The 115,343-nt window shown below is 46.7% G+C and carries 114 protein-coding genes and 1 tRNA gene (2 of these 115 running past the window's edge); 38 read left to right on the top strand and 77 right to left on the bottom strand.

The genetic code is table 11. The features are described 5' to 3' along the window. The 4 genes from ald to BLV22_RS12985 all read right to left on the bottom strand — a co-directional run. Positions 1-109, bottom strand: partial view of an alanine dehydrogenase gene (gene ald, locus BLV22_RS13000; protein WP_091616147.1) — the start only. It extends 1,013 nt beyond the left edge of the window; the window shows 109 of its 1,122 coding nt (coding positions 1-109); it begins with the start codon at positions 107-109; the stop codon falls past the left edge of the window. Positions 110-212: 103 nt separating this feature from the next. After that, a complete protein-coding gene (locus BLV22_RS12995) occupies positions 213-1,454 on the bottom strand; it encodes a PucR family transcriptional regulator (RefSeq protein WP_091616145.1) in 1,242 nt (413 codons plus the stop codon). Between the two features lie 130 nt (positions 1,455-1,584). Next, on the bottom strand, positions 1,585-2,994 hold the full coding sequence (rlmD, locus tag BLV22_RS12990; RefSeq protein ID WP_245724098.1) for a 23S rRNA (uracil(1939)-C(5))-methyltransferase RlmD: 1,410 nt from the start codon (positions 2,992-2,994) through the stop codon (positions 1,585-1,587). After that, positions 2,981-3,880 (bottom strand): DNA-3-methyladenine glycosylase family protein, encoded by a 900-nt coding sequence (locus BLV22_RS12985; protein WP_245724097.1) that lies wholly within the window; start codon positions 3,878-3,880, stop codon positions 2,981-2,983. The genes rlmD (BLV22_RS12990) and BLV22_RS12985 overlap by 14 nt, the downstream gene beginning before the upstream one ends. Before the next feature lie 264 nt (positions 3,881-4,144). Here BLV22_RS12985 and BLV22_RS12980 point away from each other — a divergent pair, with 264 nt between their 5' ends. Continuing rightward, entirely contained in the window at positions 4,145-5,677 is a 1,533-nt protein-coding gene (locus BLV22_RS12980; RefSeq protein WP_091616142.1) for an AbgT family transporter, read from the top strand. Between the two features lie 42 nt (positions 5,678-5,719). Here BLV22_RS12980 and BLV22_RS12975 read toward each other — a convergent pair whose 3' ends face one another. From BLV22_RS12975 to BLV22_RS12950, 6 genes are all read right to left on the bottom strand, one after another. Next, positions 5,720-6,325 (bottom strand): histidine phosphatase family protein, encoded by a 606-nt coding sequence (locus BLV22_RS12975; protein WP_176967777.1) that lies wholly within the window; start codon positions 6,323-6,325, stop codon positions 5,720-5,722. After that, positions 6,325-6,516 carry an SE1561 family protein gene (locus BLV22_RS12970; protein ID WP_091616137.1) on the bottom strand — a complete coding sequence of 64 codons (192 nt, stop codon included), beginning with the start codon at positions 6,514-6,516 and terminating at the stop codon, positions 6,325-6,327. The genes BLV22_RS12975 and BLV22_RS12970 overlap by 1 nt, the downstream gene beginning before the upstream one ends. Beyond that, positions 6,513-7,886 carry an MATE family efflux transporter gene (locus BLV22_RS12965; RefSeq protein WP_091616135.1) on the bottom strand — a complete coding sequence of 458 codons (1,374 nt, stop codon included), beginning with the start codon at positions 7,884-7,886 and terminating at the stop codon, positions 6,513-6,515. Before BLV22_RS12965 ends, BLV22_RS12970 begins: the two co-directional genes overlap by 4 nt. Before the next feature lie 39 nt (positions 7,887-7,925). Further along, a complete protein-coding gene (locus BLV22_RS12960; RefSeq protein WP_091616133.1) occupies positions 7,926-8,312 on the bottom strand; it encodes an OsmC family protein in 387 nt (128 codons plus the stop codon). A gap of 182 nt (positions 8,313-8,494) precedes the next feature. Then, positions 8,495-9,295, bottom strand: a complete 801-nt coding sequence (locus tag BLV22_RS12955; RefSeq protein ID WP_091616130.1) for a VLRF1 family aeRF1-type release factor — start codon at positions 9,293-9,295, stop codon at positions 8,495-8,497. 150 nt (positions 9,296-9,445) lie between these two features. Further along, complete coding sequence (locus BLV22_RS12950) at positions 9,446-9,874, bottom strand: hypothetical protein (protein WP_091616127.1); 429 nt, start codon at positions 9,872-9,874, stop codon at positions 9,446-9,448. Positions 9,875-10,090: 216 nt separating this feature from the next. On the opposite strand from BLV22_RS12950, the gene BLV22_RS14840 reads away from it, so the two are divergent. Further along, a complete protein-coding gene (locus BLV22_RS14840) occupies positions 10,091-10,252 on the top strand; it encodes an FbpB family small basic protein (RefSeq protein ID WP_176967776.1) in 162 nt (53 codons plus the stop codon). A gap of 154 nt (positions 10,253-10,406) precedes the next feature. Here BLV22_RS14840 and BLV22_RS12945 read toward each other — a convergent pair whose 3' ends face one another. From BLV22_RS12945 to BLV22_RS12875, 15 genes are all read right to left on the bottom strand, one after another. Continuing rightward, the gene (locus BLV22_RS12945; RefSeq protein ID WP_091616125.1) at positions 10,407-10,856 is read right to left on the bottom strand and encodes a ferritin-like domain-containing protein; all 450 of its coding nucleotides are present in this window, start codon (positions 10,854-10,856) and stop codon (positions 10,407-10,409) included. Between the two features lie 104 nt (positions 10,857-10,960). Beyond that, the gene (msrB, locus tag BLV22_RS15270) at positions 10,961-11,404 is read right to left on the bottom strand and encodes a peptide-methionine (R)-S-oxide reductase MsrB (RefSeq protein WP_027847418.1); all 444 of its coding nucleotides are present in this window, start codon (positions 11,402-11,404) and stop codon (positions 10,961-10,963) included. Further along, positions 11,391-11,942, bottom strand: coding sequence for a peptide-methionine (S)-S-oxide reductase MsrA (gene msrA, locus BLV22_RS15265; RefSeq protein WP_027847417.1), 552 nt, complete (start codon positions 11,940-11,942; stop codon positions 11,391-11,393). Before msrA ends, msrB begins: the two co-directional genes overlap by 14 nt. Before the next feature lie 138 nt (positions 11,943-12,080). After that, positions 12,081-12,596: a type 1 glutamine amidotransferase domain-containing protein gene (locus tag BLV22_RS12930; RefSeq protein WP_176967780.1), complete on the bottom strand. Its 516-nt coding sequence runs from the start codon at positions 12,594-12,596 to the stop codon at positions 12,081-12,083. A 63-nt stretch (positions 12,597-12,659) separates the two neighbouring features. Then, positions 12,660-13,676, bottom strand: a complete 1,017-nt coding sequence (locus BLV22_RS12925; RefSeq protein WP_091616119.1) for an LLM class flavin-dependent oxidoreductase — start codon at positions 13,674-13,676, stop codon at positions 12,660-12,662. Between the two features lie 16 nt (positions 13,677-13,692). Then, positions 13,693-14,283 (bottom strand): ribonuclease H1 domain-containing protein, encoded by a 591-nt coding sequence (locus BLV22_RS12920; RefSeq protein WP_091616116.1) that lies wholly within the window; start codon positions 14,281-14,283, stop codon positions 13,693-13,695. Between the two features lie 58 nt (positions 14,284-14,341). Next, positions 14,342-15,652: a lysine N(6)-hydroxylase/L-ornithine N(5)-oxygenase family protein gene (locus tag BLV22_RS12915; RefSeq protein WP_245724096.1), complete on the bottom strand. Its 1,311-nt coding sequence runs from the start codon at positions 15,650-15,652 to the stop codon at positions 14,342-14,344. A 174-nt stretch (positions 15,653-15,826) separates the two neighbouring features. Continuing rightward, on the bottom strand, positions 15,827-16,576 hold the full coding sequence (locus tag BLV22_RS12910; protein WP_091616112.1) for a TspO/MBR family protein: 750 nt from the start codon (positions 16,574-16,576) through the stop codon (positions 15,827-15,829). A gap of 117 nt (positions 16,577-16,693) precedes the next feature. Beyond that, the gene (locus BLV22_RS12905) at positions 16,694-17,512 is read right to left on the bottom strand and encodes an aldo/keto reductase (protein WP_091616109.1); all 819 of its coding nucleotides are present in this window, start codon (positions 17,510-17,512) and stop codon (positions 16,694-16,696) included. 75 nt (positions 17,513-17,587) lie between these two features. Continuing rightward, positions 17,588-18,043: an NAD(P)-dependent oxidoreductase gene (locus BLV22_RS12900; RefSeq protein ID WP_091616107.1), complete on the bottom strand. Its 456-nt coding sequence runs from the start codon at positions 18,041-18,043 to the stop codon at positions 17,588-17,590. Continuing rightward, on the bottom strand, positions 18,036-18,788 hold the full coding sequence (locus BLV22_RS12895; RefSeq protein ID WP_091616104.1) for a sirohydrochlorin chelatase: 753 nt from the start codon (positions 18,786-18,788) through the stop codon (positions 18,036-18,038). The genes BLV22_RS12900 and BLV22_RS12895 overlap by 8 nt, the downstream gene beginning before the upstream one ends. A 12-nt stretch (positions 18,789-18,800) precedes the next feature. Then, the gene (gene cobA / locus BLV22_RS12890) at positions 18,801-20,258 is read right to left on the bottom strand and encodes a uroporphyrinogen-III C-methyltransferase (protein ID WP_091616102.1); all 1,458 of its coding nucleotides are present in this window, start codon (positions 20,256-20,258) and stop codon (positions 18,801-18,803) included. A gap of 76 nt (positions 20,259-20,334) precedes the next feature. Beyond that, positions 20,335-20,946: an adenylyl-sulfate kinase gene (gene cysC, locus BLV22_RS12885; protein WP_091616099.1), complete on the bottom strand. Its 612-nt coding sequence runs from the start codon at positions 20,944-20,946 to the stop codon at positions 20,335-20,337. Positions 20,947-20,963: 17 nt separating this feature from the next. Continuing rightward, on the bottom strand, positions 20,964-22,112 hold the full coding sequence (gene sat, locus BLV22_RS12880) for a sulfate adenylyltransferase (protein WP_091616096.1): 1,149 nt from the start codon (positions 22,110-22,112) through the stop codon (positions 20,964-20,966). A gap of 29 nt (positions 22,113-22,141) precedes the next feature. Next, on the bottom strand, positions 22,142-22,849 hold the full coding sequence (locus BLV22_RS12875; protein ID WP_091616094.1) for a phosphoadenylyl-sulfate reductase: 708 nt from the start codon (positions 22,847-22,849) through the stop codon (positions 22,142-22,144). A 305-nt stretch (positions 22,850-23,154) separates the two neighbouring features. On the opposite strand from BLV22_RS12875, the gene lplA reads away from it, so the two are divergent. Together lplA and mreBH are read left to right on the top strand one after the other, a co-directional pair. Continuing rightward, positions 23,155-24,150, top strand: coding sequence for a lipoate--protein ligase (lplA, locus tag BLV22_RS12870; RefSeq protein ID WP_091616091.1), 996 nt, complete (start codon positions 23,155-23,157; stop codon positions 24,148-24,150). Between the two features lie 132 nt (positions 24,151-24,282). Further along, positions 24,283-25,287 (top strand): rod-share determining protein MreBH, encoded by a 1,005-nt coding sequence (gene mreBH / locus BLV22_RS12865; RefSeq protein ID WP_091616088.1) that lies wholly within the window; start codon positions 24,283-24,285, stop codon positions 25,285-25,287. Between the two features lie 75 nt (positions 25,288-25,362). Here mreBH and BLV22_RS12860 read toward each other — a convergent pair whose 3' ends face one another. Then, positions 25,363-26,289: an alpha/beta hydrolase family protein gene (locus BLV22_RS12860; protein ID WP_176967775.1), complete on the bottom strand. Its 927-nt coding sequence runs from the start codon at positions 26,287-26,289 to the stop codon at positions 25,363-25,365. 164 nt (positions 26,290-26,453) lie between these two features. On the opposite strand from BLV22_RS12860, the gene treP reads away from it, so the two are divergent. From treP to BLV22_RS12840, 4 genes are all read left to right on the top strand, one after another. Continuing rightward, positions 26,454-27,905 (top strand): PTS system trehalose-specific EIIBC component, encoded by a 1,452-nt coding sequence (gene treP, locus BLV22_RS12855; protein WP_091616083.1) that lies wholly within the window; start codon positions 26,454-26,456, stop codon positions 27,903-27,905. A gap of 79 nt (positions 27,906-27,984) precedes the next feature. Beyond that, positions 27,985-29,649, top strand: a complete 1,665-nt coding sequence (gene treC, locus BLV22_RS12850; RefSeq protein ID WP_091616080.1) for an alpha,alpha-phosphotrehalase — start codon at positions 27,985-27,987, stop codon at positions 29,647-29,649. Positions 29,650-29,669: 20 nt separating this feature from the next. After that, complete coding sequence (treR, locus tag BLV22_RS12845; RefSeq protein ID WP_091616077.1) at positions 29,670-30,389, top strand: trehalose operon repressor; 720 nt, start codon at positions 29,670-29,672, stop codon at positions 30,387-30,389. Positions 30,390-30,436: 47 nt separating this feature from the next. Then, complete coding sequence (locus BLV22_RS12840; protein WP_091616074.1) at positions 30,437-31,378, top strand: PD-(D/E)XK nuclease family protein; 942 nt, start codon at positions 30,437-30,439, stop codon at positions 31,376-31,378. Positions 31,379-31,445: 67 nt separating this feature from the next. On the opposite strand, the gene BLV22_RS12835 is transcribed toward BLV22_RS12840, so the two are convergent. After that, entirely contained in the window at positions 31,446-32,213 is a 768-nt protein-coding gene (locus tag BLV22_RS12835; RefSeq protein ID WP_091616072.1) for a 3-hydroxyacyl-CoA dehydrogenase, read from the bottom strand. Between the two features lie 209 nt (positions 32,214-32,422). On the opposite strand from BLV22_RS12835, the gene ytvI reads away from it, so the two are divergent. The 3 genes from ytvI (at position 32,423) to BLV22_RS12820 (ending at position 35,629) form a co-directional block, all read left to right on the top strand. After that, positions 32,423-33,535 (top strand): sporulation integral membrane protein YtvI, encoded by a 1,113-nt coding sequence (gene ytvI, locus BLV22_RS12830; RefSeq protein WP_091616242.1) that lies wholly within the window; start codon positions 32,423-32,425, stop codon positions 33,533-33,535. A gap of 140 nt (positions 33,536-33,675) precedes the next feature. Next, entirely contained in the window at positions 33,676-35,163 is a 1,488-nt protein-coding gene (locus BLV22_RS12825) for an aldehyde dehydrogenase family protein (protein WP_176967774.1), read from the top strand. A gap of 37 nt (positions 35,164-35,200) precedes the next feature. Continuing rightward, positions 35,201-35,629 (top strand): hypothetical protein, encoded by a 429-nt coding sequence (locus BLV22_RS12820; protein ID WP_091616066.1) that lies wholly within the window; start codon positions 35,201-35,203, stop codon positions 35,627-35,629. 10 nt (positions 35,630-35,639) lie between these two features. Here the strand turns inward: BLV22_RS12820 and BLV22_RS12815 are convergent, their stop codons facing one another. After that, positions 35,640-36,059 carry a nucleoside deaminase gene (locus BLV22_RS12815; RefSeq protein WP_091616064.1) on the bottom strand — a complete coding sequence of 140 codons (420 nt, stop codon included), beginning with the start codon at positions 36,057-36,059 and terminating at the stop codon, positions 35,640-35,642. An 11-nt stretch (positions 36,060-36,070) separates the two neighbouring features. Continuing rightward, complete coding sequence (locus BLV22_RS12810) at positions 36,071-36,742, bottom strand: MBL fold metallo-hydrolase (protein ID WP_091616061.1); 672 nt, start codon at positions 36,740-36,742, stop codon at positions 36,071-36,073. Between the two features lie 148 nt (positions 36,743-36,890). Between BLV22_RS12810 and BLV22_RS12805 the strand changes: the two genes are divergently transcribed. The 3 genes from BLV22_RS12805 (at position 36,891) to BLV22_RS12795 (ending at position 40,417) form a co-directional block, all read left to right on the top strand. Then, positions 36,891-37,259 (top strand): DUF1499 domain-containing protein, encoded by a 369-nt coding sequence (locus BLV22_RS12805; RefSeq protein ID WP_143030986.1) that lies wholly within the window; start codon positions 36,891-36,893, stop codon positions 37,257-37,259. A gap of 102 nt (positions 37,260-37,361) precedes the next feature. Continuing rightward, positions 37,362-38,384, top strand: a complete 1,023-nt coding sequence (locus BLV22_RS12800) for an ABC transporter substrate-binding protein (protein WP_091616056.1) — start codon at positions 37,362-37,364, stop codon at positions 38,382-38,384. A 2-nt stretch (positions 38,385-38,386) separates the two neighbouring features. Continuing rightward, positions 38,387-40,417, top strand: a complete 2,031-nt coding sequence (locus BLV22_RS12795) for an iron ABC transporter permease (RefSeq protein ID WP_091616053.1) — start codon at positions 38,387-38,389, stop codon at positions 40,415-40,417. A gap of 58 nt (positions 40,418-40,475) precedes the next feature. On the opposite strand, the gene BLV22_RS12790 is transcribed toward BLV22_RS12795, so the two are convergent. After that, positions 40,476-41,300 (bottom strand): ABC transporter ATP-binding protein, encoded by an 825-nt coding sequence (locus BLV22_RS12790; RefSeq protein ID WP_091616239.1) that lies wholly within the window; start codon positions 41,298-41,300, stop codon positions 40,476-40,478. Positions 41,301-41,445: 145 nt separating this feature from the next. Here BLV22_RS12790 and BLV22_RS12785 point away from each other — a divergent pair, with 145 nt between their 5' ends. Then, positions 41,446-41,628: an SE1832 family protein gene (locus BLV22_RS12785; RefSeq protein WP_091616050.1), complete on the top strand. Its 183-nt coding sequence runs from the start codon at positions 41,446-41,448 to the stop codon at positions 41,626-41,628. Between the two features lie 37 nt (positions 41,629-41,665). On the opposite strand, the gene BLV22_RS12780 is transcribed toward BLV22_RS12785, so the two are convergent. The 4 genes from BLV22_RS12780 to BLV22_RS12765 all read right to left on the bottom strand — a co-directional run bounded on the left by BLV22_RS12780 (position 41,666) and on the right by BLV22_RS12765 (position 45,348). Further along, positions 41,666-42,670 carry a C40 family peptidase gene (locus tag BLV22_RS12780; RefSeq protein ID WP_091616048.1) on the bottom strand — a complete coding sequence of 335 codons (1,005 nt, stop codon included), beginning with the start codon at positions 42,668-42,670 and terminating at the stop codon, positions 41,666-41,668. Continuing rightward, positions 42,667-43,752 carry a dipeptide epimerase gene (locus BLV22_RS12775; protein ID WP_091616045.1) on the bottom strand — a complete coding sequence of 362 codons (1,086 nt, stop codon included), beginning with the start codon at positions 43,750-43,752 and terminating at the stop codon, positions 42,667-42,669. The genes BLV22_RS12780 and BLV22_RS12775 overlap by 4 nt, the downstream gene beginning before the upstream one ends. Positions 43,753-43,768: 16 nt before the next feature. Then, the gene (locus BLV22_RS12770) at positions 43,769-44,929 is read right to left on the bottom strand and encodes a DUF819 family protein (RefSeq protein ID WP_091616043.1); all 1,161 of its coding nucleotides are present in this window, start codon (positions 44,927-44,929) and stop codon (positions 43,769-43,771) included. Positions 44,930-45,027: 98 nt separating this feature from the next. After that, the gene (locus BLV22_RS12765; protein ID WP_091616040.1) at positions 45,028-45,348 is read right to left on the bottom strand and encodes a DUF3870 domain-containing protein; all 321 of its coding nucleotides are present in this window, start codon (positions 45,346-45,348) and stop codon (positions 45,028-45,030) included. 218 nt (positions 45,349-45,566) lie between these two features. Between BLV22_RS12765 and BLV22_RS12760 the strand changes: the two genes are divergently transcribed. Further along, positions 45,567-46,685, top strand: a complete 1,119-nt coding sequence (locus BLV22_RS12760) for an oxidoreductase (RefSeq protein ID WP_091616039.1) — start codon at positions 45,567-45,569, stop codon at positions 46,683-46,685. Positions 46,686-46,713: 28 nt separating this feature from the next. Here the strand turns inward: BLV22_RS12760 and BLV22_RS12755 are convergent, their stop codons facing one another. The 3 genes from BLV22_RS12755 to BLV22_RS12745 form a co-directional block, all read right to left on the bottom strand. Then, positions 46,714-47,613 (bottom strand): diacylglycerol/lipid kinase family protein, encoded by a 900-nt coding sequence (locus tag BLV22_RS12755; protein WP_091616036.1) that lies wholly within the window; start codon positions 47,611-47,613, stop codon positions 46,714-46,716. Between the two features lie 101 nt (positions 47,614-47,714). Beyond that, entirely contained in the window at positions 47,715-48,167 is a 453-nt protein-coding gene (locus tag BLV22_RS12750) for a hypothetical protein (protein WP_091616034.1), read from the bottom strand. Positions 48,168-48,185: 18 nt separating this feature from the next. Continuing rightward, positions 48,186-48,506, bottom strand: coding sequence for a DUF2325 domain-containing protein (locus BLV22_RS12745; protein ID WP_091616031.1), 321 nt, complete (start codon positions 48,504-48,506; stop codon positions 48,186-48,188). A gap of 165 nt (positions 48,507-48,671) precedes the next feature. On the opposite strand from BLV22_RS12745, the gene BLV22_RS12740 reads away from it, so the two are divergent. Further along, entirely contained in the window at positions 48,672-49,187 is a 516-nt protein-coding gene (locus BLV22_RS12740) for a cupin domain-containing protein (RefSeq protein WP_091616029.1), read from the top strand. 22 nt (positions 49,188-49,209) lie between these two features. Continuing rightward, complete coding sequence (locus BLV22_RS12735; protein WP_091616026.1) at positions 49,210-50,211, top strand: NADP-dependent oxidoreductase; 1,002 nt, start codon at positions 49,210-49,212, stop codon at positions 50,209-50,211. Positions 50,212-50,308: 97 nt separating this feature from the next. Here the strand turns inward: BLV22_RS12735 and BLV22_RS12730 are convergent, their stop codons facing one another. The 5 genes from BLV22_RS12730 to cshA all read right to left on the bottom strand — a co-directional run bounded on the left by BLV22_RS12730 (position 50,309) and on the right by cshA (position 56,934). Beyond that, the gene (locus tag BLV22_RS12730) at positions 50,309-52,189 is read right to left on the bottom strand and encodes a cation:proton antiporter (protein WP_091616024.1); all 1,881 of its coding nucleotides are present in this window, start codon (positions 52,187-52,189) and stop codon (positions 50,309-50,311) included. A gap of 193 nt (positions 52,190-52,382) precedes the next feature. Next, positions 52,383-52,937, bottom strand: coding sequence for a 3-dehydroquinate synthase II domain-containing protein (locus BLV22_RS12725; RefSeq protein WP_245724095.1), 555 nt, complete (start codon positions 52,935-52,937; stop codon positions 52,383-52,385). Continuing rightward, positions 52,937-53,290: a winged helix-turn-helix transcriptional regulator gene (locus tag BLV22_RS12720; RefSeq protein WP_091616021.1), complete on the bottom strand. Its 354-nt coding sequence runs from the start codon at positions 53,288-53,290 to the stop codon at positions 52,937-52,939. The genes BLV22_RS12725 and BLV22_RS12720 overlap by 1 nt, the downstream gene beginning before the upstream one ends. A 165-nt stretch (positions 53,291-53,455) precedes the next feature. After that, entirely contained in the window at positions 53,456-55,345 is a 1,890-nt protein-coding gene (locus BLV22_RS12715) for an ABC-F family ATP-binding cassette domain-containing protein (protein ID WP_091616018.1), read from the bottom strand. Positions 55,346-55,488: 143 nt separating this feature from the next. Continuing rightward, a complete protein-coding gene (gene cshA / locus BLV22_RS12710) occupies positions 55,489-56,934 on the bottom strand; it encodes a degradosome RNA helicase CshA (RefSeq protein ID WP_091616016.1) in 1,446 nt (481 codons plus the stop codon). A gap of 246 nt (positions 56,935-57,180) precedes the next feature. On the opposite strand from cshA, the gene BLV22_RS12705 reads away from it, so the two are divergent. Next, a complete protein-coding gene (locus tag BLV22_RS12705) occupies positions 57,181-57,405 on the top strand; it encodes a hypothetical protein (protein WP_091616013.1) in 225 nt (74 codons plus the stop codon). Positions 57,406-57,484: 79 nt separating this feature from the next. Here the strand turns inward: BLV22_RS12705 and BLV22_RS12700 are convergent, their stop codons facing one another. After that, complete coding sequence (locus BLV22_RS12700) at positions 57,485-57,904, bottom strand: organic hydroperoxide resistance protein (protein WP_091616010.1); 420 nt, start codon at positions 57,902-57,904, stop codon at positions 57,485-57,487. A 252-nt stretch (positions 57,905-58,156) separates the two neighbouring features. Here BLV22_RS12700 and ytvA point away from each other — a divergent pair, with 252 nt between their 5' ends. The 3 genes from ytvA (at position 58,157) to BLV22_RS12685 (ending at position 59,778) form a co-directional block, all read left to right on the top strand. After that, positions 58,157-58,948, top strand: coding sequence for a YtvA family blue-light photoreceptor (gene ytvA / locus BLV22_RS12695; protein WP_091616007.1), 792 nt, complete (start codon positions 58,157-58,159; stop codon positions 58,946-58,948). A 185-nt stretch (positions 58,949-59,133) separates the two neighbouring features. Continuing rightward, positions 59,134-59,334 (top strand): cold-shock protein, encoded by a 201-nt coding sequence (locus tag BLV22_RS12690; protein ID WP_027847408.1) that lies wholly within the window; start codon positions 59,134-59,136, stop codon positions 59,332-59,334. A gap of 243 nt (positions 59,335-59,577) precedes the next feature. Further along, complete coding sequence (locus BLV22_RS12685) at positions 59,578-59,778, top strand: cold-shock protein (RefSeq protein ID WP_027847408.1); 201 nt, start codon at positions 59,578-59,580, stop codon at positions 59,776-59,778. A gap of 132 nt (positions 59,779-59,910) precedes the next feature. Here BLV22_RS12685 and BLV22_RS15250 read toward each other — a convergent pair whose 3' ends face one another. Then, positions 59,911-60,045 carry a hypothetical protein gene (locus tag BLV22_RS15250; protein WP_281241113.1) on the bottom strand — a complete coding sequence of 45 codons (135 nt, stop codon included), beginning with the start codon at positions 60,043-60,045 and terminating at the stop codon, positions 59,911-59,913. Positions 60,046-60,175: 130 nt separating this feature from the next. Next, complete coding sequence (locus BLV22_RS12680) at positions 60,176-60,814, bottom strand: hypothetical protein (protein WP_091616005.1); 639 nt, start codon at positions 60,812-60,814, stop codon at positions 60,176-60,178. 120 nt (positions 60,815-60,934) lie between these two features. Here BLV22_RS12680 and BLV22_RS12675 point away from each other — a divergent pair. The 3 genes from BLV22_RS12675 to BLV22_RS12665 all read left to right on the top strand — a co-directional run bounded on the left by BLV22_RS12675 (position 60,935) and on the right by BLV22_RS12665 (position 62,785). Next, a tRNA-Leu gene (locus BLV22_RS12675) sits at positions 60,935-61,021 on the top strand. Between the two features lie 171 nt (positions 61,022-61,192). Next, positions 61,193-61,912, top strand: a complete 720-nt coding sequence (locus tag BLV22_RS12670) for an NAD-dependent deacylase (protein WP_091616002.1) — start codon at positions 61,193-61,195, stop codon at positions 61,910-61,912. A 312-nt stretch (positions 61,913-62,224) separates the two neighbouring features. Continuing rightward, entirely contained in the window at positions 62,225-62,785 is a 561-nt protein-coding gene (locus BLV22_RS12665) for a nitroreductase family protein (protein WP_091615999.1), read from the top strand. 53 nt (positions 62,786-62,838) lie between these two features. On the opposite strand, the gene BLV22_RS12660 is transcribed toward BLV22_RS12665, so the two are convergent. Then, positions 62,839-64,089, bottom strand: a complete 1,251-nt coding sequence (locus BLV22_RS12660; RefSeq protein WP_091615997.1) for a YeeE/YedE family protein — start codon at positions 64,087-64,089, stop codon at positions 62,839-62,841. A gap of 166 nt (positions 64,090-64,255) precedes the next feature. On the opposite strand from BLV22_RS12660, the gene BLV22_RS12655 reads away from it, so the two are divergent. The 4 genes from BLV22_RS12655 (at position 64,256) to BLV22_RS12640 (ending at position 69,804) form a co-directional block, all read left to right on the top strand. Beyond that, complete coding sequence (locus BLV22_RS12655) at positions 64,256-65,131, top strand: TetR/AcrR family transcriptional regulator (protein WP_091615994.1); 876 nt, start codon at positions 64,256-64,258, stop codon at positions 65,129-65,131. Positions 65,132-65,378: 247 nt separating this feature from the next. Then, positions 65,379-66,851: an MDR family MFS transporter gene (locus BLV22_RS12650; RefSeq protein WP_091615991.1), complete on the top strand. Its 1,473-nt coding sequence runs from the start codon at positions 65,379-65,381 to the stop codon at positions 66,849-66,851. 191 nt (positions 66,852-67,042) lie between these two features. Then, positions 67,043-69,319: a 5-methyltetrahydropteroyltriglutamate--homocysteine S-methyltransferase gene (gene metE, locus BLV22_RS12645; RefSeq protein WP_091615989.1), complete on the top strand. Its 2,277-nt coding sequence runs from the start codon at positions 67,043-67,045 to the stop codon at positions 69,317-69,319. A 65-nt stretch (positions 69,320-69,384) separates the two neighbouring features. Further along, complete coding sequence (locus tag BLV22_RS12640) at positions 69,385-69,804, top strand: GNAT family N-acetyltransferase (protein ID WP_091615986.1); 420 nt, start codon at positions 69,385-69,387, stop codon at positions 69,802-69,804. Between the two features lie 39 nt (positions 69,805-69,843). Here the strand turns inward: BLV22_RS12640 and BLV22_RS12635 are convergent, their stop codons facing one another. The 3 genes from BLV22_RS12635 to BLV22_RS12625 all read right to left on the bottom strand — a co-directional run bounded on the left by BLV22_RS12635 (position 69,844) and on the right by BLV22_RS12625 (position 73,796). Further along, the gene (locus tag BLV22_RS12635) at positions 69,844-72,507 is read right to left on the bottom strand and encodes an MMPL family transporter (protein WP_091615983.1); all 2,664 of its coding nucleotides are present in this window, start codon (positions 72,505-72,507) and stop codon (positions 69,844-69,846) included. After that, entirely contained in the window at positions 72,504-72,956 is a 453-nt protein-coding gene (locus BLV22_RS12630; protein ID WP_091615980.1) for a MarR family winged helix-turn-helix transcriptional regulator, read from the bottom strand. Before BLV22_RS12630 ends, BLV22_RS12635 begins: the two co-directional genes overlap by 4 nt. A gap of 114 nt (positions 72,957-73,070) precedes the next feature. Then, the gene (locus BLV22_RS12625; protein ID WP_091615978.1) at positions 73,071-73,796 is read right to left on the bottom strand and encodes a FadR/GntR family transcriptional regulator; all 726 of its coding nucleotides are present in this window, start codon (positions 73,794-73,796) and stop codon (positions 73,071-73,073) included. Positions 73,797-74,078: 282 nt separating this feature from the next. Here BLV22_RS12625 and BLV22_RS12620 point away from each other — a divergent pair, with 282 nt between their 5' ends. Then, positions 74,079-75,515, top strand: a complete 1,437-nt coding sequence (locus tag BLV22_RS12620) for a carbon starvation CstA family protein (protein WP_091615975.1) — start codon at positions 74,079-74,081, stop codon at positions 75,513-75,515. Positions 75,516-75,639: 124 nt separating this feature from the next. Continuing rightward, positions 75,640-76,713: an FUSC family protein gene (locus tag BLV22_RS12615; protein ID WP_091615972.1), complete on the top strand. Its 1,074-nt coding sequence runs from the start codon at positions 75,640-75,642 to the stop codon at positions 76,711-76,713. Between the two features lie 33 nt (positions 76,714-76,746). Here BLV22_RS12615 and BLV22_RS12610 read toward each other — a convergent pair whose 3' ends face one another. The 17 genes from BLV22_RS12610 to BLV22_RS12530 all read right to left on the bottom strand — a co-directional run bounded on the left by BLV22_RS12610 (position 76,747) and on the right by BLV22_RS12530 (position 96,817). Further along, on the bottom strand, positions 76,747-78,387 hold the full coding sequence (locus BLV22_RS12610) for a thiamine pyrophosphate-binding protein (RefSeq protein ID WP_091615969.1): 1,641 nt from the start codon (positions 78,385-78,387) through the stop codon (positions 76,747-76,749). A gap of 27 nt (positions 78,388-78,414) precedes the next feature. Next, positions 78,415-81,219 carry a bifunctional diguanylate cyclase/phosphodiesterase gene (locus tag BLV22_RS12605; protein ID WP_091615967.1) on the bottom strand — a complete coding sequence of 935 codons (2,805 nt, stop codon included), beginning with the start codon at positions 81,217-81,219 and terminating at the stop codon, positions 78,415-78,417. A gap of 172 nt (positions 81,220-81,391) precedes the next feature. Further along, positions 81,392-82,327, bottom strand: a complete 936-nt coding sequence (locus tag BLV22_RS12600; protein ID WP_091615965.1) for an NADP-dependent oxidoreductase — start codon at positions 82,325-82,327, stop codon at positions 81,392-81,394. Positions 82,328-82,444: 117 nt separating this feature from the next. Next, complete coding sequence (locus tag BLV22_RS12595) at positions 82,445-82,792, bottom strand: LPXTG cell wall anchor domain-containing protein (protein WP_176967772.1); 348 nt, start codon at positions 82,790-82,792, stop codon at positions 82,445-82,447. Positions 82,793-83,148: 356 nt separating this feature from the next. After that, positions 83,149-84,084 (bottom strand): alpha/beta hydrolase, encoded by a 936-nt coding sequence (locus BLV22_RS12590; RefSeq protein ID WP_091615959.1) that lies wholly within the window; start codon positions 84,082-84,084, stop codon positions 83,149-83,151. A gap of 14 nt (positions 84,085-84,098) precedes the next feature. After that, a complete protein-coding gene (locus tag BLV22_RS12585; protein WP_091615956.1) occupies positions 84,099-84,530 on the bottom strand; it encodes a UPF0158 family protein in 432 nt (143 codons plus the stop codon). A gap of 1 nt (position 84,531) precedes the next feature. After that, the gene (locus BLV22_RS12580) at positions 84,532-85,119 is read right to left on the bottom strand and encodes a GNAT family N-acetyltransferase (RefSeq protein WP_245724094.1); all 588 of its coding nucleotides are present in this window, start codon (positions 85,117-85,119) and stop codon (positions 84,532-84,534) included. Between the two features lie 93 nt (positions 85,120-85,212). Next, the gene (tagH, locus tag BLV22_RS12575) at positions 85,213-86,019 is read right to left on the bottom strand and encodes a teichoic acids export ABC transporter ATP-binding subunit TagH (protein ID WP_091615955.1); all 807 of its coding nucleotides are present in this window, start codon (positions 86,017-86,019) and stop codon (positions 85,213-85,215) included. A gap of 59 nt (positions 86,020-86,078) precedes the next feature. Then, positions 86,079-86,888 (bottom strand): ABC transporter permease, encoded by an 810-nt coding sequence (locus tag BLV22_RS12570; RefSeq protein WP_091615952.1) that lies wholly within the window; start codon positions 86,886-86,888, stop codon positions 86,079-86,081. A gap of 33 nt (positions 86,889-86,921) precedes the next feature. Then, complete coding sequence (locus tag BLV22_RS12565; protein ID WP_091615949.1) at positions 86,922-88,184, bottom strand: CDP-glycerol glycerophosphotransferase family protein; 1,263 nt, start codon at positions 88,182-88,184, stop codon at positions 86,922-86,924. A gap of 227 nt (positions 88,185-88,411) precedes the next feature. After that, a complete protein-coding gene (gene tagD / locus BLV22_RS12560) occupies positions 88,412-88,807 on the bottom strand; it encodes a glycerol-3-phosphate cytidylyltransferase (RefSeq protein WP_022793663.1) in 396 nt (131 codons plus the stop codon). 293 nt (positions 88,808-89,100) lie between these two features. Then, the gene (locus tag BLV22_RS12555; RefSeq protein WP_176967771.1) at positions 89,101-92,055 is read right to left on the bottom strand and encodes a CDP-glycerol glycerophosphotransferase family protein; all 2,955 of its coding nucleotides are present in this window, start codon (positions 92,053-92,055) and stop codon (positions 89,101-89,103) included. Between the two features lie 102 nt (positions 92,056-92,157). Continuing rightward, positions 92,158-93,702, bottom strand: coding sequence for a carboxylesterase/lipase family protein (locus BLV22_RS12550; RefSeq protein ID WP_176967770.1), 1,545 nt, complete (start codon positions 93,700-93,702; stop codon positions 92,158-92,160). A 236-nt stretch (positions 93,703-93,938) separates the two neighbouring features. After that, the gene (locus BLV22_RS12545; protein WP_091615941.1) at positions 93,939-94,760 is read right to left on the bottom strand and encodes an MIP/aquaporin family protein; all 822 of its coding nucleotides are present in this window, start codon (positions 94,758-94,760) and stop codon (positions 93,939-93,941) included. A 298-nt stretch (positions 94,761-95,058) separates the two neighbouring features. Next, positions 95,059-95,625 carry a TraR/DksA C4-type zinc finger protein gene (locus tag BLV22_RS12540; RefSeq protein WP_091615938.1) on the bottom strand — a complete coding sequence of 189 codons (567 nt, stop codon included), beginning with the start codon at positions 95,623-95,625 and terminating at the stop codon, positions 95,059-95,061. 201 nt (positions 95,626-95,826) lie between these two features. Next, positions 95,827-96,372, bottom strand: a complete 546-nt coding sequence (locus BLV22_RS12535; protein ID WP_091615936.1) for a GNAT family N-acetyltransferase — start codon at positions 96,370-96,372, stop codon at positions 95,827-95,829. Positions 96,373-96,385: 13 nt separating this feature from the next. After that, positions 96,386-96,817, bottom strand: coding sequence for a VOC family protein (locus BLV22_RS12530; RefSeq protein ID WP_091615933.1), 432 nt, complete (start codon positions 96,815-96,817; stop codon positions 96,386-96,388). 195 nt (positions 96,818-97,012) lie between these two features. On the opposite strand from BLV22_RS12530, the gene BLV22_RS12525 reads away from it, so the two are divergent. Beyond that, positions 97,013-97,798: an SDR family oxidoreductase gene (locus tag BLV22_RS12525; protein ID WP_091615930.1), complete on the top strand. Its 786-nt coding sequence runs from the start codon at positions 97,013-97,015 to the stop codon at positions 97,796-97,798. Positions 97,799-97,822: 24 nt separating this feature from the next. Here BLV22_RS12525 and BLV22_RS12520 read toward each other — a convergent pair whose 3' ends face one another. From BLV22_RS12520 to BLV22_RS15105, 3 genes are all read right to left on the bottom strand, one after another. Further along, a complete protein-coding gene (locus BLV22_RS12520; protein ID WP_091615927.1) occupies positions 97,823-98,875 on the bottom strand; it encodes a C45 family autoproteolytic acyltransferase/hydrolase in 1,053 nt (350 codons plus the stop codon). An 88-nt stretch (positions 98,876-98,963) separates the two neighbouring features. Continuing rightward, positions 98,964-99,515, bottom strand: a complete 552-nt coding sequence (locus BLV22_RS12515) for a GNAT family N-acetyltransferase (RefSeq protein WP_091615924.1) — start codon at positions 99,513-99,515, stop codon at positions 98,964-98,966. A 13-nt stretch (positions 99,516-99,528) separates the two neighbouring features. After that, complete coding sequence (locus BLV22_RS15105) at positions 99,529-99,687, bottom strand: hypothetical protein (protein ID WP_176967763.1); 159 nt, start codon at positions 99,685-99,687, stop codon at positions 99,529-99,531. Between the two features lie 77 nt (positions 99,688-99,764). On the opposite strand from BLV22_RS15105, the gene BLV22_RS12510 reads away from it, so the two are divergent. Beyond that, a complete protein-coding gene (locus BLV22_RS12510; RefSeq protein ID WP_091615922.1) occupies positions 99,765-100,568 on the top strand; it encodes an alpha/beta hydrolase family protein in 804 nt (267 codons plus the stop codon). Between the two features lie 63 nt (positions 100,569-100,631). Here the strand turns inward: BLV22_RS12510 and BLV22_RS12505 are convergent, their stop codons facing one another. The 6 genes from BLV22_RS12505 to BLV22_RS12480 all read right to left on the bottom strand — a co-directional run bounded on the left by BLV22_RS12505 (position 100,632) and on the right by BLV22_RS12480 (position 108,644). Continuing rightward, entirely contained in the window at positions 100,632-101,486 is an 855-nt protein-coding gene (locus BLV22_RS12505; protein ID WP_245724093.1) for an STAS domain-containing protein, read from the bottom strand. A 179-nt stretch (positions 101,487-101,665) separates the two neighbouring features. Then, positions 101,666-103,465, bottom strand: coding sequence for an IucA/IucC family protein (locus BLV22_RS12500; protein WP_143030985.1), 1,800 nt, complete (start codon positions 103,463-103,465; stop codon positions 101,666-101,668). 39 nt (positions 103,466-103,504) lie between these two features. Beyond that, on the bottom strand, positions 103,505-104,827 hold the full coding sequence (locus tag BLV22_RS12495) for a lysine N(6)-hydroxylase/L-ornithine N(5)-oxygenase family protein (protein WP_091616228.1): 1,323 nt from the start codon (positions 104,825-104,827) through the stop codon (positions 103,505-103,507). After that, the gene (locus tag BLV22_RS12490) at positions 104,811-105,401 is read right to left on the bottom strand and encodes a GNAT family N-acetyltransferase (protein WP_091615916.1); all 591 of its coding nucleotides are present in this window, start codon (positions 105,399-105,401) and stop codon (positions 104,811-104,813) included. The genes BLV22_RS12495 and BLV22_RS12490 overlap by 17 nt, the downstream gene beginning before the upstream one ends. Beyond that, on the bottom strand, positions 105,382-107,139 hold the full coding sequence (locus BLV22_RS12485) for an IucA/IucC family protein (RefSeq protein WP_425433812.1): 1,758 nt from the start codon (positions 107,137-107,139) through the stop codon (positions 105,382-105,384). The genes BLV22_RS12490 and BLV22_RS12485 overlap by 20 nt, the downstream gene beginning before the upstream one ends. Then, on the bottom strand, positions 107,136-108,644 hold the full coding sequence (locus tag BLV22_RS12480; RefSeq protein WP_091615914.1) for a pyridoxal phosphate-dependent decarboxylase family protein: 1,509 nt from the start codon (positions 108,642-108,644) through the stop codon (positions 107,136-107,138). Before BLV22_RS12480 ends, BLV22_RS12485 begins: the two co-directional genes overlap by 4 nt. Before the next feature lie 318 nt (positions 108,645-108,962). Here BLV22_RS12480 and BLV22_RS12475 point away from each other — a divergent pair, with 318 nt between their 5' ends. Further along, positions 108,963-109,775, top strand: coding sequence for a PRC-barrel domain-containing protein (locus BLV22_RS12475; RefSeq protein WP_176967769.1), 813 nt, complete (start codon positions 108,963-108,965; stop codon positions 109,773-109,775). Positions 109,776-109,895: 120 nt separating this feature from the next. Beyond that, a complete protein-coding gene (locus tag BLV22_RS12470; RefSeq protein ID WP_091615908.1) occupies positions 109,896-111,071 on the top strand; it encodes a DUF4317 domain-containing protein in 1,176 nt (391 codons plus the stop codon). A gap of 85 nt (positions 111,072-111,156) precedes the next feature. Here BLV22_RS12470 and rlmD (BLV22_RS12465) read toward each other — a convergent pair whose 3' ends face one another. Further along, on the bottom strand, positions 111,157-112,545 hold the full coding sequence (gene rlmD, locus BLV22_RS12465; RefSeq protein WP_091615906.1) for a 23S rRNA (uracil(1939)-C(5))-methyltransferase RlmD: 1,389 nt from the start codon (positions 112,543-112,545) through the stop codon (positions 111,157-111,159). Positions 112,546-112,673: 128 nt separating this feature from the next. Here rlmD (BLV22_RS12465) and BLV22_RS12460 point away from each other — a divergent pair, with 128 nt between their 5' ends. Continuing rightward, the gene (locus BLV22_RS12460) at positions 112,674-113,171 is read left to right on the top strand and encodes a GNAT family N-acetyltransferase (protein WP_176967768.1); all 498 of its coding nucleotides are present in this window, start codon (positions 112,674-112,676) and stop codon (positions 113,169-113,171) included. A gap of 14 nt (positions 113,172-113,185) precedes the next feature. Then, positions 113,186-113,911, top strand: a complete 726-nt coding sequence (locus tag BLV22_RS12455) for a potassium channel family protein (RefSeq protein WP_091615900.1) — start codon at positions 113,186-113,188, stop codon at positions 113,909-113,911. Here BLV22_RS12455 and BLV22_RS12450 read toward each other — a convergent pair. Next, complete coding sequence (locus tag BLV22_RS12450; RefSeq protein ID WP_342706677.1) at positions 113,899-114,423, bottom strand: GNAT family N-acetyltransferase; 525 nt, start codon at positions 114,421-114,423, stop codon at positions 113,899-113,901. The genes BLV22_RS12455 and BLV22_RS12450 overlap by 13 nt on opposite strands. 172 nt (positions 114,424-114,595) lie before the next feature. Here BLV22_RS12450 and BLV22_RS12445 point away from each other — a divergent pair, with 172 nt between their 5' ends. Next, positions 114,596-115,343 carry the 5' portion of an aldo/keto reductase family protein gene (locus BLV22_RS12445; RefSeq protein ID WP_091615898.1) on the top strand. 233 nt of this gene lie beyond the right edge of the window, so only the first 748 of its 981 coding nucleotides appear in the window; its start codon is at positions 114,596-114,598; the stop codon falls past the right edge of the window.

Below are 115,343 nucleotides of genomic sequence, written 5' to 3'. Positions count from 1 at the left end.
TTTCAACATGTATTTGATGGCCCGCTTGTGTTAAATGCACAACCCCGGCCGGCGTAATCGCTACTCGATTTTCATTGTTTTTAATCTCTTTGGGAATCCCTATAATCACGATACATCGCCTCCTCTAATACCTTTTCTATTAGTATAGCGTGTTTCCGGGTTATAAGCATTGGCGGATTAAAATAATATTTCCGTTATCCATTTGTGATTTTTCACAATAGGTTTGTGTGTTTTTCTTTCAACAATTCCAATTCCAGCAGGAGCGTCCATTTTTCATGGGCACTGGAAAGACTTATACCTGCAATTGCCTGCATCCTTTTTAAACGGTAGGTCAGCGTATTCGGATGCACATGAAGTAGCTTAGCGGACGCATTGACGTTGCAGTCTTCGCTGAGATAGATGTAAAGCGTGCTCAAAAGCTCCGTCTCATTTTCTGCATCGTAATCGGATAAGCTTTTTAGGGACGGGTGTATGAATGTTTCTTCCTCCCACCTCTGTATGAGCACAGGAAAAAAGCGGTAATAGCCTGCTTCATGCAGAAAGTAGTAATGGGAGGGGAGCTGGCGGACCTGTTTTTTTAAATCAAGCATGGTCAATGCCTGCCTGTATCCGCCCGCCACTTCCATATACTGATGACAGATTTCAGACGCAGCAATAGCCGTTAGCGTGTCATCGTACCGTTCGTGCCATAGCTCATGCATCTGGCGTAAAAATGCTGAGATTGTTGCTTCTATATTTCTGCTTTCAAGCCCATACAGCATGAGAATAGCCCGGTGCTGATCATATGTTTTGAGCATCACCTTCACCCGCTGCGAAATCGTCAGCAGATAAGTGAGCCGTTCCCAGGTATTGTGTTCAAGCTGTTCCGAAAACTCCATGATTACAACGGAATACTGCTGCGGCCGTCCCGGAAAAAAACGAAGCATCTGGCGCTCTACTGCCTGTTCATCCGTCTCGTCCCCGGTTAACAGACGCCAAAAATATTCCTGATGGTCCTGTTGTACCGGATTTCTTGGATGAAACTGCCGCCGGAAACGCTCACCACACACAATGGCTGCCGAGTGAAGATCCTGCTTTGCCTCTTCTGAAAGAGGTGTTTCTCCCTCCACCACCCAGATGTAGCCTATTACCGTCTGCTGTTCCTTGACGGCCACGGCCATTCTGGTTCCGAGTCCTATTTCATCAATAGCGGAAATGGAGACGGGCTCGTTCTGCTGATGAAGGCTTGGGATCACTCCTTCATTCCATAAACGGTGAATCACCTCTTCCGGGACCCTCCTCCCCATAATAGTCGCTGTACGTGCTCCGTCAGTAACCTGGGGATGTCCGCTGTATGCGAGCAAACGGTGCGTCGAATCCTCAATGGTCACAGGCCCTCCGAGTGCTTCACTGATAAAATCGGCAAATTCGTTTAATGAATCGGCAGTATGCTGCCAAAGCTGCTTTTCAAACATAGGTGTGTGCTCTCCTTTCCTGGTTTATAAAAAAAGGTAGAGCAGCAGATTGGCCAGAATGGTAAGAATGATGGAGACAATCAGGCTGATACCGAGCCAGTACAAACACATTGCTGTTCACCACGCATATTTATTTTTTTCCTTTTTTCTCCGGTTTATATACAAATGGAACTACAGCTTCTACCTGAGACGTCTGCGGGAACATATCCACCGGCTGGGCGTATTCTGGATGGTAGCCTGCTTTTTTCAGATAAGCGGCATCCTTCGCCAGGGTGGACGGATTACAGGATACGTACACGAACCGTTTAGGCTTCACCTTTCCAATCGTGTTCAGCAGCGCCTCCCCACAGCCTGTGCGCGGCGGATCCGCCACTACTACATCAGGGCTCCAGTTTTCCCGCTGCCACTGCAGCATCATTTCTTCGGCTTTTCCATGGTAAAACCTGGCGTGGGAAGCTCCAGCCTGCTTGGCATTTTTGTTGGCATCCTGAATGCTTGCTTTAATCATATCCATGCCGCGTACTTCCTTAGCGTCCGAGGACATCCAAAGACCAATTGTCCCGCTGCCACAGTAGGCATCAACCACTTTTTCACGACCTGTAAGCTTTGCCGCTTTTTTCGCTTCATCATAAAGCGTGGAGGCCTGCTCCGAGTTCAGCTGGAAAAATGCTTCCGGGGATAAATGAAATGAAAAGTCCTGCATGTTGTACTTGATTGTATCTTTACCCCACAGCCGCTTGGTTGTTCCGCCAAAAACCGTTGGGCTGCTTTCATTCTGCACATGATGATGGATTGATTTTATTTCGGCGAACGAAGAACGGAGGAAATCCACCAGCTCTTCCTGCTCCGGCAGATCCACCGAAGACGTTACAAGCGTTACCTGAACCTCGCTTTTTTGTTCATTTGCCCGTACCACGATGGTTTTAACCCCTTTTTGTTTGCTCGTGTGTACAGGTACCTCTTCATCCTTCATAAATAAAGTAATTGCTTTTGTAATCTTATTTAGAATCGACTTTTCCACCATGCAGCCGACATTGGTGAGATCCACCAGCTGATTTGAATCACTCGAATACAGTCCCGCTTCCACTCGTCCTTTCTTTCCTTCTCCCGTCTGCCACTGGCTTTTGTTTCTATACCGCCAGGGATTTTCCATGCCAATCGTTTCACGAATTTCCGGCACGACGGGAGCGTAGCGTTCAAATGACTGCAGCACCAGGTCCTGCTTCATCCACAGCTGTTCGTCGTATTCGGCATGCTGCAGCTGGCACCCGCCACAGATTTTATACACCGGACAGGGAGCTTTCTGCCGGCTCGGCGAAGCTTCGCGGATATACTTAATGCTTGCGATCGCACGGTTTCGTTTTACTTCCTCGACCTGACCGACAATCACTTCCCCTGGGAGCGCCCCCTCTACGAATACAGCCTGGCGTTTAAAATATCCAATTCCTTCACCGTTAATACCTATTCGTTTAATAGTCAGCGGAAATTCCTGACCCTCCTGCAGCGGCTGACGCTGTTCAAACTTTTCATTTTTCGGCACGTGTATCTTCTCCTTTATCTGGTATTTCCACATGAAGCCATAAATAAATACTTGCATAGCTGTTGTAGGGACTCCACCGGCCGCACCATTCTGTTATGTCCGCTTTAGATGGTTTCGCTTCAAGCCCCAGCAGCTTCTTTAATCCATTTTGAACGCCGATATCAGCAGCCGGCATCAGGTTTTCTCTTCCGAGTCCAAACAATAAAAAGCATTCTGCTGTCCAGGGGCCTATTCCCCGGTGCTGCGTAAGTTCCCGTATGACCTCCTCATCAGTTTTTTTCTGAAGAGCATCAATATCAAGCGTGCCCTGAGCAATGCTTGTTGAAATATCTACTACGTATTCCGCTTTCCGCCGGCTGAACTGCAGGCTCCGAAGCTCGTCGGGATGAATGGCTGCCACAGTTGCGGGACCAGGGTAAAACCATACACCGTCTTTATACGTGCCGTACGTCTGAACAAACCTTGTTGAAAGGGTATAGGCAAAGGCCATATTCAACTGCTGATGAATAATTGTTTTTATAAGACAGCCGTACAAGTCAAAGTCACAGGTGAGCGGCGCACCGTGAAACCGTTGAAACAGCGGCTCTAATTCTGTTTCCTGAAAATGCCCGGCTCCCTGCTCGAGCGGCTGATGAAAACGAAAAACACGTTCTATTTTGTCCAGAGCTTCCGGTTCTCTGTTCTCCGGGGCGTCTATATATACATAAGCCTCCGGCTGATGTTCAACAAACACAAGGGTTACTGTATCAAGCTGCTTCTCACCCGGGAGAGGCAGCTTCACCTGTCTTTTATCGATATCTACATTATACAGCGGATCGAGTGCCATCCGTTTCAGCATCAGCTGAACATCATATACGGACGGGATCTGCTTTGTTATCTGCTGCACAGTAATTACGTCCTTTCATGAAGCTTTGTTATTTTATCACGTTTACCCCTGTTCACGCGACCTGCTCCTCGATGTAATCAGAACTCTTCAATATTTTCTTTTTTAGGATAAAAGCATTAATTTTCAATAAACTGTTAATTGTTTTTTGCTTTCTATTTTCCTATTCTCGATGAAATGGCTTTCTTCCTTTGTTTTCATTCATTACAATATTCTTTGTATGCCTATGATACTTTTGTCATTTTTAAACTAATTAGGAGGTAAATTATGAGCTCTTCTGCACAAAAACCGACCATGCTGCAGCGGGCACTGAACTGGATTGAACGAGTTGGGAATAAGCTTCCCCATCCGGTTACTCTGTTCGCCATTCTTGCTGCGCTTGTACTGGTGTTATCTGCCGTCTTTTCGGCCGCCGGCCTGCAGGTGGAATCTCCAGGAGAAGAAGGAGAAACGGTTCAGGTAACCAATCTGCTTTCAGCGAGTGGAATTGAATACATATTCACCAGTATGGTGGACAATTTTATTAACTTTGCCCCGCTCGGGGTCGTACTTGCTACCATGATCGGTATCGGCATTGCGGAGCGCACCGGACTGATCAGCGTGCTGCTTCGCGGTTTTATACTGTCTATTCCGAAGGCTTTAATCACGTTCGGTCTTGTTTTTGCCGGCATTATGTCGAGTGTCGCCTCAGACGCCGGTTACGTGGTCCTCCCGCCGCTTGGCGCTATCCTGTTTGCTGCACTCGGCAGGCACCCGCTAGCAGGACTTGCTGCTGCCTTCGCCGGGGTTTCGGCGGGCTTCAGCGCCAACCTTCTGCTTTCCGGTACCGATGTCCTCCTCGGTGAGTTGACGATCCAGGCGGCTTCCACCATCGATCCGGCCTACGCCGAACAGATGAACCTGGCGATGAATTACTACTTCATTTTTGTGTCCACATTTTTCTTAGCTGTGATCGGCACACTTGTGAGTCAGTTCGTCGTCGAACCGCGGCTGGGAGAATACAAGGGCGACTACCGGGAGACCCTTACTTCATTAACGGGCACGGAAAAGAAAGGTATCTTCTGGTCGATGGGTTCAGCGCTTCTGACCACCATTCTGCTTGCACTGCTCATCGTTCCGTCTAACGCTCCGCTCCGCGGTGAAGGAGGGGCCGTCGTTCAGTCGCCGTTTATGGACTCCCTCGTTGTCGTAATTATTATAGCCTTCTTCATTCCCGGGCTTGTATACGGTATTGTGACAAAAAACATTAGAAACGATACGGACGTCGCTAATCAGCTTTCTGATACGATGGCAAGCATGGGCATGTTCATTCTGCTCGCTTTCACAGCCGGACAGTTTGTGGCCTATTTTGAAGAAACCAATCTGGGCACATTTATGGCTGTGTACGGCGCGGACTTTTTACAGTCTATTAATCTTACCGGCATTCCTTTAATTTTGGTATTCGTACTAATTGTCGGGTTTATCAACCTGTTTATCGGAAGCGCCTCTGCCAAATGGGCCATACTCGCGCCTGTATTCGTTCCGATTATGATGCAGCTTGGCTATTCACCGGAACTGACTCAGATGGCGTACCGCGTGGCAGATTCATCCACCAATATTATTACGCCGCTGATGACTTATTTTGCAATTATTATCGCATTTGCCCAACAGTATGACAAAAACATGCGCATCGGGTCCCTGATAGCAGTTATGCTTCCGTATTCTGTCGCATTTCTCCTGTTCTGGTCCCTGCTGCTTGTCGTATGGATGCTCACCGGCATTCCGCTCGGTCCAAACGGCCCGATTGAATACAATGGCTAAAAAACGTTTAAAAGCAGGAGCTTTGGCTCCTGCTTTTTCATATTATTCCAAATGTGTAATTCGGTTGATGTATTGAATAGAAGCACGGTCTTTTCGAAAGTGAATCCGGGATACTCCTGTGTTGTCGATACGCATGGAACGCTGGAGCGATACCCAGTTGTCTTTAGCCAGTAAATACATAAAGAAGATTGTAATAAAACCTCCGTGCGAAACGACAGCAATCTGATCTTTATCTTTCCATTCCTCGGTCAGCTTATAGTACAGCCAGGCGCACCGCTCTGTCAGATCGTTTTTTGTTTCTGCCCCTTCCACTTCAGCGGTTAAAAGATCCCGGCCAATAAGATCCGGGAATTCATTTTGAATAACCTCTCTCGCTTTCCCTTCAAGCACGCCTAAATGTACTTCACGAAGCCTCTCGTCGGTGGATATGCCCACCTGCTGAAAGCCTGCCAGTGCCTCTGCGGTGGCAGAAGCCCTCAGTAGATCACTTGCAATGACGGTATCAAACTGAATCCCGCGAAAGTAACTGCCAAGCGCTTCTGCCTGTGTCTGTCCATGCGCAGTTAATGGATAATCCATCGAGCCCTGAAGGACCTGGGCATAGTTTCCTGCCGATTCCCCGTGCCGGATAAAATAAACATCAGGCATTAGTAATCCTTCCAATCCGGCTGAAACTGGCGGCATTTAATCCGCAGCTGCTCCAACATTTCTTCGAGTCTCTTCATTTCCGATTCGGAGCCTTCTTCAGGATCAATATTATCCACCATTGTCGAAAGCAGGTGCAGACGCTGTTTTATATACTGAAGCTGTTGGTTTTTGTCGTGTACTGGCGTGCTCATGACGCTCCTCCTTTTTTCTTTTCTTCTTTAAATATATCAATACGGTTCCAGCCGCCGAACACATAATAGCTGACCGCAATTGCAGCGCTGATCACAAAACTCGCCCCTATGCCAAGCGCAATTCCGTTTTCCCCAATTCTTTCGGAAAAGAACCAGGCAAGCGGAAAACGAAGCACCCAGAAAGAAATAATATTCAGGGCAAGCACCTGGATCATCGCTCCGGAACTGCGTACGATACCATTCAGCACGAAATTTATCCCTAAAAACGGATAAAAGAAAGCAACAATCTGCAGATACGTTTTACCGTATTGAATGGTGGCTTCGTCATTTACAAACAGTCCCATCAAAAATTCAGCCAGTAAAAAGACAGCGGTACTCATCGTGATCGATACGATTAAAATCAAAATTAGCGCATTTTTCGCAATTGAGCTGATACGATCCCAGCGGTTCGCTCCAATATTCTGTCCGGCCATACTTGTAATGGCAGAGCCGAGCGTTGTTGCTGGAAGCATAATCAGGCTGTCCAGCCGCTGGGCCGCCCCGTACCCGGATAGAACCACAGAGCCAAACGACGTCACCACCGTCATAATCGCCAGCTGTCCGCCGGAAATAGCCATCATCGACAACCCGGCTGGCAGGCCGAGCTTCATAATGCGCTGAAATTCTGCTTTTTCGGGGATGCTTGGTACCGCAAACGGAAGCCCCTTCACAACAATCATATATACGACCCCGAACACAAACGCGCTCCCCTGGGAGATGACCGTCGCTATAGCCGCTCCCTGGATACCCATACCAAAGCCTGAAATAAAGAGCGGATCCAGAAAAATATTCAGTCCGACGGCCATCATTATAAAGCGAAGCGGAGTTTTACTGTCGCCGACAGCACGCAGAACAGTACCTATAAAATTATAGCCAAATAAAAAGACAATACCAATAAAGTTAATGCGTAAGTATATGACTGCACTTTCCAGGATGTCCTGCGGCGTCCCCATCCACGTTAAAACGGTTGGCGCTGCAAAAAAACCTATCGTTCCGAGAATAATGGCAAGCGTTCCTAATACGGACACAAAGGCGTTCAGAGAACGCTTCAGGCCCTCGTCATCATCCGCCCCTACCCTCTGGGAGAGCACCGTTAATGTCGCGCTGTTGATTCCTATAATAAAAGACAGCACAGAAAATAAAATCGTAGCAGCCAGAGAAACCGCACCCAGGGCGCTCGCGCCGATTAAATTACCGACCCATAGGCTGTCCACAATTTGATAGGAGCTTTGAAGCAGGTTTCCAATAAAAATCGGAAAGGCGAATATCACCATTTTCTTCATGATACTGCCTTCCGTGAAGTCTAGCTGGTTACGTCCGGCATTTGCCATACTTTTCTCTCCAATTCTGTTCCAAGGCCTCTTGCACTGTTAGTCGGAAAGAAGTTCGAATGTTTCTGTAACCGCAATGCTGTCTTTTACTGACTGGACCATCGAACAGTTTTTCTTCGTCCACTCCATGTTTTTTTGCATCTGGGCTTCTGTTACGTTTTCTGCTTTTACGATAAAGTGCAGATGAACAGCAGTTATTTTATTTGCCTGCTTGTCATCCCGTTCCACCTCTGCTTCTATTTGAATATCATGCACTGTCTGGTGCCTTTTATTCATTATTTTCCGCAGCACTCCTCCGCTGCAAACAGCAATCGAAGAAGTCATCAGTTGAAAAGGGCGGAAGCCGTAATCCTCCTCCCCGGACACAGACAGCTCTCCGTAGTCTGTTTTTGTTTGAAATCCTCCGTCAGTCATCGAAAACTTCATCCTATTCACCTCTTCCATAGTATCCTTCGTGTTGTATCTTATCTAAATATAAGCCTATCTCCAAACAAAAGGTATTATATCAAAAACTGAGGGATGTTGTGCAGATACCTAAAAGCCCGAAGCTGTTTTATTCATGAAAAAAGCAGCTGCTATTATGATAGCAGCTGCTGCAGTCGTACTGTTTAGCGTACGTTTTCAGGGTAGATTTCGTTTAAGATTTCATGTGTTGGTGTAGAGATCAAGTTTTTATTAATGACTTCTTTTACTCTTTCACCCATATTATCTTCGAGATCCTTGGCATATTCTTTATCGCCGATAATATATGCCGTATCCAGGCCGCGGTTTTTCATCTGTTTGTTGATGACAGGCGCCAGGCTCTTGTACCAGCGATGGCGGTTTTCTTCAAAGCGCTTTTGGACTTTGTCCACCTGGGTGGACCCTGCAGCCGTACGGTCAGCCGATGCCGTGCCTTTGTACTCCTGCCAGTCTTCACTGTCTACATCCCAGTGGAACTGCATCTCTTCGCGGATTTTCCCCATCGAGGTATCGATCAGGTAAACGTCCTGCTTGTTCGTAAGAAGAATTGCTGTAGGCGGGAATGTTTTTTCCAGTTTTTCGAGCTGCCCGGTCTGTGGTGTCGGCTCCCACATTACTTCTGTCTCCACCGGCACCTGGAAGATGTCCGATTCCCAGGTGGATCCGTCACCGGAAGCAAAAATGATAATACTTTTCTGCAATTCATCGCGGTGATCTTCAATGTATTTTTCAATATCATCGGTAATTTTTTTGATCGCGTTTTTTTCATCTTTCGTTTCACTTTTATCTGCGTACTGCTTTAAGCCGTTGACAGCCTTTTTGTATTTAATCTTCCATTCTTCACTAGGCTGTCCGCCTTCACCAATATCTGTGTTCAAATAAAAGGATACAAAACCATATTCATCCTCTTTATTTTTCAGCTGTTTCAAATTGTTCGTAATTCCCATTGTCTGTTGCCCCTTTCCATGACTGTGTTAACTATTCAATTACCATTCTACAAAGTGTATTTCCTTCGAAAAGGAACGGTAAACGTCAAATGCAATAATATTTTCAAACCAATAAAAAAAGCAGGTTCAAATGAAAGAACCTGCCTTTTTTTATGAAGAGGATTGAGTATTTTCAGCACTCTGCAGCTGGCCTGAGCCGCTGTTTGAAGAACTGCTTTCAATAGCCGTGCTTTCTTCTTTTAATTCTTTTAATTCGCCGGTAGTTTCAAGCGTCGTCGTTTTTGCTTTCATCAGCGTTTCTTTCAGGCTGTTCACCCGGTTCACGATTTCCTGGATATCTGTGCTTGCCGACTGGAGCAGCTCAGAATAATAATTTGATGTTTCCCGTAGTGTAGAAATAACTGATTCCCTGTTCTCTGAAAGAAACTGCGACGTATTGTTCAGTGTAGAAGCTGTTTGTTTCGTCCCCTCTACAATAGGAGTACGGGTTTTACGTGTACTGAGCAAAACAATAACGGAGACGACGCCTCCAAGAATTAAACCAATTTTGAGTGCTGTGTTTCCATTCTCCTCTGCCATCACTATCCATCCTTTCGACTTTGCATATATTATTACCTATACCACATTTTACATGAATTTATTCTTTTTTACTTTATCTTATCAAAAAAAATCTACCTATCGTAAAGCTATTGTGCTTTCGATCACATTTTCATAATTTTATGGTTTGTCAAACGAGTAATATAGGGTAAACTAATGGTCAGCAGGAGTATAATAGAAAGAAAGGAAGATGTCCGCATGAGAAGACCACAGAGACTTTCGTTTGAAGACTTAATGGAAGCAAATAAAAATGAACTCAAAGGCAACAAGCAGGCACTTGATTCAATAGACCGCAGACTTGATGAAAAAAAATCCAAAGAAGTATATGTCCGCCCGGGCACTAAAAAACGAGCCAACTAATAGCGCTGCAAGGATGGCAGCCATCCGGAGATTTCCATGCCATCCTTATATAATCTCCCTTTAAATTTTTTGAATTTTTCGTTAAATAAACGCGCAAGTATATCTCTAGATAATAAAAAAAAACCGCCTTTCGGCGGCTTTTTTTCTCTCTATTTTACAGATCGGAATCTTCGAGAATGCGCTCAATTTCTTCTTTATGACCGGTCTCATCAGAAATAAGGTCTTCAAGTTTGTTTTGAAGCTCGATCATGTTAAGCTCTTCTGCCTGCTGGGCACGTTTAGTGTAGCGGTCAATTGTGTCCGCTTCAGCGTCACGGGCGGCTTCAAGCATTTCACGTACTTGGAACGTCTGCTTCACATCAGCAGGTTTTGTAGTTGGTGTGCCGCCGAGCGTACGGATTTTAGAAGCCAGGTATTGAGCGTGGCCCTGCTCGTCACCAATTTCATCTTCAAACAATGGTTTGAGCATTGGTGTGTGAATGCCGGAAACCACAGCTGCATAGTTTGTATACATGATAGCTGCTGCATATTCGTGTGCTAAGTCGACATTAAGTCCATCGATTAATTCCTGTACTTTAGGATCGTTTTCTCTTACGCGTTCCATGAATAAATTCCTCCTGTCGTCTGTTTAGTGCAATTGATGTTTTCTCATAGTTGCAACCTTCCAAGGTATATTTTACCCTTTTTCAGGCTGAAAAAACCTCTTTTTTATTTGAAAAGGTACAGATATTCGCTGTAACCCTGCTCTTCAAGCTCATTGACCGGGATAAATTTAAGAGCGGCCGAATTGATACAGTACCGTAAACCTGTCGGTTCAGGACCATCCGGAAATACGTGTCCCAAGTGGGAATCTGCTTCGTCGCTTCGGACTTCTGTTCTTCTCATCCCTAAAGAATCATCAAAGTTTTCTTTAACTTCGCTTTCCTTTAAAGGCATGGTAAAGCTTGGCCACCCACAGTTTGAATCAAATTTATCCTTTGAACTGAACAATGGCTCTCCGGAGACCACGTCTACATACAGACCTTCCTCTTTATGGTTCCAGTATTCATTTTCAAATGGACGCTCCGTGGCATCATTTTGAGTTACTTCATACTGCATCGGGGTTAAACGCTGTTTCAGTTCTTCTGTACTGTATTTTTTATTGGTGCTCATTCTGCTCACTCCAGTAATTGTTTATAAATCCTTCACGGCCGGAGCCCTTCCGGTACATCATATAGTGAAAACGATTTTTGTGATGATAATCCTGATGATATTCCTCGGCCGGATAAAACACTCCGGCTTCCCTAATTCTAGTTACCACAGGCTTTTCAAAAGGACCATTCTCATCAAGCTCCTGTTTGGAGGCTTCTGCAAGCCGGTGCTGTTCTTCATCGTGGTAGAAAATATTCGTCGTGTAGGATTCCCCGCGGTCATTAAACTGACCGCCCGGATCTGTAGGGTCAATCTGGCGCCAAAATATTTCAAGCAGCCGTTCATAAGATACCACCGATGGGTCATATTTCATTTGAATAGCTTCTACGTGACCGGTAGTTTCTGAACACACTTCCCGGTATGTCGGGTTTTCTGTATGCCCGCCGGTATATCCCGACATAATGTCGTAGACACCTTCTTCCTGTTCAAAAGGGCCCACCATACACCAGAAACATCCGCCGGCAAAGGTGGCAAGCTTCGTGTTTTGTTCTTCTGCCATGTTATTCACCCCAATCTCTCATGTACTGTTAATTATAACATTTCTTCATGTGATTTCCTGTTTATGTGCTCACCCTGAATCTTCTTTTGTTAATCTCATTCAATAAGAAAAGGCCAGCTCCCGAGCCGGCCTTTTGTCTTATTTTGCTAGTTGTTTCAGAGATTCGTGGTTAAATGCCGGGATGTCGTCTGGTTCACGGCTTGTAACCAGATTGTTGCACACAACTACTTCTTCGTCATGAAGCTTCGCTTTCGCGTACTCCATATCTGTCTGGATGGATTTAAATCCTGTTGCGTTACGGCCTTCCAGCGCTTTTGCTGTAATAAGCAGCTGCGGACCGTGGCAGATTGCAAACACCGGCTTATCGTAATCCATGAAGTATTTGGCGAAATCCACGAATCGCTGGTCGCCGCGAAGCTGATCCGGAGAAAACCCTCCTGGAATAAGAAGAGCATCAAAGTCTTCCGGCTTCACATCTTCAATAGAAGCATCAACGGTTACTTTCGCTTCTCCCTGTTTGCCGGTGACTGTTTTGCCTTTTTCGTTTTCGATTACGGTAAGTTCATGACCTTCTTTTTCGAATGCTTCTTTCGGGTCTGTGAATTCCACATCTTCAAAAAGATCTGTAAGGACTACTGCTATTTTACTCATTATATATCACCTTTCCTGGATATAATCTTAGTCACACAGATAAGTTTACCCAAGTCCCTGTTCATTCTAAACCTGGCTGTAGCTTATTTTGAACCGGTCGGCAATCCGGCGCATCGAAGCGGCTTTTTCTTCAAATGACGGGGTGATGCCTGCAGTCATAATTTCTTCAGCACCGTAAGCTTTTTCAAGCCATTTCAGCTTTTCTTCCACTTGGTCTATCGTTCCGACCGCGTTATGATACCGGTTTTTTCGAAACATGTCTTTTTCTTCATCCATGTACGTCACGTCTTTGATCATTTCATATGAGGGTACACCGAGCAGGCCAAGGCCTTTAGCCGTCACTGAGGATACATAATCGCCCACCGCCCTCCATTCTTCCGCCTGCCGTTCGGACTCTGCTGCAAGTGCCGAGACCGCAAGCATAAAATAAGGGGCCGGGCAGACGCTCGACGGCTGAAAATGCTCATGATAATAATCAGCTGCCTGAAAGCCTTCGTCCGGATTAATAAAATGGGCGAAGCAAAAGGGCAGACCGTTTTCTGCCGCCGTTTTAGCACTGTCCCGGCTTGAGCCGAGAATCCAGACTGCCGGCTTCACCTGAGCCCGGGGCGTCACCGTAGCGTAGTCATACAGCCCTTCGTATTTATTTCCTTCCGGAGACAAAAAAGTGAGCAGCTCTTCCAGCTGTTCGGGATACCTGGCTGCATTTCTTGAACCTCCTTCGTGAAGCGCCCTTGTAACATTTGGCATAGCGCCCGGCGCCCTGCCCAGGCCCAGATCAATACGATCGCTGTAGAGCGAAGCCAGCACTTCAAATACCTCCGCTACCTTAAAAGCGCTGTAATGCGGAAGCAGTACTGCGCCGGAGCCAACTTTTATACGCTTTGTGCATGCAGCCAGATGGGCAATTAATACTTCCGGAGCGCTCCCGGCTATGTGCTTTGTGCCGTGGTGCTCAGAGACCCAGAACCGGTGGTAGCCAAGTTCTTCAGCAATCCGGGCGTATTCCCCGGTCCAGGCGAAGGTTGTTTCCGGTGTTTCTCCGTAGGGCATGATGGATTGATCGAGTATACTCAGTTTCATGGTTCCCCTTCTTTCTTTACTTGCGCTGATAATCCGCTTTAATTTCTCCCCAATTCTTTGTATCCCATTTATAAATCGGGTTCTCCCACGTATGCTCCTTCAGCCATTTTTCTGCCCGCCGGATATCTTCCCAGATTTCCCGGCTTTCCGCATCTTCAACAAGCGTCGAATTCGCTTTTTTCTTTTCAACCCAGCCGATGGCTGTCGCTGAATCCGAATATACGGGCATCGGGCTTTCCTGTTCTTTTAAGTACCGGAGCGCGTGCACAATCCCAAGAAATTCCGCCATATTGTTGGTTCCTTTTTTAAATCCGGGATGGGCAAACACAATCTCTTCCGTTTTCGTATAGACGCCCCGGTATTCTACCGGTCCCGGGTTACCGTGGGAGCCGGCGTCTACGGAAATACTTTCCGTTATGTAACTTCCATTTTCAGTTTCAGGTTTTCCTCCGGAGCCGTTAAAAGCTGCCTCTGCTTCTTCATACGAAGGAAACGACTTGAATTTCGCTCCTTTGAATCCTTTGACCTGCTTTTCGCATTCAGCCCAGGTACTGTAAATCCCCGGTTTTTTTCCTTTCCATACTACATACCATTTCTTTTTCGCCATTTGTCTCTCTCCCTGGGGAAAAAAGAACGCCTCCCAACCAGCAGAGACGTCCATTTCCTTATTCTTCTTTTGCTGAAAAACGCTGGAACACCGTATCTTTCTGCACCGGATAGCGCTCAAAGCCGCACAGATTATTGATGATCGTTTGATTTCTTACGACGGATAAGGATAAATTCGTCGCAGCTGTGCCGTGTGAATGATCGATATTTGTGAGCATGTATATATGATTGTCGCGCCCGTCCTTGAACTGAAGACGATAATAATCATCAATCATATAATGGTCCTCATCTTCCTTTTCCACGAGCTCTCCGTACTCCTGAATCCAGTCTGGGACACTCGGCTGGAAACCGGTGGCAAGCACGACTTTATCCGAAAAACACCGGAACGTTTTATCCTGCTGCCATTGACGGAGCTTTAACTGATAGCCCCCCTCCACCGACTGAATATCCGACAGCTCAGTGGCAGCCTGGAGCACAACGTTTGGATCTTCACGTTCGATAGAACGATGATAAAGAAGATCGTATATTTTTTCAAGCGTAGGCTGTTCAATGCCCTTTCTCGCATGATCCAGCTCCGGCAGTGTCTCAAGCCTTGTTTTAATATCGAGTGAACGAAAATATTCGACAAAATCCGTAGAAAAAATCTCGCGGGCAACCTTGGCATCCTCGGCCTGGAAAAACTGAGGGGATCGGGTAAACCAGTTGAGCTTGTAATGAAAATGCTTCTGGTCCTGCAGCAGGTCATGGAAAATCTCTGCCGCACTCTGGCCGGAGCCAACAACGGTGACTTCGTCTCCACTCTTCAGCTCCTCTTTGCGAAAAGAATAATCGGCCGCATGATAAATATCATCACTCTGCTGCCTTTCAATATTAGGAGGAAGCATCGGTGCTGCCCCTGTTCCGACCGCCACATTTTTCGTATAAAAATATTCCTTTTCTCCGCTGTCCGTATTTTCCGTCGTAATTTTGTAGCAGGAAGCTCCGTTCCAGCTGCTGTCAGCAACCTCAAGCACCCGCTGCCCGAAAAGACAATACGGAAGCTGCGCGGCCACCCACTTTCCGTAGGAGTCGTATTCTCTTCTTGGCACCTTCAGCTGCTTATTAAAAAAGAACTGAAACATGCGGTTATGCTTGTGCAAATAGTTTAACAGCGTGAAACGGCTCGTCGGATCGGCAAAAGTCACCAAGTCAGCAAGAAACGAAGAATTCAGCACTGTGCCTTCGAGCAGCATTCCCGGGTGCCAGGCAAATTCATTTTTCTCATCTAAAAACACGGCTTCTATATCGTCCACTGGTTCAAGCAGGGCGGCCATACCAAGATTAAACGGTCCAAGTCCGATTCCTGCTATATCGTAAAGTTTGTTTTCCAACCTGATCACCTCAAAATTAAGTACTTCCGGCTTCAATCAAAAAGCCCAGCAATTCCGCTGGACTTCCATTCCGTATTGAAAGGCTGCCGGAAACCTTTGACTATATACGAATTTCCAACTTTGTAATCAAGTTCTATTTTCCCTTCCTTTTTTGATGTTAATCACCCAATATGGTTACAAATGAGTGAATTTACTTTTCGGACGGAAAAACAACTGAACAAACAGAATCAATGCAGCCGCAGCAGCTGTCCATGCCACCAGATTCACTTCCTGCCAGCGCTGTGTAAAAATACCTGTGAACGCCCAAACAAACACCAGCGTATACAAAACGTCGCCCGTTTTTTTATAAAATAAAATCACGGCAGCAGAAGCTGCAGCAATCGCAAGAGCAGTCCACCAGCTGCCGTCGATGATCCATCCGCGCACGCCGTTTGACGTAAGTACAACACCGATGTTCGTAATAGATGCGACCGTCACCCAGCCAAAATATACACTGATTGGCACCAGCAGGAGCCCCCGCCGGGGATTCGTTTTAATTTTCATATAAATAACACCCAAACTGAGCCACAGACCCAGAATTGCCGCCATCGTGCCGTAAAATATTTCATAATGAAACAAGAAGAGCCACAGCACATTAAATATACAGGATAGAATAAATGTATAGCCGATGCCTGCATATATATGCTCTTCCGTCGGTTTTGCGAAAAAAGCACGCAGCACCCATAAAATCATTAACAGATAAATAACTCCCCATATCGAAAAAACATAGCCTGCCGGTGTGAATAATACATTGAGCCTGTCCGATATGCTGCCGGTAGTCTGGCCGTTTAATGGCAGGGCGTTGGCAAGCCCGTTTACAGCAATGATTACCGCCAGTGCGAAAGCATTCAGTAGCTTAAGCTTCATAGAAGGAATGGAAAACATAAACACCCACCTTTGATTAAAAGACCTGGCCGCAGCTTCTTCAGCTGCCTATATACTCTATGTTCATTTTAAAAAATCCTCCGGCCGTTTTTGACCGGAAGATCATTGGGATTCTTTTTAGTTGATTTCTGCCGGTCTTGGCCCTTTACGCGCGCCTTTATCCAGACGGTTAATGGTCGCCATATCTTCATCCTCAAGCGTAAAGTCAAACACATCGATGTTGCTTTCAATGCGTTCCGGCGTTACTGATTTCGGAATGATGATCGTATCATTTTGCAGGTGCCAGCGCAGGACGACTTGAGCCGGATTTTTCCCGTGCTTTTCTGCGATGTTTTGAATGTGTTCATCATCCAGCACTTCTCCACCCTGCATGATAGGGCTCCATGCTTCCACATAAATGTTTTTCTTTTTGCAGTAATCCTTTAATTCATTCTGCGCCAGGTAAGGGTGGCATTCCACCTGGTTTAATACCGGCTTCACTGTGCATTCGTTTAAAATTCTTTCCAGATGCTCCACCTCAAAGTTACTTACGCCGATCGCTTTTACTTTGCCGTCTTCGTGCAGCTTCTCAAGCGCCTGGTACGTTTCTACGTAATCGTCATTTGCCGGCGTCGGCCAATGAATCAGGTATAAATCCACATAATCGAGTCCCAGACGTTCCAGGCTGGCCTCAAATGCCTGCAGCGTGTTTTCGTAGCCATGATCAGAGTTCCATACCTTTGTCGTAATAAAGAGCTCTTCTCTTGGAATTCCGCTCGCTTTAATAGCCCGGCCGACTCCTTCTTCATTTTTGTAGATCATTGCTGTATCGATCGAACGATAGCCGGATTTCAGCGCGTGCGTGACAACCTGTTCGGCTTCATCATCACTTACCTGAAAAACACCGAAGCCAAGCTGAGGCATTTGCAGCTGATTGTTTAAAGTTACGTAATCCATTTTGTATACCTTCTTTCTGTATATGCTGTGACTATTACTGTATACCCGCTGTTCCTTAAATTACACCTGCAGGATTTACTGTTTTTTTACAAGACGCTGGAGATAATGCTTCCACTCCTTTACGCTTGCCGGCTTATTGCTGCCGCTTGAAACAGAGATCTGTACCCCGTCTTCCTTAAACGAAGCCGGAAAAGCTACATTGCCGATTGAAGGGTTATCGGCACCATTCACCAGCTGCCAGGGATGCTTGTGCCCAGCGATCATCTGCTGGGCTGCTTTATCCCCGGAGGCGGAAATAATCAGCCAGGCGTTCTTCAAATCCTCCGGTTCACCCTCTTTTTGCTTCCAGCCAACCTTATTTTCTTCCCACAGCTTTTTCAGCCCGCCGGAAAGCTCCGGTGCCACAATCGTTACAGCAGCATTTGCCTCTAACAGCTTGCCGGCTTTGCGTTCCGCCACGCTGCCGCCGCCAATAATTACCACTTCCGCCCTGTCCAGATTCACAGCTAACGGAAAAAGAAAGTCAGACATGAATGCCTGCGTCTTTTTCAAGCGTTTCAGCGACACGGGATTCAAGCACCGGGAGCAGCCGCTCGTCAAAGCCTAAAAAGTCGCACCTTGTAAAATGCCCGGGTTTGACTTGATTATAATGAGCTGCTGCTTCGTCCATCTCTTTGATAAGCAGGCCGAGAAACATTAAATATGGCAGAATGTAGACAGACCGCTCTCCTTCAGCCAGCTCTTTCATTTTCTCCTGAAAACCCGGCTCAGCGGCGGCAAGGAAAGCTGTTTCCACCCTTGATCGGCCGGTATGTTTCTCAAGTTCCCCGGCAATACGGTAAAAGTCTTCGATGGCTCCGGGATCTTTTGCACCTCTTCCTACAAACAGGATGTCTGCCTCTTCCTCCGGCACCCAGCCTTTTACACGGAGACGGTCCAGGAGAAGATCGTTAATACGGTCATGAACACCAAAAGGGCTTCCGTACTGAATAGTTACTTCCGGGTGCATTTGCTGTACCTTTTCGAGCTCTTCAGGGATATCTTTTTTGATATGGCCGGCTGAAAGTAAAAGCACCGGGACAACAGCCAGGGTATCGGCCCCATTTTCAATGCACTCCACAGCACTCGTGACGATATCCGGCTCTGCCAATTCCAGAAAGCAGGTCCTCTGCTCGTATTCCGGGAAAGCGGCTCCCGCTTTTTTCGTAAAAGCTTTCACCTGTTCATTACCTTCAGGGACTCTCGTCCCGTGTCCAACAAACAAAATAGCTTTCATAATGATTCCTCCTTAAAGAATAGGGCTGAAGCATTTTTGAATAGAGGCGGTCACCGCCTGCTCTGAAGCCCCTGCTGCCATATCTACATGAATTCCGTATTTTTCAGCCTGTTCTTTCGTGCGTTCCCCAATGCACACAACCGTTTTTTGTGACCACCACTGTGCAGCATCTCCATTATACAGGGCGTTGATTTTTTCTACCGCTGTTGTGACAGCTTTTCTACACGGGAAAATCACTGTATTAATGGAGTCATCCACCAGCAGCCGCTCAAGTGTATGATCTGAAGACGCGGCGCTCTCTAACACATGCCCTATGTCACTGCTGCCCTGGTGACCGATTTCTTCTATCCATGCCTCACTTCCGATAAAATGAACGCCTTCTGTATACTTCCACTGCTCTTTGGAACGAAATCCGGGAAGTATCCCGTAGTCCTTCCATTTTTCTTCTGCCCGCCGGGTTGCAGCTGTAAGAAGGCAGTTCACCTGTCTCAGGTCCAGACGCCAGTTCTTCAGCTGAGCCATAAATGCTTCAACGTCGCTGGCTGTTTCAAATACAATTTCATCATAGGGAAGATCCTTTTGTAAGTGTGTAAGCTCCGGCAGTGTTTCTTCCCATACCGGCCCTTCATACACCTCCGCCCCCTGGCTTTTCCATTCGCTGCTCCATCTGCCTGCACCCGCTGTTGTCCGCACATGCCATATGTAGCGGCCAAACAACGGAAGCTCTTCAAACCAGGTCGAGACCGGCCCAGCCTTAACGACGTTGCCGACCAGCGTGATCGATGGATTTTCAATCGCATGCTTCTGCACAATATCATTGATATCTGCCAGTGTGCCCTTCACTGTCCGCTGCTTGGAATATGTGCCCCACTCGACTACCATCACGGCCGTATCCTTAGGTTTTCCCGCTTCTATGAGCCGCTTCGTAATAAAAGGCAGGTTTTTGACCCCCATATAAAAAGCGACCGTATCAATGCTTTTGGCAAGCGGCTCCCAGTCCAGATCCGGCTCTCCTGTTTCCTTCTTTGTGTGGGCCGTAATCGCTGCAAAGCTTCCCGAATAATCGCGGTGAGTCACAGGTACTCCGGCATAAAGCGGAGCAGCTATACCTGAGGTGATGCCGGGAACGATTTCGTACTCGATATCGTTTTCCTCCATTACGGCTGCTTCTTCCCCGACTCTTCCAAATACGCCGGGATCGCCTCCTTTAAGGCGCACCACCCGTTTTCCCTCACGGCTTTTTTCCACCATCATTTTCTGAATCACTTCCTGCCGCAAAATATGCTTCTGCGGCAGTTTTCCACAGTATATACGTTCCGCTTCAATCGGGGCCTGTTCCAGAAGAAGCGGGTTGACCAGCCTGTCATAAAAGATGACGTCCGCCTGCCGGATACATTCTGCCCCGCGCACAGTCAGCAGACCTTCATTTCCGGGCCCTGCTCCTACTAAATACACTTTTCCACCTGCCACCCAACCCCTCCTTTCTCTTTATCAAATGGTAAAAAAGGACACGGCTTAACAGCCCGCGTCCTCTACGTATCCTTCTTTATTGTTCTTCGATGTAATTCCAGTTCACTAAAACGTCCACCACTTCCTGGGCAGATTCTTCAATGGATTTTTGTTCGGTATTTACCGTAAGCTCCGGGTTTTCCGGCTCTTCATAGGGAGCGTTGATTCCGGTAAAGGAAGGAATTTCTCCGGACCGAGCTTTTTTATACAAGCCCTTCGGGTCCCGTTCTTCACAAGCTTCGAGGCTCGCCTCTACATATACTTCGATAAATTCTCCATCCGAGAGCAGTTCACGCACCTGATGGCGGTCCTCCCGGTACGGGGAAATAAAAGCAGTACTGACGATCTGGCCGCTGTCAACGAACAGCTTTGCCACTTCTCCGATGCGGCGGATATTTTCAGTCCGGTCCTCCGGAGAAAAGCCAAGGTCCTTGTTCAGGCCGTGGCGTACGTTATCTCCGTCGAGCACGTAAGTATGGCTTCCCCGTTCAAAAAGCTTCCGGGAAACGGCGTTAGCAAGCGTGGATTTACCTGAGCCGGAAAGACCGGTAAACCAGAGCACAAAGCTTTGGTGCTTATTTTTTTCCTGACGTTCTTCTTTGGATACCGAGGCGTCGTGCCAGACGATATCTGTGGATTTAGACCCCATCGTTTTCCTCCTGTCGTTTATGAATTGGAAGTCTGGCGCTGCATGCCGCGGATCAATACTTCCACGACCTCCGGACGGCTGAACTCTTTTGGAGGCATTTCGCCATTAGTCAGCATGGCGCGCACTTTCGTACCGGAAAGAATGACATGGTCAGCTTTGTCGTGCGGGCACGTTTTTGCCGTCGCCATGTTTTCACATTTCAGGCAGTAGAAGGAATGCTCAAAGAAGCGCAGCTGAATGCCAAGTTCTTCAAACGTAAACTCGGAGAAAATTTCCTGGGCGTCATACGTGCCATAATAGTCACCGACACCAGCATGGTCACGGCCGACAATAAAGTGGGTGCAGCCGTAATTTTTCCGTACCATTGCATGAAATATTGCTTCCCGCGGTCCCGCGTAGCGCATAGCAGCAGGAAATACGGCTAAAAACGTCCGGTTTTCAGGATAGTATTCGTCGAGAATGGTCTCATAGCTTTCCATACGCACATCGGCAGGAATATCATCTGATTTTGTTGCCCCGACAAGCGGGTTTAAAAACAGGCCGTCCACGGTTTCAAGCGCTGCTTTTTGAATATATTCATGCGCCCGGTGGACTGGGTTTCTCGTCTGGAAGCCAACCACGGTATTCCAGCCGCGGCTTTCAAACGCGCTGCGCGTTTCTTCCGGGTCCAGATAATAGTTTTCAAACTGTTCATGGCCGATTTCTTTTACAAGCGTAATTTTACCGGAAACATACGTGTCCGGACGGTCGTACATTTTCTTTACGCCGGGGTGGGCTTCTTCTTCGGTGCGGTATACTTCTTTTGCTTCCCGCTTCTTATCCGGAGCATAGAATCCTTCAAGTTCAATCGTACCGTACGTTTCTCCGTCAAAAACAAGGCGGGCTTCTTCTCCCGCTTTCAATTCCTCCGCTTTTTCCTTCGTGACCGGCAGGGTAATAGGAATACTCCAGACCGTGCCATCTGCAAGGCGCATCGAAGAAACCACCGAGTTGTAGTCCTCTTCGCTCATGAAGCCTTCGAGCGGACTGAATGCGCCGTTTGAAAGCAGCTCAAGGTCGGATAAAGCGACCTCATCAAGCTCAATTTGTTTTTGAATGGATGAAACGTCTTTGTTCAAGTCCTTACGATTTACTAATTTTCCACCGTGTGGAGTACTTAAAGCCATGATCATCGTCCCTTCTTCGTCTTAATTCATCAGCGGTGCAGGCCGCATTCTGTTTTTCCGCTTCCTGTCCACCGGCCGCTGCGCAGGTCTTCGCCTTCGAGCACTTTCGCGGTGCACTGTACACAGCCGATACTTGGATAATTCTGCTCGTGCAGGTCATTGTAAGGAAGATCGTTGTCTTCAATATAGGCCCAGATATCGTCCCACGTCCAGTGGATCAGAGGGCAGATTTTAATCGATTCAAACCGGTTATCTTCGTTCACAAACTGCGTATTGCGGCGGGTAAGTGACTGCGATCTGCGCAGGCCGGACATCCAGGCGCCGTACTGGCTCAATTCGTTTTCGAGGGGCTGCAGCTTCCGAATGCTGCAGCAGCGGTCCGGATCTGTTTCCCAGAGTCTTTCGCCTTCCTGGGCCGCCTGTTGTTTAGGCGAAAGTTCCGGTTTCACCATTTTAATGTTTAACTCCGGATACTTATCACGAACTGCGTCAATTACATCATACGTTTCTTTAAAATGAAACTGGGTGTCGAGAAAAGCGATGGTTGCATCTGGTTTCACCTGGCTGATTAAATCAATCAATACAATTCCTTCAGCTCCGAAACTGCATGCATACACTAAATCATCGCCATATTCGCTGTAGGCCCAACGGATAACTTCAAGCGCACTTTTTCCTTCCAGCACTTCGTTATTCACTTGCTCCAATTCATTTGTCTGCAGGGAATCGTATACTATCATGCGCTTCCATCCCTTTCACTTTAATATTGTACCTGTTTCTATAAAAAATGAAAATCTTATTTTAAAGTCCTTGTAATCCTCAGTAAATTTATCAGGTTTATTAACTTACACTACATTTTAGTGGTTGCGTTTTGCAAAGTCAACAATACAAATCGTTTAACTAGGGATTATTCCCGGGGCGATTCTCTACGGCATACTTTTTCTTGTTAGCATTAGCTTTCATATCAGTATTTATGGCATAATATAAAAGGATCTTTCTTTAAAAAACAACATCGGTTCAGCGCACAATTTTTAGGAGGTTACGGATGAAATTTATTGATAATGAAGGCATAAATGACCCGAGACTCAATTTAGCCATCGAAGAATTTGCTTTAAAAAACATGGATCTCGACAAAGACGAAATGTATTTGCTTTTTTATGTGAATAACCCTTCCATTATTATTGGGAAAAATCAAAATACAATTGAAGAAATCAACACCGATTACGTGGAGAAGCACAACATTCAGGTGGTACGACGTCTTTCCGGCGGCGGGGCAGTCTATCATGATTTAGGCAATTTGAATTTCAGCTTTTTAACTAAAGACGACGGAAACAGCTTTCAAAATTTCCAAAAATTCACTCAGCCGATCGTTGATGCGTTGAATAACATCGGGGTTCCGGCCGAAATGTCGGGGCGCAATGATTTACAGGCGAATGGAAAAAAAATTTCCGGTAATGCCCAGTTTGCCACGAAAGGGAGAATGTTCAGCCACGGTACCCTGATGCTTGATTCGGAAATTGAAAACGTCGTAGCTGCGCTGAATGTAAAAGACGAAAAAATACGCTCGAAAGGGATCAAATCCATTCGGAGCCGTGTAGGAAATATCAATGAGTTTTTGGATGAGCCGCTGTCTGTAGAAGCCTTCAAACAGCTCATTCTACGGTATATTTTTGGAAGCGACGAAGCCATCGAGCAGTACCGCCTTACCGACGGGGACTGGAAGGAAATCCATAAAATATCTAATGAGCGTTACAGCAACTGGGACTGGAACTACGGCAAATCCCCGGCTTTTGATATTCACCGCAACAAAAAATTCGATGCCGGCATGCTCGACATCCGCTTCAACGTCAAAAAAGGCGTGATTCAGGAAACGAAAATATACGGTGATTTTTTTGGTACCGGAAACGTAGAGGATCTCCAGGAAGCACTTCAGGGTACGAAGTATGAACGCGATGCCATTTATGAAACATTATCGCAGTTTGATCTGTATACGTATTTTGGAGCTATTTCCATTGAGGAAGTAGTGGACTTAATTTATTAATTAAGCTGAATTTTTTCGTAAAAATGGGAAATTACTCATTTTTTACGTGACCTTAGACCCTTATTTAAGTACCCCCATTCCTCTACAATTAAATACTAGAGACTAATAACCCGGAAAAGGTGAGTAAACAAAATGGCATTAACAGAAATTGGTATTGATTTAGGAACCGCGAATATTCTCGTTTACACGAAAGAAAAAGGCATTATTCTTAACGAGCCTTCAGTTGTAGCACTTCATATCGACACAAAAGAGGTCTACGCTGTAGGTACAGAAGCAAAAGAAATGGTCGGAAAAACTCCGGCCAATATCATTGCGACCCGTCCGATGAAAGAAGGCGTTATTGCAGATTATGATATTACATCTGCCATGCTTTCACATATCATTAAAAAAATCCAAAAGGAAGCAGGCTTTACTCTCCGCAAGCCGAAGGTCGTAGTATGTACGCCGTGTGATTCCACCTCCGTAGAACGCCGGGCCATCCGGGACGCAGTGCTTGGCTGTGGAGCTAAATCTGTTTCCTTAATCGAAGAACCGATTGCAGCAGCGCTCGGTGCAGAGCTGCCTGTAGATGAACCTAAAGCGAACGTAATAGTCGATATTGGCGGGGGTACGACAGAGGTTGGCATTATTTCTTACGGCGGCATTGTTTCTTCACGGGCGATCCGCCGCGGCGGAGACCATCTGGATGAGAGCATTACCCAGCATGTCCGCAAAGAATACAACATGCTGATCGGCGAACGGACCGCTGAAAATATCAAAATGGAGATCGGCTCCGCTATTCCGGACGGTGAAGTCCGTACGATGGAAATCCGGGGCAGAGACCTTGTGAACGGGCTGCCGAAAACCATTACCCTGGAGTCACCGGAAATTCACCGGGCTATCACGGAAACCCTCGAGCAGATTCTCGAAACCATTCGCGTTACTCTCGAGCAGTGTCCGCCTGAACTGAGCGGCGACATCGTCGATCAGGGAATTGTGCTTACCGGCGGGGGGGCACTCCTGAACGACCTTCAGGAGTGGCTGAGCCGCCAGATTGTCGTACCGGTTCACCTTGCATCGTCCCCTCTGGAAGCTGTCGCGATAGGTACTGGTAAATCGTTGGAAATGATCAACAGTCTGCAGAAAGCTTCCATGTAATAAACAAAAAATCGTCCCCAGGCCTAAAACCTGGGGACGATTTTTTATATCCGCTTGTTGATTTTCCAGCGTTTACTACTGTATCTGTTTTTGCAGCCACGGGTGCAGGTGGTCCAGCAGTTCGTGGGACAGGTTGTCGTTCTGCTGCTTTAAGTACCTGCGCTTCGTTTTCATGATCGAAAACTCTTCCGGCTGGTGTCTGAGAATATGATTCATCTCTTCGACTACATAAGCCTCCACCGGACCGCTCGTCTGCTGGGCAATCGCACTGACGTCTTCTGCCTTCACCTGGGCATCTTTGCCGCCATTTACGGCGATCACAGGAATACGCAGACGGTGAAAAGCTTCCCGGGGGTCATAGTCAGCGTGCTCCTGAAACCATTTCACATTCACATTTTTATATTTTTTTGATGCTTCTTCATCAAGCAGCTCCTTGAGCACTTTATGCTGCTTTTTGATCATCCGCTTGTTTACTTTTCCCGTCTTCAATGCGCGGTAAAAGATCCCTTTCCCCTCACTTATTTCCCTTTCCACCGATTCTCCCTGCTCGAGTAAAATATCAAACAGCGGCTTAGGCGACGATGCGAGTGCCATAACCCCCTGTACCTTTTCTTTTTCAGCCACCTTGGGAGCAATCGACCCACCTTCGCTGTGACCGAGAATGAAAATTCTCTCTTCGTCAATTTCAGGGATCATTTTCAAAAGACGCACCGCAGCAGCACCATCTTCGATTAAATCCTGCAGCCCCGTTTCACGAAAATCCCCTTCACTGCTCCCTGTGCCTCTCTTATCATAACGCAGCGCCGCTATACCCTGTTTTTCAAGCCAGGCGGCAAGTTGATTATAAATGTTTAATTTCATCCCCGGGGCATTGCCATCGCGGTCTATAGGGCCGCTCCCCCCAATTATCAGCACACCAGGGGCTTTTTCATGCCCGTTCTCAGGCACGGTGAGCGTTCCGTACAACGTTTCTGTTTGATCAAGTGTTATCAGCTGCTCCATGCTTTCACGCTCCATTAAAGGTTTTTGTATTAGTATTCCTATTTTTCGTTTAATAAAAACCTTTTTCCCATTGATAATTATATTGACTAATTTGTATATACAAGTTAAAGTGAATTTATAAATTGGTATCGTTTTCAAATGCATTCATTTAAGGAGGAACCAAAATGGCAAAAATCACAAAGGAAGCCGTGGAGACGATTGTAGAAGCCGTGGGAGGCAACGAAAACATAGAAACAGTCACCCACTGCGTGACAAGGCTGAGATTTGTTTTGTACGACGAAGAAAAGGTAGATAAAGAAAAGCTTACCAACCTGGATCTTGTGCGGGGAGCTTTTTCTTCCGGCGGCCAGTACCAGGTAGTTATCGGTCAGGGCACTGTAGACAAAGTTTATAAAGAGTTGATGAGTGTCACAGGCCGTTCCGAGGAAAGCGGCGGCCGTGCAGGTGACGAAGATTCTGAAAGCGATGCCAGTGAAACGCAGAAATCCGGTAAAAAACAGAATGGATTTCAACGGTTTATCCGCCTGCTCGCCGACATTTTCATTCCGATTCTTCCTGCCATTATCACCGCAGGGCTGCTGCTTGGGTTAAACAACCTGTTAACCGGTCCCGGCATATTTTTCGACGAAGCTGTAATCGAAGTATATCCCCAGTGGACCAGTTTTTCTGAAATTATTTTCATCATTGCAAACGCTTCATTTAACTTTCTGCCTGTTCTCATAGGTTGGTCGGCAGTCAGGCGGTTTGGCGGCAGTCCCCTGCTCGGTATTGTGCTCGGGTTAATTTTCGTTCACCCGGAGCTTTTAAGCGCGTATGCTTATGGCGATGCAAGTGCAAACAACGAAGTGCCAACCTGGGATTTATTTGGCTGGAACGTTGAGCAGGTCGGCTATCAGGGCCAAGTGCTTCCAGTGCTTGTAGCTTCCTATGTTTTAGCACAAATTGAAATTTTCCTCCGGAAGCGGATCCCGGATTCTATCCAGGTCCTGCTGGTTGCACCGATTGCTTTACTTGTTACCGGATTTTTCACCTTTATTATTATCGGACCGGTTACCTTCGGTCTCGGGAACGCGATTACCGACTTCTTCCTGTGGACCTTTGACCAATACGCATGGCTTGGCGGTCTGCTTTATGGCCTGCTTTATGCTCCGCTCGTTATTACCGGGCTTCACCATACATTCCTTGCGGTGGACCTGCAGCTTACAGCTTCAACTGATGGAACCTTTTTATGGCCGATTCTCGCTCTTTCCAACATTGCCCAGGGCTCTGCTGCTGTTGGTATGATGATTTTAGCCTGGAGAGATCAGAACATGCGGGGGCTCGCAGGTTCCGCCGGCCTCTCGGCGTATCTTGGCGTTACCGAGCCCGCATTATTCGGGGTCAATCTGCAGTACCGGTTCCCATTCTTCTGTGCGCTTATCAGCTCTGCCATTGCAGCAACGTTTATCAGTATTAATAACGTACTGGCCTTTGCTGTCGGCGTCGGCGGTATTCCCGGAATCTTTTCCATTCGTCCACCGGACTGGGGAGCGTTCTTTATCGGAATGCTGATTGTCATTATCCTCCCGATTGTATTAACCTATCTTTATGGGCGTATTCGTAAAGTAGAAGTTTAACCAATGAATTCAGGCGTCTGCTGAAACTGTTAGCAGGCGCCTTTGCTCCATACAGCATATATGCGAAAGGATGAGCAGAATGGAACCATGGTGGAAACGGGCAGTTATTTACCAGATTTACCCTAAAAGCTTTAACGATACGACCGGCAACGGGGTCGGCGACCTTCCCGGTATCATCGAAAAGCTTGATTATCTGCAGGATCTCGGAATTGATGTTTTATGGCTCAATCCTGTGTACCCTTCTCCTCAAAAGGATAACGGATACGATATCAGCGATTATTATAATATTTACGATGTATATGGAACGATGGAGGACTTCGAACGTCTGTTGAGTGAGGCTCATGCAAAGGGTATGAAAATCATTATGGATATCGTTATTAACCATACCTCCACAGACCATGCCTGGTTCCAGGCCGCTTCGTCAGATGCTTCAAGTCCTTACCGCGACTATTACATCTGGAAGGATCCCGTAGACGGGGACGTACCAAACAACTGGGTGTCTAAATTCGGCGGCTCTGCATGGCAGTGGCATAAACCGACAAACCAGTACTATCTGCATCTGTTTGACGTCAGTCAGGCAGATTTGAACTGGGAAAATGAAGCACTGCGCCGCCAGCTGTACGATATGATGCATTACTGGTTCAATAAGGGTATTGATGGTTTCCGGCTCGACGTCATCAATTTAATCTCGAAGGATCAGCGGTTTCCAAATGACGACATTGGGGACGGCCGCCGGTTCTATACAGATGGCCCGAGAGTGCACGAGTGGATGCATGAAATGAATCAAAACGTATTTGCCCCGTACGGAGCTATGACGGTCGGAGAAATGTCGTCTACGACGATTGACCACTGTATCAAGTATACCCGCCCGGATCGGGAAGAGCTGAGCATGACCTTTAACTTCCATCATTTAAAAGCGGATTATCCCGGAGGAGAAAAATGGACCCTGCCTGAATTTGATTTTGTGCAGTTAAAAGAAACATTATCCGACTGGCAGACCGGTATGTACGAAGGTGGCGGCTGGAATGCGCTGTTCTGGTGCAATCATGATCAGCCCCGCATTGTAAGCAGGTATGCCGATGACGACAAGTACCGCGTAGAATCGGCAAAGATGCTCGCAGCGACCATGCACTGTATGCGCGGCACTCCTTACATTTATCAGGGCGAGGAGCTTGGGATGACGGACCCTTCCTACAGCTCCATTAACGACTACCGTGATGTGGAAACCATCAATTATTATGATATTATGCAAAAGCAGGGAAAAAGCCCGGAGGAAGCGTTCGCTGTCATTCAGGCCCGTTCCCGGGACAATGCACGTACACCGATGCAGTGGGACAGCTCGAAAAATGCCGGTTTTAGTGAAGCCGAGCCGTGGCTGCCGGTGCCGGGAAATTATACGTTCATTAATGCCAAAGAAGCGGTAAGCGATCCGGAGTCTGTGTATCATTTTTACAAACAATTAATTCAGCTTCGCAAGGATTACAAAATCCTGACGACTGGAGATTATCAGCTTCACCTCCCGGACCATTCTTCCCTTTTCGTCTACACACGCGAGGACGAAGATGAAGCATTACTCATCATAAGTAATTTCTCTTCTGATATAATTCAAGCCGGCAGTCTGGATCTTCCCCGGAAAGAAGCGGCAGGAACTGTTTTTGTCACCAACTACAAACGGGACAGCTTTTCCCTGGAAACTGACAGCCTGCAGCCGTATGAAACGATCGTTCTGCATTATCAAAAATAGCTGCCTGGGGTGTAACGAGCATGGGTACAAAAAGAAAGTATTTAGACATCTATGAAGAAATAGCGCGCGGCATCCGCAATGAGCAGTTTCAGCCTCATGTCCTGCTTCCTTCCGAGCATGAGCTCACTTCTATGTACGAAACGTCAAGGGAAACCATCCGCAAAGCGCTGAACCTTCTATCCGAACACGGTTATATTCAAAAAATTCAGGGCAAGGGTTCCGTTGTGCTTGAAACCGGACGGTTTGATTTTCCGGTTTCCGGGCTCGTCAGTTTTAAAGAGCTGGCGGAACAGACCGGCAGCACCAGTGAAACTCATGTACATTCCTTAACCCTTTCCACCTTGCCGCCGGCCCTTCAGCATGTGCTCGAGGTTCAGGAAACGGAGCAGGTCTGGGAAGTAAAACGGCAGCGGAAAATGGACGGCGAAAACATTGTGCTCGATATTGACTACCTGCTTGAGCGCTGGGTGCCCGGTCTCACCGAAGACATTTGCGCTGATTCTATTTATAACTATGTGGAAAATAAACTGAAGCTTGTGATCAGCTTTGCACGTAAAGAAATTACTATTGAAAAGCCGACGGAAGAAGATAAGCAGCTTCTTGATCTTTACCCGGATTCGAGTATTGCGGTCGTTCGAAACTATGTGTATCTCGATAATGCAGAATTATTTCAATACACTGAGTCCAGACACCGTTCGGATAAGTTCCGTTTTATCGACTTTGCCCGCCGTCACCGTTAAAATGGTAGCAGGAGCAAGGTAAAGACAAATCGAAGGAGTGATTTCTCCTGTTTACTATACGGGACTATCCGGAGTTTTCCTGGTCGCTGTCGAGACATAAAACGCTGCTTCAATGCGAACGGCAGTATGCTCACCAGTATTACTCCTCACACAACGGATGGCTGCGGAATGCTGACCCTTTTCCGCGTCACGTCTACCGGTTGAAAAATTTAACCAATCTTGAAATGCTGTTTGGGTCTATTGTGCACGATCTAGTGGAAGAAACGCTGAAAAAATATTTAAATGACGGGCATCTCCCGACAAAAGACACCTTGAAAGAAACGATCCGCACCCGCCTGAATGAAGGGTTTATCGATTCTACGCAAAACGCGGAGCAGTGGCGTAAAAAGCCGAAACATACGACAATGCTCCATGAAATTTACTACGGCGAAGAGAAAAAGCTGCCCACGGAGAAAATTAAAAAAATCCAGGACCGGCTCGTGGCTGTAGTGGAGCATATTTTAACCTGTGACACAGTACTCGAGCTTTCTTCTGACCGGCCGACCTATTACCTCGAATCGGAAGAACTCCGAACGATGAGCCTTGAAAATACAAAAGTATTTGCCGTGCTCGATTTTCTTTATAAAGATGAAGAAAACAATAAATGGGTCATTGTAGACTGGAAAACCGGTCTGCAGACAGAAGAAGATCCGTACCAGCTGGCTTTGTATGCTCAGTATGTCCTTGACTACTACCCGGAAGCAGCGCTCGAGGATATCGTCGTACGGAATGAATATCTGCTCGAAGGCACAAGTGTCGAACACAAGCTCGATCACTCCACCCTTCAGGAGGTCAGGGAGCTGCTCGTCCAAAGCGTGGAACGTATGGCAGGCTTCCTTGAGGACAAAGAAGCCAACAAGCCTCTTCCACTCGAATATTTCAAAAAAACGACCAACACCTTCGCCTGTAAGCGGTGCAACTTCTATGAGCTCTGCTTCCCGCAGCAGTAAACAAGCAGCGCGCTGATGCCAAAAATGAAAAGTACCAGAGTCCGTAATACGGACTCTGGTACTTTTTTTATTTCGGAGGCATACGGAGCGCACCGTCCAAACGGATAGTTTCCCCATTTAACATCGTGTTGTGGATAATTTCTTTCACAAGCGAGGCGTACTCATTTGGAAATCCGAGCCTTCTTGGGAATGGAACGTTCTGTCCCAGCGTCTGCCTTGCCTTTTCCGGGAAAGACATATAAAAAGGAGTTTCGAATAAGCCCGGAGCAATAGCCATGACGCGTATGCCAAAGTCTGAAAGCTCTCTGGCCGCCGGCGCTGTCAGACTCCAGATACCACCTTTAGAAGCGCTGTAGGCAGCCTGGCCGACCTGGCCTTCATAGGCCGCGATCGAGGATGTATTAATAATGATGCCTCTTTCTCCCTGTTCGTTTGGTTCGTTATGTCTCATCGCATCTGCACCGAGCCGGAGCATATTAAATGTGCCAACCAGATTCGTCTGAATAACACGATTGAAATGATCGAGGGAGTGAGAATCCTTTTTATTCAAAATCTTCTCTGCAAGCCCGAGTGCTGCGCAGTTAACTACTCCGTCGATGCGCCCAAACGTTTCTATCGTCTTATCGATAGTCGCTTTTCCTTTTTCGTCCGAAGTGACGTCCATTTCAATAAAAATGGCGCTGTCCCCAAGCTCTTTTGCTCTTTTTCTTCCGGGTCTCACCTCAAAATCGGCGATAACCACTTTTGCGCCGTTTTCTACAAGCATATTCGCTGTAGCACCGCCAAGTCCGGATGCACCGCCCGGCAGTAAAAAAACTTTTCCGTTAATATCCATACTGCTTCCTCCCCTGTCTGTTCCTAAAGTATAAGCCACTACTGCCATTCTACCTTATAATTACCCTAAAGAACTATTCATCAAAAGTATATCTCCCCCTCTATTCGGGAATATTTTAAAAAAATGTGTAGATTCTTTTTTTCAGCGGGAAGGTTATAATAAGAAAAGATGGTTGGGATGTCCTCCAAAGGAAAGGAATGGAATGGCTCATGAAACAAACGACCGGCTGGATGATTTTGCGGTTTGTCATCGTTATAATAGCCGCTTTCGCTCTTGCATGGGCGATTGGCAAGGTTTTTTCCTATACGTATCCGTTTTGGATCGCTGCTTTTTTCGCGTGGATGCTTATGCCGCTTACGAAGTGGCTTCATTATAAACTGCGTCTGCCAAATGGGATAGCTGCCCTTCTTGGCCTCCTGCTTACTTTGAGCATTGTCGGAGGCATTATTACCGGTCTCATCTTTCTTTCAATTGAACTATTCAATGTGATCGCTGAGAAGGGACCCGCCTGGATGGAAAGCACCTTTCAGCAAATGCAGAATTTTTACAATGAAAACCTCCTTCCCTTCTGGGAAAGAGCCACAGGAGCCGCTTCCGGCATCGGCGGCCAGTCTTCTGTAGATCAGGGGATAGCTGAGCTTGGAAGTCAGCTTGGCTCTGGTCTTGGCTCAGTCGCTCAAACTACTGCCGACGCTTTAACCCAATTAATTTTAGGTATTCCTACGCTTTTGATTGTCCTGTTATTTATTGTATTAGCTATTTATTTTATCGGAAAAGACTGGAATAGATATGCCGGGAAAATGAAATTGGCCCTGCCGCCCTTTGTCATCGAGCGGTTGAAAGCTTTTTATCAGTCCATGTGGGCGAGAGTATTCGGCTACATCCGGGCGCAGCTGATTCTTATGCTTGTGACAGGCGTTATTGTGTTAATCGGCCTTCTTATCATGAGAGTCGAAGGAGCCTACTGGCTCGCCGCCATCGTTGGTGTCGCTGAATTTCTTCCCTACTTAGGCACCGGCACTATTTTAATTCCATGGGGAGTGTATCTGATCATTTCAGGCAACTTCGGCCTTGGGCTTGGCCTTTTGATTCTTTATACGATTACAATGATTGTACGGCAGATTATCGAGCCAAAAGTGCTCTCTTCGAGCATGAATCTGAACCCGCTCGCTGTGCTGATTTCCCTGTTTGCCGGCCTGCAAATGTTTGGAGCCGTAGGCCTGCTGGCGGGGCCCGCCATTCTGGTTCTGTTTATTATTCTTTGGGATATCGGCGTTGCAAAAGACATCTCCCGTTTTATCCGGTACGGCTTCGATAAATAAACTATCCTTTAACTACGGAAAAGATGCCTTACGCCTTTTGGGAGGACCACGGTTTCTTTTCCGTAACTTCTGTTATGATTACTTCCAATTAGGGAACGGGATACTATACTTATTATTATGATTTAGAAAGGGTGTCAACATTGGAATCAACAACCGTTCATTCATCTAATGAAGAAGAAATACTGGCCGCCTGGCAAAAGGCCGATGATGCTTTCGCTCCCTGGGCTTCTCTGCCCATAGAGAAACGGCTGAGCTACATACAGCTGCTTCGTTTTACTATCAGCGATCTCCGGGAAGAGATTGCCGATATTATCTCCTCCGCTACAGGAAAGCCTCCTATAGAAGCACTGGGATCTGAAGTCATTCCGGTTCTTGAAGCACTGCGTCACATTGAAAAAGAAGCTCCCGGCCTTTTCAACCGTGAGCGTGTCAGAACCCCGATGATTTTCCTGGGTAAAAATTCATCAATTATCCGGAAGCCCCGCGGGAAAATTGCTATTATTTCTCCATGGAACTTTCCGTTTCAGCTTTCTCTTATCCCTGTTGTCGAAGCGCTGACTGCAGGAAACTGCGTGCTTTTAAAGCCTTCCGCAGAGACGCCGCTCGCGAGTCTTCTTCTTGAAAAAATCTCGGGACTTTTTCCTGACGGAGTCTTTCAGGTCCTTCACGGCGGAGCTGAAACCGGGCGCTTAATGATTGAGCAGCAGCCGGACTATATTCATTTTACGGGATCGGTCGCGACAGGAAAGGTTATCCAGAAGCAGGCCGCCGAGCATTTGATCCCCACCACCCTCGAACTGGGCGGAAAAGATGCTATGGTCGTTCATGAAGATGCAAACGTGGAACGGGCAGCGAATGCTGCTTCCTGGGGTGCCTTCATGAACAGCGGCCAGGTCTGTTTATCTGTCGAGCGCGTGATTGTGCACGAAGAGGTTCAGGAAGAATTTTTGAACAGTGTACGCAGTAATATCGCCGCTCTGCGCCGGGACGGCGAAAAAGAGTATGAAATCGGGCGAATGACGACAAAAAAGCAGTGGGATATTGTCTACAGCCAGGTCCAGGAAGCACTTGACCAAGGTGCCGAACAAATAGCCGGAAAGCCTCCGGAGCAGTGGGACGACCAGACCCTGACGATCGAACCAGTTGTTTTGACTGGAGTAACCGGAGAAATGCGGGTATGGAAGGAAGAGACTTTTGGTCCTGTATTTTCAGTAAGAACTTATTCTACAATAGACGAGGCACTCGAGCTGTTCAACGATACAATTTACGGTCTGAGCGGATCCATTTTCACTGCTGATCAGGAACTTGCGGCAAACTTTACTGCAAAGGTCCGTACAGGCAACTTCATGATCAATGATGTAATCTCCCACGCTGCCAATCACTACCTTCCTTATGGAGGCACAAAACAGAGCGGCATAGGGTCCTACCACGCCACCGCAGGTATGCGTTCGTTCAGTATTGAAACGTCCGTTATGAGCGCAAGAGGTAGTATGAACAGCGAAATTTTATGGTATCCTTATGAAGGAAAGTTCGAATCACTTTCGCAGATCATCGACTATTACTATGGCAGAAACCGTAACTGGAAATCATTTTTGCAAACGTTTATGGGCCTCACACGCCGGCCGTAATGCTGATGTTTTCCGCCTGCCTTTAGGAGCATGAAAAATGGGAAGTTCATCAAAATGGAAACGATTCTCCCCGAAGCAGCTGTGGAACCGTGTTAAGCATACACTGCAGCCTGCTTCCGCGGACGGAGAAAAATCAAACAGCAGGCTGGACCGGCGGCGGCAGCACAAAGAGCGCCAAAAGGACACACGCCTGTATAAAACATCGCTTTATGCGTTTTATACAATGTGTGTACTGCTGATGCTTATGCCCTTTGTTTATTTTCTCCCGTGGCCGTCCATTGCCACCTGGCTGGTGGTGCTGATTCTGCTTACGCTCGGAACAACAGCGACCCTCGCTGCAATTACAATAAAAAAGCAGTCACATTATGTGCCGCTTTTATACATGTGGTTTATTCTGCTCATGTCTGCAGTATTATTAATTATCTACCTGGGCATACTTATTTATTTTCGTTTTTTTCTGCTTTAACCGTCCAGGTCTACTGTTCATCAAGGTATGGATCGAGTGTTTGATCCTGAAGTGGTTTATACTGCAGCTCGTAGGTTGTTTCGGGCACTGGAAGGAGGCCGGCATTTTCGGCCTCCTTTGCTGTTTTTGCCGTGTATACTACCGGGATACCGCTCCAATTGATTGCAGCTTCACACATTGGGCAGGGCTCACCGCTCGTATACAGCTCGCAGTCACTTAAGTCCTGGGTTTTTAAGAACCGCGAAGCGGTCCTTACTGCTTCCAGTTCGGCATGAGTCGTTGGGTCAAAGGTTTTAAAACCTTTATTTCCCTCCTCTGCAACTACTTCACCGTTCCGGGCAATGACACACCCAAAAGGATCCCCTTCTCCTTCTTTTTTGACCTTCCGTGCCAGTTGGACCGCCCGTTTCATCAAAGCCTCATTATACATAACCGTGCCCCTTATACTTTAGACTGGTATTCATTTACGAATGTGCTGTACAGATGCTGCGAATACTCCAGATCCTCTCCGTGACAGATGGATAACTTTCCGGGAGCCACTTTCTGTATGGTTTTCGTACTTCGCATCGCCCGGTCCATATTAGCAGTAAACTGTTTCATCGGAGGGCCTATACGGCCGTTTTTAGACGTAATCATGTCGCCAGCGATCAGAACGTCGTCTTGTTTATGATAATAAGCGGTATGACCCGGCGAGTGCCCCGGCGTAAAATACGGATCAATTCCCATCATGGAATGAAAAACGCCACGACTGTCCCCCGGCAGCTGCTTCACAGAAAATCCTTTTGTATAATCCGTTGGTTTTTTACGGTTAGGATAAGGTTTTTCCCCCGTTATGTAAGGAATCTCGAGCCCATGAATATAAACAGGTGCATTTACTTTGTCCTGAATATAAGCGAGTCCGCCTACATGATCCGGATGACCGTGGGTTAATAAAATCATCTGAACCCGTCCAAAACGTGCTGCTTCTTTTAAAATTCTCGGCGCCATTGGCCGGATGCCCGTATCGATAATAATTGAGCCGTTCTCATGCTTCACGACCCAGGCGCTGATGGTAATGCCTACTTTCATGTGCACCTTAATAATATTTTCACTCACCTGGCTGACTTTCACCATCTGCGATTCACTCCTTCCTTCCTTTTCCCTTCCCTTCCTGTTTCCGATTAACGCTTTATTTTTTAGGGAAAGAGAATAACGCTGATTTAATTCTAATCATCTGATTACAGTGTACACAATATTGTATATAAAATTCTACCGCGAAAGGATGTTATTTATGCTTTCTCCCTGCCCTAACAGTCCAAATTGTGTTTCCACCATGAGCTCTCCCGGGGATAAACTTCATTACATGGAGCCCATACATTACTCAGGAAGCCCAGAAACAGCGAAAAGCACCATCCGCCATATCATTCGGCAGCAAAAGTATGCGGAAATTGTTCATGAGGATGATAACTATATTTCGGCTGTGTTTACGACACCGGTACTTAAATTTAAGGATGACGTCGTTTTTTATTTCGGGAATCATGAGCACGTTCATTTTCGTTCAGCTTCAAGAATCGGGAAGGGGGATATGGGTAAAAATAAAAACAGGATGAAAGAAATTACTGCCCGGTTTTATGACCAATATAATGAATAATAAATAAGAAAAATTTCTTATATTTATTGAATTGTCCTCCCTTTTGTAGTAAAGTCGGATTTGTTGACATTGATAATCTTTTTCAATTAGGGGGATATACATATGAATAAAAAGACTTTTTTAACATTTTTGACGATACCCGCTTTATCGCTTTCACTCGCTGCATGCAGTTCTTCAGACGACAGCGGCGGTTCGGAGGAGTCCGGCAACAATGAGGAATCTTCTGACAATAGCGAATCTGTGACGGTAACAGATGGGTATGACAACGAAGTAACACTCGATGAAACACCGGAGGACGTAGTGGCGCTCGAATGGGTATATGCAGAGGATCTTCTTGCGTTAGGCATGCAGCCTGCCGGTATCGCCGACCTCGATGGATATAACGATTACTTGGGCGACATCGAACCCTCGCCTTCTGAAGACGTCCAGGACGTCGGCACGAGACAGGAGCCTAACCTGGAGCGCATTGCCGAACTTGAACCCGATTTGATTATAACTGCCGGCTACCGTCATGAAGATATTAAAGAAGAGCTTGAAGAGATTGCCCCTACGCTGATGTATAATCCATATCCTGAAGAAGGAGAAGGCAATCAGTACGAAGAGATGGAATCAACTTTTGAAAGCATCGCCACAGCTGTGGGAGAGGAAGACCAGGCGGACCAGGTTTTAAATGATCTGGACAGCACCTACGACGACCTTTCAACGGAAATTGAAGATGCCGGCCAGGATGATGAAGAAGTATTGCTTTCTCTTTCCTTTTTGGCTAACGAAAATGTAACATTCCGTCTATTCGCCGACAATTCGCTTGCTGCCCAGACGATGGAGCAGATCGGCGTCGAGAACGCCTATGAGTCTGAACAGTTTGAAGAATACGGCTATACCGAAACAGGTGTCGACGCTCTCGAGGATTATCAGGACCAGACGTTTATAGATATCCCCACACCAGAAGACGATCGTGATAATATTGAAGAAACGCTGAATAATAATGAAGTATGGAACAGCCTTTCTTTTGTCGAAAACGATAACGTTCACCGTCTTCCAAGTACTACATGGCCTTATGGCGGTCCACTTTCATCTGAAGTATTCGCTGAAGAGGTGGCTGACACTTTAACAAATGAGGAGTAATTATGAATTCATCCCCGTTCGTTTCAAGAGCTGTTCTGCTGTATACTAGCGGAGCAGCTCTTCTCTTGGTACTGGTATATCTGCATCTTGTGCAGAGCACCGGTACTTTTTCGGTGCGCTCCTGGTGGGAGCTTCTGCAGCAAACTGATTCTACAGAAAGCAGTATTTTCCGGACCGTGTATCTCCCGAGAATTGTTATTGGTATTCTCTCAGGTATAGCTTTAGCTGCTTCCGGCGTTATTTTTCAAACGATCACGAAAAACCCGCTGGCAGCCCCGAGTACATTAGGAGTTCATGCCGGTGCCTATTTCTTTATTGTAGCTTTTGCCACCATACTGCCCGACTGGCTTGGCCTGAGCGGGTTTATCGCTGCATTTGTCGGCGGATGTCTGGCGGCCGTAATGGTGTTTACAATGGCCGGAGGCCTTGAAGCTACGCCGGTGCGGATGGCTTTGGCCGGGCTCGTACTGTCTATTGCTTTTTCATCATTTACAGCGGTGCTGCAGATATTTTTTGAAGTACAGACCGCCGGGTTGTTTTTATGGGGTAACGGTACGCTTGTACAGCAGGATTGGAGCGGTGTCCGTTTTGTCTTTCCTGTACTGATCGTGCTTTTGTTCCTCGTGTTCTTTTACGCCCCCCGTCTCGATATTCTGCTGCTCGGCAAAAACCAGGCGGCTACACTCGGAGAAAACGTACGGGCTACTCAAGCATTGATGTTTTTTCTTGCTGTAGGTTTGACTGCCATCGTTGTAAGTGTTGTTGGCCCTATCGGCTTTATCGGCCTCGTGGCCCCTCATTTGACACGCTTAATGGGCTATCAGCTTCACTCCACTCTTTTGTTTGGCTCTATGCTTTGGGGAGCCGTCCTTCTAATCGGGGCTGATGTACTGGGCAGGGCCGTCGACCCTTCTCTAAGCGAGCTTCCTGTAGGTGCTGTTACATCGATCGTCGGTGCTCCGTTTCTTGTATGGCTGATTTTAAGGCACCGGGGCTCGTTTTTTGGCACAGAACAGCAAAGTGCTATTGGGGGCGGACGTAAAAGGCGTGAACTGAAGTATCCTGTCGTTTTAGCAGGCGCTGTTATGTTTACTGCGCTCGTGTTTTTCTTGGGACTGGCAGGCGGGTCTACGGGCTTCAGCTTCGCTGACACCTGGAAGGCTCTGTTTACAGAAGAAAGCAGCGGCCAGCGGTTCATCATATTCGATTTAAGGCTCGGACGTCTTTTAACGGCGCTTACAGCTGGTATGCTGCTTGCACTAAGCGGCATGCTGTATCAGGGTATTCTGCGCAATCCCCTAGCAGATCCTTCAGTGCTCGGGGTGACTTCAGGAGCAGGCGCAGGCGCTCTGTTTGTGCTTTTTCTTTTCAGGGATATTCCTACTGCCTTTATTCCAGTTGGCGCTATTGCCGGGGCTTTCGCAGCGGTAGGGGTGATTCTGTTTTTCTCCTGGAAAACTAAATTTCATCCCGCTGTACTGGCTCTTCTCGGCATCGCACTGTCAGCTGTGGGCGGCGCCCTGTCACAAATTATGATAACCCGCTTTAATTTAAACGCTGCCGCTGCTTTAACATGGCTGTCCGGCAGCACGTATGCGACCGGCTACGAAGAGCTTCAGCAGTTTCTGCTGCTCCCGCTTGCCGTAAGTATACCGCTTGCCTGGTATTTAGCTCCTTCCTTAAACGTGCTTGCGCTTGGTGACCAGACAGCAATCGCTCTTGGAGAGCGTTTAACCTTTGCCCGCTGGGCCGCCGTGCTGCTTGCCACCTTCTGCGCCGCGATGGCAGTAGCTGCCGTTGGCACGATCGGCTTTATCGGGCTTGTGGCGCCTCACTTAGCCCGCATGCTTGTTGGCCAGGATTATGTTCGTATTCTCCCCGTAGCCCTGTTTATCGGTGGATCTCTTCTCGTGTTTTCCGATACGATTGGACGCACCGTGCTCGCCCCTGATGAAATCCCCTCGGGGCTGGTGGCTGCTGTGATTGGCACACCATTCTTTTTGTGGCTGATGCACAGAAGCTCTAAATCGTAATAATCATGCCGAAAGAAAGCCAGGATCCCCCTAGCGGAGCTCCTGGCTTAACTTATTTTTAATTCGTTTTTGATATTTCCGTTGCGGAAGCAGGCGTGCGATCGATTAAATCATATGTCATACAGAGCGGCTTGCCGCTCTTTGGATCGGTTACAACATGGGCGTCAATGCCAAACACCTGCCGGAGTACGTTTTTACAAATGACATCGTTGGGACATCCAATACACTGTACTTCTCCGCTGCACATAGCGATTAAGTGATCAGAAAACCGGGCAGCGTGATTTAAGTCATGAAGCACCATTACAATCGTACGGCTTTCCTTCTCATTTAGTTCCTGAAGCAGTTCAAGCACTTCAAGCTGATGGGCCATATCAAGGTAAGTAGTCGGCTCATCGAGAAGCAGCAGGTCCGTGTCCTGTGCCAGTGCCATGGCAATCCAGGCCCGCTGGCGCTGGCCTCCGGACAGGGAGTCCAGCGTCCGGCTGGCAAATTCTGAAACTCTGGTATCCGTCATTGCTTTTTGAATAGCCTCGTTATCCTCCGCAGTTAATTTCCGGGTGCGTTTGCGGTGGGGGTGCCGGCCGAATGATACCAGCTGTTCCACCGTTAACGTAAGCGGAATATCCGGAGTCTGAGCAAGCATTGCCATGTTTTTAGCCACTTCTTTTGTTTTCATTTCATGAATGGATTTGCCGTCTAAGTACACGCCGCCTTCTTCAGGGGTCAGTATACGGGAAAGTGATTTGAGAATCGTGGATTTCCCACAGCCGTTTGGCCCGATAATAGACGTGATTTTTCCTTCTGGTATGTCAACACTGATATTTTTCAGGACTTGTTTATTTTCGTAAGAAACATCTACCTGCTCTGCTTGAAGTCTTGCCACCGTCGCAAGCCCCTTTCTTTTCTGCAATCTTAGTCTTGTCCTGTGCCGTTCATAAAATTGATAATGATTTTCATTTAAAATTATAACGATTTTGCGTTAAAATAGCAAACAGATGTACAAATTTATTATGGAGGCGGATTCTGCTATGACTCTTCGTGAACTTGACCATCAGCTGGACATGTTAAAATCAGATTATGTGCGCATACAGGGAGATTTGGAAAAACTCGAATCTTTCGGGGGCAACACAGACGGCATTATGCGCGAGCTCGACATTCTTGAAAAAGAAATGCACGAGATTAATGCACAAATCCGGGAACACAATAAATAAGCGGGCCGAGACCGGCCCGCTTTCCTGTTATGGCGAATTATTCCTCTAAATACCTCCTCGCACCCGCATACTCATCTGCATACCCGGAATCCTCCAGATTTACGATTTCAACCGTGCTCCGGGAATTTGGCGAATGAATCATGTCACCACCTCCGATGTACATACTGACGTGGTGCACTCGTCCTTCCCCGTTATCGTAGGCGAAAAACAAAAGATCTCCCGGCTCGAGGTCTTCTTTTGCTACTGGAAGACCGTGCTCTGCCTGCACGCTGGAATCTCTTGGAATCTCAATGCCATTAGCAGCAAAAATAGTATGCGTGAACCCTGAACAGTCAAAACCAAACCCTGACATCCCCGCCCACAAGTATGGTAGTCCAAGAAACTGTTTTCCGTCTGCAATTATATCTTCCGCCTCAGGAGCTGGAATATCTTCTTCGCTGTCGTATATTTCGATATTTGAGGCATCGATCCATTTATTCCCATCCGAAGGGGTAGCTACCAGTACTTCTCCCTGTTGCTCTTTCACCACCGGTAAACGGGTATTATAGCTCAAGTTTTTATAATCTTTTCTACCTTTTTTGTCATAAGTTAATTCTGCTGTCGGAGAAGTAATGATCGCAAATGGTTCATTTTCTAATTTTTCCATCCGATTACTCTCAGCTATTTGTTCTTCCGGTACCCACCCGGGATAACCCAGTTCATTTCTCGGAGTCTCCTGGCCTTCCGCTGCTACTTTTACCCATCCATTCTTTTTTTCAAGAACGTGCACCTTTGAACCAAACAACGCCTGGCTTTCCAGATTCCCAACGAGCCAGAGCTTTTCATCTACGCTCATAGACGCTGTCCATTCATTCAGGCTGGCCGGGTTGGAAGCTGAGGGAAGATCAATTTCCCGGAGAATATCCGGCTCCGTCCACATCGTCATTGCACTCACATCTGTATAAGCCGTCTCATTCACTTCTGATGCACTCGCAGAGCCGGCCGTGAATGCTGCTCCTATGAATGCAATCAGGACAGTTGAAGTCCAGTGACCTTTCTTCATCGCAGTTCCCCCCCTTCATATTTGATAGGCGCACTCTGTGCAGGATTCATTGCTTTTATCTGATGCCCTTCAAAAGATACGGCAGTAACAGTGTTTTCCTGCAGCCATTTTGGAGCATCCAAATCCACCATCTTAATATTAGGATGGGCAAGCGCCAGCTCAGCTGCTGGCGAGGCGCTTATGGTCGATTCCATCATGCTGCCCATCATGCACGGAATACCAGCCGCTTCTGCAATATCAGCAATTTTCCATGCCTCCAGCAGTCCCCCGCATTTCATGAGTTTAATATTAATCATGTCGCAGGCGTGCCACTCGATGAGCCTGCGGGCGTCTTTATATGTTTTACAGCTTTCATCCGCCATAATAGGCGTTCTGGTAGATTCTGTGACTTTTTTTAAGCCGGCCCAGTCATCTGCTGCTACGGGCTGTTCTATAAACTGTAATGGAATTTTTTCTTTTTCGAGCTGCTGAATAAATACTATAGCTTCTTTAGATGTCCACCCCTGGTTGGCATCAATCCTAAGCATGACGCCTTGGGGAAGCACTTCAGCAATAGATCGGATTCTTTGATAATCTTTTTTCAGGTCATCTCCAACCTTCATTTTAAGGTAGCGGAATCCTTCGTTTATATATTGTTCTGCTGTATTTTTCATTTGTGCTGGTTCTTCCATACTGATCGTCATATCATTTTCAAATACAGACGGTGTTCCTCCCAGCCACTGCAGAAGGCTGCAGCGACGCTGTTGAACAAACGCGTCTATAACTGCCATTTCCACTGCTGCTTTTGCGCTGGAGTTCCCGTAGCAGTTCTGCTTAAGTCTCCGCACATTTTCCTGCAGAGCTTCGCTTTGTGCTCCTGCGAGGGCCTCTGAAGCCGGACCGTTAATAACTGCTTCGATACTTGACGGGGATTCTCCCGTTACTGCGAGAGCTGGAGCAGCTGCTCCTTTCCCTACAGTGCCGTCTTCCAGCATTACACTCACCTCAACATTTTCGATGCTTGTAACCTTCCTTACGGAAGTAACAAAAGGACGGTCCAAAGGAATAATTTTTCTTTTCGTTTCAAGAGAAACTATTTCCATTCAACATCCCACCTCCTTAAATTCTTGATAAGATTTCCGCTACCGCGACACCGACGACTGTGCCCATAAATGAGCCAATTAATGCCATCATTACGCCTATTGGGACCAGAGTACGGCTGAAGGCTCCTGCAAGCACCGGAGCAGATGCCATACCGCCAATATTGGCCAGACTTGCGATGCCGAGGGTGAAAAGGTCAAGCCGGAACAGTTTTGCCAAAAGCAACATAATAGCTCCGTGGAAAAATAAGATCATAAATCCGGAAATAATATACGCCGGAACTTCAGCAATATTTGAAAAATCTGCGTTGGAAGCAATTAGAGCGATGATCGTGTAAAGCATCAAATAGCCTATATCCATTGTCCCCGTTAACCTGGCAACCGGCGTTACAGCAAGACTTAGACCCAAAACGGTAACAATTAATATCGTCCACGTTGTTGCATTCACAGCATTCCCAGCTTCCGGAAGCGTATTTCCTACTGCAATGGCAACCGAAGCCACCAGCATAGAAAATCCTAAGCAGACAATAATTTCTACGTATGTTAGAGGTTTTGTTTCTTTTTCCTCAAGAGACAAATTATACTGCATCTGATCAATGCTTTCTGTTTTCGCTTTTGTAAACCGGTTGAATGCGAATTGGAAAGGAACGAGCCAAAATAAAAGCATCACCCAAAACGAATAGTTTACTGTATCCATAATTAAAGCATAGCCAAATAAATTCTCGGGCACTTCAAGAATCCCCTGCAGCGCTACAAGATTTGCTGAACCTCCTGTCCATGAACCAGCCAGAGCTGCAAAAGCCTTCCACGTTTCCGTGTCTAAAAATCCCTGCATAATATAATATGTAACCGTAAAACCGCCAACAATACTAATCACAGCTACAACGTAGCTAAGCAGCATTTTTGGCCCCAGTTTGATAATCTGCAGAATGTTACAGTTTAATAAAAATAGAAATATCATTGCCGGCAGCAAAAGAGAACGTATGCCTGAATTTAACTCACCGAGAGCCTCAGAGCCACTGAATACTCCAAAGGTGTTTAACAGAGCCGCAACGATGTAGATGAGCACGACTGTAGGTACGTACTTAAAAAATTTACTTTTTGTCACTTTTTCCGTACCTACAAGAAGTGCAACCATGGCAATCAAAACACTAATGTAAAGAGCTCCGTTTTCTATCATGCTGAATAACCTCCTTTAAATTTTTGAATATAAATAAACCCAGCAAAGAGAAAAGATCTCTTTGCTGGGTTTTATCCGGTAAGATAAAGCAGCATGGCTTACATATCAGCCTTTATTTGCTTATACTTTAAGCTGGCGTTACGCAGGGCAACAATCATCGCTTTCTGGGACGAGCCATGATAGCGTTTTTGAATAATTTCTACAAGATGCTCACTTTCCTGAATCGAAGCTCCTGCGAATATTTCTTTTACAAACCGTGCTGTTAAAGAAAGAATAGCAGAACATTCTGCCTCCAGGATTTCATCCGTTAGAGTATCCACTACAAATCCAATAAAAAATACCTGGTATTGTTCAGTGATCGGGTTATTCGAAGGAGATTTAGCCTCTCCCACAATGTAAATAGTATTCTTGTTATACAAACGTTTTTCACCACCTGATTGCTAAAAGAAGAACGCTTCGGGTAAAGGTTCCTTTTACCAGAGGAGTAATATGTTTGAAAATTATGATATCGTACTTTTCTGAATTACGCAATTCTTATTTTTATTTATCTTCCGTTTTTATAACTTCAGTCAGTTTCCCAATGATGAAAAAGGGAATGACATGGAAGAGAAACCGATGAAGTTTTAGGAGGAGTAGTATGCCACAAGCAGAAAAAATCTTGTTTAACCAGGAGCATATAAGCAACCATATTTTTAAAAACAAGCTGATCGTCGCTCCAATGACACGGATCAGCGCAGATGACGATGGCACGCCCAACGACCGGATGCGCAGATACTATGAGCGTTATGCTCTCGGCGGTTTTTCCGCTGTCATTTCGGAAGGAATTTACACCGATGAAATCTACAGCCAGGGATACGCTAATCAGCCCGGGCTCGCCAACGAACATCATCAGCACGGATGGGAGCCGATTACACAGGCAGTCAAAGAGCACGGAAGCAAAATGATCGCCCAGCTTATGCATGCTGGCGCCCAGTCCCAGTATAATCAATACACAAGCGAAACTGCTTCCGCTTCTCCCGTGCAGCCTCCCGCTGAAAAAGTATCTTCCTACGGCGGCCAGGGAGCTTTCCCCGTCCCGAAAGCCATGGATGAAAACGATATGGATGCTGCTAAGCAGGGATTTGTGCAGGCAGCCCTCCGCGCCGCAGAAGCAGGATTTGACGGTGTAGAGCTTCACGGAGCGAACGGATATCTGCTTGATCAGTTTCTATCTGCTTCCACGAATAAGCGTACAGACCAGTACGGTGGTCCCGTGGAAAACCGTGTACGCTTTCTTACTGAAGTAATCGAATCCGTTCGCGAAGCCATCGGCCCGGTTCCTATTCTTGGCATCCGGATTTCGCAGGCCAAAGTTACGGATGGCTCTTACCGCTGGCCGGGTGGAGAAGCAGACGCGGCAGCCATTTTCTCCGAGCTCGGGAAGACGCCACTCGATTATATTCATACTACGGACGGCGACGGCCTCGGCGAAGGCTTTGGAAATGACACCCTAAGCATGGCCCAGGCGGCTAAAGAATACAGCAGTCTCCCTGTCATTGCCAACGGAAATCTTGGAGACCCGGAAAAATCCTCCCACGCCATCAATGAAAGTGCTGCTGATTTTGTTTCTCTCGGCAGAACCGCCCTGGCCAATCCCGACGCCCCCTACCGCATTCTTCACGGCCAGTCGATGAACAGCTTCGATCCTTCTCTTATTATGCAGCCACTTGCCAATGTGAAAGAAGCAGAGCTTGAACAAAACATCTTCAAAGAATAAAAACAAGGAGAGGCCGGCGCGGCCTCTCCTATTCTGCAGGGGTCGCAGAAACGAGAAATCTTACTTTTTTCTCCCCTAACTTAATTTTTACAGGCGTTTCCGTATAAACTTCCCCGTCCGTGTCTGCTTGTTTTACTGGATCTGTAGTTAACTCGATATTTTTGCCAAGCACGTGCTCGATAGGACTGTTTTCATTATCAATTTCCTTCGTTCCCATCGTTGCAAAAAATTCTCTCATCAAGCTGTTGCCGCCCTCCGGAATAATGAAGATTTCGAACTGTTCATCCTGCATCGAGGTGTCGCCTACCGGCACCTGGTTTGTACCGATCGAGTGGCCATTCATAATCAGAATCATTACCGCTTCCCCAGTGTAGTTTTCTCCGTCAATTTTCATTTGATAAGAAAACACTTCCGGGTTTTGAACCGTTTGCAGCGTGCTTATAAAATAACTTAACTTTCCGATCGCACCTTTTAAGTTTTCATCAATATTTTCCGACGTTTCCACAATCAAACCTATACCGTAAAAATTAGCGAAGAAACGCTCATTCATTGAACCTATATCGATTTCTTTCGTATTTTTTTCGAGCATATCTGTCATAGCCCGTTTTGGATTCTGGGCCAAACCGAGAGATCTTGAGAAATCATTACAGGTGCCATACGGAAGCACACCCACATCCGGGGCATATGGTGACTCCATCAACCCGTTAATGCTTTCATGAATTGTCCCATCACCGCCGGCAATAAATACCGCCTCTACCTTTTCATCGATCGAAGCGCACGTTTCACGTACATCATCTTTGGACTGCGTCTGTCTGATGATCAGTTCCACAATAGAAGTTCCCCATACCTGGATAAATGTATTTAACTGCTTTTGTTTTTCATTAACGTCTTTGTTTCCGTTAATAATAAGTAAAGCTTTTTGATACATATGAACGTCTCCCCTATCCTGTCAAATACACGGCTCCTTGTTCAGAAGACGCTACCCGTATATTCCCATTTCCTAAGAGGAAAAAACAAGGGAGATGCTTTCTATTTGCAGTGCAGGATCATTCTCCTGGAGCCATTATATAAATTAGACCAGTACATACGCTCTGCTCCGGACGGGCAAGGCTCACGCCTCCATACTGATTTCATGCTTTCGCTTTCCGTATATGTCAAAACGTGCACTTCCTTCGTTTTTTTTCCGGTAAACCAGGCCCCGCCTTTTTCAAGAGAAATAAACTGTGCTTCCCTCAAGGTCTGTATGTTCCGGTAGGCCTTCAGGCTTTCGTCCATCAGGGCTGCATACAGCACAACTTTTTGCGACTCCTGCTCCGGCGATGAAATACCGGTTTTCTTCCAGTGTTTTTTTACACACTTTACTACATCCAACTGACTTTCAATGTTTGCTTCTGTTAATTCTTTCATTACATTCTGAATAATCGAAATAAATAAATCATCAATTTCAGGCGTTATTCTTTTCGCATGATGCTGTTTTTTCATATCTCTACCGCTCCTTCATTAATCACATTTTTGAAGCATTGGACATTTTGCACACACTTCGTCACTGTTACTCAATGCTTTATAAATAGAACACCAGGACCGTTTCGCATAACAGATCGGCACGTTTTGATTTTTGGCCCGTTCCTTTAACTTGGCGGAAACATTGTGATTGATGAAATCAGTCAGCACAAGCACCAGATCAATATTTGGCGGAATTTCTTTTTGCACCATTTTCACTTTACGCCCGCTGACATGCTTGATGTCCTGAAAGCCTAATTCTTTTAACCGGTCGGGAATGGCCCCCAGTCTGTCTGCTCCAATGATCATCAACCCATCCATGTTTATCCTCCTATTTGAAAATAATTCTCATTTATTATGTATAGTTTATTGAAAACGATTCTCAATGTCAATATTTATTCTTGAGCCAGAAGTTTTTATTCTGTCTCTATGTGGAATATAATTGAAAGAGTATGCTACCAGTCAGTCAAAAAAGGAGGTATTTGCATGAAAAGCCGCGAAGAAGTTCATATAGAAACACTTACCGTGGAAGATGACGGTACAATACCTAATCATCCGGGTTTTCCTGTGCTCGTTTACGAACAGACTGTAACCGGCTCTGATGATGTTAAAGAACTTTTTAATACAAATAACTGGCTGGGAGCGTGGAAAGGAAGTGTGTTTGAATACCATCATTATCACAGTAATTCGCATGAGGTGCTTGGCTGCGTAAGTGGTTCCGCCCTTTTGCACATAGGTGGCGAACAGGGCCGGCAGCTTAATGTAAAAAACGGTGACATACTGGTTCTTCCGGCTGGATACGGCCATAAGCTTATCGAGCAGAGTGAAGACTTTGCGGTTATTGGCGCTTATCCAGGCGGCTCGAATTATGATATGTGTACCGGTGATCCTTCCGAGCGCCCGGAAAAAGTAAATAATATTTACCGCGTTCCTCTTCCTGATTACGATCCCGTTTTCGGTTCAGACGGACCACTTTTTACTTATTGGACAAATTTTTCATAAACGAAAGGATGCAGCATATAAAATGGCAACGAAAACAAGACAAATACTCCTACATGAAAGACCAAACGGCCTGCCAGATAAAAACACTTTTGCATTTAAGCATATAGAAATAGATTCTCCGGCAGAAGGAGAAGTTCTTCTTCAAATGATTTACATTTCTGTAGATCCGTATATGAGAGGAAGAATGGACGACCGTGAATCATACGTCCCTCCTTTTCCGCTTCATAAACCAATTGCCGGCGGAGCCATTGCGAAGGTGCTTGAAAGCCGCGACGATTCTTTAAAAGAAGGCGACTACGTAACCGGCAATCTGCCGTGGCAGCAATATGTTAACGTGAGCGCTTCGGATGTACGGAAGGTCCAGGCGGAAGCAGCTCCGGTTTCTGCTTATTTAAGCGCTGTCGGCATGCCCGGACTCACTGCTTATTTCGGTACGCTCAGCATCGGTCAGCCTAAGCAGGGAGAAACATTCGTCATTTCCGGCGGCGCCGGCGCTGTCGGTTCACTTGCCGGTCAAATTGCTAAAATGCAGGGCGCCCGTGTGGTCGGTATTGCAGGTACCGATGAAAAGCTGGATTATATGAAAAGCATTGGCTTTGACGAAGTGATCAATTACAAAACAGAGGATTTAACAAAAGCCATCAAGCGGACGTGCCCCGACAAAGTAGACGTATACTTTGATAATGTCGGAGGCGAAATGAGTGATATTGTACTCGATCATTTAAATAAATTTGCCCGTGTGGTTCAGTGCGGGGCGATTTCTACTTATAATGATCCGGACAATTACGGGCCGAGAGTTCAATTCAAGCTCATTAAATCAAGCGCATTGATGAAGGGCTTTATTATAGGGGATTACGCTGATGAATTTGAAGAAGCAACCAAACAGCTTGCAGCCTGGGTAGCTTCCGGGGACCTCCAGTATGAAGAAACAATCCTTACCGGTTTTGATCGTATTCCGGAAGCATTTATCGGATTATTCACCGGCCGGAACACGGGCAAGCTGCTCGTGGATGTTTCCGAATAAAACCATAACTCCGCTGCTTTCACGAACCACGGGGATCGTACTACAAAAAAGCCGCCTATCCAATTTATGGACAGGCGGCTTTTTATACTTTCATTCATTAATTTAAGGATGGGCCCGAAAGCTTCCGAACAGCCTGGTTTTCTCTTGACTGTTCTTTTAACTCCTCTTTCTTTTTTACCTCCTGGTTGCTTGGCGGACTTAGGCTAAGAATTTTGTCTCCTGCCTCAGGCTTTATTGCATTATCAAGAGCAAAAAACTCCAGGCGTCCGGTTGGTTTTTGGATGCCGATCAGCACTACATCATCCGCGCGGTCATGTAAATATGACTGGTACGGGTATTCTTTTGTTAACGACGTTAATTTAAATACGTAACCCGCATCCACTTTCCAGTTCAGTTCTTCAAACGTCGCGCCTTTTTCAAACAGGACCCGGCCACCGACTTTTCTCATCAGCTCATCGGGTTCATTCCGGTCTGATTGATGCCAGCTGAGCTGAAACAGATCCTTTCTTCCGAATTCAGGAACAAAGGTGGTGCACACCAGCGAATTATAAGAATCCCGGTCGGTAGCCGCGATAATCTTATTATAAGGAGTCATATCCAGTGAATACTCTGACTGCTCGGAGAGAATCTCTCCCCGGTAGTAAGGGATTCCTGCTTTACGTGCATTAAACAAATGTTCAAACGAAGAGTCGGCAATCAGTACCGGGACATTCATTTCCTTCAGCTTTTGGGCAAGGCTCGTGGTAAAGGAACTTCCTCCTACGAACATAACCCCCGGAAGCCCCTCTTTTGAAAGATTTAACTTTCTGGCAAGCGGCCCGATAGTAAACCCGTGGAAGCATACAGTCGCAAACACGAGCGCAAACGTAAGCGGAGTAATAATGGAAGCCCCGGCGTAATTGTACCCTTCAAGCACATTCGCAAAATATCCTGCTACCGTCAAAGCCACAATCCCACGGGGAGCGATCCAGCCAACCAGAGCTTTTTCCCCGAATGTCAAATCGGTCCCTATGGTCGACAGCCATATCGAAAGCGGCCGAACTAAAAACAGCATCAAAAGAACGTAAGCAATAATTTGCGGATCGAAAATCTGCATCAGCGTAGCCCGGTCGAGCGATGCTGTCAGCATAATAAATATACCCGAAATCAGCAGCACAGAAATATTTTCTTTAAAGTGCTGCATATCGCTGATGGAGCTGATCCGAAGGTTCGCAATAGTCATTCCCATAGCAGTAACAGCCAACAGTCCCGTTTCATGCATGACTACATCCGAAATAACAAAGCTTGCAATCACCATCGACAGAACGACCGGAGATTTCAGAAACTCCGGCACATGTCCCCGTTCAAAGGTCCACCCGATAATTCTGCCGAAAAGAATTCCGAGAAAGACAGCAAACAACGAAGCCATAAAGAAATTAACGAGCGAGACGAAAGCTGACTCTTCGGAGGTGAAGGTGCGGATAATTTCAAACGCAAATACTGCCAGAAGAGCGCCAAATGGATCAACGACAATTCCTTCCCATTTAAGTATTCTGGCCGGCCTCGGCTTCAGCTTTGCCTGCCGGAGGAGCGGCAGAATGACGGTAGGTCCTGTAACGATCAGCAAACCACCGATAATAAAGGATACTTCCCATGATAATCCCGCCACAAAGTGGGCTGTTAATGAACCCAGTATCCAGGCCAGAAAAGCCCCTATTGTGATGATACGGTACACAGGCTTTTGAAGCCCCTGAAGTCCCCTGAAATCAAGATTCAGGCTTCCTTCAAATAAAATTATGGCTACAGCAATCGATACGATGGGGCCATACAGTTCGCCAAATGCTTCGGAAGGATTAATCAGTCCAAATATCGGACCGATCAAAAGCCCGGCAACAGACATAACGACTATGGCCGGCAGCCTCGAGAACCAGGCAATCCACTGGGAGCCGATTCCGACGGCACCGATCAGCATTAGTTGAAACAATAGAGAGTCCAGCATACTATTTTCCCTTCTTTCCACTCCCATTTTTTATCTTTGGGTTTAATCTTGTATGTAATTCGTATTCCTTTCATTTTTTAATCACTTGAAATAAAAAGATACTATACTAAACCATATTGTTTCAATCAAAGCAGTTTATAAATATATATTTTTTCATAAAAAAGCACGCTTTTATACAAAGCATGCTTTTTCATTACCTCTCCTCTATTTCTTCTTGAACCGCCTGACCGAGATGACGCCCCGGCTCATCGATTCTGCAGTAGATCCGGTCTCCGGGCCGGCAGTCTTTTAAGGCCATCGGCTCGTATTGGTCCGTCAATAAATAAACGCTGTCCGCCCACTGCAGAGTAGCTGACAGGCTCACATCCCCTGCGCGGACCTTTACTCTCACAAGCTCTCGTTTTTCAATTTTCACCCTGCCTACCGGCACCTGACGTGAGGCTGTGCCTTCATATACGGTCACCGGCTCATCGTGCTCTACTTCTGCGAGATATCTAGTCTTTTCCTCTTCAAAAATGTACTGGTGCACAGCGCCGGCGTTAATGCGAAACACACGGGCTGGATACGTACTGGTCGTACGGTTTTCCGAAAGCGTATAAATGTACCCGTGCCCTGTGTCTCCGACAAGCAGCCCTTCAGCTGGAGACAAAACATCTGCTGCGTCTATACAGACACGTGATCCTTCCCCCATCGGCTCTATTGCTTCCACAATACCAAGTTTCCATACGTCATTTTCCATCATACTCATCAGCACCCACTGCTTCCGGAGGAGCTTTTGCCTTCTTCCTCCATTTTCATTTTGTGTTCTCTTCCCCATTTTTCCAGTTCCCGGAGGAGAGACTCGAGTGACTCACCGTAGCCTGTCAGAGAGTATTCCACTTTCGGCGGGACCACCGCGTAAGCGTGACGCAATACTAAGCCGTCATGTTCAAGCTCCTTGAGCTGCTTGATTAATGTCTGATGATTAATCTGCTGCAGCTGCTGTTTAATCTCACTGAAACGGAGCGTTTTTCCGACCAGCTCCATAAGAATGACAGCTTTCCATTTTCCGCATACTTTGTCGAGCGTAATTTTTATATTTTCTCTTTCTTCTATTGTCATTCTTTCACTCCTTTAATCTAAAAAAAGACACTACTATATATTCGAATATAAGTATGTGCAGATATATTATATGTATGTATTATAGCCTTAAAGTCAAGTGAATAAACGTTTAGAACCTGTTTCTTCAAAAAAAAGCAGCAGCCTCTTTTAAGAGACTGCTAATTTTTACTGTTCTTCTGCTATTTCTGAGAGCTCGGCCCAGCGTGTCATCGCCTGGTCCAATTTTTCATTGGTTTCCTTCTGGATACTGGACCACTTCTCGATGGCCTCCAGGTCGCTGCCGCTCTGCTCCATCTGTTTTTCTGCTTCCGCCAGTTCATCTTCAAGACGGGCAATACGCTCTTCAATTTGCTCCCATTCCTGCTTTTCTTTATAGGACATTTTTTTCTTATCTCCAGCCGTGCTGCTTACAGCTGCTGGCTCCGGTTTCTTCTCTTTACTGAGCGCCGGCCGGGAAGCATCCTTTTCTGAGCTCATAAATTCTGAGTAATTTCCCTCAAACAAGGTGACCTGGGAAGATTCATTAAACACAAACAGCTTTTCAGCTACCCGGTCAAGAAAGTAGCGGTCGTGGGAAACGGTGACGACTACGCCTGGGAACTGCTGCAGATATTCTTCGAGTACACTGAGCGTCTGCACATCCAGATCGTTCGTCGGCTCGTCCATAAATAATACGTTCGGCTCGGTCATTAAAATACTGAGCAGGTACACTCTCTTTTTTTCGCCGCCGGACAGACGGGAAATATACGTCCACTGGTCTTCCCGTTCGAATAGAAAGCGTTCAAGCATCTGCTCAGCCGAAATACTTTCTCCGTTAACAGTATATATAACTTCGGCAATATCGCGAATATATTCGAGCACACGCTTGGATTCATCCAATTCTTCCTGCTGCTGCGAGTAGTAGCCAAGCTTCACGGTCGGTCCGTACGCTACATCCCCGGCATCGGGTTCGATGCGGTTGGCAAGAATGTTTAAAAGCGTCGTTTTTCCAGTTCCGTTTGGACCGACAATTCCTATTTTTTCTCCAGGGGTAAACATATAGTTAAACTGGGAAAACATATTCTTCTCTCCGTAGGACTTTTCCAAATCCTCCGCTTCTATTACTTTCTTTCCAAGCCTCGTAGACCCTACCGGAACCTGAAGCTCTTCTTTCTTCGGCGGCCCTTCCTGCTGTTTTAACGATTCTGCCCGTTCTTTCCGGGCTTTTTGTTTTGTTCCGCGAGCTTTCGGCTGCTTCTGAAGCCAGGCTAGCTCACGCTTTAATGTGTTCTGCCGTTTGGCTTCGGCATGTGCTTCATTTGCTTCGCGCTCCGCCCGTTTTTCCAGAAACAATTCATAGTTTCCGTCGTACTCATACAGCCGGCCGCGTTCCAATTCAAAGATTTTATTCGTTACTCTGTTTAAGAAATAACGGTCGTGCGTGACTAATATTAAAGCTCCATTGTAGTTGGACAAATATTTCTCAAGCCAGTTAATCGACTCATCGTCGAGATGGTTCGTCGGCTCGTCAAGAATAAGAATGTCGCAGTCCTGAATAAGTGCCCGGGCAATGGAAGCTCTTTTACGCTGGCCGCCTGAGAGTTCATTAATTTTTTGGTTATAGACCGTCAGCCCCAGTCTGTTTAACACCTGCTGGGCTACAGTGCCTGCTTCCCATGCTCCGAGCTGGTCCATCTTCTGCTGGGCCTTCATCCATTGTTCCTGTGCAGCTTCACTTTCAGGCTCCTGCTCTAAACGTGCCTGGGCTTTTTCATAATCTTTCACTGCTTTCATGATATCGGAAGAGCCTTCATATAAATAATCAATTAGATTTTCTTCCTCCGGCAGCTCGGGATCCTGCGGCAGGTATTCAATTCTCAGCTGTTTGGAATGCTGAAGCTTTCCCTTCTCCGAAGAATCAATCTCAGAAATCACACGGAGAAGCGAAGATTTCCCTGTACCGTTAACGCCGATCAGTCCGATACGGTCTCCGGGCTCGATGGTAAATGAAATATGGTCAAACAGCACCTTTGTGCCGGTTGTCTGGTATAAATTTTCCGCTACAAGCAGACTCATGTTCTCACCGTTCCTTTCTCGTCCTTTCCTATCTTAGCATATTTACTGGTGCTCCTAAAAAACACACGGCTATTTAAAGCTCCGGAAAACAAAAAAGCACTTCCCATCAGGCTGGGAAAGTGCTCTTATGCGAAAAATTAGATTTAGGAAAGATCCATTTTTTTCTTTTTGTTTCTTGGCGGACGGCTGTTTTTACTGGAGCCGTGGCCCTGAGGGCGCTTTTGCTTATATTTCGAGGAAGGCTTGCCCTGGCCTTTAGAACCCTTATTACGAAGCGGTGCTTCCGAAGTAAGTTTTACAGGCTCTTCTTTCAGCTCGCGTGCGTTCATTTTCAGGGCTGCTGCTACGATTTCTTTTGCCTCGTATTCGTTAAGCAGCTCTTCTGCTGTACGCTCCCAGTACTCATTATCATCGACTTGCATTGATCCGACCAGCTTCTGTACAGCCTGTTGGGCACGCCCTTCAACTGCATCATTTCTCGTCGGTTTTGGCGCTTTTTTCAACTTGGCCTGGACCGTTTTTTCGATAAGACGCAGATGCGTCATTTCTCTCGACGGTACGAAGCTGTACGCTACGCCTTCGTTTCCTGCCCGTCCTGTACGGCCGATCCGGTGAACATAGCTTTCCGGATCCTGTGGAAGATCAAAGTTGTATACGTGCGTAACACCGCTCACGTCAATGCCGCGGGCAGCTACGTCAGTAGCGATCAATAGCTCAATCGTGCCTTTTTTGAATTTCTGAAGCACTTTATCTCTTTGAGCCTGCTTCATGTCGCCATGAATGCCTTCCGCTGCATAACCGCGTCTCGATAAAGCTTCTGCGAGTTCATCTACGCGGCGCTTCGTGCGTCCGAAGACAATCGCAAGCTCCGGCGGGGTATAATCGAGCATATTACAAAGAGTCTCGAACTTTTCCTGTTCGTTTACTTCGATATAATACTGATCGATTTTCGCTACTGTCATGCTTTTGTTTTTCACTTGAACCTGCTCAGGGTTAGTCATGAATTTATCTGCTACGCGCTTCAGCTTTGGAGGCATTGTAGCTGAGAATAAAAGCATTTGTCTAGGCTCTGGGATATCCTTTAAGATTTCTTCAATGTCATCCACAAATCCCATGCTGAGCATTTCGTCCGCTTCATCAAGCACCACTGTATTCATTTTTCCGAGGTCAATCGTTTTTCTTCGCACGTGATCCATTAAACGACCCGGAGTTGCTACAATAATTTGCGGTTTTCTTTTCAGCGCTTTGATTTGGCGCTGAATATCCTGTCCGCCGTAAACGGCTACTGCCGTTACACGTTTATGCTTTCCGAGACGGTTTAATTCTTCGGATACCTGCACAGCAAGCTCTCTTGTAGGCGCAAGCACAATGCCCTGTGGAGAGTTGGCTGTCTTATCGGCTGCTTCAAGAAGCGGTATGCCGAAAGCTGCAGTTTTTCCTGTACCAGTCTGTGCCTGGCCAATGATATCCGTTCCGTTCTTCGCTTTTGGAATAACTTCCGATTGTATGGGTGTTGCTTCTTCAAATCCCATTTCTTCAATAGCTTGAAGAATAGGTGATTCCAATCTTAGTTCTGAAAATAAAGTCAAGTATATATTCCCCTTTTATGCTTATTCGATCATTTCGTATGAACTAATTAACATTACCATATTCATGAAAAGAAATCCATCTAATTTTCACATTCCATAGAAATTAACTACAAATTCATACTGATCATTTAATTGTAATGAAAACGTAACATAAACTACATTGAACAGTTTATGTAGATGACGATATAATTAAATTACAAAATTTTCATTTAATTGCGTATATAAATATGTAAGGAGGACGGGCAAATGGCTGTGGAGAACAAATTTGCATATTTTGTTGACCGTTCCGGAAGGCAAGTCACGGTGGGAACACTCAGGGATATTGAACAAATGGACTTAGGCCGCGGACAGATTTATTATTGTGATTCTGAGCAGGCGCTCCTCCAGGGTGTTAAAGAGTATTACCATAACGAGTGTATTATCACTCTCCGTTCTCCAATGAACGATTTTAAAGAAAACCTTTCACTTTAAACTCTGCCCTGCTTTCTCTGAAAGCAGCGGTATACATATAAAGAGGGTCCGCTGTTCATTGCGGGCCCTCTTTACGTCTTTACTTCACTTCAGATTGAACCTTTACTTCAATGTTGTTTCGTGTAGCTTTGGAATAAGGGCAGTACTGGTGGGCAAGGTCCACTAATTCATCTGCTTCCTCTTTTGAAACACCGCTGATTTCCACTGTAAGTTCAGCAGCCAGCTGGAACATGCCGTCAGATTCGTCTTTTTGCAGACTTACGGCTGCAGTTGTTTTAGAAGAAACGTCTTTATTTTTCTTACTTGCCTGAAGGTTCAGCATGCCATCAAAGCAGGCTGCATAACCTGATGCAAAGAGCTGTTCCGGATTGGACCCTGATTTGGAAGAACCTGAACCCGGCTGTTCCAGATTCACATCAATCATTCCATCTTCAGAACGCACATGACCTTCACGGCCGCCTTCTACAACTGCTTTTGAAGTAAATATTGTTTCTGCCATACATAACTCCTCCATTCAACTTAATAGCGATTGATTCCAATAGTAACTATACACTTTTACTCCACTTTTTAAACATCCAGCCTTCCAATGTTATTTATTGGAAATATTTTCACATACGCTGACGAAATAGTAAATACGGCAGTTGCCCACGGAGGGAAGCTGTTATAAAATCATTGAAGATTAAGTGAAAATAACTGTCAGAAGGCCTTTTGCTTTGAAAAATAATTCCACGATAAAGGAGTGGGCGAACTCATGAATCAGGATTTCCCATTAAAAACCCCCACTAATTCTTTACTGCTCACAGCCGTTGATCATACCCGTGTCGGAGTTATCATTACTGATCCGGATATAGAAGACAATCCTATCATTTATACGAACAGCGGCTTTTGCAATTTAACCGGTTATTCCGCCGGAGAAATTCTTGGGAGCAACTGCCGTTTTCTTCAGGGACCGGAAAGCGACATTTATACTATTGACCGTATGAGAGAAGCGCTGAAAACATACGAACCCATTTCAATAGAGATTATTAACTACCGGAAAGATGGCACTAAGTTTTGGAACGAACTCCACATTGACCCTGTATATGAACCGGAAGAAGATAAATATTACTTTATCGGAGTGCAAAAGGATATTACGAAACAAAAGGATGCAGAGAAAGATGCTTTAGAGTACTTCAATGAAATTAATCTTTTGTCCACCCCCATCGTTCCAATTATTAATAGTGTGTACGCGATGCCGCTGATCGGAAACGTCGACGAGCAGCGGCTGAAGATTATTTTCACAAATATTACTGACGTGATTCATCAATCCAAAGTAGAAACACTCATTGTCGACCTTTCGGGTCTTTCTACATTAAATGATGATATTATGAAAGGAATCTTCACTTTAAATGATCTTCTAAAATTGCTTGGCACTGAACTGATTGTAACCGGTATTTCTCCAAGCCTTGCGGTAAGATCCAAAGATATGGATTTCGATTTCTCCGCTTTTCAGACCTTTGGCACAGTAAAAGATGCTATTCGTTTCAAACAGCGGAACAGCTGATATTAATGTCTTTAAAATTCATTCGCAAAATGTATTGCTATTGTTTGGAGCACATGATATGATGAATTTACTATTTTGATCCGTTAGTCAGAACAAGGTTAGGGTTTTAGCTTCTGAACTTGGTACTATGCGGTTTGCAAGATAAGTAACATTTGTGCCATGAGGCACGCAGGAGGATTATTTTTATGGAACAAGGTACAGTTAAGTGGTTTAACGCAGAAAAAGGTTTTGGCTTCATCGAACGCGAAGGTGCAGACGACGTTTTCGTTCACTTCTCCGCTATCCAGGAAGAAGGCTTTAAAACCTTAGAAGAAGGACAAACGGTAGAGTTCGAAATAGTAGAAGGCGACCGTGGCCCACAAGCTGCGAACGTTACTAAAAACTAATTAAACTATACAAAGCCGCTCTCTTTCGGGAGAGTGGTTTTTTCTTTTTAAAAAAGATTACCCCTTCTTTAATATTTAAATATTAAAGTCTGTTGCTATAATTTGGGTAACATGATACAATGAAATTACTATTTTGATCCGTTAGTTTGAACAAGGTTAGGGTTTTAGCTTCTGAACTTGGAACTATGCGGTTTGCAAGATAAGTATTATTTGTGCCACAGGGCACGCAGGAGGATTATTTTTATGGAACAAGGTACAGTTAAGTGGTTTAACGCAGAAAAAGGTTTTGGCTTCATCGAACGCGAAGGTGCAGACGACGTTTTCGTTCACTTCTCCGCTATCCAGGAAGAAGGCTTTAAAACCTTAGAAGAAGGACAAACGGTAGAATTCGAAATAGTAGAAGGCGACCGTGGCCCACAAGCTGCGAACGTTACTAAAAACTAATTAAGCCATATATGAACCTCTCTCCTTTTTGGAGAGAGGTTTTTTCTTGCTGCTTTCAAAATGCGGTTATATAAGAAAAAGCAAAAAAGAATACCTGGTTTCCAGGCATTCCTGCTGTATGGCATTTTTCTGTTAGCGGCGCCTAAACGTTTCAAGAAATGCATGTGCAATCTCTACCGACTGAAAAGCAAGAATGCTGAGGGCCGAAAGGGATAAGAGACCCATTACGACAAAGCGCGTATTCTGTACCAGATGCAAAGCCCACATGATGACTCCTCCTTTGATATAGTTCTATCATACTCCGCCGCCACACGTTTGCAACAATTTTATGTTATTGGCTGACATATCTCCTGCCGTACTGAGGTTCAAAGAATCTCCATCTTTTTCAGGGATGCTTTTAATTAAAAGGGAACCATCTTTTCACTTTATTCTTCCAATACTTTACCGAAATGTATTCAAACACATAGGTTAAAATTAAACCATATAAAATGACCCCGAACAAACTCAGCACTACCATTGTCCCCTGGCCAATGACTGTAACCGGTTCAATATTGGAGCGCCCAAACATGACAAGCGCCATAAGCACGCTTAAAGCAGAGGTCCACAGCGAATCTGCCGGAGGTTCAATGCCCCACACCCAAAGCACAAAACAAATGTACAATATTAAAATACCGCCCCAAACGTAATATTGGTGCTGGCGGCTTAAATAGCGAATAAGCGGCATTGTATAGAACTTGGTGATCGTCTTGAGACGGAAAAGGTGAATAATTCTTGCCAGACGTGCGAACTGAAAAATAGCATCCGCCGGTATAATAGCTATTAATAAAAACGGGTGGGATTTTACAAACTCCCATTTCTTCTCCGCACGAAAAAAACGAAAAGCATAATCGATCGTAAATAACGCCCACGTGGTCCAAATAATATAACCGGATACTTCTGTCTCGTACCAGATCGTCCCTACAGAGAGAATGGCAAGTATCACCATAATCGCTTCGTATAATCGCTGCCCGAATCCCCGGTCTCTCTTTTCGCTCATTATCGACGACTCACTTTCCTGTCCGTTTTCTTCTTAGCTTTAATCGTACTATTCTATAAAAAAAACAGCAAATTTTCTATTGCACAATTCGCTGCTACTGGTTATAATAGAATTTGTCTTGCGGATGTGGCGGAACTGGCAGACGCGCACGGTTCAGGTCCGTGTGAGCTTACGCTCTTGGAGGTTCGAATCCTCTCATCCGCACCATTTCTTATACAACGAACACACCAGGCTTTTCAGGCTGGTGTTTTTTTATGCTTTTATTTTAGCACGGAGCTCTCCTTAGAACACCTTTTTTTGTTATTAGTGTAAGCAGCGGGTAAAGACGGGTATTAAGATTACAGCAGTAATCAATAACTATATGTCAGGAGGATCAGGGTGAGCAGACAATTAGCAGAATGGCTTCAAGCCTCCAATTACAGTGTTGTAATGACCGGGGCCGGGATGTCTACGGATAGCGGACTCCCCGATTTTAGGTCTTCGTCAGGACTTTGGAGCAATTATGATCCGAAACAGCTGGCCACAGTCGAAGCACTCGAACATCAAAATGACGCATTCACAAAGTTCTACCAATGGCGCCTCCAGTCTCTGCTCGACGCATCACCAAATAAAGGGCACAAAATTTTGGCTCAATGGGAACAACAGGGCCTGCTTAAGCAGGTAATTACCCAAAACGTTGATGGCTTTCATCAGGCGGCTGGCCAGCAGCATGTTTCTGATTTGCACGGCAGTCTGCGGGAGATTAATTGCCATATTTGCGGTCGCCAGGCATCGCAGGAAGACTTTTTAAACGGTTCTTCCCACTGTCCAAACTGTGGCGGTAAGCTCCGGCCGGGCATCGTTTTGTTTGGGGAAATGCTTCCAGAGCAGGCTATCCAGCAGGCTCAGGAGGCCACCGCAGCCTGTGATTTATTTATTGTTCTAGGATCAAGCCTGCAGGTAGCCCCTGCTTCTCTATTTCCAATGGAAGCAAAAGAGAGCGGAGCCAGGCTCGTTATTGTAAACCAGGAAGAAACAGAACTCGATTCATGGGCCGATTTAACATTTCCCGGTGCTTCTATTCAAAACGTGCTCACCGAAACAAACAGATATTTGTAACTAAAGGAGCTTTCAGCTGTGGCTGTAAGCTTCTTTTTATGAAACGGAATTAGCTTTCCTCTCTACATTCTGCATTAATGTATCCGCCAGTTTCCGGGCGCCCGGGCATCTTCTGCCTCCGGATCAAGCTCTACTTTCAGCACTGCATCCTCTACCTCTGCTCCCTGCTTTTGAAACTGGTTTTTCATTAAATCGAGCGCCTCCCTGTATTTCGGGTATATAAAATCGCACGAACCAAACAACCCTACCTGCGAGCCGTCTATGTGTTAAAATAGTAAATGATAATCATTTTCAATATAGGAGGCATTTCTTATGACTGATATAGCCAGCACTCCACTCGCCCAGACAATTCAATCCCGCCGAAGCATTAAGAAATTTACGGACCAGCCGGTAGATAAACAAACCATCCTTGAACTGCTTGAAATATCCAAATGGGCGCCTGATCATGGCGTGCGTGAACCGTGGCGCTTTCTGCTGTTTCTTGGCAGCGGCATGGAGAAACTTGCAGAAGCTCTCGCCGATTATCAGGAGCACGAAGGTTCGAAAAAACCGGAAAAAATACGTGCCCAAATTTCTGAGCTTCCCGGGGCCCTGCTTGTCGTTAATCAGGCAGAGCAAAAAGTGAAAAAATGGGAAGAAGATTTTGGCGCAGCCTCTACCCTTATTCAAAACTTTCAGCTGTTAAGCTGGGAACAAAATCTCGGCATGATTTGGAAAACCGGTGATTATATTTATTCAAACCGCTTTAAGCAATCGCTCGGCATCGATCCGGAAGAAACTATTGTCGGTATGCTGCAGCTCGGCTATTTTGAAAAAATACCAAAAGCTAAGCCAAGAACGTCCATTGAAGAAAAGATTAATATTTTTGAGTAAATCACTCATTTTCCATTAAAAAACCTCCCTGAACGCCAGGGAGGTTTTTCGTATTAACAGAACGTATCTTTTGGCTTTGGTACAGAAAGACCGAACAACGGCCGCAGAAACAGAGCTAGGAATGTGCCGGCTAAGGCAAATACCGCCCATACATAACCATGTACACTAAAGGAGGCAATTCCGCCAAAGTAAGCACCGATATTACACCCAAAAGCGAGCCTCGCTCCGTAACCCATCAAAAGGCCGCCGATAATAGAAGCAGAAGCGTTGCCCACCGTTACTTTCGTAAACTTAAACAGTCCCCCCACCGCTGAAGCAATAAATGCACCTAAAATAACCCCAAAGTTCAGCACAGTAGTGGAATCAGCAAAAATTGTAGTCTGCAGCGCCTGAGCGCTTTCCCCGCTCCAGTAATCCCAGCTGGAGACATTGATGCCTACAGCCTCAGCAGCTTTGGATCCCCAGAGTGCAAACGCCGAAGTAATTCCCCACGGCTGACCACGTGTAAGCAGGGTTAACGCGTTTAATACAGCAAGCACTACCGCTGCAATCATCATAGGCCAGGAACCACGGAAAATGCGTTTCCAGCCGCTTGCTGTCGGCAGAGTAGCCATTGCCGGAGGATTTTTCTTTTTATCAATAATTAATGTTACTGCAATTACAGCAGCGAAAATGAGCAAAGATACTATCCAGGCTCCCGTGTACCCGAGACCGGTCGACGTAGCCAGCGAAATCGAGCCAAAGGAAGGTGTATCATCTGTCCAGAACGAAAGATGATATGCACCAACGGTAGAGCCAACAATGAAAAAGAGTAGCGTAATAAACATGTTCGTCCGGCCGCCGCCTACTGCATACAATGTTCCGGAAGCGCAGCCTCCTCCGAGCTGCATCCCAATTCCGAACATAAACGAGCCCACGACTACACTCACGCCAACAGGGCTGACGTACCCGGATACGTCCCCGCCAAAAAAGGTGGAACCAAGAGCAAGAATCGGCGCAAACAAGGTCACCGCTGCTGCAAGCATCACCATGTGGGCCCGCAGCGCCTGGCCGTTACCTACAGACATTAAGCGGCGGAACGCCGAGGTAAATCCAAACCTCGCATGAAAAAGTGTATACCCCAGAAGCAGGCCGATCGTAAGCAGAAGCGGCTGGACGATTGACTGGGTTAATGCAAGATATAACGTTAAAATAGCAAATACGATCAACCCGCCGGTGACCAGCTTATTCTGCGGTGCCCCCAGTTTCTTGGAAGCTTTTTCAGCAGTTTCCTGCTGGGAAACAGGCTGTACTGTTACTGCCATTATAATCCCCCATTCCTATCTTTTTAGTCAGTTTTACGTTCTTTATCTTAAATATTTTTTTTAAGATAGTCAAAGATGTTGCTTTTCTAAATAAAAACTACTATCATTAATAAGTCAAAACTTAAAGGTACTTAAAAAACTTGATCGTTTTAAGGTGGTGAGAGGAATGGATGAAAAAAAAATATACATTCAGCAGACTGCGATGCAGCTGTTTTCCAGTCAGGGCTTCTTTCACACCTCAGTACAGGATATTGCTGAAGCATGCCGGATGTCTAAAGCTTCAATTTATAAAATCTTTCATTCCAAGGAAGATATTCTCGCCCAAATTGTAAGAGATAATTTAAACCACATTATTCACCGTGCCAATTACGCACGCAATGAGCAGTCCAAGCAGCCGAGGGATCAGCTTATTGCCAAGCTGTCGAGAGAAATCGAAGGCCTCGTGGAGCACCGTGAATACGTCTGGATGCTTTATCAATCTGCTTCCATTAACAAACAGTCTGATAATATTAAGGCTCTTTTAAAACAAGGTCAGCTCATTATGGTGAACTGGCATAAAGATACACTTCTCGAGACGTTTGGAGCCGATATAGAGCCTTTCGTGTGGGACCTTGCAATATGCATGCAGGGGATGAGCAGAGAAATGATCGCTTTCGCCGAGAAAGTTGACCGGTACAATTTTGATTTCGAGCAGCTCGCTGAAGTGTTGGTTACCAGCATTGAAAGCATTATCAAACACAAAACTTCCTCCGCTTCAGTATTTTCGAGCGAAGATATGGAACCATTTAATCTTCAGGGGCATTACGGGGAGATCGATCAGAAGGATCTCTGGGACCGGACCATCCAACAGGTACGGGCCTTTATTCATTATCGCTTTCCCTCCTACGAAAAAAAACAGTGGGTGGAAGCGGTGGACCGTTTAAACCAGGAGTTCTACGAGTCTGAGCCTGAAATGATTGTTATGGAGTCGCTGTTTTGTTTTCTCGAGAAAAATGAAGATCTACAAATTAATATTAATATCCTGCGGGAAATTTTTCAGTAACTTCCGGGCCTGGTATCGTTCATTTATTTCGGTTTTCTTGCTATACCAGCTCTTAAAATTGCACAGTCAAGCCTCAAACCGTCAGCACAAAAAGTCAGATGCTTATTTTCTTTAAAACAAGTTTCTTGATTTTTCCTGTTGCTGGCGTTATTATATGCTGATAAAAACTAATAAGTACTTTAAAAACCATTTCGTTTTATAAATGATTTATGACCGTGAAATGCATTACACCGAAGGAGGGCTTCTCATGCCTGAAGAAGCAGCTACACAAATACCTGCGAAAACAAGAAATTTAATTATCGCGGTATTTCTTACCGGAGCGTTTATCGCTATTTTAAACCAGACCCTCCTGGCTGTGGCCATTCCGAGTATTATGGCTGATTTAAACGTGAGCGCCAACACAGCCCAGTGGGTAACGACCGTTTTTATGCTCGTTAATGGAATTATGATTCCGATCACCGCCTTTCTTATTGAAAAATTCACCACCCGGGGACTGTTTTTGTTTGCTATGTCCTCCTTTGCCCTCGGGACGTTATTTGCAGCCCTATCCCCGACCTTCGGCCTGCTTATGGCTGGCCGGGTTATTCAGGGTGTTGGTGCCGGTATAATGATTCCATTAATGCAGACTTCCATCATGACCATGTTTCCTCTTTCCCAGCGCGGTCAGGCCATGGGCCTCGCGGGGCTAGCCATTGCTTTTGCACCGGCTTTCGGCCCTACCCTTTCCGGTTGGGTTGTGGATTCATATTCCTGGAATACGTTATTTTATATTATTCTCCCGATCGCCATTGTAGACATTATCCTCGCTTACTTTTTGCTGAAAAATGTATCAGAGCTTAAACATCCAAAGCTCGACTTATTATCGATTATGCTGTCAACAGCCGGATTCGGAGGCTTATTGTATGGATTCAGTGCTGCCGGAAACAGTGGCTGGGGAAGTGCTGCAGTGCTCACTACTCTTGCTGTAGGCGCTGTTGCCTTGTTCATGTTTATATGGAGACAGCTTCATGTGGAAAGACCAATACTCGAATTCCGGGTCTTAAAAAATCCTATTTTTACATTGACCGTCGTTGTTGCCATGGCCTGTTTTGTTTCTATGGTCGGCTCTCAGACCCTTATTCCGCTTTATGTCCAAAACGCACGTGGCCTCTCGGCCCTGGATTCGGGGCTGATGCTTTTACCGGGCGCTCTTTTAATGGGACTAATGAGCCCTATTACCGGACGCATTTTCGACAAAGTTGGCGGAAGAGGGCTTGCGATTACCGGGCTTTCTCTATTAACAGTTGGCACTGTTCCGTATATGTTTTTAACAGAAAACTCTTCCATCGCCTTTTTAACAGCTATGTTTGCGCTCCGTATGCTCGGTGTCGCCATGGTTATGATGCCAATGACGACCGCGGGACTCAACCAGCTGCCTAATTCGTTAATTGCCCACGGGACAGCGATGACAAATACGCTCCGCCAGGTAGCAGGCTCGATTGGTACAGCCGTACTGATTACCGTCATGTCCCAGAGTGCTTCCGGTGCAGCACGGGCAGGCGAGGTCTCGAGCCAGAGCGCTGCCTTGATTCACGGAATTAATGTTGCTTTCTTTGTGGCATTAGTTGCTGCCCTCGTCGGCCTTGTGCTTTCTTTCTTTCTTAAAAACACGAGACCGGATACGATGGAAAAACGCGATATTCGCGGAAGCAAAAGCAGCACGAAGGAAAGCAAAGCGTAAGCAATATAATTTTCAGCAAAAACACTCTCAGCAACGCCTGAGGGTGTTTTTCACTGTACTAAACGTGAAAATATTCTGTAAAATACCTTGACACTTTAACTCATAAAAAGATATAGTTTGGCTACATGAATGCCTCTCACGTAAAGAATAGGAGGACACTCGAGTATTATTGGAAGGGAGAAAATAATTTAATGACGACATGGACCAGCAGTAACTTGGGCTACCCACGCTTAGGAGAAAAACGCGAATGGAAAAAAGCATTGGAATCCTATTGGAAAGGAAAGCTTGAAGAGGATTCTTTTCAACAACAAATCCGAGAACTCCGATTGGATTTCTTGAGAAAGCAAAAGGAACGCGGCGTGGATTCAATTCCTGTCGGCGATTTCTCGCTGTACGATCACGTACTCGATACATCCGTGATGTTCGGGCTTGTGCCGGAGCGCTTCGACGCTTCCGAAGGCTACTCTTCCCTATCTACATATTTCGCTGTAGCCCGGGGCACGAAGGCATCGCCGGCGAGCGAAATGACAAAATGGTTTAATACCAATTATCACTACATTGTACCGGAGCTTCAAAATGCAAAGCCGCGCCTTGTAGATAATTATCCGTTAAAAGCCTATCAGGAAGCGGTATCTGAATTAGATATTGACGGACGTCCCTTCCTTATCGGCCCGTATACTTTCCTGAAACTCTCCAAAGGCTATGAAGACCATCAGTTTGAACAGCTGTTCAACGATCTTCTGCCACTGTATCAAAAAGTGCTGCAGCAGCTGCAGGATGCAGGAGCGAAAAGCGTTCAAATCGATGAGCCGGCCTTTGTGCAGTCCTTTCCGGAAACAGATATTCCATTAATCCGGAAGGCATATGAATTATTCAACCGCGAGGTGCCTGAACTGGATCTGTTTGTGCAAACGTATTTCGACAGCATTTCTCATTATAAAGACATTATATCTCTTCCAATCGCAGGCCTCGGTCTTGACTTTGTTCACGGCAGGGAGGGCAACTGGGCGAATGTGCAGGCCCATGGCTTCCCTTCAGACAAAGTGCTGGGTGCAGGTGTTATTGACGGACGCAACATCTGGAAAGCAGACGTAAATGCCACTGTAGCTTTTGCCAAAGACATTCAGGCAGAAACAGGCAGTAAAAATATTGAAATTCAGCCGTCCTGCAGTCTTCTGCATACACCGGTTACGACTAAACACGAAACGCAGCTTGATCCGCTTTTGCTTGATGCACTCTCTTTTGCTGACCAAAAGCTTGAGGAAATCGACCTCATAACACGCACACTAAATGGGGAAGATACGAAGGCGGAGCTCGAGCAAAACACTGCCCAGCTTGACCGTGTTAAAAACGCTCCGTGGCGTCAGGAAACAGCTGGTAACGCTGCAGCAGACATTCCCTCCTCCCGTCCGCTGTCGTTCGAAGAAAGAAGCCCGCTTCAGCAGGAGAAGTTTCAGCTGCCAAAACTTCCAACCACTACAATTGGAAGCTTCCCGCAGACGCGTGAAGTCCGCGTGGAACGCCGCCGGATGAGAAAAGGCGAAATTTCCGCAGAAGAATACGAAACGTACATTCAAAATAAAATGCAGGAATGGGTCGATATCCAGGAAGAAATCGGACTCGACGTTCTCGTGCACGGAGAGTTTGAACGCACCGATATGGTAGAGTTCTTCGGAGAGAAACTGGGCGGATTTGCATTCACTTCCAATGGCTGGGTGCAGTCCTACGGTTCCCGCTGTGTCAAACCGCCAGTTATTTACGGAAATGTTGAGTTTAAAGCACCAATGACTGTAAAAGAAACCAAATACGCACAGACCCTGACCGAAAAGCCGATGAAAGGAATGCTTACTGGTCCGGTAACAATTTTGAACTGGAGCTTTGAACGCAATGACATTCCGAAAAAAGAAGTAGCCTTCCAGATCGCACGGGCTCTTAATGACGAAGTGCTTGCGCTCGAAAACGAAGGCATTGAAATGATTCAGGTGGATGAGCCGGCAATTCGTGAAGGCCTGCCGCTGAAAAGAGCAGAATGGGACGAGTACCTGGAATGGACCGTCCATGCCTTCCGTCTTTCCACTTCTTCTGTCAAAGATACCACCCAGATTCATACGCACATGTGCTACAGTGAATTTCAGGATATGATTGAGTCAATCCGCGCGCTCGACGCCGATGTTATTTCGATTGAAACGTCACGAAGCCACGGGGAACTGATTGAAACGTTTGAAACAGCTGTTTATGACAAAGGCATCGGCCTTGGCGTTTATGATATTCACAGCCCACGCGTACCAGACGTGGAAGAAATGACTCAAATGATCGACCGCGCACTGCGCGTGCTTCCGAGCAACCTGTTCTGGGTTAACCCGGACTGCGGACTCAAAACACGTGATGTGCCGGAAACAATTGAAGCCCTTAAAAACATGGTTCGTGCTGCAGAAGAAGCCAGAAAAAACTTAGAACAGCACGCATAATTAACACTACGTAATAAGGCCCGGCCTTCCGGGCCTTATTTTCGTACGGAAAGGATATCTCACTTATGGCGGTTACCACTACATTTTTAAACAAACGATCCGATTACAAAAAAGCATATAAAGTTATTCAATCCCTGCGGCCTTCTCTCAGCTGGGAAGCCTTCAATGATTATCTCTCCCGTCATCCCTCGTACCAGCTGCTCGCGTTAAAAGAAGACGGAGCGGTAGTCTCAGTAGCCGGATTGGAGATTTTGGAAAGCCTCGCCTGGGGCAGACACGCATGGATTCATGAACTTGTTACAGCAGAAAATGCCCGGAGCAGCGGCCACGGTGAGACCCTGCTCCGGGCCGTTCACCAGTACGCAGAAAAACACGGATGCACAGAAGTGATTTTATCCTCCGGCCTGCAGCGCACTGACGCCCATCGGTTTTATGAACGGCTCGATTATCAGGCGTCGAGCTACGTTTTCCGCTATACTTTATAACGCAAAAAACTCTGCCCCGTGAAAGGCAGAGTTTCTTTTTTATCGCTGCTGCTTTTGTTTTTTCTTTGGATTTTTCTCTTCTGAATTGAAGCTGATCAGCGCCGGTATTAACAACGGCAGTACAATCAGTCCAAACAGCAGAAGGCCGGTAATAACGACCGTAGCTACTTCCAGAAGCGTAAGCACTCCCGACGGAAGCATTGCTGCGAACGTTCCTGACAAAATGATCGCTGCTGTAATAATTACCGTGCCCATCTTGATCATCGCCGTCTGCATGCCTGTACGCACGCCCGCTTTCGCTTCTTCATTATACCTGCTTAACAGGAAGATGGAATAATCCACCCCGAGTGCTACAAGCATAACAAATCCGAAGAACGGTACCGGCCAGGCAATACCCGGATAGCCAAGCCCGTTTACAAAAATCAGTTCTGTCACAGCCATTGCTGTAAAATACGCGAGTACAAGTCCGCCGATAATATAAAGCGGCTGGATAATATTACGGAGCAGAATAATGAGTATCGCAAAAATGCCGACAAGAACGATTAATACCGTCCGGTCAAAATCATTCGAGCTGACCGACTGCAGATCACTGTTCACGCTCGGTACGCCTCCGTATTCGATCGTCGCGTCTTCAAGTGGCGTGCCCTGCGTATTCATTTCTACAACCTCTTTAACTTCTTCTGCGCTTTGGATTGCTTTTTTGGAATAAGGGTCTGCGTTCAATCCGACTTCAATGGTCATGCCGTTTTCATTGTCGAATACATAATTGGATGCACCGTCCTGAAAGTCTTCATTCCCGATGGTATCTTCCGGAATATACACGCCGGTGCCTTCAACATAATTTGCCTCAGACACATCTCCCGTAAAGGTTTCCGCACTTTCAAGACCGTCACTGATTTCCGTCAGCCCATCGCGGGAATCGGCCACTCCGTTTTCCAGTTCGCCGAGCGTTTCAGCAAGCTGTTCCAGCTCTTCTGTCTGCTGGTCAAGCTCCTGCTGCCCTTCTTCAAGGCCGCTTTGAATCTCTGTAATCTGCTGACTGATCCCAGTCAGCTGCTCCGAAGCTGCTGCCGCTTCCTGAGGAGAAGAAGCATTCGCCAGCTGGGTGCTCACCTGTTCAAGCCCCGTATTTACCTCGCCAAGACCGTCAGCAGCATCCTGCAATGAGGAGTTTTCCGTATCGCTGCTTCCAAGCTGATCCTGGATGGAGCCCAGCCCGTCTTCGACTTCCTGCAGGCCGCTTTCGGTCTCTTCAATGCCGTCCCGGGCATCACTAATACCTGTGCTCACATCTTCGAGCTGATTGTTTACATAAAAATCGTCAATAACATCTCCGGCAGGCCGCGTCGCACTTCGTACTGCCTCTACTTCCTCCAGGTTCGAAATGGACCGGTTCAAGTCCTCCACATACGCAAGCGTCTCCGGCTCCATCACCGATCCATCTGATTCAATGACAATCTGCATTGGAAGTGCCTGCCCGGAACCAAGACCTTCCTCAATTAAGTTAAGTCCGGTAACTTCTTCTGTATCCTGGTCGATTTCATCGATCGTATCGTAAGACCGCGAGTTATCAAATGTTAACAATAGCGGCACGGTCACGACAGCGACAAGGAGAATGGCAAGCAGCGGGCGGAAAACCGAAACACCACTCAGCCATTTCCATATTTTACTGTCAGCATGACCATTATGGAGCTTCGATGGCCAAAATAAAGCTCTCTTCAACGTCAGCATAAAGAACGGCAGGATCGTCCACAGAACACCTGTTAATACGACGATGCCAACCGCAACACCTACGCCGGATTGAAAAACGGAAAAGTTTGCGAAGCCGATCGCCGTAAAGCCGACAAGCACGGCAAGTGCACTGTAAACCATTGTTTTACCGGCTGTTTTGTACGTGCGTATGATCGCTTTTTTGTAATCAAGCCCGGCAGCCAGCTCCTCGCGGTACCTGCTCAGAAGAAGTATACAGTAATCTGTCCCGATCCCAAACAACACCGCTACAAGGAAAATCTGCGTGTAGTTGGAAACCGGAAAGTTAAACCAGTCTACTAAATACGCTATAATCGACTGGCTGATCAGATACGTAAGACCGACCGCCACAAGCGGCACAAACGGAGTAATAACTGCACGGAAAACGACAAACAACAGTGCAAGAATTAACACTACTGTAATAACTTCCGTACGCTCCAGTCCTTCCTGGCTCGCTTCATTTACCTGCTGGTTTAAAAGCGATTCCCCGGTGACATACGTTTCTATGTCCGAAGCTTCGTTGAGATCACGGATCTCTTCGGCGGCATTCACCGCTGTGTCATTGTCTCCTTCAATAGATATTGGAATGACGACGACATTTTCGTCAGAGGCAACCAGCTGTTCTTCTGTTTCCTCACTGCCAAATGGATTCGTGACTTCTGTAATACCTTTAATATCTTCGTCTTCGATGGCAGTAATCAGCGATTGAATATTATCCTGTTCCTCTTCATTCACCTGATTTTCTGTTTGGATTACCGCGCTGATGGTATTTCCGCCCTCCCCATTGTCATCGAGTATCTCCTGGGCCTGGGAGGACGTTTCCCCTTCCGGTATTTGAAGCGTCTCTTTGTCAGCTGCCAAATTGGATAAACTCGGGGAAACGACGGTAAGTATTACGGTAAAAATAACTATTAATGAAGCTATCCACCAGCGAAACTGTAATATTGTTTTCATCTTTGCTGTCCACCTTTTTGTAGTATGCTCCGTATTTTATGAAAAGTCTGGATAAACTGCTCCACTTCCTCTTCGTTTATGTCCTGAAGCAGATCAGACACATATTCATTTACGAGACGCGTATGCCTCTCGTGAGATTTTTTTCCTTCATCGGTGATTTCTACGTACTTCACCCGCTGGTCTTCACTGCTGGGTACAAACTTCACATAGCCTTTGTTTTCCATTTTTTTCAGCCGGTTGGACAAAGCGCTCTTTCCGACGAGCATCCTGTTTTGTATTTCTGTCGACGTCATCGCACCGTACTTCATTAAAAAATCCAGCAGCTCTACCTGTTCCGGAGAAATTTGGCTTAATAAGTTATCGGGTATTTCATTTGTTATACGGTTCCTGCCTAGAATCATCACTTCTGCGAACAGTTCCACCGCTTCTTCCATTTTCTGATCCTTCATTAGTACACCCCCTGAACTATTTAGTAGTTTAACCCCTGAACTTTTATTCGTCAAGGATTAAAGGTCCAGGCCCTGAAAATTTTCCTTTTAAAAAAACGCCCGGAGCCGGACGTTTTAGTCGTTCGTATGCTCAATGCCTTTGGACAGCACATTTTCCACGTTCGTTAAATGAGCGCTCATTGCTTCTGCCGCTGCTTCGGGATCCTGCTCGTTTATAGCAGTATAAATCCGCTGGTGTTCATCAAGCAGGCGCCGGAATGAACGTTTTTCCGAAAATAGCCATGCTTTTCTCGTTTCATACATCGTTTTCTGCATCGTATCGGAGAGGCGGCCCATCATCTGCTTTAATAAAGTATTACCGGAAGCCTCAACGATTGCAAGGTGAAAACGGACGTCTGCCTGTTCCCCGAGATCGTCGGTCCCACCTGCTGCCTGCTTCATCTGCTCCAGAGCAGTACCCATCTGCTCGAGATCTTGCTCTGACCGTCGGACTGCTGCAAGCTCGGAAGCCCCCTTTTCAAGCACATGCCGGACTTCGAACAGCTCCTTCATTTCCTGTTTCGAAATGAGGGTGCGGCTGTTCATCATCTCTGTAATAGTGGAAAAATCATACTGATTCACAAACGTCCCTTCGCCCTGCCTTATGGTTACAATTCCTACGGCACGCAGAGCGCTTAATGCTTCGCGGACGGCCGAACGGCTGACGTCAAATTTTTCCGAAAGGGCGACGACAGAATCCAGCTTCTCGCCAGGCTTTACTTCGCCCCGCTTGATCATGCCCTCAATTTTTTCCCGGATTACTTCAGCTATTTTTTTCGTTTCAATACGATCCATGGTCATCGTCCGCTCTTCCTTCCGTTCACTATTTACCGTTATTGTATCACCCATAGGATGCACATACTATGTTTTACCCCTGTTATAGATAAGGTCACCACATGAATGAATTTTGCTTATTTTGAGCAGGATTAAAAATCGGTTTTTATCCTAATTTTATATATTTGTTATTACTATGTGAAAAAAGTTTTGTTTTTTCCATGTAGACGATTGTCATTTTGGAAGGAACAAGTTAGAATTTATAACAATTGTTTTCTCTAGTACATTGCAGCAAAGGTGGAACGTTTTATGTTATCTTTCTTTATCGCTATTATCCTGCTAATTGCCGGCTACATCGTTTACGGATCTTTTGTGGAGAAAACGTTCGGCATCAATGACCGGAACAAAACACCTGCTTACCATAACGAAGGTCATATCGACTACTCTCCTCTCAGCTGGTGGCGCGGGAGCCTTATCCAGCTGTTAAATATTGCTGGTCTCGGGCCAATTTTCGGGGCGCTGCTCGGAGCGCTGTATGGGCCTATCGTATTTTTCTGGATCGTACTCGGCACCATTTTCGCCGGAGCCGTACACGACTATTTTTCCGGCATGCTTTCTCTTCGCCATAACGGTGCCCAGTTTCCGGGACTCGTAGGGAAGTATCTCGGGCGTCCGATGCAGAGCTTCATCAACATCGTCAGCATTTGCCTGATGATCCTTGTGGCTGCTGCATTTATCGCCGGCCCGGCCGAATTAATTGCGAGCCTGACGCCTCTCAGCTTTCTTACAGCCATTTTTGCTATTTTTGCATATTTTTTACTGGCTGCCCTGCTTCCAATTCAGCGGGTCATCGGAAAGATTTATCCTCTTTTTGGAGCGGTACTTATTTTTATGGCGGTCAGTATCGCCGGTGCTCTGGTGTTTTCAGATGTAACGATTCCAAACGTTACGCTTGCCAATCTTCATCCCGATGAACTGCCGGTATGGCCAATGGTTATGGTAACCATTTCCTGCGGTGCCATTTCCGGGTTTCACAGCACCCAGAGTCCAATTATCGCCCGCACGCTGAAAAAAGAATCAGAAGGGCGCAAGGTGTTTTACGGAGCTATGATTGCCGAAGGCATCATTACCCTTATTTGGGCCGCAGCCGGCATGGCCTTCTTTGGAGGCACCAGCGGGCTCCAGGCAGCCATAGCCGCCGGGGGTCCGGCCGGCGCTGTGAACGAAATTTCCACGAGCCTTCTTGGCACCCTCGGCGGGGTACTTGCTGTTCTTGGCGTTATTTTGCTTCCTATTACGACAGGCGACACTGCCCTTCGTTCTTCACGGATGATGCTTGCAGAGCTCGTGGCAAACGCTGTATCCCTAAAAGGAAAGCCGCTTTTAATTCTTACTATTATTCCGGTCGTTATCCCGGCCCTGTTTTTATCCATGATCGATTACTCGTTTTTGTGGAGATATGTAGGCTGGACCAATCAACTCGTCGCTACCGTGATGCTCTGGACCGGCTGCATGTACCTGCTTTATGCCGGCAAAAACCATTTCATCTGCGGCGTGCCGGCGATGTTTATGACAGCCGTCGTCTGCTCCTACATCTTTTACGCCCCGGAAGGACTCGGTCTTCCGTACGGCCTTTCCATGACGATCGGAGCCGTGCTGACTGTGTTCGTGCTTGCCTGGTATGTCTTTAAAGTAATCTCCGTCAAACGGCAGGCTGCATATGAACAGGTCGAAAAATCTATCTAGAACTTCTGGCTGCCTGCTTGTCTGCGGGCAGCTCTTTTTATTGCAGGAGAGGCTGATGAAAACGCTGCATGTTCATGCTACACTAAATACAGACGTGAAATTTTTATAAAGAAGGCGGCTTGCCATGCACTACTGGAGAAAAATTAAGCGGCGGTTCATTGGCGGCAGACTGATTAAAACCGGCATAGCTGTTCTGCTCACTGCCTTTGTATGCGGCATTTTTGACCTCCCGCAGGCTTTCGCCGTTATTACAGCCATTGTAACCCTTGAACCGACAGCAGCTGCTTCCATACGTAAAGGCGCCCAGCGGCTTCCAGCCACCGTCATTGGGGCGGCTCTCGCGATGATTACCGTTTATCTATTCGGACCGACCCCGGTAACGTATATGATTGCTTCTGTGTTAACACTTTATTTCTGTAATATACTGCGGCTCCGGGACGGGATGCTCGTCGCAACGATTACGGCAGTGGCGATGATTCCCACAGCGAGCGATCATTATTTTTTAACTTTTGTGGAACGTGTCGGTACGACGTTTATCGGCCTTGCGATCTCTACAGTTATTAATTTAACGATTCTGCCTCCAAAATTTTCTTCTTTGCTCGCGGAACAGAATCGCAAAATGTTCGTGGAGACCGCTGAAATTTTTGAGCTTCGGCTTGAAGAAGTAATGAACGGCCGGCGTCCTTCTGCACAGGTAATGGAAAAATATCATCAGCTCGAAAGTGACCTGGAGCGGGCGATCCAGCTTTCTTATTACCAGCAGGAAGAATGGAAATACCATAAGAAAAAGGATACAGAGGTAAGAAGGTTCACCCGGGAGCAGCGACAGCTCCATTTTTTAGAGCGCATAAGCTATCATATTAATCGTTTATTTAATTTCGAAACAGATGACTGCACGTTTACGAAAGAAGAGGTCCAGCTGATTGGCGAAATTATTCCAGCGATGTCACAAACGATTCATCACTTCGGGGAACGCATCTCTGATGAGCAGTTCAGGCTGATTGAACGTCTTGACCGGTGCTTCTGGAAAAAACGCCAGCATGCATCGCGGCCGAACATAAAAAAATATCACCACCATTTTTCTACAGACGTTATTATTATCTTCGCCCTCTTGTCTATTCACGATGTCCTCGAAGAGCTCGAAGAACTTCATTTTCCCGAACAGCCCGAGCAACAGCAGACGCCCCGGCCTTCATAAGGCACGGGGCGCTTCATTTATTAGTGTTTCTTTTTAGGATTTGCTGAAGGAGGATAAAAATTTCACCCTGTCTCCCATTGGAGGCGTCTGTTCATCAATAAGCTGGATTTCCAGCACAGCCGGGCAATTGTCTGAACAGAGACTTTCGTAAAGCTCGGGGGTAATATCATCCATGGAACGGACCGTGGCATATTTTACTCCCATCTGTTCTGCGATAGCTGCCACCGGTACCATCGACTGTTCAAAACGGTCATGCATTCTTCCATACTGAAGCCGGTGTCCGTGATACACCATGCCGAGCCTTGCGTTATTCATCACGATAAAAAGAATAGGCAACTGATATTCTTTGGCGGTCAGCACTTCCATCCCATGCATAAAAAAGCATCCATCTCCCGTAATACTTGTAACAGGACGATTCGGTTCGGCGAGCTTTGCTCCAAGCGCATTGGAAATCCCCGAGCCCATGGCACCAAAATGAACGTTGATGTCATACGTGTCCGGTTTTTTCACTTCCATGTAGTGAATCACATAACTCATAAACTCTCCAATATCCACTGTAAAAAGCGTATCCTCCGGCATATGGGACTGGAGCTGTTGAAGCACACTCTGGGTATCGTATTTTTCATTTACTGGTTTTGGCGAAACGTCTGGCCGCTGAAGCTCTGCTTCCTCCGCTGCCGGGAGGCGAAGCCGTGTGTTTATTTCCCCAATAGTGGTACGCACGTCTCCGAGCAGAGAAATATCCACTTTATATTTGCGGTCAAATACCGTCGGATCATGGTCGAGCTGAATCACAAAACGATCAGCAGCCAAAGCCGGATTCCAGTTATTCGTAGCCGTTTCCCCGAGACTCGATCCTATAACAAATATAATGGAATGATCGCTGTCTTCCATTACTTCCGTAGCTGTTTCGTGACCGGCAAAGCCGTATACCCCACGTGCATTTGGGTGGTCCGTCGGAACAAGCCCTTTAGCCTGCGGTGTAGTAACGACCGGCCAGTCCAAATAATCCACCAGATTCATGACCTCAGGCAAGGCATCTTTTGCTCCCTGGCCAAGGAAAATGATTCCCTGACGATCGCTTGAGAGTATCCGGATGGCTTCCGATACATTGCTTTCCACTGGAGACAGCCGGCGCTTCGCCGGGTATTCGAGCAGTTCAGTGTTCCCTTCGAGCATAGATAATTGAATATTGATCGGGATCGCTACGTGCACTGGTCCGGGTATACCGGCGAATGCTTTGCATACCGCCTCCTTAAACACTTCGCGTACTTCATGGATACTTTCCACCCGCCGGCTGTATTTTGTCACCGGAGTAAACATCGGAACGACATCAAGCTCCTGGGAAGCATTCAAGCCAACCGTCGATGTTGGTACAGAGCCGGTAATAAAAAGCACGGGAGTCTGTTCTCTCATTGCATTCGCTGCTCCGGAAAGAAGGTTGGTTGCCCCGGGTCCGCTGCTTGCTATACATACCCCCAGCTTATCCGAACGCTTCGCGTAGGCGGAAGCCATATAGCCTGCCGCACCTTCATGCTTTGTAATAACCGGTGTAATTTCGCCATGCTCATACATTTTATCAAAAAGAGCGTTTACCGATCCCGCCGGAATACCAAAAACATAGTCCAGTCCACCCTGCCGCAAATAATCAATTATCCACTGAGCTGCTTTCATTCTGTTTTATCCCCCCACTAATTTTTACTATTTATTACAAAATTCAGGAATTTCACTTGCCTGTACTGGTTTACTATACAGGAAACCCTGAACTAAATCACATTTATTCGCCTGCAAAAATTTCTGCTGTTCAAGCATTTCCACCCCTTCGGCGATCACGTGAAGGTTCAGACTGTGAGCAAGAGCAATAATCGTAGTTGTAATAGGGGCTGAGCTGTTTTCTGCTTTAATGTCATCAATAAACACTTTATCAATTTTGAGTGTATCAATTGGAAATTCCCTGAGATACTGCAGTGAACAATAGCCGGTGCCAAAATCGTCTATTGAAATACGGACGCCAATGTTTTTCAGCCTTTTCATGGTCGTGACTGTCTCTTCAGTATTCAGCAGCAGTGTATTTTCCGTAATCTCAATTTCTAAAAATTCGGGGGCAAGCTCCGTTCGGGCAAGTACCTCTTTCACGGTTTCGACCAGGCATTCCCGCTGAAACTGCTGCGCGGAAATATTTACCGCTACACGCAGGCTGCAGAGCCCCTGCTCCTGCCAGCTTTTCGCCTGAGAGCAGGCCTCTTCCAAAATCCATTCGCCGATCGAAGTGATTAAACCGGTATCTTCAGCCATAGGAATGAATTCTGAAGGAGATATTTTCCCGTAGAGTGGATGATTCCAACGCACAAGTGCTTCCACACCGATGACGACGTTTTTACTTAAACGCACCTGCGGCTGGTAGAACAGTTCAAGTTCATTGTTTTCAAGCGCCCGGTATAAATCATTTTCAAGCCGGATTTTTTTCATGTCCGGCCCCATCTGCTCGGACGAAAACGCCCGGTACGTATTTCCGTTCATTTCTTTCGCTTTATGCATGGCCGAGTTGGCATTCTGGATCAAATCATCTGCCAAATGACCGTCCAGCGGGAAGAAGCTGATACCGATGCTCGGTTTTACATACACTTCTTCCCCTTCGAGATAAAACGGATTGCGGAATACGCGCAGAATCTGTTCTGCGATCGTTGTTGCCTGCACCATATTTTCAAGCCGCGGGAGAATTAAAATAAACTCGTCTCCTCCCTGGCGGGCCACAGTCGCTGCACCGCTAACCATTTCCTGCAGGCGGTAGGCAACTTCAGTTAATAATTCGTCTCCTCCAGCATGGCCGAAACGGTCATTGATCTGCTTAAAACGGTCCAGATCGAGAAATAATACAGCAATTTCCTGATCATGCTCTTTGGCTTCCCGGATCGTCTGACTCAGACGATCGTGCACGAGCATCCGGTTCGGAAGACCGGTCGTGCCATCATAGTACGCGTAGTATTCAATCCGCTGCTCCATTTCTTTTCGTACCGTAACGTCTCTGACCGTCAATACGTACCCCACCACTATGCCTTCTTCAATCTGGCTCGAAAGAGTATATTCAAGCGTTACCAGTCCTTTTTCAGGATGGCTCATATACGCTTCCCCACTCACAGGCTGCATGGAATCCGACTCCAGATAAGAGGCAAAAATATCGGACAGGGCACCCTCCTCATTTTCTACATGCTCAAGAATCTCATCGTAGGACTCGATGCTGTGAAATAGCTGGGTGTCTGTTTCAAGCATATGTTCAGCTGCTTCATTGGAAAACATGACGGTGCCTTCCAGCGAAAAGCCGATAATGCCTTCATCCACCGTATTCATAATCAGCTCTTTTTCCGTATTGATTTTGCGCATCTCCAAAATCAGCCTCTGGAGCTCTTCATTTTTGCTTTGTATTTCTTCGGTCCTCCGGGCGATGATGCTTTCCTGGCTTTCGAGGTTGTATAAATGAATCAGCACAGGCGCAGTGGCATTAACGATGGATTCCACCCGACGCTGCTGGGCTTTTGTATACTCGGCCGGCTGTCCGCCGATATGAGCGATTACAATCACGCCAAGAACACGGCCGACAGAAATCATCGGTACCATAAAAATACTCTTGATATTAAACACATCGCAGATTTTCTGAAATATCCTGTTTTCTTCTGCAACATCTTCGACAAACAGCGGCTGTTTTGTTTGAACGACCTGCTGAAAAAGCTTGTCGTTCGTCTGATCCATCTGCATCTGCTCGTGAATGTTTAACCATTCACCCTGTTCAAAGTCGCTTCTGCGGCTGAGTTTTGAAGGTATGACTGTTTCTTTGGAAACAGGATCAATGATGTGAAGACTCACATTATGATTGTTTAGTTCATCGCCGATATGACTAAAGCAGACATCGATCGCCGAGTCAGACGTCTGTGAATGGGCAAGCTGTTCCATAACCTCGATAAGCGTTTGCTTTTCATGCAGCAGTTCCTCAATGTTATGCATCGCCTGGCTGTTGCGAATAGCTACAGCAGCCATGTGTACATAAGCTTCCACTGTTTCAATTTCAGATTCTGTTAAATTCATTGGTATCCCGTAGTCAAACAAATATACGAGTCCGAATAATTCGTCACCGTGGGATATTGGCACTGTAAGCACCGACCGGATCTGGAAGAAATCAACTGTTCTGGCGTCCGGCCTGTCATCTTTGGACGTATCAGCAATATAGATGGACTTCCGGGATTCGATCACCTCGCGGGCCAGATGGTCCACCTGTGGATCGACCAAGTGCTGGTCTATAGTCATGCCGCTCAGCACTTCCGGCTTGCTGACATAGCCTCTGTAACGCTCCCTGTCTTCCGGGAGATAAATACCAACCGCATCGCATTGGATAATTTCTTCTGATATAGCTGTTACGACGTGTTCAAGAAGTGTTTTAATGTCTAAATTAGCATTAATCAGTCGTGTAATCCTAGCAAGACGCGTATAACGATTGTGTTGTCCGTTTGACATCGAATCGCCCCTGTCTGTCAATGATTCCTAAGCTTTTATCTATATTATGCACTAATATTTCAATAGCAGGAAAATTTTTTCTTTATTAAAGTCCTATTTTTTCTCTGCTATCCCCCTGTTATGTAGAGGCCGTTCCGTTTCCCGCAGGAAACAGAAACGCCTCATTAGATCTCTAGCGGACCTTAATGACTATTTTACCACGGGCACGTCCTTCTTCGCTCTCTTTATGTGCTGCCCGAAGACCTTTTTCTGAAAATTTGTGCTTGCTGTTAATTTCCACACGCAATGCACCTTTATTATACAGTGATGTTAAACGCCGGAGCTTTTCGCCTTCTTCCTGCAGCCATACAAATCCGGCAGTAATACCGGCTTCTTCTGCTTTTTCCTGAGAAGGCGGGGCAGCAACCGAAGCAAATCTTCCACCGGTGCGTAGCACGCGGAAGCTTTCCTCATGGACACTTTCTCCCACTGTATCTAATACCATATCATAGTCTGAAAGTATATCCACTACATTCTCTTCTTCATAATTGATCGCCACATCGGCGCCCATCTGCTTCAAAAATTCCTGATTTCTGCCGCTTGCTGTAGCCGCTACGTAGGCTCCCACATCTTTAGCTACCTGTATCGCAAAATGGCCGACGCCGCCGGATCCACCCTGAATAAGCACTTTGCTGCCTTCAGTGATTTCTCCAAATTCGAGCAGGCACTGCTGGGCGGTCATCCCGGCGAGCGGAATCCCGGCTGCCTCTTCATAGGACATAGGCTCAGGAATGGCTACTAACAGGTTTTCATCCACTAATGTCTGTTCTGCATAAGTACCGCGTCCCGTTAATTTCGGCCGCGCAAACACTCTGTCTCCTGGCCCGAAGGCAGTGACATCTTTTCCTGCTGTGCGGACGACGCCTGCTACATCCCATCCCAAAATGATAGGAAATTCGAAAGGGATGTCATCTTTCATGTACCCTTCCCGCAGTTTCCAGTCAAGCGGGTTGATGGAAGTAGCGTACACATCCACGAGCACCTGTCTGTCCCCGGGTGTTTCCGCTTCCATTTCTTTTTCCACAAGTTGTTCAGCACTTCCGTATTGTTCAATGACAATTGCTTTCATTATGAGCCTCCTCTCCTATATTCCTCATACCTTTTACTCCTTTAAATGAAACACGTAATAAAATGACCGCTGTATCTAAGAGCACAGCGGTCAGGGAACAGGATATGTGAATATTTATTAGTGAGACGCTGCCCGTCTGCGTACAAGTAAAAGAGCTCCCAGTCCGGCTACTGCTGTTCCCGCTAAAGCCCAGGCTGGTTGATTTGTAGATGTTTCCGGCATTTCGCCGCCTTCTTCTGCAGATTCTTCAGTCATATTTTCATCAGAAGCTTCTGTGGAAGCAGCTTCTTCTTCTGTAGTCGTTTCTTCTGTAGTGCCTTCGTCGGAGGAATAGGATTCTTCTTCTGTCACGCCTTCTTCCGTAGTAGAAGCCGTATCTTCTGAAGTGTCAGCGGAGGAACTGTTATCTGTAGATTCTGTTGGTTCACCGTTGTTTGAGACTGCGGCGTCAAATTCACTTTCCATGCCTTCCGTCAAATTTTCACATGGTAAGTTATCGTTGTCTGGCCCGTAATTATTATCTTCCCAAAAGGCCAAAACTTCTTCCCCGTCACTAAAGTCCGAACAGTTTTCATCGTCCGCTCACACAGGTGCAGTGATCCCCAATGAAATTACCCCTGCGCTGAATAGACTCACCAACAATTTTTTCGACACACAAATTCTTCCTTGTTTAAGTACATATACCTATTCCCTACTATTATCTTAGGCGATAATTTGTGAAATAACAATGCTTTTTTGTATTATATGTAAATTCAATTTACATATAATACAAAAATCCCCCTGTATACTTTTATACAGGAGGCATCTCTTTTTATTTTCATTTATTCCGCCAGCACGTCTTTAACCGGTTCTAACGCAGCGAGAAGCTCTTCATCAACCTCTGGAAACGCTCTGGTCCAATGCAGAAAACCGTGAATCATACCTTCTGCCCGGCGTAGGCTTACCTGTCCGCCGTCCTGATCAATAGCTTTGGCGAATGCCTCCCCTTCGTCCCGAAGCACGTCGTTTTCAGCAGTAACGATATGAGTAGGCGGAAGTTCACCAAGGCGTTCAAAGGCAAGCGGAGCGAGATATGGATTCTCCTCATCTTCTCCATCAGCATACTGTTCCATAAACCATTCCAGGTCCCGGAGCGGCAGACCGTATCCTCCAGCAAACATATCAACCGAAGGAAAATCGTGCTCTCCGCTGACACTTGGATAAAAAAGCAGCAGTGAGGCCACCTTTGGGCCGTTTTCTTTCAGCGCACGTATAGCGGTCACAGCTGCCAAGTTGCCACCGGCACTGTCTCCGGCCAGAGCGGTCCTTTCCGTGTCCAGCTGATGCGGCTCCGCATTTTCCACCAGCCATAGCAGCGCATTGTATGCATCCTTGGGCGCTGCTGGAAACGGATGCTCCGGTGCAAGCCGGTAATCCACGCTCACCACTGCGCAATCCGACTCTTTGGCAATGGCGCGGCAGATGTGATCGTGGGTCCCAATATTTCCAATCACAAATCCGCCGCCGTGATAATAGACAATGGTCGGGTAGCGGTCCATCTCGGTATCCGGATAATAAATCCGGAGCGGTATTTCCCCGTATTCCCCGGTAGTCATTACGTCCCGAATCCCGCCGGCTTCATCGACGTTGACGTGTGATGTAATAACGTCAATACTGTCATTAAATTGGCCACGGGCCTCGACCGGCGTCAGCTCGTGCATCTGCATCATACTTTCCTGCTCTTCTAAAATTGCCTGCAATTCTTCGTGCACAGCCATATTATCTGCCCCGCTTACTCATCTGCTGCATGGATTGCGTGCTTTTCATTCAGTTCGTTGTAATCTAGCTGAAGCAACTGCAGCCAATCCTGCACGTATTTTTTGGCATTGTCCCGTTCGAACTGCTCCCATTCATTTTCGAGTCCGAATTCTTCCACCTGTTTTTCGAAAGATAAAAAGCGGTCCTCTTCTTCCAATGCTTTTTGCAGGGACTGCTCTTTATTCTCCGGCTGCTTCGAGGCAAAGTCCTGCATCAGCCGTGTACTTTCCGCTTTTGTAATCGTCGGGATAGCCACCAGATTCGCACTTTCCTCCGAACTCCAGGAAAGCGGCGTATCTTCTGATACTGTTTCTACAAATACGAGCCCGAGCTTTTTATCCAAAACGAACATAAACTCATCAAACTGCTGCAGATATGCTTCTACTAAATCATCCATCAATGCCATATTATTCGTGCCCCTTTTTCTTGAATTCAATTCTTTCCGTTAATTTCGCTTTTACCTCCGGCCATTCCTCTTTTATAATGCTGTAAACAGCCGCATTGCGCACACGTCCATCCGGCAGTTTGCGCTCATTACGCAGAATACCTTCTTCGAAGGCGCCCAGTTTTTGAATGGCTTTTCTGGCGGCTTTGTTCTGTTCATCTGTTTTAAACTGTACACGAACAACCCCCAGGGTTTCAAACGCATATGTGAGAAGTAAATATTTGCATTCCGTATTTACGCCGGTAGAGCGCACACTTTCACTGTAATACGTCGATCCAATCTCTGCCGTTTTCCGCCGCGGGGAAATATCATAAAGCCTGGTCGATCCAACAATTGCCCCGTCCCTCTTACGTTTCACAATAAAAGGCATCGTATCTCCCTGCTGATGCAGCTTCAGTGCTTCTTCGACAATCAGCTTCATATCATGTTTATTATGCATCTTTCTCGTCATATATGTCCAATTGGACGGTTCTGAAGCGACTTCAAACAGTGAATCTGTATGTTTTTCCTGCAGCAATTCCAAATCAAACTGCTCTCCTGTTAACCGCAATGTATTGGCTCCATTCCCTTTAATCGGATGTGTTTATCATATCACTCCAGGCTTTAAGCCAAAAGCAAAAAGCAGCACCACCCGGGATGCTGCTTACTGCGTTACTGCCCGGACAGCGCTCTGCTTTTCAAAGCCCCGGTTCCGGAATGCTTTTTTCTCTTTCGGGGTAAAAGCATTGTATTCTTTAAGGAAGTCTTCGTATTGTTTTAAAATTTCGGAGGCTTCTCCTTCAGCTTTTATTTCTCCAAATTCAAGCCACAGTATTTTGTTGCAGAATTCTTTCATCTGCGTCAGCGAATGGCTGACAAAAAACATCGTTTTCCCGCGCTGCTTGAATTCGTGCATTTTATCCAGGCATTTTTGAGCAAAGGCTTTATCCCCCACTGATAAAGCTTCGTCTACAATAAAAATATCCGGATTTACAGTGATCGAAATGGCGAAGCCAAGTCTTGACTTCATGCCGCTTGAATACGATTTTACCGGCTGGTCAATGAACTGTTCAAGCTCGGAAAATTCGATAATAGCCGGTTCCATCTCCCGGATTTTCCGCTTGGAAAATCCGAGCATCAAGCATTTCAGCTCGATGTTTTCCCGCCCGGAGAGCTTTCCGTTCAGCCCGGTGGAAACAGAGATCATCGCAGCTTCCCCATTCGTCTTTACCGATCCCTTCGTTGGCGGAATTGTCCCGGAAATAATATTGGAAAGAGTTGATTTTCCGGAACCGTTGACACCTACGAGCCCAATGATATCCCCTTTGTCTGCTTTAAACGAAACATTATGCAGAGCGTAAAATTCTTCCCCGTAGCTTTTTGGCAGAAGCAGGTCCTTCAGCCGCTCGGCATGCGTATCATACAGCTTATATTTTTTTGAAACATTTTTGACTACGACGGATTTTTTCATTTGTTCTCCCCCGTCTCTATCCTCATTGTGTGATTTATAAAACTATCCGTACTGCCCGTTTACAGAAAATCCACAAAGTGCCGGCGGAAGCGCACGTGCAGCACGGCTCCAATACTGAAAAGCACAAAAACCAATGCCCAGAAATAAAGGGTGTAGCTGGCATTTGTGATAAAGTACCATTCCCCGTAAAAGAAGCTTGCCCTGTATCCTTCCACCAGGTAGTACATCGGGTTGATTTTCATCACAGGAATCAGCCAGTCAGGCAGCCGGTTATCCATCGGCCACAGTATCGGGGTTAAATACAAAAACACCCGGATCGAAGATTGAATAAATACTTGAAAATCCCGGACAATCACCGTGAGCGTGGAGGTGATCATTACCACGCTGATCACAAGCAGAATAGCTGCCACAAGAAAATACGGAATTTGAAGATAATACACGCTGACCGGATGTCCGGCAAACTGCATGTAAACAATCGTAATCGCAAGCAGCGCCAAATGTGGAAAGAGTCTTGAGATCACCACATAGGCCGGAATGATGCTTGTTGGAAAATTCATTTTGGAAATCATTTTTATCTTAGAAAAAATAGCTTTTGATCCGTTGGTTACTCCCGGCTGGATAAAAAACCACAAAATAATGCCCGCAAGCATCCAGGTAAGAAAAGGAATGCCATCCACATCGCTCCGCTGGCGGATCCCGTAGCCAAAAGCAAACCAATAGATGGCGATAAACAGAAGCGGACTGATGATTTCCCAGAAGGAACCAAGGTAATTGCTTTTGTTTTTAATTTTAGTTTCATACACCGCCAGCCGGTTGATCAGCGGAATGCTCGTCCATAATTCTTTCGCCACGGTTCGTACTGCATTCATATTGTTTCCCTCTTTTATCCTCTGCCCAACTGATTAATTTGCGTTGAACACTTTTTCCACCACACGTTTGGCCGCATAGCCGTCTTCCCACTGATTGAACTGTTCTTCAAAATCGGCAACCTCTTTATGGTAACGTTCCCGAATGGTGCTGCTGTTTTCTACTTCTTCAATGATTTCTTCGGTATTCATCACAAGCGGTCCCGGGGCTTCCTGCTCAAAGTCAAAATAGAAGCCGCGCAGCTTATCCCGGTAGCTCTCGATGTCATACGTATAAAATATCATCGGGCGCTTTAAAATGCCATAATCAAACATCACAGAAGAATAATCTGTAATCAGCACATCACTGACCACGTAAAGATCCCGGATGTCTTCATACGCAGAAGCATCAATCGCAAAATCCTCGTACCCGGTAACATCCAGATGATCAGACACGAGGTAATGCAGACGCAGAAGCAGTACGTACTCGTCTCCGAGGCGCCTGCGCATTTCCTCGAGATCCATCGAAAGGGTAAATTTGTATTTCCCAATAAAATAGTATTCATTGTCCCGCCATGTTGGAGCATACAGGATGACCTTTTTCCCTTCCGGAATGCCGAGATTTTCCTTGATCTGTTCGACGTCCGAATGCGAATAATGATGAAGATAGTCATTTCTTGGATATCCGGTTTCAAGCAGATTATGCCTGAATTCAAACGCCCTCCGGAAAATCTGGGCGGAATAAGGATTCGGGGCTACAAGATAGTCCCAGCGTCCGGCTTCAAAAAGGAAGTTCCTTTTATATTTTTCTGTCGTAGTACCCGGCATAGTCACTTCATTCATATCTTTGGCGAGTTTTTTGAGCGGGGTGCCGTGCCACGTTTGAATATAAACCGTTTTGTCCGGCTTCGGAATCCATTTTGGCAGCCGGCTGTTAAACACCCAGTACCTGGCACGCATCAAAACAATAAACCAGCGGAAAGAAAAGCGTTTGATTGTCTTGAGGCCCCGTTCATCAAAAAGCTCTTTGTACCGGTGGTCAATGCTCCAGTAAAACCGGAGCTTGGGATAATCCTGCTGCATTTGTTCATAAATCGCACGCGGGTTACAGCTGTACTGTTTGCCGAAAAAGCTTTCAAAAACAATAATGTTTTCGTTTTTAGGGAGCTTTCCCAGCACCGATAGAACCGCTTTATAGAAATTTTTGCCGTTGCGCAGCCTTTTAATTTTTTTCCATCGTTTCGTTACCCGTTTTTTCGCATTTTTCCAGGAGCGTTTAAATTTCTTTTTGTATTTTTTCGTCCATTTCTTTTTTGCCATTATCGTCCCTCAATTTTTTAAAAGTTCGTATTTTGGATGCTTTGCAGCGCATCTTGTTCCATTCTATCAAAAAAGAGCTTAACAAAAACGACAAACTTACAAAACAGGTTTAAGTTTTTGTAAATCATTGTTAATTTTGATGGCAACAAAAAAAGGGAGAGAACATCTCTCCCTCCCCGGCTGCTCAGGTTCTCCGCTTAGGCAGGCGAAGCCTCTTTGAGTGAAGATTAATAGTTTACGAGCAGTAATTCTTTTTTGATTTTCGTCGTCGAGATGTCAGCAGTACGCGGCAGATAAACTACTTCACAGTACGGGCGGAGGAAATCGAATTTTCCGTGCCAGTCGTCACCCATCACAAAGGTAGTAATGTCGTGGTCGAGTACGTCGTCGATTTTCTGCTCCCAGTTTTCTTCCGGGATGACTTCATCTACATAGCGAACCGCTTCCAAAATCAGCTTACGCTGTTCATACGTGTAGTATGCTTTTTTGGATTTCAAGTCATTGAATTCGTCTGTCGATATTGCTACCACCAAATAATCTCCAAGCTCTTTAGCTCTGCGAAGAAGATTAATATGCCCCCAATGCAGCAAATCGAACGTGCCGTAAGTCAATACTTTTTTCATAGTAGTGCCCCCCTGTATTCCGTTAATTTTACTCTGTATTTTATTCTTCTACACAAATAATTTTCTCAACAAATTCTTCATTAAAAATTTACATTTATCAACTTGACGCGTTAATTGTAACACATATACCCTGCCAAATATGTCGTCTAATCATGGGAAGTGGAAGGAACTTTCTATAAAACTATGTGACAACCATGACAACCTTCACATTTTTTCACATATTTAAAGATATTTTAATATAGTTTATGGGCTGATCTGCCCCGCAAAAAACGGAGCAGAATGGCTCTGCCCCGTCATCTGTTTTCTTCTTCCAGCTCTTCTGCAGCCTGGAAAATGCGCGCTGCATTGTGCTTATCTGAATGACTGAAAATCATTTCCCTGTTTTCGCTTACCGCTTTCTTTTCGGTCCACCCACGCTTCAAATGACGCCGCAGACTTTTCAGAAGCTCTTCTTCCGAATGGACAACATCTCCAAGAAAAGTCTCTTCAAGTGGCCGGAGGCTGCCGCCCTGAAAAAATCGTTTCGTATCGAAATGATAATAGATGACCGGCTTCTGCATGTACGTAAAATCAAATGAAACGCTCGAGTAGTCAGTGATCATCAGCATACTTTCCTTTAACAGCTGCTGGACCGTTTTTTTACCCAGTTTGACTACTTCGATTTTATCACTGTTAATTCTATCAAAAGCGTCCGTGTACTGCTGCATCCGGTAGTGCGGATAAAACTGCAGCACAACGTCATTTTTCTCTAAAAACCGGTGCAGCTTCGGGTTTTCCAGAAAGCTTTTGTACCGGCGGTAATATTCCGACTCCAGAAAGGTTTCTTTGGAGTGAAGCCACTCCCTCCAGGTCGGAATAAAAATAATTTTCCGTTCCGCCGGCGGTCCCTCAAGGAGATTATCAAATCTTGAAAGGCCCGTTACCTGTACGGTTTCTTCATCATAATGCATTTTTTTCATAACCATTTTCTTTTCACTTTTCGAGCTGACACAAAATAGATGAAACGGGTATTTATAGTATTCCCGGTTGTATTCCACACGCTTTCGTCCAAGCACGCCGTGCTGCAGAAAGACACGCAGGCCGCTCCGGTATGATTCCATTAACGGCCCTTTAAACGGAAGAAAATATTCAATGTCATGCGAACCGAAAAAGGCTGTTGCCCGCAGACAAACGTCCACGTGCTCATCGCTTCCGATAATCAGCACATTCCCAAGCTTTTCCACGGCTTCCCGGTCCATGGAATCCTCTTCGATCGCATAGTACACTGCCATTTCCGGGTGAGCGGTCCGGCAGTATCTGAAAAAATGATATCCTGTATCCTGCGCCGTATCCGGCCGTTCCCCGATTACCCACACTGCAGGCTTTTTTTCGGCCTTTTGCATTCTGGCATTTTCTTCCTGAAGCTTCAGGAAATGTTTACGCGGATACGTTGTCGTCTCTATTTTCACATTTCCCCGAGGCGTATAGGTCACGTACCAGGAAACCGCCCGATCTTCTTCTTCAAGCACCCAGGAATGCAGGATTTCATCTTTATAATAGATAAAGTCTTTTTTTCCAAGCTTTCGTTCGTGCATGAATTCCCCGGCATGCAGACGGATATGCATATCCAGCACAGCCTTATCGCCGTGAAGCGCACGGAAATCTTCGAACGCCGCTTCCGCTTCAAATTGCACCCAGTTATCTTTCAGGTGCTGATTTTTGATGGAAAAGTGATGCTCGTCTTCCGTTTCCCGGTTCTTTACCACTACAGTTACCCGCTGCCTTGGCCGTAGATTACGTGTCAGTGTTGTAAAACGGGCTTGCCCTTCAATAATGAATTTCCCATTTTTTACCTTCATTGATGTGATGTCCTTGGCAATGTCGATTTCATCTATGGAGAAGGCGACACGTTTACTCGTCGTCCGGTAAAACTGGTGGCGGTAGATTTTGTCCTGGTGGTACCATTCAAGCTTTGTGTTTTTCACAAGGTTCCTGCTGTTGGAACGCAGCCGGTAGTCAATCTCCTCCCCATTTCTTGTGACACGCAGGTAAAGATCCGACCGCCCGAACCGGTAGGGATGCTTTTCTCTCCCGGCTTTATTTTTAAATAAATCTGTCACTTCTCCGTGAAAAACGTATTGCGCCTGTCTGGAATGCAGCTTATACACATGCACCGGCACGGAAGCTTCTTCATTGGTATCTCTGTTTTTCCATACGAGCTCCCAGGTATCCGGAGTGTAGCGGTTCCAGTAAAGCGTGCCCCGAAAATGGATGGTACCCTGTTCATAGCTTGCCCGGACCGTATACAGTTTAACGTTTTCTGTCTGAATCATAACCGAAGCCGAATAATTCTGGGTGCGGTACAGCCGGAAGCTGACAGCCCCTTTTTCATAATGAGGAGCATACCACTTGGATGCTTTCGCAATATCCTTGGCCGGCATATGAAGGCGATGCCGCCATAATGGTTTCTCGCTGGCATCTGCGATATAAAAATCCCATACGCCTGTAAAATGGCTTGAAGCCTCGAGTTCTACAGTCGACGACCACCATTTATCGTTCTTCCATTCAACGGGATAATAATATTTTTTTGGCTCTCCGCGCTTTTTCAGGATCAATTGAAGCTTTGACGGCCAGCCGTTTGCTTCAAGCAGATGCTTTGAAGCCGTGCCGAGCAATACCCATCCGTCATCCACTGCTTCTACATCCATCAGATATGCAGGAAAGAGCTTCACTTTTTTTCCGGACGGCCTGGTAACCTTCAGTTCCAGGTTGTTAAATTTATTGATCACCGGCCTGAATAAACAGCCTTTTTCATTTACACTAATTGTCCCCTTCTGCAGCCAGGTCGTTCCGCTTCGTCCGGTTTTCAGTCGAAAACGAATTCCTTCCCGCCGGTTCGAAAGCACCGCCCAGCCGACCGCTTTAAAGGGAACATCAGCCGACAGCTTTTCAAGCAGCACGTAAGGCACATAGCCTTCAAACGTTGAAAAACTCCGGCCGTTTCTTACGTCGGCCGCAAAAAAACGAAGCGGTACTCTGACACGGTTTTCCCATTCCGGCCCTGCTGCCCATTCGATAAAGGAATATTCTTCTTCAATACGCTTTGGCAGCCGGTCATCCCCAATTTCAATGCGGATCGTTATCCCATATTCATCTCCAAGCCATTCCTTCGTCCGGCAGCTGTACTGTTTTTCCTTCCACGGGGACTGTCTCTTCTTCAGCTGCTGCACCGGTGTCCTGTAATGCGTTTTTATCGCTGGTGCCTTCATCTCGACGCTCTCCTCTGTTGTCAAACTCTTTTCATTATGTAAAATGCGGACTCTCTGAAAGGTCCGCATTACGTTTCATATCAGTATAGCATATGCGTATTATCAGCTTCTAGATGCCAATGGACGCGTATACGTTTCGGCCAGCCTGGCTCTCCAGGCAAAATCATCCTCCGCATGATCATGGCGCCTTGGCACCCATTTTTTCCCTATAATCATCGTTTCCGGCCGTTCCTTTGTATACTGTTTCCATTCCGGAATGTCTCCATGCCCAGGATCTCCTTCCCTCGCGAACCTAACCCAGGCGTCCTGCATCCGGCGGGTAAGCCCCGGGCTTTCATTTATGCCTAAAAGCTTCCGGTTCCGGAGGGAAAAAGCTGTTTTAACCGTATTAAACAAATACCCCAGCTCCAGTCCATGACAGGCTTTCAGCCAGCGGACTTCCACACTGAAACGGTATTGATACACTTTCCCCCCTGCCCGGGAATAAAGCTCGCTGAGTTCTGTGTGATACAAACGAAACGCCCGGTCTGTAAACATCTGCATAAAAATCTGCGATCGGCTCCATTTCGGATATCTTTTCTTATAGTCATGGTAAACAGCCATCGTTGTCTCTTCTGACATATGCTCGTATTTCCGAAGATAAAATAATACATATGTCTCCACCGATTTTTTCTGGCGCAGCTCTGGAATCAGCAGCTTGAAAAAATGCATCTCATTGGCATTGGAGCCGTGAAGGAGCTGCACCTTTCCCGCGTTTTCCTGAATCGCCCGCTCTACGTCAAACGGAATAATTTCTCCATCTGGTGTGGGGGCAAACATTCTGGACCCGTTATACGGGCCGTTGGAGGTAAAATTTTTGTTCACGAACGACACTGTAGTTTTTACAAGATTTTCTGCAGGAGTGGAGCAGATATCATTCATAGAATGCAGGCCGAGCTTGTAAATAAGCTGGTCCGAAATATTCACCGCATCCTCCACCGAACGCGCAAGTCCGGTGATCACTCCGCTTTGAGCGATGACCTTCTGAAAAAGCCCCCGGGCGGCTGGGGCAGCGAGCAGGGAGGTTACACTGATGCTGCCCGCTGACTCTCCAAAGATTGTGACGTTGCCCGGGTCTCCACCAAAGCTTTCAATGTTTTCCTGGACCCAGCGGAGTGCTTCCATTTGGTCCAGCAGTCCGAGATTTTTCATATAGGCCCGTTCCGGTCCGCAAATATTTTCTGCATCCAAAAAGCCAAACATTCCCAGCCGGTAATTAATACTCACCAGCACTACTTCTCCCCGGGCAGCCAACGATTTTCCGTCATACAGCGCCTCCCGGTTCGATCCGCTGTTAAAGCCGCCGCCGTGAATAAAAACCATCACCGGCCGGCGGTGCACCGGTTCTTCGTCCGGTCTCCAGATGTTTACATACAAGCAGTCCTCCGATTCCGTACCTTTTCTGAGGCCTTCCACGGACTGTGGGCAGGCGGGACCATAATCCAGAGCACTGTATACTTCTGTGGATTCATCTAAACGCTTCGGCTTTTTGAACCGCTCCGCTTCTGCATACTTAATTCCGAGATATTCCTGAACATGTTTGTATAAACGGCCTTCGTAAATTCCTGCCGGTGCATGCAGCCGGACAGTTCCTTTTGATTTTTTCATTTTATCCTCCATAAATATAAAAGCATTATATTTATTTTTTCGTAAGAAAATATGTTTATTTTAATTGTTCCTGATATTAGTCGACGGAACAAAGGGCAGGTTACGTATAAACTGCTACATACTTTTACAAATTTTCACTTATCATTATGGTATTCGTATGTCACAGCAGCGGCTTTGTTTACTGAAAAATAAAAAGCTGCAATCCCCCTATTAATGGGGACTGCAGCTTTTGGTTATCAGTTTTTAACGTCCGGATTGCTGACTTCTGTATCACGTTTATTCATGAAGTAAAGAACACCGAAGACGATGAGAACAACAACACTGAATAATGCAAGCACACCGTATCCTTCCCCTAAAAATCCAGCCCGGTAAACAAGAGAGCCAAAAACGCCTCCCAGTACCGGCGCCGCTACCGGAATCCAGGCATACGGCCAGTTGGAATCCCGTTTCCCGGCGATAGGCAGCAGGGCGTGGGCAATACGAGGGCCCAAATCCCTGGCCGGGTTGATCGCGTAGCCGGTGGTACCGCCGAGCGACAGCCCGATAGCCCCAACAAGAAAACCGACAATAAGCGGGTTCAAGCCTTCTGTAAACTCGTTTGCGCCTATACTGTTTAATACGAGTAAAAATACGGCAGTCGCGATAAACTCACTTAAAAAGTTCGCAAACCGGTTGGGAATCGCCGGATCTGTTGAAAAAGCCGCCAGCTTCACATCTGCATTCTCTGTCTCCTTCCAGTGCCCGAGAAAATGCAAGTATACAACGGCTCCGCCGATCCCCGCTCCTATAATTTGAGAAACGATATAGCCCGGTACATCTGCCCACGGGAACTCCCCAATAGATGCAAAGCCGAGAGTAACGGCTGGATTTAAATGCGCGCCGGAAAACTGCCCGACTGCATACACTCCCATTGCTACGGCAAACGCCCAGCCGAGAGCGACAACAATCCATCCTCCTCCCTCTGCTTTCGATTTGTTTAAGTTAACGTTTGCAACAACGCCACCGCCAAAAATAATAAGTATCATCGTACCAATGACTTCTGCTAAGTATATCGACATTTTTCCAGCTCCCCTGTAAGCGTTTGTAATTTGCAGACATAAGTATCGACAGCCGTTTCATTTACTTAAACGACTAAAAAACCGCACACCGCGCTCCTTGTAGAGCGTTTTAGTGTGCGGCTTTCATTCGACTCAGCCCGATATATTAACTTAAAAAGACTTTAGCACGAAAAGAAAACGCTGTCAATTCGATTTGTAGTATAGAGCTTTATTCTGTCTTTCTAAACGGTATTATAAAAAATGGCCGCCCGCATAATTAACGTACGACCACCGTTATATCTATTATTTATCTTTCGAATTATTTTTTCCGGCCTTCCTGCTCTTCTTCCTGTTCACTTGTGTAGCCGGTCATTTCCGGATCATCGGAAGGCGTCTGGGAAGTGCTGTGTTCACTTACTGCTTCCCACGTATCTTCTTTGTCAAAAGCTACATTTTCTTCTCTCTTTTCACGCTCCGGCCCGGGGTTGACCACGTCTTCTTCCACCGGGTGATCCTGAGCAGGCTTATCGCTGCCTGCATGGTCTACACAGCGCGTTGTTTCCGGTACAATTTCAAGACGTTCATATGGAATTTCTCTGCCGCAGACTTCACACTTGCCGTAATTTCCATTTTCCATCGCCTCAAGGGCATGGTCGATGTTTTCAAGCTGTTCCCGGGCCTGGTTATTTAATGCTGCGTCTTTTTCCATTTCATGCAGCTCCGTGCCCTGGTCGCCCGGGTGGTTGCTGTACTCGGAAAGCTCACCGATCGTTTCTGTATTGTTGTTAGCATTTCCTGTTTCTTCTGCTTCAATTTTTTCTTTATTTTCTTCTTTCATTTCTAAAAGCTGATCTTTTAATGCTTTTTCCTGTTCTGCCGTAATCATTTGTATCCCTCCAGTTTTGTCTACTATCTCTTTACCCGATTACCCCATTTACTGAAAATGCTTTTTTCTTCAAAAGCGTTCATACAAAATAAACCGAAAAGAGTAAAGGCTTCCCTCCGGCTTTAAAATTAACCGTGATTGCTTAACATCTTTTCCCCCGGTACACTGATGTGTAAACACCGGGGTTTGTCTTAAAATCTGTCAGCTGCTTTCATTTTTTGTATTCACCATCCCGTAGACTACCTGGTTTACATAGCCTCCGGCGAGACGCTCTGATTCCTTTAATGTCCCTTCCAGATGAAATCCCAGCTTTTCCGGGACTGCCCTGCTTTTTTTATTTTTTTCAGCGCAGCGAATTTCCACCCGGTGCAGATCCATTCTGTCGAAGGCATAATTCGTAAAAGCTTCTACTGCCTGCGTCATGATGCCTTTTCCTTCGTATTCCTCCCCAAGCCAGTAACCCAGGCTTGTTTTTTTATTCCCCCAGTCCACTTCGTGGTAGTTAATAACACCGACAAGGTCGCCTTCAAATCGTATGCCTGCACGAAACCCGTCTCCAGCTGCTGCCTGCTGGAGCGTCCTTTCAATGTTTGCAGCAGTATCCTGGGCCGACTGGACGTTGTCTACCCAGTTCATCCATTCTTTTAGATGTTCACGATTTTTATCAATCAGGGCAAACAGCTCCCCCGCATGCTCTTTTTGAAGCAGCAGAAGCTCCAAACGATCGTTAATTTTATATGCAAACATAGAATGGCTCCTTTTATTCCATAATCAGCATTTCCTGTTCGTCAAATTCCCAAAATTCCGCGTACGCCGCTTCCCAAAGGTGGCCGTCCGGGTCTTTAAAATAACCGCTGTACCCTCCCCAAAAAACCCATTCCGGCTCTTTTACAATCCTGCCCCCGGCCTCGGCTGCCTGCTTCATGACGTTATCGACTTCTTCCGCAGACTTTGCATTGTACGCAAGCGTCACCCCCGAAAAACCTTGTGCCGCTTCCTCCATTTTTTCACCAGTTTCTTCCGCCAGTTCCTGTAACGAATAAAGAGCCAGCCTGGTGCCTTTATTGTTAAAAAATACAATACCCGGGCCGTCTTCAGTTGCAGCGGTCTCAAAACCGAGTCCCTCCCGGTAAAATTTCCTGGAAACAGAAATATCCCTGACACCAAGTGTAATAAGATTAATTCTATTCACAGTTTCAGCCTCCCTTATTGATGTTCCACGTGCAAAAGATACTTTAATTGTTATTTCGCCGGGCTCTTTCATTTTCCTTTTTCATTTTCCAAGAACGGCTGGAAACTCATACCGGCGGTGCTGAGCGTTTCGCCCTTCATTCAAACGGGAACGGTCCATTACAATCAGATTGCCATTCAAGGAGGGAGACAATTTATGAGTAAAACAATATTTATTACCGGTGCCGGTACCGGCCTTGGGAAAGGCACAGCAATTGGCCTGGCGAAAAAAGGCCACCGCGTGATTGCTGCAGTCGAGATAATGGCGCAGATTACAAGTCTCCGGGAAGAAGCAGAAGCTGCGGGGGTGGACCTCGAAGTGATCAAGCTCGACATTACGAATAAACGGGATCAGCAGCTGATTGCCAACTATGACTATGACATTTTCGTCGCAAACGCTGCCATCGGCGAAGGCGGCCCAATCGCTGAAATACCGGTTGACCGCGTTCGCGAAATTTATGAAACAAACGTGTTCAGCACACTTGAGAATGCGCAAATTGCTGCAAAAAAATTCGTAGAAAAAGGCCGGGGCAAAATAATCTTTCTCAGTTCTATCGTCGGTGTGGTCGCAATGCCATATTTGGCTCCGTACGGTTCCACTAAACACGCCATCGAATCCATTGCGAAATCCATGAAAGCTGAGCTTGAAGAATTCAATGTCCAGGTGGCAACCATTAACCCCGGTCCCTACGAAACCGGCTTTAATGACCGGATGTTTGAAGAAAAGTGGAAATGGTACGACCCGGAAAAAAACTTCACTCCGGAAAAATCAATCAGCGACATGGAGCAAATGCTCGACAGCCAGTTTGACCCTGACGATATGATTAACAAGATGGTGGAAGTAATCGAAGCAGACCATCACGCCTTCCGCACGGCTTATCCACAGGATACGGAGGACCAGATGAAGCAGGAGGAGCAGCAGAACTGGGACTTTCGCATATAAAAAATAAACCGGCCGCGTGCCGGTTTATTTTACGTTTTGGTCCATGTGAAGGAACTTCATATCGGTGTCGATCTGGCCATACAAATACTGTTCGGGAAGGTCTTCCCCTTTCAGCCATCGGGAGAAGTCAATTTCATAGGGCTCACGGTTGCCCCCCAGTGCGAACCATGCTTTTTGTTCCTGCAGCAGATAACCGGAGGTATGAATCGTACCCGCCCAGCTGTGATAATTATCCGAAAACACCCCGCCTTCAGTATTATTTAACAGCCGGTACACGTTTTCTGCGGAAGGGAGCACCGGCTTTTTCTTTTCCATAACCGCCTGCCGGGCTTTCGATTCCACTAAATAATGACGATTTTCTTCCGGCATTTTTTCAAAATGATTCGTACATGTCTGATCCTCTCTGACGATAACTCCGCGCGGCGATGCCTCCACTACTTTGGAAACACCTTTCGTGTCCTGGACCACGTAGCTGAATGAATGACGATGCGGAATTTCTTTCAGCATATCCACCGCCTCCTCCACCGATGCACATACTTCCAGAATTAAGCGGCCAATCATGGAGCAGATAAATCCATCCCCCGGCTTTTTCCGGTGCATAAAATTGTAGCCCATCGCAAGTTGTTTTTCGTTCATGCCGTCCATCCGGCCGGTTACCCGCTGTGATGGTCCAATCATCGCATAGCCCTGTTCCGACGGCTGAAACAATGTGTATCTGCCCTCGTAGGTTTTTGGGTGGTAGTCATAATTACGCACTAGATAATTGTCTCCGGTCATAATAGAGCATCCCGATTTAGGTATTTCAAGACGATAGCCGGAAAAATGCATAACAATTTTTTCCACACTCCATTTCAAACCGTCCTGCAGCCCTTCAAGCTCTTCCCAGATACCAGGGGCCACTTTCATGAGCGCTTCTTTCGTTTCTCCTATGTCCACTTGAAACCGCGGTTTTCGTATTTTCCATTGCTTATCCCGGTTCTCAACGGATAACGACCCGGCGAGACGTTCTCCCTGGTATCTGCCAAATTCATAATGGGTGCCGCGAAACTGCACCACACTGCTGTATATATCTTTCACATTGTCACCTTCAATGAATATTTATTTTTCCCGGCCACCGCGTGAAAATCAGTTCCTTAAAGTAAAAAACCACCCTTATCCGGGCGGTTCAGCGATGCTTTTGCCGGTATTCCTGTTCGAGTATGCTCATCATTACGGCGTGATAATACTGGTGGTCGTAGTAACGGCACTCGCGTTTCATTCCTTCGTGCACAAATCCAAGCTTTTCATATACGTGAATCGCCCGGGTATTAAACGAAAAAACCTCGAGTTCAATCCGGTGGAAATTCAATTTCCCGAATCCATATTCAAGCATCAGCCTTGTCGCTTCAGTGCCGAAGCGCTGACCGATATAATCGTCAAATACGACCATTTGAAACCTCGCCTGACGGCTCGCCGGCGTGTCGATATCAATAAACGAAGTGTCCCCGATTAATTGATCATTTCCCTGCATGAAAATGCCGAGACGGACGTCTGCGTGGGCGCCGGTGTCTTCGATATAGCGCTCCACATCCTCCAGGGTGTAAATACGGCTTGTGCCGGTAAACTGACGGGCAATCTGATTATTATTAAACGCTTCGTACAGTGCCGGTATTTCTTCTTTCGTGTATGGACGCAGGTACAGCTGCTCTCCTTCAATTGCTTTTACTAATGGCTGCATAGTTATCCCCCATTCATTCCCTATTATCCTGATAGACAATCATCGCGCTGAAATAAAAGAAGTTCATCGCAAATTGGATATCTGTTACTTCGATGCCTCCATCGTCCAGGAAGGCGTTTACCTTCTTGTCGAGACCTTTATCGCTTATGGCGTAAAACGTTTTTATCCTCACGTCTCTCCTCCTCAGCATTTCCTATTATCTATTGTACCAAAAGCAGGTATGATAAAAGGAGAACAGGAGGGGAAAATATGGAACGAATTTATTACGGGGAGCATTCTGAACAGTTTGGAGACCTTCGCCTGCCTGAAGGAGAAGGTCCTTTTCCTTTAGCAATAGTTATTCACGGCGGCTTTTGGCGAACATCCTTCGGTCTCGATATTATTCAGGAAGTGGCTGAGGATTTAACCCGGGAAGGCATTGCCACGTGGAACATTGAATACCGGCGCGTAGGCCACGCGGGCGGTGGCTGGCCGGGAACATTTAATGACGTTGGCAGGGCTGCTGATTATGTCCGGGAACTCGCAGCCGTTCATCCCATCGACGTTCGCCGGGTATTTACCATTGGTCATTCCGCAGGGGGACAGCTTGCCTTATGGCTCGCTGCCAGGCCATCGCTGCCGGTGAGCAGCGAGTTGTCCCATTTCGCCGATCCGCTATCTGTATATGGAGCGGTAAGCCTCGCCGGGGTGCTCGATATGCATCTGATGCACGAGATACATGATTACCGCAATAAAATCACAAACGCACAGGAACCCCTGGACCCCGTCGCGGACCTGCTCGGCGGCACCCCGGATGAATTTCCTGAGCGCTATACTGAAACCTCGCCGTTTGATCTGATTCCTATTGATGTTACCCAGATACTCGTACACGGAGCGCTCGACGTGAACGTACCAGTCGGCATAAGCGCCCAGTACCACCAGGCGGCAAAAATCGGCCACCGGTCCATACGGTATCTCGAACTCCCGGACGCAGAGCATTTTATGCTTACCGATATACAAACCGATGCCTGGAGCCTGATTAAAGAAGAAATCCATGAGATGCTATCTATTTAAATTCCTTTAAGTAAGAACATCAATATAATTTTGTCAGTAAAAAAACCGGCGCCTCCGCCGGTTTTATTGAGACTGCAGATGAAAGCCAATATATTCCAGTGCAGATTCGAGATTTCTTGAAATGTGGATATTCATTTTTAAAATTTCATTGTTGTTTAACTCGTGCCGGGCGATCGCCGGGGAGATTCCTGTCAGCAAAATATTAACTCCCATTAGCTTTAGGGCATGAATGACGTTAATAAACACGTGTGGAAATTCACCATCCACGATCACAAGTCCGGACAAATCAATCACAAGGTGTTCAATTTTTTGGGCTGCCGCGTACTCCAGAACGGTCCGGGTAATAATTTCAGCCCGTTTTTCATCGATAATTCCCTGAACTGGAAGAATCGAAATGCCTTTCCTAACCGGGATAATCGGCACATTTAAAAATCCCAGGTTGTACTGGGTGTGGTCGAGCTCGATAATATGTGCAAGCACCTCTCCCATGGCTTTTAAGTAATCAACATCCTCCTGGCTGAATATCTTTTCCTCTGGGTCCATAACACACAGTGTTCCGAATACGTTGCCGTTCAGATCGGTCAGCGTGACGCCGAGAAACCCTTTCATTTGCAGCCGGGAGGTTACCTCCAATTCTTTGGTCATTACGTCTTTTGTCAGATCCTCTGTACAGAGCGCGTCTTCCTCATTCATAATAATTTTTCTGCAGTATGTGTCACTGTATTCCACCGAAAAGCCTTCAGGAATAATCTCTTCTTTTTTATTGAACGTGCTGATGACAGTCATTTCATTGCTGCCGCGCTTTGTGATATACGCTGTATTTACATTAAGCTGGTCTGCTATTAAATCAAACATTTTTTGCGAAACGGATTTCAACGACGGAAATTCGGTCGAATCCAGACTGTATTCTTTTTGCAATTTTTGTTCCTCCAACATTTAGATTGATCGCGGGAATGGTTTGCACATTGGAATTATTATAATACTTTTCCTTTCGCCAAACAATACATGTGTCTTTAGTATGATATAAATGTTTATTTATTATGCATTTTCATACAAATGATCAATTCCATACAAAAAAGCCAGGGAAATCCCCTGACTTAGATGTAAAACTTATGGACCGTAAAAAGTGCGTTGTCAACGTATCCATGCTCTGAAGCGTGCGGACGATCATCACCGTCTCCGTACCCGTAATCAAGCATGCGGTTTCGATTCAGACAAAGCTTCACCATGGTTGGCTGAAAAAGATTAAAAAGCTCAAAGCGACCGGTCAGCTCCGGAAAACGTTTTTGATACGCTTCAATGGTTTCAACTGTCATTTTCCAAAATGTATGCTCTGTAAGTAAGCTTTCCCGGTCGAGCAGATCCGACAGATACCGGAAGTGGCAGATGAACAATCCGGTGAAAATGAACTGTACGAGTCCTTCCGGCGGTTCGCACCGCAGAACCTGCTTTAAGTCCTCCGGAAGGTCTTCAAGCTCCGGCAGCTGCTGGTCGCTTACATTTACGTCATCTACGAAGTCTTTCATAATAAGCCGGTGCGGCTCGTAGTTCTTTAATACCACGATCGTATTCTGGCCATGCGGTGAAAAAACGGTGCCGTATTTATACATGTAATGCAGCAGCGGAGGAAGCACGGAATCAAACAGCTGTTTTATCCACTCTTCAGTACTTAATCCCGAGCGTTCCATGTACTCCTGCACCAGGGGTTTTCCATTCGCATCTTCGTGCAGAAGGGCCGCCAGCGTTACTGGTTTTTCATCCTCTTCCACCACCGTATAAATGCTTTCTCTCCAGACAGCACCCAGCATTTCTGTATACTGGTACGGCACTCCCCGCAAATGATGAAACGCGGGATGTGGCACGTCGATCGTTTCTGTTTCCCCAAGCAGCCCTACCTTGCACGTCTCTTTCAGGAAAGGGTCCTCGTCTTTGACTGATTGAATCCATTTCGTCACTTCCGGGGCCGCCGTTGTCCTCTCACTGGGCAGTCCCCGGTATACCAGTGTATTTAAAATACTTACCGGAAGCTTTACATGTTTTTTTGTTTTATGCTCTGTATTTACGAACGTACGAATCGATTGCTGCGGAAGGTACGTGTCTTCTGAATACTGCAATGGAATAATCCATCCGTTGGCAATGTACTCAGCGTAAAGCGTCACAATGTGATTGTCCCACTGCCATTCATGCACCGGCATGTAATAATAGTCCTCCGCTTCTCTCCCGGCCCGGTTTATAAGATCGCGAAAATGCTTTCGTTCAGTCTCATTCAGTTCCTCTTCTATTAAACGATGGTAACCATCAGCGTGTACAGTTTGAAACGAAGCTGCTTTCTTATGGACCGCTATCCAGAATAAACGAACCTTCTGCTTGTGTTCAGGAGCATAGGAAAGGTAATCCTGAAAGCTGAAGCCGATACGGCCTTTATTGTAAGTAATCCATGGATGCCCGCCCATTTCTCCTTCAAGCTGCAAATAATCCATTTCCGCAAGCTCGGCAGCTGTCGTTTTTTTATCCAGCAAATGGCAGTCTGCTGTCAGGGTATGATAATATTCTTTCAGTAAATGGCCGGCTGTCCCACTCGAGATCGGTGCCATTTGCTGAAGTTCAAGCAGAAAAGCATCTGCCCGCACAGGTACTGCTATATCATGTTCTTTTTTTACGATGCTTTCTGGATACACATACACACTGTCAAAAAGCCGCTTGCGCGCTGAAAATGTATAAACCGCTCCAGGGGCTTCTACTTGAAGCGTTTGGGGGTCGCTTTCTTTTACAATATCTGCTTCTATAATAGCTTCATACAAAAATTCCTGCAGCATCTTCGCTGTTAATCGCTGGTTCGCTTCCTCCCAGTGCCGCTGTTGGACGGCCCCAAAGGATTCAACCGTATATGGATTCATCTGCTTTCTTCCCTTCTTTTTAAGATTAGGCTTACAGGTTTACGTGAAAACCCCAGTCTTTTCTCTCTCAAATTGCTGGAAAACATTTTTAGCCCGGACAGGGTAAACCTCCCGGTCTGCGATTTGGTTAATAATGACCGCGTTCCGATGCGCTCCGAGCCCGAGATCCGGCGCCCCGACGCCGTGTGTGTGCATTTCACCGTTTTGAATAAACACATGGCGGTTCTTTTCAGCCTGTACCGCGCGGTACTTTTCATCAATCTGCAGACGCCCATGCTTATCACGCTGCAGGCTTGCTTCGATACCTTTTAAAAACGGCTGCGGAGACGGCTGATAGCCTGTAGCCGCGATTAGTGCTTCCGTCTCTTCTGTGTACTCCGTACCGTAGTTAATCTCCTTTAAAGACAGCTTCGTTTTGCCGCCCGGCATTCTCTCCGTACTTATTACTTCCGTATTTGCCTGTAGAATGATGTCCTCGCTTTCCCCGCCGATCGTCTGCTCATACAGCTCATCGTACACAGCAGCGATCGTGTCAGCGCTGATCCCTTTATACAGAAGATCCTGTTTCTGAAGCAGCTGCTCCTTTGTGTAAGAATCAAGGTGGTAGAAATAACTAATATATTCCGGCGAAAAATGCTCCAGCCCCAGCTTGGAATACTCCATCGGGAAAAATCCTGAAGACCTTGTATACCAGCGCAGACTGTACCCATATTCAGGCCGGTTCTTTAACAAATCGTAAAAGACTTCAGCGGCGCTCTGACCGGATCCTGCCACCGTAATGCTCCTCTTTTGGAGCAGATCCTTCCGGCGGTACCGGTAATCAGCAGAATGACAGACATCTTCTCCTTTTTCTGCCCAGAGGGGAAGCGACGGTTTCGTGCCCGTGCCCGTCACGATATGCCGGGTATAGTAGTATTCGGTCGTTTTATCATTCGAACGTACCGCTTCCACTTTATACATATTGCTTTCTTCTAAAAAAGATACATTGGTCACGTGCCGGCCAAACCGGCAGGAGGAGAGCTTTTCAGCTGCCCAGCGGCAGTAGTCATTGTATTCACGACGCGGAATATGAAATTTTTCATAGAAATAAAATGCATAGAGCCGGTCCTTTTCCTGCAAATACTGCAAAAAGGAATAGGGACTCTTAGGGTCCGCCATCGTGACAAGGTCAGCAAGAAAAGGCACCTGCAGGCTGGTACCGTCAAGCAGCATACCACCGTGCCACTCAAATGATTCATTTTCATCCAGAAAGATACCGTTTACTTCCGGAACATTTTCCAGCAGTGCTGCCATCCCAAGATTGAACGGTCCAATGCCTATGCCAAGTACGTCATATACTTCTGTTTCAGCTGCCAACGGCAGTCCCTCCTTCAAATGTCTCCCGTCTGCAAACCATTAGAAGCCCCCGTTTATCCGGCAGGTCCACCGGCTTTACAGGCTCAAACCCCGCTTTTTTAAACACGTGAATCATTTTGTCATTGGTGATATCGGGCTCTGCAATGATCCGGGCTGTCCGGGCGTGTTGGAACTGCATCGCAAGCATAGCTTTTAAAAGCGGCAGGGCGTATCCCTTGCCCGTTTCTTCAGGCGGTCCAATTAAAAGGTGTACGCCCTGGTCTGCCGGCTCCGCCTCGTAATAGGAACCGATCACATCATCAGCTGCCCAATACACTTCCCAATAGCTGACCAGACGGCCGTCGATCTTCCCGATATAGAGTGTTTGATGGGTATCATTAAGCGCCTTCCGCAGATGGGCCTGATATTGGCCTTCACTTATATTCAACTTCCAAAACGGCACTACATGTGCCTGATGCATCCAGTCGTGCAGCAGGCGAAAGTCGGCCGTTTCATCAACCGCACGGAATTGTATACGTTCATCTTCCTCTCCACCCGGCTCCCGGGTGAAAATATAAGAATTAGATTGTTGGGCTTTCATGCTGCATGCACTCCTTTGCGGTCAACGGGTTTAAAATATGAATATAAACGGACTGTTCAGCAAGGGAGCCGACCAATTCATCCATATCAAAAAAGCGGGTCAGCAGATTACCCTTGGAAGGGATTGTTTCGTGTTCAAGAAGGCTTTCGGTTAAAGCGGAACGGCCGAATGCTTTTTCTGCATCTTCAAGCTCTTCGCGTAATATTCGCAGCAGCTCTGCTTCTTCAATCAATCCTGAAGTCCCAAAGCCATTAATCAGTCCAAACAAATGATTAATAAAAAAGTAATAACGGAAGCGTTCGTCTGCAATGTCATCTGCGCACACAGTGTCACTTGAAGCGTTCAGCTCCGGCACGTACTTTTTCAAATGTGCTTCCTTCGAGCGTGCAAAATAGTAACCCTGGTTGTCCCGGTAATAAAACATCTGTGGATAGCCGCCGGTAAAACGCACGACAGAATTCTGCTGGTGCGCTTCAAGCGCAATGCCGTGGGTCATATACAGCCAAAGCATCGGATGCAGGGAGATTGATAAGTACTGCCGGAACCAGTCCCGGCTTACTTCGGCTGTGCTCCGGTTTTCCGCCTGGGCAAGGATGCGTATCAGATTGCCGAGCATACTGCCTTCTCCGTACGCATCGTGGACAAGTCCTGCGGCAAGTGACACCTGATCGTCCATGGTTTCCTGAAAAGGATTGCGCCGGATAATCGTTTCAAGGCCTGTCTCTTCTTCTCCCTTAAGAGTGATAAATGCCGGATCGCGGACAATTTCAAATCCCGGGAAAAACCGTGCTGCCTCTTTTCCGATCCGGCTCTGCATCAGCTTTTCCACTTCTACGCCGCGCGCAAGTTCTTTTTTTTGATTTACTCGCAGTGAATTGGTCACCTTCACCGGAATCGAGACTTTAAACATATACGGTGACTGCTCGTGATACAGTGTCCGGATCGAGGAAGTTGCTGTAAAGCTCCGGCCTGCCGGGCCAAGATATGCCAATTCCCCGCGTTCCATTCTCTGCTGGATGGACTCCTGCTGCAGCATGGCTCTTGCCTGAAGCGGATGAACCGGCAGCAGGGCATATCCATCATCCAGACGGCAATAGTGTTTTTTAAATAATTCCTCTGTTTCCGGAGCATTTTGAAGATCTTTTTTTACGATAGCCGTCGCATTTTCTTCTTCCATCGATGCTTCCTCTACCTGTGTTGACGGAGCCCGGAAATAATGCAGCTGAAAACGTCCTTTTGTTTCCGGGGAATACAGTTCTGTTTCCCCCTTACGTTCCATGCCCTGACGGCTTTTAGGGGTCGGGTGCAGCAGGTGCCCGAGCAAAAGGGCCTGTTCTGAATCAATGTAGCGGGAGATGATTTCACCTTTATCTTCCTTGCGCGCTTCCAAAAACAGTTCTGTTAGCTCAAAGCTCTGCAGTACCCGCTGCATCATTTCTTCCTGCCCTCCCTTATCACCGTATTCAAGCGAAAGCTCCTTCAAAAGCAAAGCCCCGGTCGTCAGCACATCCAGCTCAAGGAGAGAGGCGCTGTCCAGGGGTTTATAATAAAGCGGAAAATGAAAGATATGCCGGTGGGTCAACGACCGGTATTTCACTGGAAGGACCAGCTCGATTTTCTGGCGGGAGAGCTCTACGCGGCATTCCGACTCTTTCCAAATACCGCTTCCGGTCTCCCGCAAATAACAATTGATAAAGCTCTGCATTGAAGCCTCTGCTGCTTTTTGTTTAGTGTTCACTGCTGTTTCCTCCTTCGTATTATTTCAATTTCCCGGCCTGTCTCAATGACCGACTGAATCACATGATCAATATCTTCTTCCTTTGTTAAAGGATTTAGCAGCGTACATTTTAAAAACTGTCTGTCATTTAATTTTGTTTTGGCAATGACCGCCTCGCCCGAAGCATATAATTGCTGCTGAATTTCTCTATTGATCTCATCTTCTTCCCTTTCTCCAAAAGACGTTTCTGTGCAGTATTTAAACACCACTGCATTCATTTCTGGTTTCATTACTAGATACAGCTCCGGCTCGTCGTTAATTTTTTCCGCAAGACGCCCGGCCTGTCTTAACCCCTGCCCGATCATTTCCGCCCATTTTTCCGTGCCGAGAGTACGGAGCGTCATCAATATTTTAAGTGCATCGAAGCGCCGGGTCGTCTGCATCGAATAGTCCACAAGATTAGTAAAGCCCTCGTCTCTGTCATCTTCCGGGTTCAAATAATCCGCCCCATGTCTGATAAAACGAAAACTATCCCGGCTCCTGACCAAAAAAGCCCCGCAGCTGACTGGCTGATAGAATAATTTGTGAAAATCCACCGCCAGGGAATCTGCTTTATGCACCCCGTCGAGCTTTTCAGCCTGAGCGCTGCAGAGCGCTAAAGCTCCGCCAAAAGCTGCATCCACGTGCATCCACAGATTTTCTTTATCCGCTGTACGCCGGATCTCCTGGAGCGGGTCAATGCTTCCAAAATCAGTAGTGCCGGCAGTAGCTACTATGGCAATGGGATGATCACCGGCAACCCTTGCCTCCTGAATAAAGGCTTCGAGCTTTCCGGTGCTCATCTTTTTATGCTCATCCGTTGGCACCCCTACTACCGACCGCTCTCCCAGGCCAAGCTGAACAGCCGATTTTTTTACTGTAAAGTGCGCTTCCTCCGAACAGAAAATTTTAAATCGGGCTGCTTCCGCAGGAAGGCCATCGGCTTTTACGTCATGTGACAATTCCCGTGCGCAGTATTGGTCTCTTGCAAGCAGCAGCCCCATGAAATTCGACTGAGTACCTCCGGTCGTAAACGTTCCCGCAGCGGTTTGAGGCAGCTGATACAATTCACACAGCCAATTCACTACTTCTGTCTCCACCGTTGTCGCTGCCGGACTTTGATCCCAGGAGTCCATTGATTGATTTAAAGCACTCACAATTACATCCGCGCATACTCCGGACAAAAGCGGCGGACAATGCAGATGCGCCATTGCATGAGGGTGGCTGATGTTTAAAGAGCATTTCATAATATGCTCCATTACTTCCTTAAGCACACTATCAAAATCATTTTCCTTCTCCAGGCCGTGAAAGAATTGCTTCACCTGCACCTCTGCTTCTGCGGGCACAGGTCTTTCACTTTCATTGAAAAATTCCGCTATATAGGCAGAAGTCTGTGTTAACATTTCGAGAATTCTGCTCTTATCACCAACATTGGTTAGAAATTCATTATCAATTGCGGTATGTGACTCTTCCTTTACAACCGGCATATCGTCTCCTCCATCATCCGTTATTTATAGATAATGAAAATCATTATCAATCATTCTAAAAAAAATAAAAGCATCATTTCAAGCTCTTAATTACAATATACACATTAATTGAAAATGATTATCAAAGTCAATAATTGCTGTGGAATTGATACAAAGGTTGGTACCGGCCAGTTAAACGGTTTAGGTCTATTACCCTTTCTTCCGTTCAAATCGCGACTTACTATTCACCTGCTTTTGACAGTTCATGTCGATGGTTTAAAAACACCCCTCTCAGGCAATAGGCCGGGTATCAATAACTATTATCAGGAGGTGCAGCAATTGCTCGTACGTACAAAAGATTTTCAGGCATTTTGGATTTCAGCCACCGATGAAGAAGCAATCGGCTCCATTTCCGACGTCTATTTCGATTCCAGAGGCGAATGGAAGGTGCGGTTTCTCGTCGCTGATACCCGTACATGGTTTGTCGGAGGAAAAGTTCTGCTCAGCCCCGAACTGATTAACCGGCTCGATCTGGCCGGCCAGGCCATTCAGATGAATGCTTCGAAAGACCAGATTAAAAACAGTCCGAAACCGGACGAGCACGAACCTATCTCCCGTTCGTATGAAGCCTCAGTGCTAAATCATTACAACCTGGAGCCTTATTGGATCCCGACAGCCGGAAGCACCGGCACCGGGCCAGTCATGCCTGTAGGCGGGCCATTTGCCCCGGCGGATGACGACGATAATAATGCACGTCCTACCCATGACACAGCTGTCACTGGTACGGAAGAAAATGAAATGGAAGCTGCCCGAAACAAAGAAGACTACTACCTGCAGAGCACGAAGGATCTCCGCGGCTATGATATCGATGCGAGCGGTGAAAGCATCGGCACCATCTCCGACGTTGTTTTCGACACAAATGACTGGAGTATTCAGTTCATCGAAGTCGATACTGCTGGTGCCCTGTCAAGTGACCACTCTCTTGTTCCGGTGGAATGGTTTACTCAGTTCAGCGCCATGGATGAAAGTGCCACCACCAGTGTAAGCCGTGAAGCGGTGGAAAATTCACCTGATTACGAAGCGTCCATGACCTTAACCGATGACTACGGCAAAGAAATCCGCCGGCACTTTGGCAGCCCGTCAAACAGATAAACGACAGATTCCCGCTGCTTAAAAGCAGCGGGTTTTTATATATACCGGAACCGGAACCTCTGTGATATGTTAAAATAAATAAGCTAACAATCCTTCAAACAGCTCAGGAGTGGACTACCCATGGATAAAAAAGATATTGCCGATCTTCGCAGGCAGTTAAAAACAGACAATGACCTGCTCACGATCTCAGACATCTTTAACGTTTACATAATGAAAGAAACAACCGATATTTACCATCATCAGAGCCAGCCGTTCGAAATGCTCGACAGTGACCAGCAGGAGCTGTTTATGGCCAATTTCAAAAAGGTCCTCACCGGCCAGCTGGATGAAAAACTGTTCGAGCTGAAATTTCAGCAGGACGCTGAAGACTCCAGCCAGTTCATTCTTCACAAAGGTCTCTTAAGCCGCAACGTTGAAGACTGGAAGGAACAGATGCTTCGCATGACCGAAAAAATGATCGAAGACCATCCATATGAAAAGGACACCGTTATTACTTTTATCCGTGCCGACTATTTAAAGCCGGCAAAACAGCGGAACGAGGAAGCAGAAACGAGCGACCGCGATGCGGTATATTCCAATTCTTTCATTCTCTGCAGCATCAATAAGACAGAAGAGCCGAAAAAAGAAATGCAGTTTGACTACATTGAGAAGGAATTCAAATACAAGGTCGAGGCCGATCCGGTGATTGATCTTAAACATCCGTTGGCCGGCTTCCTGTTTCCAGCGATGACAGAGGGCGCCGCTGACGTCAATCATGTGCTTTATGCGGCCTCGAAGCCTAACGAGCCGGACTACCGGTTTATCGAAGACGTGCTGAACGGCGAAGAGATCGTCACCGCCAAAGAAAACAAAACAGTGTTCGAGGATATTGTGAGAGACGTGGTCGGCGACCAGATGAACCCCTCCACACTTGCGAACGTCTACGGGGAAATCCACAGGGTCGTCGAAGAAAACGAAGAGGATACCCCACCGACGCTTGACTATAAAGATGTCGAACGGGTACTGCAGCAGAGCGGCGAGCAGGTGGAGACCGACAAAGTCAAAACGGCCTTTCAGCGGGTTACCGATAACGAAACGTACGAACTCAAAGCAAACAGCATCGTGCCGAAGTACAATTCCAAATCCATTAAAATTAACACGAAAATCGCCAATATCGCGATCAGCCCGCAGGATCTTGAATATGTGAGACAGGTCAACTATCAGGGAAAGCGCTGCATTATGATTGAGATTGAAGAGGACGCAGAGATCGAAGGCTTTAAAATGCTGCCGGAGGCTTTTGGCGAAGATACTCAGTAATAGCACAAGGAAGGTCCCGCTCAGGGGCCTTCCTTGTTTTTTAATATACAGTTGTGCTGCTCGTATTCTTTCTGCATGCTCTCTCTTACTTTCGCACTAATTTCGTTGCCACTTCCACATGCGTGGTCTGCGGGAACATATCCACCGGCTGGGCTTCTACGACTTCGTATCCGCCTTCCACGAGGTGTTTTAAATCCCGGGCGAGTGTCGCCGGGTTACAGGAAACGTATATGATACGCTCGGGAGCTACCTCGAGCATCGTATCGAGCAGCTGTTCGTCGCAGCCCTTCCGCGGCGGATCCACAACAACGACATCCGGACGCAGCCCGTTTGCTTTTACCCACCACGGCATCACTTCCTCTGCTTTTCCTGTTGCAAAGGTTACGTTATCAAAATGATTCAGCTGCGCGTTTCGCTTTGCATCACTCACGGCCTGTGGCACTACCTCCACGCCGTAGACCTCCCGGGCTTTTTCTGCGAGAAACAGCGAGATGGTTCCGATGCCGCAGTAAGCATCAATAACCGTTTCATGACCGCGCAGGTCCGCGTACTCCAGCGCTTTATCATACAGCGTTTTTGTCTGGACCGGGTTCACCTGATAAAAGGACCGCGCGGAGATCGCAAACTTCACGTCACCAATGTGGTCGTAAATGTAGTCTTCGCCCCACAGCGTCTTCGTGCGTTCACCAAAGATGACATTCGTTCGTTTCGTATTCACGTTTTGAACGATGCTTGCCGTGTCCTTTACTTCACTGCACACAGCTTCGATAAACGCCTGCTCGTCCGGGATCTTTTTGCCATTTGTAATAAGCACAATCATCAGCTGGCCGGTGGTCGGGGCGTACCGCGTCACGACGTGGCGGAGAAAGCCGCGCCCGCTTTCTTCATCATAGGCGCTCATGCCAAACCGGCCGGCAATGTCCTTTACCTGCTGGACGGCATCGTCGTTTTCCTTCTGCTGAATGATGCACTCATCCATATCAATAATGTTGTGCGTCCGCTTCTGGTAAAATCCCGCTTTTAACCGGCCGTCCTCTTTTACACCAATCGGCACCTGGGCCTTGTTGCGGTAGCGCCAAGGGTCCTCCATGCCGATTGTATCGCGGACCACTGTTTCGTCGAGGCCGCCGATCCGTTCAAACGCGTCTTTAACCTGTTTATGCTTATAGCGGAGCTGGGCATCGTAAGTCATATGCTGCAGCTGGCAGCCGCCGCATTTTACATAAACCGGACACGGCGCTTCGGTACGTTCGCTGCTTTCTTCAAGAACAGTAATAAGCTTTCCAAAGCCGTAGCCTTTTTTTGTTTTAATAACCTTCGCCTGAATACGCTCACCGGGCAGGGCGTACGGAATAAACATCGCATATCCGTCGATTCTTCCGACCCCGTGTCCTTCGTGGGTTAAATCTTCGATCGTCGTCTCTATTAATTCGTTTTTTTCTACCGGAGCTTCCGGTTTATTTTGCTTACTCATTATTTCGTTCCTTCCGTTCATTCTAGTCTGTCAGCAAAATTGTAACACAGGAACGGTTTGGCGTCCGTCTGTTCGCACGCTATAATGAGGAATACAAAAAGCAAATGGTGAAGAACGGAGAGATACATATGAACATTCGACTGATCGAGCCGCCGGATGCAAACGTCCACCTGGCGTTCAGTCAGCAGCTCGATAACGAAACGTCGTATATGCTGATGGAGCCGGGTGAGCGAAAGCCAACGGCCGAACAGCATCAGCATATGGTGAATGAATTTATTATGAAGGAGCATCTCGTGCTTTATATTGTCGAAGACGCGGGCACGATCGTTGGACACGCGATGGGCGTCGGAGGCAGTACCGCCCGTAACTGCCGTACCGCCTCCGTCGTTATTGGCCTCCTGCCGGCATATCACCGTCTGGGCCTTGGAAGCCGGATGCTCGGGCGTATCGAAGCGTGGGGCCGGGAACGCAGACTTCACCGCCTGGAGCTGACCGTAATCGAAGAAAATACGGGGGCACGCGCTCTCTACGAACGCTTCGGCTTCCAGGAGGAAGGCATCAAAAGGGCTTCCCTTTTTGCCCACGGAGCGTATGTTAACGAAATAATGATGGCTAAGCTGCTGTAGAAAGGAGCAACACTGTGCGCATTTCATTTGAAGCGATTTATGAGCTGATTCTTGCCGCTCTCTTAATATTTTCTTTAACGGTGGAGTTGCCAACTGACCAGTCGCGGGCGCTCGATATATTTATCTACGTGTTGTTTGTAATCGATTTCGGCGTCCGCTTTTTTGCGAGCGACAATAAATGGCAGTACATTAAAAGCAATCCTCTCGAGCTGATCGCCATTTTGCCGCTTGGGGAAATTTTCCGGGCTGCCCGCCTCGTTCGTCTCTTAAAAGTTTTACGTCTAATTGTGCTTTTCAGCCGGAAGCACTCTCCGTTTGACGTATTTTTTTCTAAATACCATATAGACAGGGCTGTCGTTATTGTCGGCGTGCTTCTGTTTGCGGCCAGTCTTTCGATGCGATGGATTGAACCAGATTTTCACACGTATGAGGAGGCGCTGTGGTGGGCAATCGTAACGGTTACCTCAGTCGGGTACGGAGACTTCGTTCCGGTGACAACGGCCGGGAGAATTATTGCAAGCATTCTGATGATCGTCGGTATCAGCCTGATAGGTATCGTTACCGGTACTGTAGCCGCCTTTTTTTCCAACGATTATCGTACGCTTCCGCCGGAAGCCCGGCACGTCCAGGAAACGCTGAACCGTTACCCGGAGCTTACCACCAAGGAAATGGATGATATGATCGCTTCGCTTGAAAAGTGGAAGGAGCGCTACAAAAAAGAGGAAGATCAATCATCATAATTGTCTTCCTCATCCACACCGACCACCTGGCTGCGGCGTTCAAGCAGCACAACGTTGCGCCAGCGTCCCTGCATTTTGCCGATACGCTCCCGTACGCCTACTTCACGGAACCCTTTTCGCCGGTGAATACGCAGACTGTAGTCATTTTCAGGAAAAATACCGGCCTGCAGCATCCAGTAGCCTTCTGCTTCCGCTTTTTCAATCAATGCTTCCAGAAGCGTTCCGCCCACACCGCGGCCGCGCTCGTCCTGGTGAATATACACACTTGTTTCGCCTACACCTTCATATACTTCCCGGCCGGAAATCGGAGCGAGCGCTGCCCAGCCGATCACTTTTTCAGTTGTAGTGTCGATAGCAACGAGACGGCAGGCCAGGTCGTGAGTTGCTGACCACAGCTCCCATGACGGCGCCTCCGTTTCAAATGTCGCATGCTCACTCATAATGCCCATTTCATATATATCCCGGACTTCGGGCCAGTGCTCCTTTTGCATTCTCATTATGTAATAGTCCACGTGAATCCACCCCTTACCCTGCTTTTTTTCCTAGAATAACATACCTGTTTTTCTTTTGTTGATTTCAGCCTCTGCCTGCAAATTGTTTACAATTTAATGTTCAAAGGAATACTTTTAACGTATCCTGTCTCTCTGCCGCAGTGAATTATACTTATGAAAAGGACGTGTGCGCATGAAGTATCGTCGATTAGGGAACTCCGGGGTAAAAGTAAGTGAAATCGGCCTTGGCAGCTGGCTTACCTACGGCTCTTCCGTGGAAGACCAGACAGCTGGTAACATTATTCACCATGCATATGAAAACGGCATCAATTTCTTTGACACGGCAAACGTCTACAACCGGGGTGAAGCAGAAAAGGTCGTAGGCAAAGCTTTAAGCTCCTACAAACGGGACAGCTACGTGCTGGCTTCGAAGGTGTATTTTCCAATGGGTGATGGACCGAACGACCGCGGTCTCTCCCGCAAGCATATCATGGAACAGTGCGATGCCAGCCTGCAGCGGCTCGGTACGGATTATATGGACCTGTATCAATGCCACCGCTATGATCCCGACACCCCGCTGGAAGAGACGCTGATGGCGCTTGATGATCTCGTGCGCCAGGGTAAAATTCTGTACTACGGGTTCAGCGAATGGACCGGTACCCAGATCAGCGACGCGGCTCACATTGCCGATAAACGAAACCTTCACCGGCCGGTATCGAACCAGCCGATCTACAATATGCTCGTGCGCTATATTGAAAAAGAGGTCCTTCCGATCAGCGAACGTGAGGGGCTCGGACAAGTGGTCTTCTCCCCCCTTGCCCAGGGTATTTTAACCGGGAAGTACCGCCCGGGCGAACAGCCTCCGGCCGACAGCCGTGCCGCTAATTCAGATATTAATTTTGCGATGGAACGCTTCATGGATGACCGCATTCTCGAAAATG

Source organism: Marinococcus luteus, from assembly GCF_900106595.1.
GTDB lineage: Bacteria > Bacillota > Bacilli > Bacillales > Marinococcaceae > Marinococcus > Marinococcus luteus.
Note: the sequence above shows the minus strand (reverse complement) of the source record. Positions and strands in the feature narration are given on the sequence as shown.

What these genes read in the sequence shown, in the direction of transcription:
- BLV22_RS12995 (WP_091616145.1), bottom strand. Translation starts at nt 1,454, where the DNA reads ATGTTTGAAAAGCAGCTTTGGCAGCATACTGCCGATTCATTAAACGAA.
- BLV22_RS12980 (WP_091616142.1), top strand. Translation starts at nt 4,145, where the DNA reads ATGAGCTCTTCTGCACAAAAACCGACCATGCTGCAGCGGGCACTGAAC.
- BLV22_RS12975 (WP_176967777.1), bottom strand. Translation starts at nt 6,325, where the DNA reads ATGCCTGATGTTTATTTTATCCGGCACGGGGAATCGGCAGGAAACTAT.
- BLV22_RS12970 (WP_091616137.1), bottom strand. Translation starts at nt 6,516, where the DNA reads ATGAGCACGCCAGTACACGACAAAAACCAACAGCTTCAGTATATAAAA.
- BLV22_RS12965 (WP_091616135.1), bottom strand. Translation starts at nt 7,886, where the DNA reads ATGGCAAATGCCGGACGTAACCAGCTAGACTTCACGGAAGGCAGTATC.
- BLV22_RS12960 (WP_091616133.1), bottom strand. Translation starts at nt 8,312, where the DNA reads ATGAAGTTTTCGATGACTGACGGAGGATTTCAAACAAAAACAGACTAC.
- BLV22_RS12955 (WP_091616130.1), bottom strand. Translation starts at nt 9,295, where the DNA reads ATGGGAATTACGAACAATTTGAAACAGCTGAAAAATAAAGAGGATGAA.
- BLV22_RS12950 (WP_091616127.1), bottom strand. Translation starts at nt 9,874, where the DNA reads ATGGCAGAGGAGAATGGAAACACAGCACTCAAAATTGGTTTAATTCTT.
- BLV22_RS14840 (WP_176967776.1), top strand. Translation starts at nt 10,091, where the DNA reads ATGAGAAGACCACAGAGACTTTCGTTTGAAGACTTAATGGAAGCAAAT.
- BLV22_RS12945 (WP_091616125.1), bottom strand. Translation starts at nt 10,856, where the DNA reads ATGGAACGCGTAAGAGAAAACGATCCTAAAGTACAGGAATTAATCGAT.
- msrB (WP_027847418.1), bottom strand. Translation starts at nt 11,404, where the DNA reads ATGAGCACCAATAAAAAATACAGTACAGAAGAACTGAAACAGCGTTTA.
- msrA (WP_027847417.1), bottom strand. Translation starts at nt 11,942, where the DNA reads ATGGCAGAAGAACAAAACACGAAGCTTGCCACCTTTGCCGGCGGATGT.
- BLV22_RS12925 (WP_091616119.1), bottom strand. Translation starts at nt 13,676, where the DNA reads ATGAAACTGAGTATACTCGATCAATCCATCATGCCCTACGGAGAAACA.
- BLV22_RS12920 (WP_091616116.1), bottom strand. Translation starts at nt 14,283, where the DNA reads ATGGCGAAAAAGAAATGGTATGTAGTATGGAAAGGAAAAAAACCGGGG.
- BLV22_RS12910 (WP_091616112.1), bottom strand. Translation starts at nt 16,576, where the DNA reads ATGTTTTCCATTCCTTCTATGAAGCTTAAGCTACTGAATGCTTTCGCA.
- BLV22_RS12905 (WP_091616109.1), bottom strand. Translation starts at nt 17,512, where the DNA reads ATGGATTACGTAACTTTAAACAATCAGCTGCAAATGCCTCAGCTTGGC.
- BLV22_RS12900 (WP_091616107.1), bottom strand. Translation starts at nt 18,043, where the DNA reads ATGTCTGACTTTCTTTTTCCGTTAGCTGTGAATCTGGACAGGGCGGAA.
- BLV22_RS12895 (WP_091616104.1), bottom strand. Translation starts at nt 18,788, where the DNA reads ATGAAAGCTATTTTGTTTGTTGGACACGGGACGAGAGTCCCTGAAGGT.
- cysC (WP_091616099.1), bottom strand. Translation starts at nt 20,946, where the DNA reads ATGGGGTCTAAATCCACAGATATCGTCTGGCACGACGCCTCGGTATCC.
- sat (WP_091616096.1), bottom strand. Translation starts at nt 22,112, where the DNA reads ATGGCTTTAAGTACTCCACACGGTGGAAAATTAGTAAATCGTAAGGAC.
- BLV22_RS12875 (WP_091616094.1), bottom strand. Translation starts at nt 22,849, where the DNA reads ATGATAGTATACGATTCCCTGCAGACAAATGAATTGGAGCAAGTGAAT.
- lplA (WP_091616091.1), top strand. Translation starts at nt 23,155, where the DNA reads ATGAAATTTATTGATAATGAAGGCATAAATGACCCGAGACTCAATTTA.
- mreBH (WP_091616088.1), top strand. Translation starts at nt 24,283, where the DNA reads ATGGCATTAACAGAAATTGGTATTGATTTAGGAACCGCGAATATTCTC.
- BLV22_RS12860 (WP_176967775.1), bottom strand. Translation starts at nt 26,289, where the DNA reads ATGGAGCAGCTGATAACACTTGATCAAACAGAAACGTTGTACGGAACG.
- treP (WP_091616083.1), top strand. Translation starts at nt 26,454, where the DNA reads ATGGCAAAAATCACAAAGGAAGCCGTGGAGACGATTGTAGAAGCCGTG.
- treC (WP_091616080.1), top strand. Translation starts at nt 27,985, where the DNA reads ATGGAACCATGGTGGAAACGGGCAGTTATTTACCAGATTTACCCTAAA.
- treR (WP_091616077.1), top strand. Translation starts at nt 29,670, where the DNA reads ATGGGTACAAAAAGAAAGTATTTAGACATCTATGAAGAAATAGCGCGC.
- BLV22_RS12835 (WP_091616072.1), bottom strand. Translation starts at nt 32,213, where the DNA reads ATGGATATTAACGGAAAAGTTTTTTTACTGCCGGGCGGTGCATCCGGA.
- ytvI (WP_091616242.1), top strand. Translation starts at nt 32,423, where the DNA reads ATGAAACAAACGACCGGCTGGATGATTTTGCGGTTTGTCATCGTTATA.
- BLV22_RS12820 (WP_091616066.1), top strand. Translation starts at nt 35,201, where the DNA reads ATGGGAAGTTCATCAAAATGGAAACGATTCTCCCCGAAGCAGCTGTGG.
- BLV22_RS12815 (WP_091616064.1), bottom strand. Translation starts at nt 36,059, where the DNA reads ATGTATAATGAGGCTTTGATGAAACGGGCGGTCCAACTGGCACGGAAG.
- BLV22_RS12810 (WP_091616061.1), bottom strand. Translation starts at nt 36,742, where the DNA reads ATGGTGAAAGTCAGCCAGGTGAGTGAAAATATTATTAAGGTGCACATG.
- BLV22_RS12805 (WP_143030986.1), top strand. Translation starts at nt 36,891, where the DNA reads ATGTTATTTATGCTTTCTCCCTGCCCTAACAGTCCAAATTGTGTTTCC.
- BLV22_RS12800 (WP_091616056.1), top strand. Translation starts at nt 37,362, where the DNA reads ATGAATAAAAAGACTTTTTTAACATTTTTGACGATACCCGCTTTATCG.
- BLV22_RS12795 (WP_091616053.1), top strand. Translation starts at nt 38,387, where the DNA reads ATGAATTCATCCCCGTTCGTTTCAAGAGCTGTTCTGCTGTATACTAGC.
- BLV22_RS12785 (WP_091616050.1), top strand. Translation starts at nt 41,446, where the DNA reads ATGACTCTTCGTGAACTTGACCATCAGCTGGACATGTTAAAATCAGAT.
- BLV22_RS12780 (WP_091616048.1), bottom strand. Translation starts at nt 42,670, where the DNA reads ATGAAGAAAGGTCACTGGACTTCAACTGTCCTGATTGCATTCATAGGA.
- BLV22_RS12775 (WP_091616045.1), bottom strand. Translation starts at nt 43,752, where the DNA reads ATGGAAATAGTTTCTCTTGAAACGAAAAGAAAAATTATTCCTTTGGAC.
- BLV22_RS12770 (WP_091616043.1), bottom strand. Translation starts at nt 44,929, where the DNA reads ATGATAGAAAACGGAGCTCTTTACATTAGTGTTTTGATTGCCATGGTT.
- BLV22_RS12760 (WP_091616039.1), top strand. Translation starts at nt 45,567, where the DNA reads ATGCCACAAGCAGAAAAAATCTTGTTTAACCAGGAGCATATAAGCAAC.
- BLV22_RS12755 (WP_091616036.1), bottom strand. Translation starts at nt 47,613, where the DNA reads ATGTATCAAAAAGCTTTACTTATTATTAACGGAAACAAAGACGTTAAT.
- BLV22_RS12750 (WP_091616034.1), bottom strand. Translation starts at nt 48,167, where the DNA reads ATGAAAAAACAGCATCATGCGAAAAGAATAACGCCTGAAATTGATGAT.
- BLV22_RS12745 (WP_091616031.1), bottom strand. Translation starts at nt 48,506, where the DNA reads ATGGATGGGTTGATGATCATTGGAGCAGACAGACTGGGGGCCATTCCC.
- BLV22_RS12740 (WP_091616029.1), top strand. Translation starts at nt 48,672, where the DNA reads ATGAAAAGCCGCGAAGAAGTTCATATAGAAACACTTACCGTGGAAGAT.
- BLV22_RS12735 (WP_091616026.1), top strand. Translation starts at nt 49,210, where the DNA reads ATGGCAACGAAAACAAGACAAATACTCCTACATGAAAGACCAAACGGC.
- BLV22_RS12730 (WP_091616024.1), bottom strand. Translation starts at nt 52,189, where the DNA reads ATGCTGGACTCTCTATTGTTTCAACTAATGCTGATCGGTGCCGTCGGA.
- BLV22_RS12725 (WP_245724095.1), bottom strand. Translation starts at nt 52,937, where the DNA reads ATGAGTATGATGGAAAATGACGTATGGAAACTTGGTATTGTGGAAGCA.
- BLV22_RS12720 (WP_091616021.1), bottom strand. Translation starts at nt 53,290, where the DNA reads ATGACAATAGAAGAAAGAGAAAATATAAAAATTACGCTCGACAAAGTA.
- BLV22_RS12715 (WP_091616018.1), bottom strand. Translation starts at nt 55,345, where the DNA reads ATGAGTCTGCTTGTAGCGGAAAATTTATACCAGACAACCGGCACAAAG.
- BLV22_RS12705 (WP_091616013.1), top strand. Translation starts at nt 57,181, where the DNA reads ATGGCTGTGGAGAACAAATTTGCATATTTTGTTGACCGTTCCGGAAGG.
- BLV22_RS12700 (WP_091616010.1), bottom strand. Translation starts at nt 57,904, where the DNA reads ATGGCAGAAACAATATTTACTTCAAAAGCAGTTGTAGAAGGCGGCCGT.
- ytvA (WP_091616007.1), top strand. Translation starts at nt 58,157, where the DNA reads ATGAATCAGGATTTCCCATTAAAAACCCCCACTAATTCTTTACTGCTC.
- BLV22_RS12690 (WP_027847408.1), top strand. Translation starts at nt 59,134, where the DNA reads ATGGAACAAGGTACAGTTAAGTGGTTTAACGCAGAAAAAGGTTTTGGC.
- BLV22_RS12685 (WP_027847408.1), top strand. Translation starts at nt 59,578, where the DNA reads ATGGAACAAGGTACAGTTAAGTGGTTTAACGCAGAAAAAGGTTTTGGC.
- BLV22_RS15250 (WP_281241113.1), bottom strand. Translation starts at nt 60,045, where the DNA reads ATGTGGGCTTTGCATCTGGTACAGAATACGCGCTTTGTCGTAATGGGT.
- BLV22_RS12680 (WP_091616005.1), bottom strand. Translation starts at nt 60,814, where the DNA reads ATGAGCGAAAAGAGAGACCGGGGATTCGGGCAGCGATTATACGAAGCG.
- BLV22_RS12665 (WP_091615999.1), top strand. Translation starts at nt 62,225, where the DNA reads ATGACTGATATAGCCAGCACTCCACTCGCCCAGACAATTCAATCCCGC.
- BLV22_RS12660 (WP_091615997.1), bottom strand. Translation starts at nt 64,089, where the DNA reads ATGGCAGTAACAGTACAGCCTGTTTCCCAGCAGGAAACTGCTGAAAAA.
- BLV22_RS12655 (WP_091615994.1), top strand. Translation starts at nt 64,256, where the DNA reads ATGGATGAAAAAAAAATATACATTCAGCAGACTGCGATGCAGCTGTTT.
- BLV22_RS12650 (WP_091615991.1), top strand. Translation starts at nt 65,379, where the DNA reads ATGCCTGAAGAAGCAGCTACACAAATACCTGCGAAAACAAGAAATTTA.
- metE (WP_091615989.1), top strand. Translation starts at nt 67,043, where the DNA reads ATGACGACATGGACCAGCAGTAACTTGGGCTACCCACGCTTAGGAGAA.
- BLV22_RS12640 (WP_091615986.1), top strand. Translation starts at nt 69,385, where the DNA reads ATGGCGGTTACCACTACATTTTTAAACAAACGATCCGATTACAAAAAA.
- BLV22_RS12635 (WP_091615983.1), bottom strand. Translation starts at nt 72,507, where the DNA reads ATGAAAACAATATTACAGTTTCGCTGGTGGATAGCTTCATTAATAGTT.
- BLV22_RS12630 (WP_091615980.1), bottom strand. Translation starts at nt 72,956, where the DNA reads ATGAAGGATCAGAAAATGGAAGAAGCGGTGGAACTGTTCGCAGAAGTG.
- BLV22_RS12625 (WP_091615978.1), bottom strand. Translation starts at nt 73,796, where the DNA reads ATGACCATGGATCGTATTGAAACGAAAAAAATAGCTGAAGTAATCCGG.
- BLV22_RS12620 (WP_091615975.1), top strand. Translation starts at nt 74,079, where the DNA reads ATGTTATCTTTCTTTATCGCTATTATCCTGCTAATTGCCGGCTACATC.
- BLV22_RS12615 (WP_091615972.1), top strand. Translation starts at nt 75,640, where the DNA reads ATGCACTACTGGAGAAAAATTAAGCGGCGGTTCATTGGCGGCAGACTG.
- BLV22_RS12610 (WP_091615969.1), bottom strand. Translation starts at nt 78,387, where the DNA reads ATGAAAGCAGCTCAGTGGATAATTGATTATTTGCGGCAGGGTGGACTG.
- BLV22_RS12605 (WP_091615967.1), bottom strand. Translation starts at nt 81,219, where the DNA reads ATGTCAAACGGACAACACAATCGTTATACGCGTCTTGCTAGGATTACA.
- BLV22_RS12600 (WP_091615965.1), bottom strand. Translation starts at nt 82,327, where the DNA reads ATGAAAGCAATTGTCATTGAACAATACGGAAGTGCTGAACAACTTGTG.
- BLV22_RS12595 (WP_176967772.1), bottom strand. Translation starts at nt 82,792, where the DNA reads ATGGAAAGTGAATTTGACGCCGCAGTCTCAAACAACGGTGAACCAACA.
- BLV22_RS12590 (WP_091615959.1), bottom strand. Translation starts at nt 84,084, where the DNA reads ATGGCTGTGCACGAAGAATTGCAGGCAATTTTAGAAGAGCAGGAAAGT.
- BLV22_RS12585 (WP_091615956.1), bottom strand. Translation starts at nt 84,530, where the DNA reads ATGGCATTGATGGATGATTTAGTAGAAGCATATCTGCAGCAGTTTGAT.
- tagH (WP_091615955.1), bottom strand. Translation starts at nt 86,019, where the DNA reads ATGAAAAAATCCGTCGTAGTCAAAAATGTTTCAAAAAAATATAAGCTG.
- BLV22_RS12570 (WP_091615952.1), bottom strand. Translation starts at nt 86,888, where the DNA reads ATGAATGCAGTACGAACCGTGGCGAAAGAATTATGGACGAGCATTCCG.
- BLV22_RS12565 (WP_091615949.1), bottom strand. Translation starts at nt 88,184, where the DNA reads ATGGCAAAAAAGAAATGGACGAAAAAATACAAAAAGAAATTTAAACGC.
- tagD (WP_022793663.1), bottom strand. Translation starts at nt 88,807, where the DNA reads ATGAAAAAAGTATTGACTTACGGCACGTTCGATTTGCTGCATTGGGGG.
- BLV22_RS12555 (WP_176967771.1), bottom strand. Translation starts at nt 92,055, where the DNA reads ATGAAGGCACCAGCGATAAAAACGCATTACAGGACACCGGTGCAGCAG.
- BLV22_RS12550 (WP_176967770.1), bottom strand. Translation starts at nt 93,702, where the DNA reads ATGAAAAAATCAAAAGGAACTGTCCGGCTGCATGCACCGGCAGGAATT.
- BLV22_RS12545 (WP_091615941.1), bottom strand. Translation starts at nt 94,760, where the DNA reads ATGTCGATATACTTAGCAGAAGTCATTGGTACGATGATACTTATTATT.
- BLV22_RS12540 (WP_091615938.1), bottom strand. Translation starts at nt 95,625, where the DNA reads ATGATTACGGCAGAACAGGAAAAAGCATTAAAAGATCAGCTTTTAGAA.
- BLV22_RS12535 (WP_091615936.1), bottom strand. Translation starts at nt 96,372, where the DNA reads ATGTTTGCATATAAAATTAACGATCGTTTGGAGCTTCTGCTGCTTCAA.
- BLV22_RS12525 (WP_091615930.1), top strand. Translation starts at nt 97,013, where the DNA reads ATGAGTAAAACAATATTTATTACCGGTGCCGGTACCGGCCTTGGGAAA.
- BLV22_RS12515 (WP_091615924.1), bottom strand. Translation starts at nt 99,515, where the DNA reads ATGCAGCCATTAGTAAAAGCAATTGAAGGAGAGCAGCTGTACCTGCGT.
- BLV22_RS12510 (WP_091615922.1), top strand. Translation starts at nt 99,765, where the DNA reads ATGGAACGAATTTATTACGGGGAGCATTCTGAACAGTTTGGAGACCTT.
- BLV22_RS12500 (WP_143030985.1), bottom strand. Translation starts at nt 103,465, where the DNA reads ATGAATCCATATACGGTTGAATCCTTTGGGGCCGTCCAACAGCGGCAC.
- BLV22_RS12490 (WP_091615916.1), bottom strand. Translation starts at nt 105,401, where the DNA reads ATGAAAGCCCAACAATCTAATTCTTATATTTTCACCCGGGAGCCGGGT.
- BLV22_RS12480 (WP_091615914.1), bottom strand. Translation starts at nt 108,644, where the DNA reads ATGCCGGTTGTAAAGGAAGAGTCACATACCGCAATTGATAATGAATTT.
- BLV22_RS12470 (WP_091615908.1), top strand. Translation starts at nt 109,896, where the DNA reads ATGGATAAAAAAGATATTGCCGATCTTCGCAGGCAGTTAAAAACAGAC.
- rlmD (WP_091615906.1), bottom strand. Translation starts at nt 112,545, where the DNA reads ATGAGTAAGCAAAATAAACCGGAAGCTCCGGTAGAAAAAAACGAATTA.
- BLV22_RS12460 (WP_176967768.1), top strand. Translation starts at nt 112,674, where the DNA reads ATGAACATTCGACTGATCGAGCCGCCGGATGCAAACGTCCACCTGGCG.